The organism is Sulfitobacter sp. HGT1, from assembly GCF_013282155.1.
Lineage (GTDB): Bacteria > Pseudomonadota > Alphaproteobacteria > Rhodobacterales > Rhodobacteraceae > Sulfitobacter.
Genome location: NZ_BLWI01000019.1, coordinates 1 through 115,343, shown reverse-complemented (window position 1 = coordinate 115,343; position 115,343 = coordinate 1). Strand labels below are relative to the sequence as shown.

Below are 115,343 nucleotides of genomic sequence, written 5' to 3'. Positions count from 1 at the left end.
GCCGTGACGCTGTACCGCTTTCTTGACGATGGCCAGTCCGATACCTGTGCTTTCCGGATCGTCCCCTTTGCGAAGCGTCTGGAAAACTTGAAATATCTTCTCGTGGAATTCTGGCGCTATGCCTTTGCCGTTGTCCCTTACTGAAACCTTTATCCGGTTCCCCAGATCAACAAGCGTAAGGTCGACAAGCGCCGATTGCGGGTCGGGGTGATACTTGAACGCATTTCCAATCAAGTTCTCGATGACACGCCGGAAATTATGGCTGTCGCAAGAAATTTCAGAAACATCGGAAGACAGCCGGATTTGTGAGGGCGCAATTCTGAAATCCGTAACGCAGTCCTCGATCAGAGTGTCGAGACGCAATGCCGGGTCGGTTTCGACTTCGAAATTCCCGATCCGCGAGAAGGCCATAATCCCGTCCGTAAGATCATTCATCCTGTTGACGCGTTCGCGGATCATCTTGAATTGCGCCTTGATTTCGGTGTGACTTTCAAGGGACCCAAAGATTTCCTCAAGGTCTTCTTCAATCACCTCGGCCAGAAAACCGATCCCGCGTACCGGGGTCTTCAGATCATGAGAGGCAATGTAGACAAACTGCTGGATTTCGGCGTTTGCCTGTTCAAGATGTTCCGTTTTCGCACGAAGGTTTTCGGTAAGCTGATACGCATAGGTGTGGATCCGGCTGTTGGACCGCGCCAATGTGGCAAGCAAGGAAAACACCAATATCTCGATGATTAACCCGCCAATCAAAATCAGCATCGGTTGCTCGGCGCTGTTTTGGGACCGGAATATCTTGTTTGTGCGGATATCCAGCGTCCATTTGCGCCCGTAAACATCAAGCTCGACCGTGTCCGAGAACATCGGGTCGTTATCGTACAAAGGATTGTTACTGTCTTGCTCGTCATAGATTACCTGATCACCATCACGAATGCTCAGCAGTACTTCGCTAAACTCCTTGAGGAACAAACCTTCGACCAATTTGTGCACGACAAACGGAGCATAGACGGCACCGGCAAAGCGGTCCTTCCTTTCTTGCAAGCTGTCCGGCCTCGGCCCTTTGTAGAAGGGCGTGTAGAATAAAAAACCGGGGGTGTGATTACTGTCTTGCACCAATACGATCGGACCCGTGATTTGCGCTGTACCACTGTCCCGGCTTGCCAATAGTCCGGTGCGGCGGTTGGCTTCATGCGCCACGTCCAGGCCCACGGCCCGTGCATTGATGTCGATGGGTTCAATGAAGGTGATCGGAAGCATGAATTCTTGGTTATGGGGCGGATAGACAGAAAATTCGCGCAGCTCTGCAGCCCGCGCGGCAATGTACTGGGATTGGTTGTATTGATCGACATAATAGATGACCCCGATACCGTTCACGCCGGGATATTTTTTCTCTATTTTCAATGCTTTGGCAAAAAGACTCCAATCCTGGGGGGTCGTTTCACTCTTGCGTGTTTCGAGGTGCGCCACCCCAGACCATAACGCATCCTCATAGCGCGACATCCGGTCGATGATCAGGTTGATGGTTCGTTTTTTGGCTGTTTCGAAACGGTTTTCAATCTGCAAATCCACCTGATGCTTTGAATACAGCCAAGCGCCAAGCGTCATCGCTAGCGACATACCGACAACAGCGATATGCAGTAACGTTACCCCCCCTGCCTGAGATCTCAAAGACGTCACAGTCCAGCCCCTCTAGGTAGATTCCAAAATCTCGCCGAATGGCCTATCAATCGGGCAAATCTGTTAATGTTTGATGAAATCAGTCCCTGCCAATCCAGCGCACTGAGATTTAGAATTTCGAACTTGTTACTAAATGGAAATAGATAAGAGATTTTGAGAGTTCGGTACCGGTCCCCGTCAACGCCCAAAGGAACCGCAAGAAGATGAAAGCGCCATTAACGCCGCTTGAACCATGGCGTCCCGGCGGCGGGATCATGTTTAGTGTATTTATACCCATTTGATTTGTACAAAGTTTGATGCCATCAAACGGCATGGAATTTTTGGTTGTCAGCCACAACACCGCGCTTGTTATCGCGTCTATTGTGATCGCCATTGCGGCGGGCTTCACAGGGTTGACGCTGTCTAAAGACCTTTCAAAACAAAGCGTTTCACGCCGCAAAGGATCGGTTGCCGTGTCGGCAATCGCCTTGGGTGGCGGCATTTGGTCGATGCATTTCGTCGCCATGCTTGGCATTCAGATGCCGATTTTGTTTTACTATGATGCCGCGATTACGCTCGCCTCTGCCTTGCTGGCGATTCTCATTGTTGGCACTGCGTTGCTGCTTTTGCATTTTCGCGAACGCACCCCTGCCACCTTGTCGGCGGCGGGGGCGTTGGTGGGATGCGGCATTCTTGCGATGCATTTTGTCGGCATGGCGGGGCTTCAACTTTGCCGCGCTGTCTACACGCCTTTTGGCATTGTTCTGGCCGTGGTTTCGGCGATCGGGCTGTGCATCGGCGCGTTCTGGATTGCCTATGGCCGACGGACCAATCGCAGCATTCTGCTGGGCACGCTTTGCTTTGGGGCCGCTGTCAGCACCGTGCATTTTGTTGCCATTGCCGGCACTCGTTTCGTACCGGTTCCCACGTTGCATGAATTCGGACCGGTCATGAGCAACGAGACCCTCGCGATGGGCGTGATCATTTCCAGCTTTATCATCTTTGGCGCATTCCTTTGGATGGGGGTGACATTCTTTGTGCCCGCCGCGCCGATGCCGCGGCCCCAAGATGCACCAGCTGCAGCCGACAAGCCGGCCCCCAAACCGGACGCACCAAAACCCGCGCCTGTCGCCGTCCGCATCCCCTGCGAACGCAACGGTGTCACGCAACTGATTGATCCCGCGCAGGTCGCATTTGTGCGCGCCGAAGGCCATTACACAAACGTCTACACCAACGACGCCAAGCACTTTTGTGTCTGGCCCATCACCGAAGCCGTCACGCGGCTGAATGCAGCCGGTTTCATCAAGACCCATCGCAGCTATCTGGTGAACCCGACACAGGTGAAACACTTTGAACGGCTCAAGGATAATGGCGTGTGTCGCTTTGCCGCGCCGAATTTGCCCCCTGTTCCGGTCAGCCGTTCGAATCTCAAACTCGTGCGCGATACACTGGGCCTTTAGGCTTTCGCATTTCGTGCAGCCCCAGGCGCATCTCGTGCAAAATCACGATCGTTTCGTTGAATAGCACAAGCGTCGGCATACCGCTGCGTACATCCTTTGCTTCTGACATATTTTGCGGAACGGGAGGCTAAGCAATGATACCAGCGGCGTTTGAGTACTATAGGCCGACAGACATGGCAGGCGTAATCGCCCTGCTTCAAGAACACGGGGACGATGCGCGCGTAATCGCGGGCGGGCACAGCCTGATCCCCATGATGAAGCTGCGGATGGCCGACGTGCCGCATCTCATCGACCTGCAAGGCATCGAAGGACTAAGCGGCATTACGGTGACCGATGGCGTTGTGCGCATCGGCGCAATGACAACGCAACACGAAGTAATCGTGTCGGACGCCTTGGCGGCAGCTGCCCCCATCATGAAAGAGGCGGCCTTGCAGATTGCCGACCCTCAGGTGCGTTATATGGGGACTGTTGGCGGCAATGTGGCGAATGGCGATCCGGGCAACGACATGCCCGGCCTGATGCAATGCCTGAACGCGCAGTTCCACCTGACGGGTCCTGACGGGGACCGCGCTGTTGATGCCCGCGACTTCTACGAGGCGGCCTATATGACCGAACGCGAAGACGAGGAAGTGCTGACCGCAATTACCTTTGCGGCACCCACGGGCGGCTATGCTTACGAAAAGCAAAAGCGCAAGATCGGGGATTATGCGACGGCAGCCGCCGCAGTGCAGATTTCCAAAGAAGGTGGCAAAGTCGCTGCCGCGTCGATCGCGATGACAAACCTGAGCGATACGCCCGTCTGGTCCGAAGCCGCCGCAGATGCGCTGGTCGGGACCGCCTGTGACGAAGCCGCCGTAAAGGCCGCAGTCACCGCCATGCTTGGCGATATTGATCCAACAGAAGACAACCGTGGCCCGGTCGCATTCAAGCGTCACGCTGCGGGCATCGTCCTTGGCCGCGCCATCTTGCGCGCCTGGTCACGGGCATAGGGAGGAGAACACCATGTCGAATAAAATGCACGTCAAATTGAACGTGAACGGCCAGGACCACGAGTTCCTGGCAGAACCCCGCGAGTTGCTGATCTATGCGCTGCGCGAAAAACTGAACATCACCGGCCCGCACGTGGGCTGTGAAACCTCGCATTGTGGTGCCTGCACTGTCACGATGAACGGCAAATCGGTCAAATCCTGCACCGTCTTTGTGGCGCAGGCCAATGGCGCAGAGGTGACAACCATCGAAGGTCTTGGCACCCCCGATGCACTGCATGTGCTTCAAGAGAGCTTCAAGGAACATCACGGGTTGCAGTGCGGCTTTTGTACCCCCGGCATGATCACCCGCGCGGCCAAACTGCTCGAGGAAAACCCGAACCCGACCGAAGAAGAAGTTCGCTTTGGCATCGCTGGCAATATCTGCCGCTGCACGGGCTATCAGAACATCGTGAAATCCATTCTGTCAGCAGCGTCTGAACTGAATGCGGCCAAGGAGGCGGCACAATGAAGGACGAAATCACACGCGAAGACCGGGTCGCCAATCTCAAGGGTATGGGATGCTCGCGCAAGCGGGTTGAAGACGCGCGCTTTACCCAAGGCAAGGGCAACTATGTTGATGACATCAAACTGCCGGGCATGTTGCACGGCGACTTCGTGCGCTCGCCCTATGCCCATGCGCGGGTCAAGTCGATCAACATCGACGCTGCAATGGCACTGCCCGGTGTTGTCGCGGTCCTGACCGCCAAAGACCTTGAGCCGCTGAACCTGCACTGGATGCCGACGCTGGCTGGCGACAAGCAAATGGTGCTGGCCGATGGCAAAGTGCTGTTCCAAGGGCAAGAAGTTGCCTTTGTCGTGGCGTCTGACCGCTATGTTGCCGCTGACGCGGTCGAACTGGTCGAGGTGGAATACGAAGAACTTGAAGTGATCGTTGACCCCTTCAAATCGCTGCAATCCGATGTCGTCCTGCGCGAGGATCTGGTGGCCGAAGACGGCTCGATCCCCAACGGCGCGCATGGCCCACGCAAGCACCACAACCACATCTTCACATGGGAAGCGGGCGATCTGGAGGCCACGGAACAGGTGATCGACAACGCCGAAGTCGTCGCAACCGAAGAGATGTATTACCACCGCACCCACCCCTGCCCGCTTGAGACCTGCGGATCGGTGGCGTCGATGGACAAGGTGAATGGCAAGCTGACCCTCTGGGGCACGTTTCAGGCACCCCACGTGGTACGCACCGTCGCATCGCTGCTGTCGGGCATCGAAGAGCACAACATCCGCGTGGTATCCCCCGATATCGGCGGTGGTTTCGGCAACAAGGTTGGCGTCTATCCCGGTTATGTCTGTTCGATCGTCGCCTCCATTGTGACAGGCGTGCCTGTGAAATGGGTCGAAGACCGGATGGAAAACCTGATGTCCACCGCCTTTGCCCGCGATTACTGGATGAAGGGCAAGATCAGCGCCACCAAAGACGGCAAGATCACCGGCCTGCACTGCCACGTCACAGCGGATCACGGCGCGTTTGACGCCTGTGCAGACCCGACCAAGTTCCCTGCGGGTTTCATGAACATCTGCACGGGGTCTTATGACATCCCGGTCGCCTATCTGGGCGTCGATGGTGTCTATACCAACAAAGCCCCCGGCGGCGTGTCCTATCGCTGTTCGTTCCGCGTGACCGAAGCGGTGTATTTCATCGAACGGATGATCGAAGTCCTCGCGATCGAATTGAACATGGATGCAGCAGAGCTGCGCCGGATCAACTTTATCAAGAAAGAGCAGTTCCCCTACACCGCGGCACTTGGCTGGGAATATGACAGCGGCGACTATCACACCGCGTGGGACAAAGCGTTGGAAGCCGTCGACTATAAAGGTCTGCGCGCTGAACAGGCGCAACGGGTCGAGGATTTCAAAGCAGGCAAAACCCGCAAGATCATGGGTGTCGGTCTTTCGTTCTTTACCGAAATCGTCGGTGCCGGCCCTGTGAAAAACTGCGACATCCTTGGGATGGGCATGTTTGACAGCTGCGAAATCCGCATCCACCCCACCGGGTCGGCTGTGGCGCGTTTGGGGACGATCAGCCAGGGTCAGGGCCATGCCACGACCTTTGCCCAGATCCTTGCGACCGAAATCGGTCTCTCCGCAGAAAGCATCACGATCGAAGAAGGCGATACCGATACAGCGCCTTACGGTCTGGGCACCTACGGGTCGCGCTCAACGCCGGTTGCGGGTGCTGCTGCGGCGATGGCGGGTCGCAAAATCCGTGCCAAGGCACAGATGATCGCCGCCTACCTGCTCGAGGTTCACGACAACGACGTTGAATTCGACGTGGACCGTTTTGTGGTCAAAGGCGCGCCAGAGCGGTTCAAGACGATGAAGGAAATCGCCTATGCCGCCTATAACCAAGCCATTCCGGGGCTAGAGCCGGGTCTGGAAGCGGTCAGCTATTACGATCCGCCCAACATGACCTATCCGTTCGGGGCCTATGTCTGCGTTATGGACATCGACGTCGATACAGGTGTTCCGGAAATCCGCCGCTTCTATGCGCTGGATGACTGCGGCACGCGGATCAACCCGATGGTGATCGAAGGCCAAATTCACGGCGGCCTGACCGAAGCCCTCGCTGTCGCCCTGGGTCAGGAAATTGCCTATGACGACATGGGCAACGTCAAGACGGGTACGTTGATGGACTTCTTCCTGCCTACTGCGTGGGAAGTGCCCAACTACGAAACCGACTTTACCGTCACCCCCAGCCCGCATCACCCGATCGGTGCCAAGGGCGTCGGCGAAAGCCCGCATGTGGGCGGTGTTCCGTGTTTCTCGAATGCGGTGCAGGATGCGTTCCGGCCCTTTGGCAACCGTCACACCAATATGCCCCATGACCACTGGCGCATTTGGCAGACCGCCAACAACCTTGGCATGCACGACTAAAACATCTGTGACAGGCCGCGCCTTGTGGCCTGTCACATCCGGGAGGGATTTCATGACTTGGACTACGCTGCAAACGGCAATGGCCGAACAAGGCTATATTGCGTCTGCCGATCTGGCGATGGCGCTACATCTGTCGCTTTCGCTGGGCCGCCCCCTGCTGCTGGAAGGGGCCGCAGGCGTCGGCAAGACCGAGGTCGCCCGCGTGCTGGCGGCGGTGCAGGACACGCAACTGATCCGCTTGCAATGCTATGAGGGGCTTGATGCCGCCCAAGCGATTTACGAATGGAACTACCAACGGCAATTGCTGGCGATCCGCGCTGCATCCGAGGATGGTGAAACCGGCAAGACCGTTGAGGCACGTATCTTTTCCGATGAATTCCTGCTCGAGCGCCCGTTGCTCAAGGCGATCCGGCAAGACAAGTCACCGGTCTTGCTGATCGACGAGATCGACCGCGCAGACGAGGAGTTCGAGGCCTATCTGCTGGAAATCCTGTCGGAATTCCAAATCACGATACCCGAAATGGGCACAATCACCGCGACCACCCGGCCAATCGTGATCCTGACGGCGAACGGCACCCGCGATCTGTCCGATGCGTTGCGGCGCCGGTGTCTTTATGCCCATGTCCCCTATCCCGATCACGAGACCGAACTGTCTATTCTGGTCACCCGCTATCCTGACATCACCGACCGGCTTTGCGCCCAGATCGTTGGTTTTGTGCAAGCATTGCGCAAACAAGAGCTGGAAAAGAAGCCCGGCATTGCCGAGATGCTTGATTTCGCCGCAGCCCTGATGGGGCTTGGCGTGGCCGACCTGACGGATGATCCCGCGATCTTGCAGGCGACCCTGACCACCTTGCTGAAAACGCAAATGGACCGCGATGCGATCCCCACGGAAATCGCGCAGCGTCTGGCGGGTAAAGCCGCATGAGCCTTGTCACCAAATTCGCGGCCCGCGATCCCGGGCCTGCCGCCCGCATGGCCGGTTTCGTGGCGCATCTGCGCGATCACGGCTTGCGGCTTGGCGTGGGCGAAACGGGTATCGCTCTGGATGCCTTGACCCATATTGATGCCGCAAACCCGCAAGATGCACGCCGCGCGTTGAAATCCGTCTTTGCTGGCTGCGCCGAAGAGGCCGCGCAATTTGACGGGTTGTTCAACAGCTTCTGGATGAACGGCGGGCGCGTGAAAACCCGCATCACACCAACAGCCCCGCAAAGCCCGAATAAAAACGTCCATTCGTCCCGCGATACCAGCGTCGAAGGCCAGTCGAATGGCGGCGCGGGTGATATCACCGCCCCCGATGGCGGCGATGGCGAAGCGCAAAGCGACGGCGAAGGCAAGCTTGTCGCCACCGATGTCACCAACCTGTTCAAGAAAGACCTGCGCGATATCGTGCGCCCCGAGGACATCGCCGAGGCCGAAAAAGTGGCGCTACGCCTTGGCGCTGCCCTGCGCGACCGCCGGTCCCGCCGCCGCAAGGCCGCCCGCAAAGGCGACCGGATTCACTTTCGCAAGGTCATGCGGCAAAGCCTTGCCACGGGCGGCGAACCGTTTGCCCTGCCCAAACGCCAGCGGCCCGACCGGAGCCTTCGGATCACCGCGATTTGCGATGTGTCAGGGTCGATGACCGTCTATTCGCGGGTGTTTCTGGCCTTTCTCGCCGGATTGATGCGCGCCGACCCGCGTGCCGACGCCTATCTATTTCACACCCGCTTGGTCCGGATCACCGAGGCCCTGCGCGACAAGGATGCCTTGCGCGCCCTCGCCCGCTTGTCCCTGCTTGCCGATGGCTTTGCCGGCGGGTCCAAAATTGGCGACAGCCTGAGCCATTTTGCCGGCACCTATGGACGCCGCTTTGTGGACAACCGCACCGTCGTGATGATCCTGTCCGACGGCTATGACACCACCTCGCCCGACGGCATTTCAGATGCGCTGGTCCGGCTGAAAAAACGCGGCTGCAAGATCATCTGGCTGAACCCGCTCAAGGGCTGGGACGGCTATGAACCCACAGCCGACGCAATGGCCGCCGCCCTGCCGCATCTTGACCTGTTTCGCGCTGCTAACACATTGGATGATCTGGCGGCCCTAGAGCCGGAGCTTGCCCGCCTATGACACCCAAACAACTCATGGAAAACGGCTTGCAGGAAGGCGAGGATTGTTTCGCCATCGCCACAATTGTGCGCACCGCAGGAACCACCGCTGCCAAGCCGGGTGCAAAGGCATTGCTGCGTGAAGACGGGACAATCCTTGAGGGCTGGCTGGGCGGCGGCTGCGTGCGCGGGGCGATCAGGGACGCGACCCTTCGGGCCTATGCCACGGGCCAGCCGCAGTTCATCTCGGTCGCGCCCGAAGAGGATCTGGCCGGCAAAGGCGTGCAGGCGGGCGATGATGTAGACGGTATCCGGTTTGCCCGCAACGGGTGCCCGTCAAAGGGGACGATCGACATTTTTATCGAACCCTACCTGCCCAAGCCTGACCTGTTGATCTTTGGGGAATCCCCCGTTGCCGTAAAACTGCAAGAACTCGCCCCGCAATTCGGATGGGCCGTGGCCGCTGCCGCGACAGATACCCCCCTGCCCCCCCGCGCACCGGGCCGCGCCAGATATCTGGTGATCGCAACCCAAGGCCAAGGTGATCTGGCCGCCCTTAAAACCGGTTTGGCCGACACGGCGTCCTATGTTGCGTTTGTGGGCAGCGCCAAGAAATACGCCAGCCTGTCGGAAAAGCTGGTGACGGCGGGTGTGGACCCTGCGCGCATTGCGGCTGTGAAAGCCCCTGCCGGTCTGGATATCGGGGCTGTCACCCCTTCGGAAATCGCGCTGTCGATCCTGGCAGAGCTGACCGAAGTAAAGCGCGGCCTTTTGGTGCAGGCGGCGCAAAATGGATAGTGTCGGTGCGATCATTCTGGCGGCAGGCCTGTCGCGGCGCATGCGGGACCGCAACAAACTGTTGCTGCCCATCGCAGGCACCCCGATGATCCGCCACGTGGTGCAAACCTACCTCGCGGCCATTTCAGGCGAGGTCTGCGTTGTCACAGGGTTTGAACCCGCCCGGATCAAAGCGGCACTTGCGGGCCTGCCAATCCGGCTGATCCACAATCCGGAGTTTGAAAAAGGTCAGGCATTTTCGGTAAAGGCAGGGCTGCTTGAGGCCCCGTTGACCGACCATCTGCTGATCGGGCTTGGTGACCAGCCGGAGCTGACAGCCGACGATCTGCGCGCATTCATCCGTGCGCATCTGGAGGCGAACCCCGCGAAAATATCCATTCCCCTTCGGGACGCCACACGTGGCAATCCCATCGTGGTTCCCGCGCATATGCGGGCCCGCTTGCTGGCGGATGATGTGAACCCCGGTTGCGGGAAATTCACCCGCACCAACCCAGACTTGTCAGCGTATATCCCCATGCCGACCCCCGGATTTTTCAGTGACATTGATACGCCCGATGCCTTTGCGGCATTCGAGCGGATGACACCACAAGGGGCCACAACATGAGAAGATTGCGCATCTACCTTGGCGCTTTGCGTCAAAAATGGAAGCTGACACCCGAACAGGCCGAAACGCTTGCAACCATTAAATTTCCCTGCTGTTAAAAAGGTAAGACCATGGAACTCAAAGACGAAATCGTAATCAATGCACCAAAAGAACGGGTTTATGCGGCCCTGAACGATCCTGAAATCCTGCGCCAGTGCATTCCGGGCTGCGAAGAGCTGATCCAGCATTCCGACACCGAGCTGGAGGCCAAGATCGTACTGAAGGTCGGGCCGGTAAAGGCGCGGTTCAGCGGGGACGTTCAACTGGACAAAAGCGGTGCCCCCGATGCGTTTTCGCTGACAGGACAGGGCAATGGCGGGGCTGCCGGACATGCAAAAGGCGGGGCGGATGTCACGCTGGTCGCAGATGGTGACACAACCATCCTGACCTATGATGCCAAGGCGCAGATCGGCGGAAAACTTGCTCAACTGGGCAGCCGCCTGATCCAAAGCACGGCCAAAAAGCTGGCGGCGAAATTCTTCAAGAGCTTTGCAGATGTACTGGATGCCGAGAAAGTCGGCTAAGCGGGGCCACGACTCGCATCACGACACCGACGTTCTGGCAAAGGCTCAGGCTTTTGGCAGAACGCGGCGGTTTGATGTAATTTCAAAGGCCAGTTTTTAGGGGCCCGACACGGCATTCCCTTGCGCCACCCGACCTAGCCTAACCGACCTGCCCTGCGACATGCATAACCGCAGCCTGGGTGTTGTCGCCGCTGATGTTAAGCTTCGGGCCCATCGGCAAAGCACTGAGCCCCAGCCTGTTCATCCACCGTTGAAAAACCGCCGGGACGATGCCGATCACATGGGTTGCCCCCTGCTCAGTGGCTGCCCGCGCCATTGCCTTGATCAGTTTGGTTTGAATGACCAGTCGCCGGTCGGCGGGTTCGTTGTGGTTGACGAACAGCCGTGTTGCTTCCCAGACATGCGGCATAACCGGGGCTTTTTCATAAAGAACATAGTCGGGAATATCGGGCAGCATACCTAGCTGGGCATCTCTAAGCATATACGAATAGCACCCGCAGCGCGCTGTTGTCGGCAACAGCCGGACGCCCGCCAGAACGCGACCATATTCATGGATCACGACGGATCGGCTTTGGGGGGTGTCGTACTGGTCGAATTCCATGCCTTCGGTATGGGGTAGATCCCAGGACTTCTGGTCGATGAACACCGTTTTACGGGCTTTCAGATTATCAATAAAAAGCTGACCGTAACGATGCTGATTCCCCACAGAGATAACAGTCTCTTCTATCCGGCCGGAAACAGCCGGAACCGCAGGTATTGCATTTTGCGACTTCACGTTTTCTTCGTATGAGACGCCACTTTGTACGGAAGATGTCCCTTGTGACGCTTTTATTGTTTGGAAACCCATCATTTGCTGCCCAGTGCCTTAATCACAAATTTTTAGAGTGTTAACAAAGGTTAACAATTTGTATTCAGACATGCTTTTGCCATGATAGCAACAAATTTTCCACCCATAGTAGTATGAAATCGAACCTTATCTCGGCATGGCCCAAGTTGGCTGATGGGACGTCACGTTATGAAAAATTTGAAAAACATCGTTTCGATAAAGACAAGCGGTCTGGGAGAGCAGCGCTCGATTTTAAAGCGCTTGCAGGACTACGCCGCTGTCGGACAGAGCCTGTTCGTTCAAAGGGCGGTCATTTATCTGGCGGCCATTAGCCTTGCAGGGTTTTACTATAACACATACGTCGCGCTGTTTTTCCTTGGCGCAATTGCATTGTGTGAAGTTTATGACCTTCTTTTGTTCCGTCATATGCTCGCGACGGGTCAGGCAAGGACGATCAAACCACGCAAGATGTTGCACCAGATCTATGCCACGACCTTCCTGAGCGCGGTAACGATATCGCTTTTCTGTATCGCAATCGCAGTTCAACAAGGGACGGACGGCGGGCACTTTCTTCCGCTGTTCCTGCTCGTCTCGGCCTCCATTTTCGCAACCATGAACAACCATCAATTCATCCCTGTGTTGTGTATGCGTCTGGCGATCTATGTCAGCGCAATCATGTTTATCGCCGTCCGTGACGTCTGGATTTTGCGCCCCCCTCTGGCATCCGAGACGTGGCTTAATCTGTTCACCGTGGTGTTCGTATTGGGCTTTATCGTTGAACTCGCCCGCAATTTCATCAAGGGGTATTCCGTCCTTCTCAACAACCAGATTGCCTTGGAGATAGAGAACAAGAACGCATTGGCAGCAAGCGAGGCAAAAACGCGCTTCCTGTCTACGGTCAGCCATGAACTGCGCACCCCTTTGACATCGATCAAGGGCGCGCTTGACCTTATTCACGCAGGGTCCATCGGTGAAGTTCCTGAAAAAATGGCCCGGCTTCTTGGCATTGCACGCAGCAACAGCAGCCGGCTTATTGATTTGGTCGGGGATTTGCTTTTGCTGCAATCTTCGGAAGCAGGCAAATTCACCCTAAAACTCGCCCCCGTTGATCTGGGTTCGGTCGTGACGGGTGCTATCGACAATTTCCAGCCTTATGCAAAAACCTTGGGCGTCGATGTCGAAGCAAAAATTGACGAAGAGCAATTCTTTGTCAAAGGGGATGGAAAACGGCTGGGGCAAGTCATCACCAATCTGCTTTCAAATGCGGCCAAGTTTTCCGACTCAGGCGGGACTGTCAGGGTGACGCTGACACGTGAAGACGAGAACCTGGTTCTCTCGGTTGCGGATCAGGGCATCGGGATTCCAGAAGGCAGTGAGCGTCAGATTTTTGAAGAGTTCGGTCAAATTGACTCAAGCGATCAGCGAAAGTTCCAAGGGACGGGTTTGGGTCTCGCCATCTCAAAACGTATCGTCGAAGGGCACGGAGGCCGGATCTGCTATGAGAGCGAGCTTGGCGTCGGCACGACCTTTAAGGTGACTGTGAAGTCAATGGCAGAGGAACTGGCCGAAGAACCTGAAACAGAAGTCTATCACACAGCCGCGTGACACCGACCTCGATACAAGTTGGATACGCTATGCCTGTATGGCTCCTGCCCTCAGAGCTAAGGGGCCGCCCGGGCAAATTGTGAAGGTCAGGTTGGTGGCGTGTCAGAATGATCGGTCATGGCAAAAGGCGCGGGCCGTCACCAAAGGTGAATATGCTGCCCCCGAGGATATCTGCCGTTGATGATCCGGTCTGCCTGATTGTCGGCAGCATTCTCCCAAAGCAGGTCATTGCGAGGCTCTGCCTCAACGGGGCGCTGTCGGTTTTGATTCATAAAACACGAATATCCAGTATCCGGCTCGACCTCGACGGCTCACCATTCGGACCGGCTGTATATTGCGTCTGGCACAAACAAGAACACCCGCAGCGTTTCAGCTGCGGGTGGTTCTGTATTTGGTTGCGGGAGTAGGATTTGAACCTACGACCTTCAGGTTATGAGCCTGACGAGCTACCGGACTGCTCCATCCCGCAGGGGTGTGCTACCCCTGTTGAGCGCGGGCTGCAAGGCGGTTTTGTCCGATTTTTTCAAAATTGTTACATTAATTTGCAAAACCGTTTTTTCATCGGCTTTTGTGGCGGTCTGTCGCCGGTTGCTCTCTGATTTTATTGGCTAAATCTTGAGGGTTTCAAGAAAAGGCCACAGGCTGAACCGAGACGACAGACGCAGCGCTATTCCAGCGTGCTGATCTGATAGGCCGAGCGGGCCAGCCAATCGGGCGAGATTTCAACACCCCAGCCCGGTGCATCGGTCACGCGGGCTTGGCCGTTCTCGATTCCATAAGGGCTTTGGACAAACAGATCGTACTGCCACGGATAATAATCCGGCCCCTCGATAGAAAACTCCAGATATTTGCCGGCATTCGGGATCGCGCGCAGCAGGTGCATCGTGAACAGCGTAACCAGTGACCAGTTCGCGCAATGCGGGGTGACGGGCAAGCCGGCAGCGGCGGCCATTTTGGCAACCCGCAATGTGCGGCTGATCCCGCCCAGATACAGGATATCGGGCTGCACGATATCGACGGCCCGCATATCGATCATCCGTTTCCATGTTGGCAGGTCGCAATCCTGCTCTCCTCCGGTCACGTCGATATCAAGGGCATCGGTGACTTGCTTGGTTTGCTCCAACTCCCAATAGGGGCAAGGTTCCTCAAAATGGGTGAAACCGTTGTCTTGCAGCATGTGCCCGACTTCGATCGCGCGGTCAGGCGAATAGCAGCTGTTCGCGTCGATCAGCAGATCAACATCATCGCCCAGCGCGCGGCGCATTGTCGGGATGATATCTTCGGTGCGGCCGGGCCATTCGTCCTTGTCGCGGCCGACTTCGGCACCGGCACGGACCTTGAAGGCGTCGAACCCTTGGGTGTCGCGCAGATGTATCAGGCGGGCGGCTTCGTCCTTGGGGGTGATGTCGCGCTTCATCGAGGACGCATAGGCGCGGATCAAACCCGGTGTGCCGCCGAGCAATTCGGCCACGGATTTACCCTGCTGTTTGCCGCGCATGTCCCAGATTGCCGTATCCACCCCGGCCATTGCGCGGCGCAAGTACGAGCCGGGAAACTTGTGTTCACGCTCGGCCACGATATCCAGCAGGTCATCCAGATCGGTTGTGTCTTTGTCCAGTACATGCGGTGCGACCTGCCGGTGCAAAATCTGGCAGGTGATATCGGAATGATAGGTCGACACCTGCCCCCAGCCTTGCGATCCGTCCTCGGCTGTGACGCGCACAAAGCCGACATCGGGGGTGGTGAAAGTCTCGATCGATTTCAGCTTCATCTGTTGTCCTTTTCAGCGCTTTGCATCGGCCAGAATAATGTCGGATGCCTTTTCACCGACCATGATGGCCGGTGCATTGGTGTTGCCCGTGGGAATGGTTGGAAAGACCGACGCATCGGCAACACGTAATCCCACAATGCCGTGCACCTTAAGGTGCGCGTCAACGACCGAGACGGCAGGATCACTGCCCATGCGGCAGGTCGAACATTGGTGAAAGACGGTCCACGCTTTTTGACGGTTATACGCGACGATATCATCATCGCTGACAATATCCGGCCCGGGGTACAGTTCGCTTTCGATGACCGCCCGCATGGCCGCGGTGCCCGCGATCTGGCGCATCAGTTTTGTACCGGCCAGCATCATCGCGCGGTCATGGTCAGTGTCCAGATAGTTCGGCTGCATTTCGGGGGCCTCCATCGGGTCGGGCGACCGGATTTGCAAATGCCCGACGCTGGTCGGCTTGCACGGATTGAACCCCATCAAAAAGCCCGCGAACGGGTCGGGGTTCATCAAGGGGCGTACGCCGACAGGCGCACGCGTATAGCTGACAGGCGAAAAATAAAGCTGCAAATCCGGCCCTTTTGACGCCTCGGAGACACGCACAAACCCGCCCCCCTGATTGAGGCTCAATGACAGCGGACCCTTGCGCAACATCGCATAATGCAGGGCCGCTTTGATCTTGCCCAACAGCGGGCGCAGTTCCTGGTTCAAGCTGGGCACGCGCGAGACATAAAGGTTATCGCTGCCCAGATGGTCTTGGAGGTTGCGCCCGACCTGGGATGCGTCCGACACCACATCTATGCCGTGCTGTTGCAACACGCCCCCCGGCCCGATGCCTGACAATTGCAGCAGTTGTGGCGAATTGATCGCGCCGCCGCACAAGATCACTTCGGCCCGTGCCTCGACCTTATGGGTGTGACCGCCCTGCCGGTATTCGACCCCCGTCGCCCGCGTCCCATCCAGCAAGACCCGCGTGACATGGGCCTTTGTGCGGACCTCAAGATTGGGGCGTTTTCTGGCCGGCTTCAAATAGCTGCGCGACGCAGAGGCGCGATAGCCGCCTTTGGTTGTAATCTGATAGCAACAGGCCCCTTCCATGTGGGGGCCGTTATAGTCGCGGTTGGTCGGGATATCCGCCTGTGCGGCCCCTTCAAGATAGGTGCGCGTCAGCGGGTGCACCTCGTCTGTGACGTCATGCACGGCCAAGGGGCCACCGACCCCGCGCGCATTGCTTTGCGGGCCGTCCCAGTTTTCCATGCGGCGGAATACGGGTTCAATATCGTCCCAGCCCCAACCGGGGGCCACCGCGTTCCATTCGGCATAATCCTGTGGATGCCCGCGCACATAGACCATCGCGTTGATCGAACTTGATCCGCCCAAGACCTTGCCGCGCGGCCAATAGGACCGCTGGCCGTTCAGGCCCGGAACCGGCTCTGTCGTGTATTTCCAATTGACCCGTTTGTCGTAATAGACCTTGCCGTACCCGATGGGCATCTGGACCCAGGGGTTCATATCCGATCCGCCAGCCTCAAGCAGCAGAACGCTGAACTGGCCACTGCTGGTCAGCCTGTTGGCCAGAACAGATCCAGCCGACCCTGCACCGACGATTACATAGTCAAAGTGGTCCAAATCAGGTCTCCGAAGGTCAGTGTCGTGATCGTTGTGCCGCAGGTTTGCATTCATCACGATTCTCTCAAAGGCTGCAATAGCGCAGCCCGCCACGGGCAGAAACGAGGGCCGCCCCCGTATCAGGCGACATCCGAAAACGCGTATTGCCTTCTTGTGGCATCATCCTAAGGTAGCCTTAGTGATACAGCGATGGCTGTGACCATCTGCTGAACCGGCCCGCAAAGGATGTGCAGCACATGGATACCTATGATCAAGACGACGCAACATTTCTGGCGCAGCAAGTCGCATCCGGTGCCGCATCCCCAGATGAACTGCTCGACGATGCATTGGCACGGGTTGCCGCGTTTAATCCGCAACTGAATGCGGTTGTGTTGTTGCAAGAAGAAACAGCACGCCAGGCGATCAAGGCGGGTTTGCCCGACGGCCCCTTCAAAGGCGTGCCGTTCTTGATGAAAGACCTCGGGGCCGAGGCCAAGGATTTCCCTTCGCATAGCGGGTCCAACCTGCTCAAAGACACACACTATACCTATGACAGCGCGATTTACGACCGGATGCGCAGCACGGGCGTTGTCACCTTCGGGCGCACCACATCCCCCGAAGGCGGGATCGGCCCGGTCACAGAATCCAGCGTTTACGGCGGGCCGACGCGCAATCCCTGGAACCTGTCACATACCTCTGGCGGGTCATCCGGCGGGTCGGGCGCTGCGGTGGCAGCGGGCATCGTGCCGATGGCGCACGGGTCCGATGGTGGCGGGTCGGTGCGCATCCCTGCGTCAAGCTGCGGCTTGTTCGGTTTCAAGGCCACGCGCGCCCGTTTTCCTGACGGTCCTGCTGCGGGCGAAGGCTGGGGCGGCATGGCCATCGACGGCTTTTTGTCCCGATCGGTGCGCGACAATGCCACGATGATGGATGCCTGCGCGGGCCCCGATGCCGGTGCCCCCTATGCCGCCCCCGCGATGGAGACGTCCTATAGCCAAGCCATAATCCGCCCGCCGCGCCGTCTGCGCATCGCGCTGTGTGACACAACATTTACCGGCGGTGCCATTGATCCGGCCTGCAAGGAAGCCGTGCTGAAAACTGCGCGGATACTCGAAGGTTTGGGCCATCACGTGACCCCCGGCTGCCCCCAGGCCGACCACGAAGGGATGATGCACGCCTGGACCAAGATCGTCGCCTGCGGCACAGCGCTTTGGATCGAAAACACCCTCAAGGCCAAAGGGCGCGACCTGCGTCAGGGCGATGTTCAGGGCGTGGCGCGCAGTGCTTTGGCCTATGCATCCGAAATTTCCGGTGCCGCCTATCTGGGGGCGGTCAATAAAATCCACGCCTATGGCCGCCAGATGGCAGCCGCATTCGACGACGTTGATATCATCCTGTCCGCAACCCTGGCCGAACCCCCTGCCCTTGTTGGCCGCTTCACCCACGACCGCGATGATTACGAGAACTACCGCGTGGGTAAGGGCGGCGTTTTCGAATATTCACCGTTCTGTGCGGCGTTCAACGCCAGCGGCCAACCCGCGGCAACCGTGCCCCTGCACTGGACAGATGAAGGCCTGCCCGTTGGCGTTCATCTGGCGGCACCTTTCGGCGATGACGCGACGCTGATCGCGCTTTGCGCAGAACTTGAGCAAGCAGCCCCATGGGAACATCAAAGGCCAAAGATGCTTGCGGATTTCCTTGCTTAGTGCCGGGGCCCAACGCAAACTGAAAGCCGCAGCAGGGGAAATAGACGTGAACACAGATATCGCAATCGATGCGCGCAACGTCGGAAAAATCTATGGGGCGGGGGCCAGCGCAGTTACGGCGCTTGGCGATGTGTCGATCAGCATCGAAAAGGGCGAATTCTTTACCCTGCTCGGGCCATCGGGCTGCGGGAAGACCACCTTGCTGCGCTGTATCGCAGGGTTCGAGACGCCCACAAGCGGTTCCATCCATCTGTCTGGCACAGACATTACCTATGACCCGCCCTATCAGCGTCCGGTCAATACCGTTTTCCAATCCTATGCCTTGTTTCCCCATTTGACGGTCGCGCAGAATGTCGGGTTCGGCCTGAAAATGCGCGGCGCGTCGGCGGCTGATGTGGCCAAGGCGGTCGACCGCGTGCTTGCGCTGGTCAAGCTAGAGGATTTCGCAAACCGTTTGCCGCAACAACTGTCCGGCGGGCAACAGCAACGGGTGGCGCTGGCCCGCGCCTTGGCCCCTGAACCACAGGTGCTTTTGCTGGATGAACCGCTGTCGGCGCTGGATCTGAAGCTGCGCAAGGAAATGCAAAGCGAACTGAAGCGGCTGCAATCCGAAACCGGCATTACCTTTGTTTTCGTCACCCACGACCAGGAAGAAGCGTTAACCATGTCCGACCGGATCGGCGTCATGTCGGCAGGCGCGCTTTTGCAGGTCGGCACCCCGCACGATATCTATGACCGCCCCGTAAACCGTTTCGTCGCGGATTTCATCGGAGAGACCAATTTTCTGGATGCCACCGTCGAGGGCAATCAGGTGCGGATCGGCACCGGCGATCTGTTGGCCGTGCCATTGCAGGGCGAAACAGGTGCGGTGACTTTGGCGATCCGGCCAGAACAGGTCAGCGTGACATCGGCCCAAACCGGCATCAGCGGCAAAATCACCGAAGCGATCTATATGGGCACCGACACCCACTATACGATCACATTGAAAGACGGCAGCCCGCTGGTCGCGCGCATTCAATCAAAGTCATCCGGTGCCTTTGACGTGGGTGATACGGTCGGCATCGCCATCGACGCGCAAGCCGTGCAGGTGCTGAAATCATGAGCCGCCGCAAAACCCGCCGCAGCAAAGGGCTTGATGGCTGGCTTTTGTCCGCGCCTGCGCTGATCCTGCTGGTGCTGGCGGCAAGCGGGCCGCTGTTGATCGTCGCGCTGTATTCCTTTTTGGAAAAGGGCGATTATTCCGGCGTTCGCTGGATCTTGTCCGGCGAAGGCTGGTTCCGCGTCTTGTTTGAACGCGACATCTTTGACCAGACGGTCAGCCTTGCCGATGCGAACCTGTCGATCTTCTGGCGGTCGGTGAAACTGTCCATCGCCACAACGATTATCACCTTTGGCTTTGGCCTGCCCACGGCGTGGTTTATCGCCACCCGCCCCGCAAAATCGCGCGCGTTCTGGCTGTTTCTGATCACCATTCCGTTCTGGACAAACCTGCTGATCCGCACCTTTGCGATCATGGAGGTGATCCGAAACCAAGGTATCCTCAACACCTTCCTCATGCACTTTAACCTGATCTCGGAACCGATCCAGATTCTGTACACCGATACGGCGGTGCTGATCGGCATGACCTATGTGTATTTGCCCCTGATGGTTCTGCCCCTATACGCTGCCATCGACCGGTTCGATTTCCGCCTGATCGAGGCGGGCTATGATCTTTATGCCTCGCGGTGGCAGGTGTTGCGCGGGGTGATCCTGCCCATCATCAAACCGGGTATCATTGCCGGCTCCATTCTGGTGTTCATTCCCAGCCTTGGTGCCTATGTCACGCCCCGCGTGTTGGGGGGCGGCAAGAACATGATGATCGGCAACTTTATCGAATTGCAATTTGGCCAGGGTCAAAACTGGCCTTTGGGGGCGGCGCTTTCGACAGTGTTGCTGCTGGTCGTACTGGTGTCGCTGATCATCTACACGCGGGCCTCGTCACGGGATGATAGCAATGGCTAAACCACGCGTTTTTGATGTCACCACCCTGCCCGGCTTTACGTTTATCGCGATCCTTGCGTTCGTTCTGCTTTATGCGCCGATCATAACGCTGGTGATCTATTCGTTTAACGGCGGGGATTCCGTCAACCAATGGGGCGGCTTTTCGCTGGAATGGTACGCCGTTGCCGCCAAAAACGAAGCGGTGCAGGACGCGACCGCCCGGTCCCTGATCATTGCGGTCTGGGCTTCCGTTATCTCGACCACCGTGGCGACGATGGCGGCATTGGGCACCACAAGGCGGGGCAAGTTCACGGGGCAAACGATGATCTATGTGATCATCAACCAACCGCTGATGGTGCCCGAAATCGTGACGGCGGTTGCGCTGCTGATCTTCTTTTCCTCGGTCAAGGTTGCGACGGGCTACACCGGGTTGGGCTATCTGATCTTGGCCCATTCGGCCTTTTGCATTCCCTTTGCCTATCTGCCGATCAAGGCCCGGCTCGAGGGGATGGACACGGCGATGGAAACCGCTGCCGCCGATCTTTATGCGACACCCTGGCAGACCTTCCGATATGTCACGCTGCCGCTCTTGCTGCCGGGGGTCATCGCGGGCGCAATGCTGGCGTTTATCATCTCGCTTGATAACGTCATCATCACCGAATTTGTAAAATCCGCAGGGCAGGATACACTGCCGACCTATATGCTGGGCCAATTGCGCCGTGCGCTGACACCAGAGGTGAACGCGATATCAACCGCGCTGCTGGCCCTGACTGTCCTGATCCTGACTGTCTTTGTTTTCGTAACCAAAAAGCGGGACTAACCCGTAAATTTTCAACAATGGAGAGCTATATGAAGACCCTTCTATTTGCGACCACGGCCCTTATCGGCAGTACCATCGGTGCCTTTGCCGAAGGTGAGTTGAACCTGTTCAACTGGGGCAACTACACCAGCCCCGAAATGATCGAAAAGTTCACCGCGCAAACCGGCATCGCTGTCACGATCACCGATTATGACAGCAACACAACCGCCCTCACCAAGGTCGAGGCGGGTGGTTCCGGTTTCGATCTGGTGGTGCCATCGGCGAACTACATTCCGGTCTATGTCCGCAAAGGCCTGATCGCCGAACTGGACCATTCCAAGATCCCCAACATCGGCAACATTGCCGCCGAATGGAAAGACGTGCCATGGGATCCGGGCCGCACACATTCCGTGCCATGGCAGTGGGGTTCCGTTGGCATCGCGGTGAACACAACCGTCTATGGCGGCGACGTGAACACATCCGAACTGTTCATGGACCCGCCCGAGGAACTGGTCGGCAAGATCAACGTCGTGCCCGAGATGACCGACGTGATCAACATGGCGATCTTCAACCTGGGCGGCGAAGCCTGCACCGAAGACCTTGAGCTGCTGAAAAAGGTCCGCGACAAGATGATGGCCGCCAAACCAAAATGGCTGTCGATGGATTATGGCACCACAGACAAGCTGTCTTCGGGTGACTATGCGGCGTCGGTGAACTGGAACGGCTCCACCATGCGGGCACGGATCAATAACCCCGACATCGTCTATGGCTACCCCAAGGAAGGCTATCCATTGTTCATGGATTCGGTTGCCCTGCTGTCAGACGCCAAGAACGTGGACGAGGCATATCAGTTCATCAACTTTATCCTTGAGCCCGAAAACGCCGCGATGATTTCCAGCTTTGCACGCTATGCAAACGGGGTTGCCGGGTCAGAGGAGTTCATGCCCGAAGACATGAAAACCGCGCCGGAAATCGTCACCCCTGCGGAATTCGCAGCGGGCGGTAAGTTCCTGCCGACATGCCCACAATCCGCAGTCGATCTGTACACCGCGATCTGGACCGAACTGCTGAAGTAAACACCCTTTGGCGGGGCTGCACATGGCCCCGCCATTTTTCTGCGCCGACCGGTTTCCAGCTACCGGTCACACCTCGACCAGATGATTGTCCCACCGCAGCGCATCCGAATGCGCAAGGACCGGACCCTGGCCCGCAAAACTGCCGATGTCGCCAGTGCCCGACGTTATCGCGAACCCGCGATCCCGGGCTGCGACACCGCAAACATCCTGCATCCCGTACACCTGATCCAGCACCAGCCGTTCCGCATCATACAGATGCAAAACACCGCCGCGGGGTGATGTCACGGCGATGACCTTGCCGTTGCGGGAATAGGCGATGCTGCCGATATAGCCATCCAGCCTGCGGGCCTGATCCTCGGCGAGGTGAATAAGGTCAATCGCCTGACCCTGCCGGTGCAGCCCGACAAGCGCTGCGGCCTCACCTTCGCCTTGCCATTGCATCCCGAATGCCACCTGCCCGTCTGGCCCGATGGCCAAATGCCGGATCGAGTTTTTGTGCATCTCGGCTGGCAGCTTTGCGACCTCGATGATTGCGCCCTGATCCAGATAGGTCAGGTTGGGCTGCATCGTGGCGATGTTCAGTTTCACGCGCCCTGATTCGGGATGGGTGTCGATCCCGCCATTCGCAACGACCAGAATATCCGATCCGGGCAGCCGCTTGATATCATGCGGCCCAACCCCGCCGCTGTCGACTTCGCCGGCGCGGGTATAGCCTTTGTTGACGTCCCAAACGCCAATGCGTCCACGCCCGAGTTCGAAATCATTCTCGGTTGTAAACAGCCAGTCGCCGTCTTGGGAAAACGCCCCATGCCCATAAAAATGCCGCCCTTGCGGGGAATGAAGCTCTGCCTTGACCGCGCCTGACGCGCAGTCAATCACGATCGCAAAGGTGCCCGGCCGCCGCGCAAATGCAACGGCTTGGGGGCGGGTCGGATGGGCTGCGGCGGCATGGCCCCGCGCGGGCAGTGGAATTTCAAAGATAATATCCAGCGCCGCGCCGATCCCGCACAGGGCAAATGACCCGTCAGGCTTTGCCGCTGCGGCCAGATAGGCCGGGCCGCCCGCATCCGCCCAAGTGGGTTTCGGGACCAGACCTGCTGCCAGCAAGCCCCCTAAAAACCGCCGCCGGTTGGCTTGCATATCAATCTCCGTCCAACGCGTTAAAGCCTGCTGCCACACCCAATCTCGGCCCCAGTTCCTGACGGGCGATATCGCGGATGGCATCAACAGATTGCTGCACGACTTCGACCTTCAACCGCGACTGTGGCGCGGCTACCCCTGCAAACACCGGATCGTCCAGAGCTTCGATCTGCGACAGCGCCGTATCGAACGCCTGTTCGGACCGTGCCACCAGATCGGCATTGCCGCCCGCCAAAAGTACCATCAGGTTTTCAAGCGTCTCGAGGCTGAGCGCGACATGGCGCGCAGACCGGCCCGAGCGCCAGACTTCGGCACGGTTCGGGCGGGGCCTGTCAAAACTGCCCAAGGGCCGCCCCAAGCGCGTATCCGAGGTGAATTCCAATCCGGTCGTCAACGCTTTGAACAGTTCTTGCAAGACTTCCTCTTGCGAGCGGTATGTGCCGGTTGGGCCGGGGTTCAGCAAGCGGGCCGCGTAATCTTCCTGCCAATCGGTCAGGATTGCAGCGCTTGTCACGGCGATATCTGCGGCGGCGGCTTGCACCAATGCGCAGTGATAGGCAGGGTCGCCAGCCGCGCCAAGCACGTCATCATAAAGCAGAAATTCCAGCGCATAAAACCCGCGCGCAGCAATCGACACTTTGGCGAATTCCTGTGCCGTGGCGATCACCGGATCCTGCTCTGCGATCAGGGTGCTTAACGTGCGGGGGGTGACACCGCGACTGTCCGGCCAGAACGCCAAGGCAAAGGCGCGGTCGTTCACCTCTGTCGGGCCAAAGCGCAAGTGGCTGACAGAAACCCACGCGTCAAACGCATCGCCATAGGCCGCCCGCAAGGGTTCAGACGCTGGCGTGCAATCGGCCGTGGCCGCCTGGGCCAACTGGTCCGAGGTGTCCGCCAAGGTTTCAAACCGGGGCAGGATATGCGTGTCGATCACCTTGGCCGCCACCGGATCGCTCGATTGTGCAGCCGCCACAAAAGGTGCTGCGACAACCAATGCGGTCAATAGAATGCGTTTCATAAGCTCTCCAGATAGGCGATAAGGGCGTCACGATCTTTGGTTGGCATCTCGATCACAGTATCACGTTGGGCTTGCGCCTCGCCACCATGCCACAGCACGGCCTCAAGAATGGATCGCGCGCGCCCGTCATGCAGGAAATAGCTGTGTCCGCTGACCTGTTGCGTCAGGCCGATGCCCCACAATGGGGGGGTGCGCCATTCGCTGCCCGATGCGCGGGCCTCGGGGCGGTTGTCGGCAAGGCCGGGGCCCATATCATGCAGCAACATATCGGTAAACGGCCAGATCAGTTGAAAGCTTTGCTCTGGTTGGTCTGCCAGTCGGTGGGTCACAAAGCTGGGTGTGTGGCAGGCCGTGCAGCCTGTTTCATAGAACAGTCTCTTGCCCCGCAAGACCTGAGGGTCATCCGCCCCGCGCCGCGCTGGAACGCCCAGATTGCGGCTGTAGAAAGCCACCAGATCCAGCCCTTCGGCGTCGATCTCGTACACACGGTCATCACTGTCGCCGTGAATGGCATCTTGGCAAACGCTTTGCGCCGCTGTGCATTCCCCTGCCCCCGCCACGTGCAAGGGCGATGAAATGCCTATGTCGCCGGAAAACGCCGCAGCCGATTGTTCCAGAATGGTGGCGGCCCCGGCCTTGAGCCCGAAACGGCCCAACATCGGCTGGGTGTGCACCGACGACATCACCACATTGGGGCGACCGGAAATGCCGTCGCCGTCCAGATCATCGGGATCAGCGCCCGCAAGGATATCCTGCGCGGGGATCGCCTCGAGCAGACCAAGGCCGATCATCTGCGGCGCGACACGCGGGCTGAACATCGCGTCGGGGTGCAACGGGCCATAGCCCAGATGATCGGCCGAATATGTCGGCGCACGCAGGGTGACGACCATGCCGTCCGCCAATGTCACGGGCAGTTCGTGATAGGTGATGCCAAGGCTGTATTCCGCCTTGTGCCCCTGCACGGCAAAGTCTTGCAACTGCGAGCCATAGGTCGGGTCAGGAAGGGTCGCGAAATACCCTTGGATATCAGCCATCGCGTCATTGGGGGTGCCGGGGATCGACACGCGCAGAAAAATAGAAATCGCGTTGTCCTGCGCGTTTTCGGGGGGATGTCCGCGCCCGTCTTTCAAATGGCAGCGCTGGCAGGACCGCGCATTGAACAATGGCCCCAGCCCGTCTGATGCCAATGTCGAGGACGGCGAGGACACCCAGAGCTTGCGGAACAATCCGTTGCCCATTTTAAAGGTCAGTTCGTCTTTGAAACTGATGTTGCCGGACGGTTGCGAGAAAGCATCCGCATCCCTGCGCGCGCGCACTGTGGCGGCACCGGCGGGTTTGTCTTCGAACCGCTGGGGGGCCGAGAAATCAGAGGTCAGGGCCGTCACTGCCGCGATGCGCGCGGTTTCTTGCGCGGTTCTGGGGATCACATTCAAATGCGGATCACCAAGGTTCCATGATTTTTCACCGGCAATGGCGGCGGTCCCAAGAACCACCACCATGACCGCCCCACATCCAAGCATCATTGTTTTTTGAACTGACAAGTCGGGCATTTCTTGTTCACTGCTCTTGTTTCAAATGAGGATTGCCCGCCCATTCACCTGCCAGACGGGATCGACCTTGTCTGGCCCGATCTGACAGGTGGTTTTGGTGCAGGCAAACATCGACGCCTGATTAGAACGATACAACCGCGGCCAGACCCGCGGCTGTCGATTTGACCCCGCCCACGTCAAAACGCGCCAGGCCAAAGTTGATTTCGGCCCGTTCGGACAGCGCACGATCAACGCCAAGGGCGATCATGCTGTCGGTGCCGCTTTGAGTGTCAACCAGCGTCGCAGTCGACGAGAACGTCCAATCGCCCGTGCCATAGGCACCGCCCAAAGTCGCATAGGTCGCGTTTTGGTCCAGACCACCCGCACCGTTGAAATGCGCGACCTCGACGATACCGTCAAAGCCGTTGCCGAAATCATGGGCCAGCCCCCCGACAACGCCGGTTTCATCCGACACATCGCCAACCCCTGCCGACAATTGCCGCGCGCCGATCCATGCGGTGGTTTCGCCAAATTCCTGGCTGTACTGGATCGCAAAGTTGTTCAGCTTGCCGGTGTTTCCGACCCCGCCAGCGGCAACAGAATTACGGCCACGCTTGGACCCGATGCTGTCACTGAGAAAACTGTCATCGGCATAAAACACCGCAAAGGACAGCACGCCACCGGTGCTGGCCACGGGTGTATCAACGGTCAGGCCGATCATCTCGGCCAGTTCGTAATCACCAGCCAGCGATGTGCCATAAAAGCCCGGTGCCGCGTCCCACGCCACACCAAAGATCGGGCTCATCTTACCGGCCGAGACGACGGCCCCGCCCAGATCAAAGCGCAGCCCCAATTCGCTGACATATAGCCCCAAGTCACCGAACTGGCGGCTGGCGACCGGGTCAGAGACCGATTCAAACGTCAGCCCACCAAAGGCCTTGATGCGGTCGGTCAATGCCGCCTCGAACGCGGCCTCGATCAAGATATAGGCGTCTGTCAGTTCCGCGGTCGGGTCATCTGATGATAGCGTGCTGTCAACGCCGATCTCGATGCGGCCTTCCCATTCGAAACCGGAGTCTTGTGCGACTGCCGAAGTGCTTGCCAAAGCAACGCCGCAAAGCGTTGCCAAAACGAGTGTCGTTTTCATTGTTATTGTCCTGAGATTCTTGATTATTTTTGACTGACGGATGGAATTACTGGAAAACCGCGTTAGGGTCATCAAGGCTGTCCGACCCCTCGAACGCGATTTGATCAAGGCCAAGGGTCTTAACAACCCGTTCAATGGATCGGGTTTGATCAATCAGGCCGTTTACACCGCCCATGATCAGCGCCTCGCCGCCCTGATTGCCGCGCCCGAGCATCTGGTCATAAGAAAAACCAGTCTCGGCGGCGGTTTTGATCCGGCCAAGCGCCATCATTGTTGTGCTCAGCTTGCCCTGCATTTCAGCGTCAAGGGCGGCATCTGTTTCGGCGACCATGTCAGACAGGGACGGCCCCGTCACAAGCGTGCCATCAACGCGCACATATTCACCCAGATAGACGTTCTGAACGCCCATACCGTCGAAATAATGGCTGTTGTGGGTGTTGTCGGAAAAGCAGTCATGCTCTTCTTCGGGGTCGTTCAGCATCAGACCAAGGCGCATCCGTTCGCCCGCTTGTTCGCCATAGGACAGCGACCCCATGCCGGTCAGCATGGCCGCCAGCCCAGCATCGGTATCGGCCAAAAGCGTGGTGCGCGCGGCACCGTCATTGGCCCATTGCGCGACCATATATTCCAGGTCGGATACCAGCAGATCAGTCGCCGCTTTCAGATATGCGCCCCGGCGGTCGCAGTTGCCGTTGGTGCAGTCATCACCCATGGCGTAATCTGTCCAGGGCCGGCTGCCCGCGCCGTGGTCATTGCCGTTCAAATCCTGCCCCCAGAGCATGAATTCAATCGCGTGGTATCCGGTTGCCACGTTGGATTCGACGCCGTCCGCCTCGTGCAGGGTGTCTGACAGCAATTCGGGCGTGATGTCGGTTGCATCAATTTCCGCGCCGGACAATGTGAATTTGGGGCTGGCAACCACGTTGAGAACCGCGAATTCATTCTCGTCCGATGCCCCGCCATAGGACGCATCGACATAATCGATCAGCCCCTCGTCCAGCGGCCATGCGTTCACCTTGCCCTCCCAATCGTCAACGATCGGATTGCCAAAGCGGTACACTTCGGTCTGTTGATAGGGAATGCGCGCCGCCAGCCAGGCCGCGCGGGCTGCGGTCAGGTTTTCGGCGGATGGTGCCTGAAGCAATGTATTGACGGCGGCTTGCAGGCGTTGCGCTGTAATCAGGCTGTCTTGGTAATTGGCGGCCGCGATGGTGACATAGGTGTTCAGCACATCCGTCTTTTCAATGGCCAGTGCCGGTGTGGCCAAGGCGACCGCGGCCAAAGCCGTCATCAGTTTCATCGTTTTCATGGGTCTGTCCCTTTAGTGTAATGTAGGTGTGCAAGGTGTCGGGGTCGGCGCGGGTGTCAGATGCATCCGCTTGAGCGCCAGCCCGAAATCGACAGCGCATGACAGGATGAGCGGGGCCACATCTGCCCGCACCAGCAATGTCGCAATCAACATGGCATCTTCGTGATCGCCATCCGCAGCCGATGCGATGAAGTTGGCAAAGCAGGATTCATCAGCCCCAAGGCATTTGCACTGGACCGAATGGCGCATCAGCGGTCTGCGCCCGTAACGGGTGCACAAGCTGCACAGTTGTTCGAACGACTGAAGCGCCTTGCGGCCCCGATCGGGCCCAAGTGCCGCTGACAGGTCATTCCAGACCTTGGCTTGCGCATCAGGCCCGTCTGACCAGAGCCTCAGGAAAATGACGGAAGCGGCTTCGATCTGATCCAGTTCGATCACAAAGCCGACTGGCGCACCGCCGCGATTATTTGCTGGCTGTGTCATTTCGTCAAAATCAACTTGCCAGCCCGCGTGATCCGCAGGGTATAGATTTGACCTTCCAGAACGATCTGCGCCAGCTCACCGCTCTGCGTCAGGTCACGGGCGTTATAGGTCGGCAAGGCAGGCGTATGCGGGACCTGCGGCGGCAATTGTCCGACGGTCATGCCAGCTGTGCCGCAATGAAGGCACAGCCTGAAACCGCCAAGATTTGAAAGCGGAACGCGGCATGACGTGATGCCAAACACTGTTCAACACGTTGGGCCAAGCCGGTGTTCCCGGCAGTTGGTGGCGTCTTGAATAGCATCTTGCGGACCTCGCGTAGTTTAACTTTGGCCAGACCGATTCAGTACTGGAATGACGTGACTGGCCCCATATCTGATTAAATCAGTCGGGTATGTCAACCCGACAAAATTAGTCGGGTATAATATTATTGGCCATTCAGGTGCCATGTCTATGATCGCATTGGTCAAAATTGATGCAGGTCAAAGTATCTGGCCTAAAACCATGGCATCCTTTCACTGGCAGAACAGGCATGTGGACGTTTGCGTTAATCCCCCAAAGACGTCGCAAAACGGGATTTGATCTTTGGATCATGACCCTTGTTTCACTGTCTGGGCCTGCCGCCAGTTAACCCGTGTTCTGACCCTCACCTGGTGTCGGGCAGAGCACGCACAAACCTGAATTGAGAGATCGTAAATGTCGAATACGCCACATGAACTTGCTGCGGAATTTCCTGAATATGTCGCCAAGATGCAAGAACTCTGCCGCACCGATGCGCATTTCGAAAAGCTGCATGATGCATATCACGTGGCCAACCGCGCCGTACATGCCGCCGAAACAAATGTGAAACCAACATCGGATGAACATCTGTTGGAACTGCGCAAAGAACGGATGCTGCTTAAGGATCAAATCTTTGGCTACCTGTCTAAAGACAAGGCGTAACTGCACGGGGTGATCGCCACCCATTGCAAACCGCCGATAGCTGAAAAGCGGGCGTTTACCCAACGCCCGCTTTTTCATTGCGACCGTCCTGCAAGTGGCATCCGGCTGCACCGAACACCCCGCGTTTGCTGCCACCGTTTGCAGCGCGCGCCCGTGAATATTCACCCTGCCAAAATCGTCGATTGTGGATCAAAACGGGCTTTTTGCGTCGAAATCATTTGGTATCATGCAAATCAACTTACTTTTCTTTGGAACAAACACCCCCCATAAGACGTCAGTCCACTCAAGCGGGTAGGCAAGACGCAATCCGTCGGGCCCACAGTTGTTAAGAAAAGAGACCCCATGACGAACCTTTCCAAAGCTGATGCCACTTCGAGCATTATTCCGAAGCTTATCGGGGCGGTTCTTCTCCTTGGGCTATTCTTCCTCGCACCATTTGCCGCACAGGCGCAATCGCTGTATCCGGGCGTCAAATCCACCAAGGCCAGCGAGACCAGCACCGAAAGCCCCGCTGAGGCAGACAAGACGCCCCTAGCGACCCTGCTTGAGGTTCTCAAAGATGACACCGCCCGCGCCGCACTGATTGCCGATCTGGAAAAAACCGTGACACCGGACGCCACACCAGAGGCCCCTGTCACCCCGGAAGCCATCGTTGATGCGGCGGATGAAAATGGCATTTCCATCGGTCGGCAAATCGCGCTGATCACTCAGGAAGTGGGGCAAGAGACCGTCGGGACAGTCACTGCATTCTGGGCGTCTCTCAAGGGCGGCGGCGGTGTGTTTTCCGGCCTGAGCGGGGCCGAGCTTTCGGTGCTGCTTGAGGCGATCCCCGGGCTGTTGACGGTCATCGCGATCACCATCCTCTTTTTTGTCACTCTGCGCCGATTTGCCCGCCATCTATACGCAAGGATGGGGCGCAAGGCCGAAGATGTCGGGGTCTTGGGGTCGATCGGCCTGTTCATCGGGTCCAACCTGCTGGACGCCTTCATTGTGATTTTCGCATGGGCGGCGGGCTATCTGATCACCATTTTTGCTGTCGGCGATTTCGGGCAAATCGGCATCCGGCAATCCATGTATCTGAACGCATTCCTGCTGGTCGAACTGACCAAGGTCATCATCCGCGCCTTCCTGTCCCCCGTTGCCTCGGGTCTGCGGATTGTGCCGGTCAGCGATTTCGCAGCGCGGGTTTTGACGCGTTACCTTAGCATCGTTGTCAGCGTTCTGGGCTATGGCCAGCTGCTGATCGTGCCGATCATCAACCAAAGCGTCAACACAGCCGCCGGGTCCGGCGTGTCTGCGGTGCTGTCTGTCTTGGTGCTGTTGTATCTGGTCTATATCGTGCTGCGCCGCCGTGCTGACGTGACCCGTTGGCTGCAAGACGAGGCAGAGCCGCAATTGGCCGCAGACCCTGCCGAACAACCCGTCATCACAGACCACCGCAAGCAAGGCGCGATCATCCGCCTGTTGCGCGGGCTGGCCGGGATCTGGCACTGGATCGTTCTGGGGTATATCGCCGCGATGTTCATTGTGGTGATGACCCAGCCTGCGGACGTGACGCTGAACGCCCTTGTCGGGTCGGGGAAAATTCTGGCCGCGATCATTCTGGCCGCGCTGCTGTCGGGTTTGCTGGCCCGTGCGGTGCACCGCGGGATTTCGCTGCCCCAAGACATCAACGAAAAGCTGCCCTTGCTCGAACGCCGGATCAACACCTTCGTGCCGCGTGCATTCAGTTTGCTGCGCCTGGTGCTGTTGATCTGTGTGCTGATGTTCACGCTGGATGTCATCGGCATGATTGACCTGAAGGGCTGGCTCGAAAGCCAGATCGGGTTGGCGATGACAACCGCGCTGATCTCGGTCGGTGCGATCCTGACAGTCGCCTTTGCCATCTGGCTGGCGCTGACGTCTTTCGTTGATTACAAACTGAACCCCGAATACGGTGCTGTCCCCACATCCCGAGAGACGACATTGCTGACGCTGATGCGCAATGCCGCAACGATTGCGCTGGCGATCCTGACGCTGATGTTCGTGCTAAGCGAAATCGGTCTGGATATCGGGCCGCTGCTGGCATCCGCCGGGGTTTTGGGTCTGGCCATCGGTTTCGGTGCGCAAAAGATGGTGCAGGACATCATCACCGGCATCTTCATCCAGTTTGAAAACGTCATCAACGTGGGCGATGTGATCACCGTTGGCGGCACCACCGGCACCGTCGAAAAGCTGTCGGTGCGGTCGGTTTCCTTGCGTGATGTACAAGGCGCGTTCCACATGATCCCGTTTTCCACGGTGGATATGGTCAGCAACTACATGCGCGGTTTTGCCTATACGGTGACGGACATGGGCATCGCTTACCGCGAGAACGTCGAAGAGGCTAAGGACGCCATGTTCGAGGCCTTTGAGCGGATGACCGCAAACGAGCCCGAAGTCGCCGAGAACATCATGGGAGAGCTGGAATGGTTCGGCGTGCAATCCTTGGGCGACAGTGCCGTCGTTGTGCGCACGCGGATGAAGACAGAGCCCGGCAAACAATGGGGCATTGGCCGCAGTTTCAACGGCTACCTCAAGGTAGTGTTCGATGAACGCGGCATTGAAATCCCCTTCCCGCAGCAAACCATCTGGCTGGGCGAAAACAAGGACGGCAGCACGCAACCGTTCAAGATCGAAGGCCCCGAGAAACGAAAAACGTCATCCGCGAAAAAGCACGAGACAAAGCGGATCGAAAGCGATGATGTGCCTGACAGCGATGATGCGGATGATGCAGAGGGCGGCGCAGACCGCTAAGCCCGCGCGACAGAAAAAGCCCCCCGCTTCCTATGGAGGCGGGGGGCTTTTTTGTTGCTTACATAAGCTCGCTTAAAGCACGGCTTCGATCAGATAGGGGCCTTTGGTCGCCAGCCCGGTTTCAATCGCCAGTTCCAGCGCCTCGCAATCCGTGACTTGGGTTGCCTCGACACCCATCGACTGGGCCATCTCGACGAATTTCAGCGTCGGGCGATCCAGCGACAGCATGTCCATCGCCTTGGGGCCTGCATTGCTGACACCGACATTGGTCAATTCCCCGCGCAGGATTTTGTAGACGCGGTTGGCGAAAATCACGATCGTCACATCCAGCTGTTCGCGCGCCATCGTCCACAATGCCTGAATGGTGTACATCGCGCTGCCATCCCCGACCAAGGCCAGTACCTTGCGATCAGGACACGCCACCGCGGCACCGATTGAAACGGGCAAGCCATAGCCGATGGACCCACCGCAGTTGTTCAACCACGTATGTTTTGCTGCCCCTGCGGTGACGGGAAAGAACGCCCGCCCTGTGGTAATCGCCTCGTCCACGACAATGGCGTTTTCGGGGATCATGCGCCCCAGAACCTTGGCGATGCCATCGGGGTCAAGCGGGCCTGTCGGTTTATCCGGAACAACAGCGTCGGCGACATTGGCGGGTGCTGCATCCTGCGCACCGGCCCCGTCACACAGCGCAGCCAGCGCGGCGGTGATGTCTTGGGATGTTTTGCACAGATCGATGATTTCGGTGCCCGCTGCCGTCAGGATGGCGGGTTTTTCCGGATAGGCAAAGAACCCGATGGGCGCACGGGCACCGACCAGAACGATCCGCTTGTACGGCGCAAGCGCCTTGAGCGCCTGATCAATAGGGTACGGCACGCGGTTGATCACGACCCGCCCTGCCCCGCGCTCGAGCTTGGAATTGGCCCATTCGCACAGCAACGAACAGCCGGTTTTCGCCGCAATACGCCCCGCTGTTTCCAAGGTCTGTTCGTCCAATGCCGCACCACCCAACAACAGCAAACTGTCGGGGCCGGATAGTGCCGCGATGGCGTTTTCCAGTGCCGTTTGGTCATAGGCGGGTCTGGGGGCTGCGGGGATCGGCTGTGCGACTTTGCCCCCCTCGTTCCACGCGGTGTCACTGGGCAGCATCAAGGTGGCTACCTGACCCGGTGCCACATTGGCGGCATGGACCGCCTTTGCCGCATCCGCACCGACATCGGTCGATGACAGCGACGTATGCACCCAATGGGAAACGGGGGCCGCGATCCCTTCGATGTCGGATGTCAGGGGCGCGTCCAGTTCAATGTGGCTGACCGCATGTTCGCCCACAATATTTACCACGCCGGACCCGGCCTTTTTCGCGTTGTGAAGGTTGGACAACCCGTTCGCCAAACCCGGCCCCAGATGCAGCAAGGTGCAGGCCGGTTTGCCCGCCAGACGGAAATACCCGTCAGCGGCACCGGTTGCGACCCCTTCCTGAAGCACAAGGATCGACCGCATGCCGGGCACATGGTCAAGGGCGGCAACGAAATGCATCTCGGACGTGCCGGGGTTGGTAAAACAGGTATCAAGCCCGCTATCGAGCAGGGTTTTCACAAGGCTTTCAGCGCCGTTCATCGGCGTATCATTTGGCGTAGTCACGGCATATTCCTTTGGATCAGGTTTTCGCATTTTCCCAAAACGGGATGCGGAGTTCTTTTTTCAGGATCTTCCCGATCGAACTGCGCGGCAAGGCTTCGCGGGCCTCTACCGCTGACAAACGCTGGCTTTTGCCCAGCTTGGCATTTGCATCGGCGCAGATCTGTTCGGCAGTGCGCAAGGCCCCGTCGCGCAACACCACCAGACCATAGGGCGTTTCACCCCATGCATCGGACGGCACCCCGATCACGGCAGCGTCGGTCACATCGGGGTCGGCCAGCAGCACCAGTTCAAGGTCATCGGCATAGATGTTCAACCCGCCCGAGATGATCATGTCTTTCTTGCGGTCCGACAGGATCAGAAACCCGTCCTCGTCAAAGCGGCCCATGTCACCGGACCGGAAAAACACCTGTCCCCCGGCATCGCGCCAGATGTAATCGGCGGTCAGATCATCGCGCCCGAAATACCCCGCCATCATGGTGGGCCCGCGGCCGCAGATCTCTCCGACCAGGCCTTGGGCGACTTCGTTCCCGGCCTCATCAATCAGGCGTATTTCGTTGCCGGGTGCCGGTTGCCCGACTGTGTGCAGTTTGTCCGGATGCTCGGCCGAATTCAGAACAGTGACACCGCCCCCTTCGGTCAGGCCGTAATATTCAAGCAGTTTGCCGGGGAACCGCGCCAGCACATCGGCCTTCACATCCGCGCGCAGCGGTGCAGAGGTCGAAAATTTGACCCGCATGGAGGACAGATCAAAGCTGTCGAAATCGGGGATTTCCATGATGCGTTTATACTGGACAGGCACCAGCATCGTGTGGGTGATTTTCTCGCGTTCAACGATCTCAAGATACCCGCGGGCGTCGAATTTCGGCATCAGATAAACGGTCGATCCGCCATAAAGCGTGGGCAGGAAAGATACGATTGTGGTGTTTGAATAGAGCGGCGTCGACAGCAGCGTGCGCGCGTTGTCATCATAGCCGTTGGGCGACACACGGTCCATCTGCGCGGCCCGCATCCAGTGATTGTGCAAGATGCCTTTTGGGGTGCCGGTGGTGCCGGACGAATAGATCAGGTTGAACGCATCCGACATGTCCAGCGGGATGTTCGGGTCGGTATCATCCGCCGCCTCGACCGCCGCGTCAAAAGCGTCGAACGCGGGATCGTCGAAATCAATCGCAAAGCGGGCGATATCCAGATCGGTCACGAACCCTTGGACCAGATCAAGATATTGCTTTGCCACAAAAATCGCGCGGGCCCCGCAATCGGTCAGCATCTTTTCCAATGCCTCGGGCGATGCCATCGTCGACAGCGGCGTCACACAGGCCCCTGCCCGCAGGATACCCATGAACAGTTCCGCATAAGGGATCGAGTTTGGCGAGATGATCGCGATATTGTCGCCCTTTTTCACACCCATCGACAGGACAAGATTGGCAATCTTGTTGATCCGGGTGTTGAACGCGCCCCAGTTCACCTGCTGCCCCTCGCACACCAGCGCCAGTTTGTCGGGGTGGGCTTGGGCATTGGCGCGCACGACCTCGACAATCGTTTTGTTGGGCGTGATCGCGGGTGCGGGTGGGTTGATCGGTATCATCGCTTGTTCCTGATCTGGTTCCTATATCCCCCTGCGAAACATTGTTGCGCAGGGGATGTCGGGACCAGTTGTAGCGATCAGAAATAAACTTGCAAATGGATGTATCTTAGGCGGCGGATTTTTTCAGCGCATCGAATGCGGAGTGCTGGGACAAGAACACCTTGCCGGTGAGGTCCGCGATGAAATGCTGTTTTTGCAGCCGGTCCATCACGGGGCCTTTGACCTCGGACAGGTGCAGCTTGATGCCCATATCCTTGAGGCGCGCATTGATGGCCTCAAGCGATTCCAGCGCACTAAAGTCGATCTCGTTGATGGCTGAACACATCAGCACAACATGTTTGATCGCATGATCACCCGCCAGCCGGTCATAGATGTAATCCTCAAGAAACCGCGCATTGGCGAAATACAGGCTTTCGTCGATGCGCAACGTCAGGATAGTCGGGTCGGTTTCAACACTGTGACGGTGGATATTGCGGAAATGCTGCGTGCCGGGCACCTGCCCTACCTCGGCGATATGAGGGCGGGTGGTTTTATAGAGATGCAGAAGAATCGACAGCACAACACCGCAGGTCACACCCAATTCAACACCGCTGCCCAAAGTGATCAACATCGTGGCAAGAACGGCTGCGAAATCGGCTTTGGAGTAGTTCCACGACTTTTTGAGGATGCTGAAATCAACCAGCGTCAACACAGCCACAATGATCGTAGCGGCAAGGGTGGCTTGCGGCAGGAAAAACACCAGCGGTGTCAGTGCAAGGGCGGCGATGGCCAAACCAACTGCTGTAAAGGCACCCGCCGCAGGGGTTTCCGCGCCTGCGTCAAAGTTAACGACGGAACGGGAAAAACCGCCCGTTACAGGAAAACCGCCGGTAAAGGCCGCGCCAAGGTTGGCAGTGCCCAGACCGATCAGTTCCTGATCGGGATTGATCCGCTGGCGCTTTTTCGCGGCCAAGGTCTGGGCGACCGAAATCGATTCAACAAAGCCGATGACCGAGATCAGGATCGCGGGCAGCAACAGCGCGCCCATCAGATCGAATGAAAAATCAGGCAGGGTAAGCGGCGGCAGGCTTTGCGGGACTGCGCCCACAATGCGCACACCGTGACCGGACAAACCGAACAGCCACACCACCACGGTTGTCAGGACGACCGCAGCCACTGGCCCGGCTTTGGTCGCGACATCTGCCGCACCTGCGCTGAACCCTTTGGATTTCAAAAGCGGCTTTAGCCCTTTGCGCACCCAAAACAAAAACCCCGTCGCCGACACACCGATGACCAGGGTGATCCAGTTGGTTTCCCCCAGATGGGTCAGAATGGAATGAATAAGTTCGATCAGGTTTTCACCCGACGCACTGATGCCCAGAATATGCTTGATCTGGCTGGCCGCGATAATGACACCCGAGGCGGTGATAAAGCCCGCAATCACCGGATGGGACAGGAAATTGGCCAGAAACCCCAGCTTGAAAAGCCCCATCGCCAGCAAGATCGCACCAGACAGGAACGCCAGCGTCAGCGCCGCAACGGCATAGCCGATCGTGCCTTGATCCGCGATATTGCCCAAAGCCGCAGCCGTCATCAGTGACACAACCGCGACCGGCCCCACGGCCAAGGCACGGCTGGTGCCAAAAATGGCATATAGAATGATAGGGACAATCGACGCATAAAGCCCTGCCTCGGGCGGCAGACCGGCCAACAGTGCATAGGCCAGTGATTGGGGGATCAACATGATCGTCACGATCACAGCGGCCATCAAATCGTTGGACAGGGCCGTTTTGTTATAGCTGCGCCCCCAGTCTAGGATTGGCAGGTATTTGGACAGGTTCTGGGGCATTGTCGCGCCGACTTTCGTAATTGGGTGGCAGACCGGGGTTGGGCCCCCGGCCTGTTAGGTTCATCCCCTAAGCGGGGTCTGTCGCGCTTGATCCTAATCAATCTTCGCGGTCAGGGCTTCGGGCTTTGCCAGCCACTCGCGCCCTTTCAACATGCCTTGCCAATACATCGGGGGCAGGATTTTTTCTTTCAGGAACCACGCCGCGCGGCTTGGCTTTGTGCCGTCGATGACCGCTTTGGGAAAGCTGGGCAACAATACGCCGCCATAGCCGAATTCGGCCAGAACAATCTTGCCGCGTTCCACTGTCAGCGGGCATGACCCATAGCCGTCATATTGGCTTTTGGCGGTATGTCCGGCCATGTCAGCGATGATGTTATCAGCCACGACAGGGGCCTGCTTGCGCGCGGCGGCCATGGTTTTGGCGTTCGGCGCATTCATCACATCACCAAGCGCCCAGATGTTATCAAAGGTCTTGTGACGCAAAGTCGCTTGGTCGACATCGACCCACCCCGCAGCATCGGCCAAGGGCGACACGCGGATGAAATCAGGTGCCGTCTGCGGCGGGCAGACGTGCATCATCTCGAATTCGATCTCGACACGCTCTACCGGGGTGTCGGGTTTGGCCACATCAAACCATGCCTTTTTGGCAGGGCCATCAACCGCAACAAGGTTGTGAAAATAGTTCAGATGCGCGTTATACTTCTGCACATATTCCATCAGCGCAGGCACGTAATCCTTGACGCCGAACAACACACCACCGGCGTTGTTGAAATGAATGTCGATGTCTTTCAGCACACCGCGGCGATGCCATGCATCCCCTGACAGATACATCGCCTTTTGCGGGGCACCGGCGCATTTGATGGGCATGGGCGGTTGCGTGAAAATCGCGCGACCGGATTTGATCGAGTTGACTAATTCCCAGGTATAGGGGGCCAGATCATAGCGGTAGTTCGATGTGACGCCGTTCTGACCCAGCGTTTGGTTCAACCCTTCGATCTTGCCCCAATCCAGCTTGAGGCCCGGGCACACGATCAGCCGCTTGTATTTCACCACGCGGCACCCATCCAGAATGATCGCGTTGTTCTTGGGTTCAAATGCAGCGACGGCTGCCTTGATCCAGTGCACGTCCCGCGGGATCAGCGATGCCATCGTTCTGGCCGTTTGCGATGCGTCGAACACGCCGCCGCCAACCATTGTCCAGCCGGGCTGATAGTAATGCACATCGGCAGGGTCGATGATTGCGATTTCAAGATCGGGCTGGCGCGCCTTGAGGCTGGCCGCCGCGGCGATACCGCCCGCGCCCGCCCCGACGATCACAACCTCAAAGGTCACATCGCCCGTCTCGGTGGGCGTCTTGCCGCCATTCGCAATGCGGCGCACAACCCCTGACATGTCATAGCCCGCCGCCTTGGTCTTGGACAGGATGTTGGCCAGATCGGTCTTGCCCGCTTGGGACAAGGACCAAAGCGTGGCCGACCGCATGCCAGTGCGGCAATAGGCCAGAACCGGACCGGGCAGTGTCTCCAAGGCCGCACCAAAGGCATCAGCCTCGGTATCCACAACCTTGCCAGCGACCACCGGAATATACACCGCCTCGATGCCGTGCTTTTTTGCCTCGGCTTCGATCTCGGTAAAGGTGGGCTGGTCGGTGCCTTCGCCATCAGGACGGTTGCAAACAATAGCGCGAAAACCCTGCGCCTTTAGGTCGGCGATATCGTCAGCCAGCACCTGAGGGCTGACCGACAGACGCTCCGTGAGCTTCTTGACTTCCACGTTTTCAGATCTTTCCTATAGGCCGTTGACGGGCACTTTGAGCATCACATTGCCGTCTTTGTCTTTCGGCATATGGCCTGCTCGCATGTTGACCTGAAGCGATGGGATAATCAGCTTGGGCATATCAAGTTGCGCATCACGTTCAGTGCGGAAGGTGATGAACTCTTCTCGGGTTTTGCCGCCGCCCACGTGAATATTGTGGGCTTTTTCTTCGCCCACCGTGGTTTCCCACTGAATATCGCGGCCGTTGGGGCCATAGTCGTGGCACATGAACAGGCGCATGTCGTCAGGCAGGCTCAGCACCTTTTGAATGCTGTCATACAACTGCCCTGCATCGCCGCCGGGGAAATCCGCGCGCGCCGATCCACCATCAGGCATAAACAGCGTGTCACCGGTAAAGGCGGCGTTGCCCATCACATGCACCATACAGGCCGGCGTGTGGCCGGGGGTGTACATGGCAAAACAGTTCATCCCGCCAATCTGGTAGGTATCGCCATCCTTGAACAAGGCATCAAACTGCGACCCGTCCCGCTCGAACTCGGTCCCTTCGTTAAAGATTTTGCCAAAGGTTTCCTGCACGACCATGATTTTTTCACCGACGCCGATCTTGCCCCCCAGCTTTTGCTGGATATAGGGCGCGGCAGACAGGTGGTCGGCATGGACATGGGTCTCGATGATCCATTCCAGCTTGAGACCCTTATTCTCGATCTCGGCAATCAGGGCGTCGGCGTGATCATAGGTGATACGGCCTGCCGCATAATCAATGTCCATGACCGAGTCGACAATCGCGCAGGACGTTGAATTTGGGTCACGCACGATATAGCTGATCGTGTTGGTTGCGGGGTCGAAATGACCTGAAACTTCTGGGGTAACGCTCATATCTACTGGATAGTCTGTCATCGAAACATGCTCCTCTACAGGCGGGTAAACGCGACGTGAACAATGCTTGCACTACCGCGGTCCTTAAGACATATTCATACTATGGAATTTTTAAAGAGGGAAGTGGGATATGTTTCCGAATAGACGCGACTTCATGCTGCAGGGTGTCGCAGCCGGGGCAATGATGGGTGTGCCGGGATTTCTACATGCCCAGATCCCCGTGGGTGACATGACCCTTGATGTGGTCAGTGACGGCCATCTGACGCTTCCCGGCAGCTTCATCTTTGATGCCATGCCCAAGGACGAATTGATGCCGATCCTTGAACGCGCCGGTCAGGAATACGACCAGCTGACGCCGCCCTGCAACCTGAGCCTTTTGCGCGGCAACGGGCGGGTTGTGCTGTTTGATGCGGGCTCCGGTTCCGAATTCATGCCCACAGCGGGCAAGATGCTGGACGCGCTGGATGCCCTTGGCGTCGCCCCCGATGACATCACCGATCTGGTCTTTACCCACGGCCACCCCGATCACCTGTGGGGCGTGCTGGATGATTTCGGCGATGCGCTGTTCACCAATGCGGCCCATTATATGGGACAGGCCGAATGGGATTACTGGACGGACCCGAATACCGTGAACACCATCGACAGCGGCCGTCAGGCCTTTGCGATCGGGGCCGAGCGGCGTCTGGCTGTGGTTGCAGAGCAGATGACATTTTTTAACGATGGGGACGAAGTCGTGCCCGGTGTCGGCGCGCGCATGACCCCCGGCCACACCCCCGGCCACATGGCGTTCGAGGTCCGTGCGGGCAACAGTGCGGTGATGATTGTGGGCGACAGCATTGGCAATGACCATGTCGCATTGGCCCGCCCCGCGTGGGAATCCGGTTCGGATCAAGACCGCGTGCTGGGGGCCAAAACGCGGGTTGGCCTGATCAATGATCTGGTGGCTTCGGCCACGCCGATCGTCGGGTTCCATTTGGGCCATGGCGGCATTGGCCGGATCGACAAGGCCGCGGACGGCTTTACCTTTGTGACGGAGCTGTGAAAATGCGCGCCCTGTCCTTTGCCCTTGCCCTCGCCGCCCTGCCCGTTTGGGCCAGCGAAGATATTGCGGATCAGTATCCCAATTCGGTTCTCTATTCCAAACCGGTCGAATTTATCCCCCATGTGTATTCCGCCATCGGGGCCACCGCGCCGCCGACCTATGAAAACGCCGGGCACAATAACAACCTGAGCTTCATTGTGACCGGTGACGGCGTAATCGTGATTAACAGTGGCGGGTCGTACCAACTGGCCAAAGCCCTGCATGACGAGATCAAGGCCGTGACCGATCAACCGGTCAAGCTGGTGTTCAACGAAAACGGCCAAGGCCACGCGATGCTGGGCAATACCTATTGGGCCGAACAAGGTGTGAAAATCGTCGCCCAAACCGAAGGCGCAGAGGCGTTCGAGGAAGAAGGCCCCGGGTCACTGCGCGCCGCCCAAGAGCGGTTGAAAGAACGCGCTGACGGCACGGAACTGACCCCGCCCACGGAAACTTTTGACGATGAATATATCGTTGATATGGGGGATTTTCATATCGAGGCGCTGCATCTTGGCCCCTCGCACAGCCCCGGCGATATTGTAATCTGGCTGCCGGAACAAAGCCTCGTTATCGCGGGCGACATCGCGTTTCACGAACGCATGCTGCCGATTTTTCCCGATACGCTGACGGATGAATGGCTGGAAACATGGGATGGCCCGTTCGAGGCGCTTGGTGCGACTTACGTCATTCCCGGGCACGGCCACCCCACGAACATGGCGCAGGTGCGGCGCTATACCAAAGGGTATCTGGAATATCTGCGCGGCAAAATCGGAGAGCATCTGGATGCGGGGGGGACACTGGCCGACGCCTATTACGTCGACCAAACGCCCTATGCCCATCTGGATACTTTCGAGGAACTGGCCACCAAAAACGCCGGTCGCCTGTTCGAGCAGATGGAGTTCGAGTAAACCCTACATTCCGCCCACGGCGGTTTTGACAAGTTCATCCAGAAGTGACTGAACCTCTTGCATCGGCCCTTCGGGGTAGGTGCGATAGCCAATAGCGACATCGCCCTTCGTATCCGTGACGAAGATGCCATAGGGACAATGGGCGATGTTCGACGGGTCTGCCTCCATCACCTTGCGTGACAAGACGGCAGAGCAGAACAAGAACACATCCGCTGCTGCAAAAATCTCGACATCGCTGCCGACATCGGCACCGGTCCGGTTCATCATTTCGCCAGTGTGACTGACATAGTCAATGACCAGCCCCTTGCCGATAATCGCGTTTTCGACCGCGAATGTCGCGTCTTCGAAACTGCCTTCAAAAGGGTATGTGATCGACTGATCTTGGGCCAACAACGGCGTTGCAACTAGGGAAAGTAAAAGGGCACCAAGGGTAAGTTTCATCTTATGTATCCTTACGGGTGTGGGGGGGCGCAGGGCCGGAATGGTCCTGCCTGTCCCATTTTGTAAGCTTATCAGTGATTTCGCCTGACGACCAAGTATACATTATGACTAGGTGGAGTTGCGTCGCACTATAAGCTTGTCGGTTTTGTAAAATGCGCAGGCGGATCGCCCGGTCCATTTCATCTGTGGTATCGAAACCAGGGTCGACCGCCACGGGCTTGGTAAGGCCGTGGCGATCAACATGTCAGAGGCAGCCAGCCGGGATCACTGGCCCGAAAACGTCGCCAGATAGGCGATGACCGCTTTGATCTCGTCGTCTTTCTTCAGACCTGCAAAACCCATCTTTGTGCCTTTGATATAGGCTTTGGGACCGGCAAGGAACTCTGCCAGGGTTTCGTCAGTCCAGACCAGACCTTCTTCGGCCTTACCCATCAACGCTTTGGAGTATTTGAAGCCATCAATATGGCCCGCAGATGCCCCCATCACACCGTTCAGGATCGGACCGGACCGGTTTTTGGCATCGTCACCGACCTGATGGCAGGCTTTGCACTTGCGGAATACCTTTTCACCCTCGGCGATCAAGGCCGGGTCAGCAGCAGCGACGACGGGCTCTGCGGTGGGTTCCTCTTGGGCGGCGGCTGCGACAGGTTCTTCGGTGGCAGCAGGTTCAGCGGCTGCGGCTGTGGTTGTGTCCACATCGGGGGTCACATCCAGAACCAGCGCGCGCATGGTCACTTCGACCTTGTCCTTGCACTCGGTCATGCAAGGCTCGCCGGACCAAATCGCGACTTCGGTTTCCATCCGGTCGTCCACAATAAACCCGTCGGCATTTGGCATCTCGACGTCAAGGAACGTGTCCTTGGACAACACGAAATCATCTTCGATCAGGTCGTTGGAATACAGGATATAGGCCACGATCGCATAGGTTTCATCTGCCGTCAGCGTCCCCGCATTGCCGTAAGGCATAGAGCGGCGGATGTAGTCAAAGCTGGTGGACAGATAGGGCCAATATGACCCGACCGTTTTCAAAGGGTCCTTGTGATCGAGCGTATCCATACCGCCCGCCAGTTTCGGCCAGTTATCAATGCCCTCGGCAAAGTCGCCGTGACAGGCGGCGCATTTCGCGGCAAAGATTTCTTCGCCCTCGATTGCATCGCCCTGACCGTCAGGCAGGCCCGTCCCATCGGGGTGGATGTCCAAATTCCAGGCGGCGATTTCCTCTGGCAGGGCAGCACGGCCCAGGCCGAATGTTTGCGCAGCCGCAGGCATGGCCAACAAGGTGGCAACCGCACCGATGGAGATTGATTTAAGAAACTTCGACATTTTCAGCCTCCCCGTTCGGGCGAACCCACCAGGTTTGAATACAGTTATTGTGATAGATCGAATTGAGCCCGCGCACGTCGCGCAGTTGCGTTTTGGTCGGCTGGACATAGCCGGTTTCATCCATCGCGCGGCTTTGCAGGTACATGTCTTCGCCGTCCCAATCCGTATCGAGGTAAAAGCGGGTCAGGGCCATTTTCTCGCCGGGTTTGGCAAGACGCGCGGTTTCCCATGTCTTGCCGCCGTCCTTGGACACATCAACGCGGGTGATCGCGCCACGCCCGGACCATGCAAGGCCGGTGATGACCAGCGGCCCCTTGCCATGAGTGATCGGCGATTGCGGGCTGGGCGAGGTGACGACGGATTTCGCGTCCATCTCCCACGTCCATTTACGGCTGATGCCATTGGCCAGCGTGTCGGTATATTTGCTGGTCTCTTCGCGGCTCTCGACCGGGGCATCGGTGACTTCGATCCGGCGGATCCACTTGACCCACATGTTGCCTTCCCATCCGGGCACGACAAGACGCACAGGATACCCATGCTCTTTGCGCAGCGCTTCGCCGTTGGCTTTGAACGCAACCAGAACGTCGTCCAGTGCCTTTTCCATCGGGATGGAACGCCCGTTCGACGATGCATCGGCACCTTCGACATAGACCCATTTGCCCGCGGTATCATAACCCGCTTCTTCCAGCAGGGTGCGCAGCGGCACGCCGGTATATTCCATGTTGTGGATCATGCCGTGGGTGAACTGCGCACCATTCAGCTGCGCGCCGGCCCATTCCATGCCCGTGTTGGCCGCACATTCCAGAAAATAGGTGTGGTTTTCACGCGGAAAACGTTCGAGGTCGGCATAGGTAAAGACCAGCGGACGGTCGACCAGCCCGTTGATCATCAGGCGGTAGTCTTCTTTCTTCAGCTCGATCGCACCGGAATGGTGACGCTCGAACGCGCAGCCTTGGGGGGTAATCGTGCCATCCAGCGCGTGGATCGGCGTAAAGTTGATCGAACTTACAGTATCGGCCGTCAACCATTCAACATTGCGGCGGATCACATCACCTTCGAACTGGATCGGCAAACCGTAAGGTGTGGCGTCAACGCCATCGCCAAAGGACTGTGCCCATTCCTGCGTTTCGGTGATCAGCGGATCAGGTGTCTCAGCGCGCGCAGCGCCGGCAGCAAGTGCGCCAACCCCTGCGGTCGCGGCACCGCGCAGAAACGCGCGCCGGTTTGGTTTTTTTGCTTCAAAGGTGTCTGACATGACAAAACCTTCCCTTAGTTAAATTTCGACGTTAAACGCCGTCGACGGTTACACTGGTATTTTCAGCGAGCGATACGGTGCCCAGCTTGCGAATATGGCTTTCGACCACGTCCCAGATCGGCGGACCTTCGGTGCCCTGGTTAACAGAGGCCCAGCCGGCAATTTGATAGGTCTTGGCCGGATCAATCAGCTCGCCTGTTTTCAGCAGGGTCATTTCGGTAATGCGGCTGCCTTGGGGTTTGGTCACGTCAATGCGGTAGCCAAGCCCGCCGGTGCGCACCATATCCCCGCCCTGCTGGTAATAGGGATCAGGGTTGAACAGGTTATCGGCCACGTCTTCCAGCACGACATGCAGAAATTCACCGGTCATTTCCGTGCGGTACGCTTCGGGATAGGTCATCGAGGTGACGTTCCAGATGTCTTCGCGGGTGATTTCCTGACCGGGCAGGATCGACGGCCCCCAGCGAACGCCGGGGCTCAGCGCGATGTCGGCCTCGCGCTCGGACAGCAGCGCGTCGCAGATCAGATCATCCCACGAGCCGTTGAAATTGCCACGGCGGTACAGCAGCGTGTCGTCGGCGGTTTTGCCGATAACTTCGCTGAGCTGATCAGCATAGGGCGCGCGCTGTTCGTCGATCAGTGCAGTAATCGCCTTGTCGGGTTCAATCACGTCCGAGAAGATCGGGATCAGTTTGTGGCGGAAGCCCATCATGCGGCCATTCTGCACGTCCAGATCGACGCGGCTGACGAATTTGCCGTTCGACCCCGACGCAACGATGATCGTCTCGCCCACCAAAACAGGTTCGGGCAGCGCGTCGTGGGTGTGACCCGACAGGATCACGTCAATGCCAGTCACAATTCCGGCCATCTGCTTGTCTACGTCAAAACCATTGTGGCTCAGGCAGACAACCAGTTCGGCCCCTTTGGCGCGGACTTCGTCGACCATTTCCTGCATCCGTTCGTCACGGATACCAAAAGTGTATTCGGGGAACATCCAACCGGGGTTGGCAATCGGCATGTAAGGGAAAGCCTGCCCGATCACGGCAATTTTCACACCACCGGATTCAAAGAACTTGTAGGGGGGGAACAGTTCGGTCGGTTCGTCCCATTCGGCGTCAAAAATGTTCTGGCCAAGGGCGGCAAAGGGCAACCCTTCGACGATTTCATTGACGCGGTCTGACCCCAGCGTGAATTCCCAGTGGAACGTCATCGCGTCAGGCTTGAGCGCGTTCATGACGTTAACCATGTCCTGACCTTGGGTCTGATAGCAGGTATAGCTGCCATGCCATGTGTCGCCGCCATCCAGCAGCAAGGCATCGGGCCGGTCGGCGCGGATCTGGTTGATCACGGTGGACACGCGATCAAGACCACCCATCTTGCCATACCCCTTGGCCAGCGACGAGAAATCATCATAGGTCAGCGCGTAAGCAGAATGGCTGCCATCGTCGATGCCGTAAAGCTTGCGGAAATCAGAACCGGTGACATGGGGCACGGCCCCTTTGTTGTTGCCAACGCCAATGTTGATCGACGGTTCGCGGAAATAGATCGGCTTTAGTTGCGCGTGAATGTCGGTGATGTGGATCAGGCTGACATTGCCGAAGGTATCAAATTCAAGCAACTTGTCTTGGGTCAGCGCCTGCTGTGCGGCCAGCTTGCCCCAGTTGCCAAAAGACGATGCCCCGTAAAGGGCGGTTGCAGCCATGCTGGCCTGAAGAAAATCACGACGAGAAATCATGCGACTTGCCTTAATTTCGCGCATTCACATGCGCATGTTTGAATAAGTAATGGACGAAAAACCCCGCCCTACGAAAGTAAGGCGGGGCCGAGTAGTTTAGTTACGGACCGACGGGCCTTCGACAGAAAGACCGTTACCGCGCGAGCCGACATACAGTTCCAGCGCCACGAATTCGGGGCTGCCCGGCGCGAATGTTTCGGCGCGGGTGTCACGGACACAGCCCTTAAAGCGGTCCTGAACTGCGTTCAGCTTGCTGTTCTTCAGACGGTAGGCGGGGAAACCGTTGATCTGGCCCTGGCTCAGGTGGTCCGCGCGGATCATGTTGCCATAGTTGTCTTCGTGGCAATTCGCGCAGGACAGCTCAAGCTGACCAAAACGTGTGTAATAGATTTCCTTGCCCTGTTCCCATGTGGATTGCGCAGGACCGTCGATGGCGACGTTCACAGGCAAGCCACGGGAAACAGACGCCATCAGCGCCGTCATGTTAACCATGTCGCCGCCAGTGTATTTCCACTTTTCGGCACCCATGCGGTTTTCACGGCAATCGTTGATCTGCATTTCCAAGGTACGCACTTCGCCAGCGGCTTCGACGTATTTCGGATATACAGGGCGTACGGCTGACATGTCGCTTGATGCGCCATGGCAATCCGCGCAGGATTTGCCTTCGGTACCGTCAGCAGTGTTCCAGGTTTCTTCGGCCTTTTCGACAAAGATCATGCCCGGGTTGTCGAAATCATCCCGTTCCATGGCGCGGGTTTCCTCGCCACGAAACAACCAACCCGACATAACTTCGTCCATGACATCAGAAAGATGCGCAGGCGCGGCTGTGCGGGTTACGATTTCGATATCTTCGTTGATGACCAGATTGTCGTCTGCTGGTTCGGCCATTGCACCCGATGCCACGATAATCGCGGTCATGCAGGCGCTTAAACCTTTGGTGAATTTATTCATTCTTATTCCTCCCGAGAATGCAGACGCTTAACCGATTGCGATGTCTTTTGTGTCTGTATAGACGTCGCCATCATCGTCATACCATGTAAAGGTGAACGTCCCGGCCTCTGGCACGAGAGCGTCGAATTCAAGGTATGGGTTGGTCGAGATCGCCGCCTGAAGCGTGATATCCACTACATTTTGACCATTAAAATCGCAGGTAAAGCGGTTGATGATCGAACGTGGAATCACGTTGCCGTCGGCGTCTTTGCGCTGGCCGGATTCCATCTTGTGGCTGATCAGCGTTTTGATGGTGATTGATTCACCTGCTGCTGCCGATTTTGGTACTTTGACGCGGGGTTTTACACCAGATGCCATTTCATTAATTCCTTATAAAGCCTTAGCCGCCGCAGCCGCCGATTGTCACTTTTACCGTGCTCGATGCTTTCGCAAAGGACCCGTCAGCCATTTTGGCGATCGCCACCACATCTTGCGTACCCGCAAGACGAATACGTGTGGACGCGTGCTGCGATCCGGCAAGAGGGCCGAAAGCGAACGTCGCCACACCCGGTGTCGGGTTGCCCATCGCCAGAACCATAATCTCGGTCGCGCCGGGGGCGTCAACTTCGATTGGCACGGTGTTACCGTTTTCAGCAATTTCGGGCGCGGTAAGTGTTACGCCCGTGTCCGCCATTTCTGCGCCACCGGTAAAGGCGGCAATTGCGTCTTCGCCCCCGGCCGCGATGGCCAGCTTTGGCAGCGCCAGCGCGGCAAATGCGCCTGCACCCATGACGATCGCATTACGTCTTGTGAATTCCATTGTCATACTCCTGAACAAACCCCTTTTTGCGGGGCTTTTAATCTTTGAGCGTGGCGAGATATGCCACGACATCTTCAACTTGCTGCGCCGACAAAAGCGGCCCCAGCGTGTCATCGGCGGCTTTGCCCGTATAGGCGTTGCCCGGGCGGATATAGCCGGTGTTCTTGTAGAAGGACGGCATCATCGTGCCCTCGAACATCATCTTGGCGTTTGCCACGATGCCGCGCAGTTCGGTTTCACTCCAGCGGTCGCCGGCACCGTCAAGCGCGGGGCCGATCAGGCCCTGAAACGCGATGTCTGGCAAAGCGCTGACTTCGTGGCATGCCACGCAGTTGCCTAGCTTTTTGCTGCCAACGATCTTAGCGCCCTCTTCAGGGTTGCCGGCAACACCTGTCAAAGACATCTCGACCGCACCGTCCGTATAGCTCACGTCGGATGGTGCGACTTCTGCGGCAAATGCGCTGGTAGCAACCCCAACTGACGCAACAAAGGCGTATATTGAAACTCTCATGTGTCCTCCCAAAGACTCTTATTTGTATACTAGCGTAGACTCAGCGCCAAATTGACGCAACTATAAATTCGCTTTTGTGAATTTTTAGTTAGCGCGATCAAGGCGGGCCAGTTCAGTTGCCCTGCTCTTGCAGCTTGCGCGCAAGATACTTCTGGAACGGCTCGTCGCCCTCGTATTCCTTATCCACCACCCATTGCAGCATATTAAAGGTCGTGCCCGGCCCAAACGCCCCCGGCACTGTCGCGACCGCTGCGGTTGCTGCGGTCTTACCTTCGGGCACTTCTTCGGGCAAAAACACCAGCGTCGGCGTGAACAGCATCCCCCATTTGCGCACCATGTCTTTTTCGGGCAGGGATTCGCCGTCGAAATCGGTCACTTCGACATCGCCGAACATGTTGATCTGCACGACAAAGAAATGCTCTTTCAGGTAGGCATCGATATGGGGCAGAGGAAACACCTCTTCGTGCATCTTCGCGCAATAGATGCAGCCGCGCTGCTCGACGGTCAGCATCAGGCGTTTGCCTTCGGCATTGGCTTCGGCCAGATCCTCGTTCAGATCCTTGAAGGTGTCGCGCATCCATTCGGTTTTGTGCAGACCGTCATCGCCCAATTCAGCGGCAAAGGCCGAACCGGACAAGGCGACGGCAACCACGGTCAGGCAGGCTTTCAAAAGCTTCATCATGATCACTCCTTGTTGAGCGCAATTTATCCGATGCCACCAAAAATCGGAAAGGTCTCAATCATCCATTGCGCAATATAGTTCATCGAATTTGTTGCGATCAGCAGACCAAAGATGATCAGCAAAACGCCCATGACCTTCTCCACGGTGCCCAGATGCTGGCGAAACCGCGCAATCCACCGCATGAACGGGCCAATAAACATCGCGGCCAGAACGAAAGGTGCGGTCATGCCAACGCCATAGGTAAACAACAGCAGCGCACCATTGGTCGCGGTATCGGTACCCGCAGCCGTAAAGAGGATTGCCGCCAGGACCGGCCCCACGCAGGGCGTCCAGCCAAAGGCAAAAGCAAGCCCGATCACATAGGCCCCGATCAGGCTGGTCGATCCGGTATCACCGGCGTCCGACCGGAACTGACGGTACAGGATTCCAATGCGGATCACGCCCAGAAAATGCAGCCCCATGGCGATGATGATCGCCGCCGCAATCCAGCGCAGATAGTCGAAATACTCTCGGACCACCTGACCAAAGGTGGACGCCGCAGCCCCCAGCCCCATGAAAATGGTAATGACACCGGCGGCGAAAAACAGCGACGCCAGCACAGCGCGGCGGCGCACAGCGGCATCTACCGGCCCGTCTGCGGTGATCTGGTTCATCCCGACACCCGCCAGATAGCTCAGGTAGAACGGCACGATCGGCAGGATGCAGGGCGACAAAAAGGAGAGCAACCCGGCAACCGCAGCGCCAATAAACGTAATTTCAAGCATGAGGGCTGCCTTTATCTTGTGTCATGCACATATTCGCATTATGTTATACGAAATCAACAGGTCTTTTCATGTCACGTATCCGCGCTGTCCTTTTTGCTTTTCTGGCTCTGGCAACACTGTCGGGCCAAGCCTCGGCCGAGGCTTCTTTGATCATGGCCGAGGAAAAAGGCTGCATGTGGTGCGCCCGCTGGAATGACGAGATCGCGCCGATCTATCCCAAAACCGAAGCCGGCAAAACCGCCCCCCTGCGCCGCATTGATATCAAGGCCGACACGCCGTCCGACCTGACGTTCGCGCGCAGCCTGCGGTTCACGCCAACCTTTATTCTGGTGGTCGACGGGCAGGAAATTTCCCGCATCGAAGGCTATCCGGGCGAGGATTTCTTTTGGGGTGTATTGGAAAAGATAATGTATGATAATAATTTGATGATGCCGCCGAACGGAAGCTGAGGCGTTAAATGCTGTTTTGGAATGGCCACTGCAGTCTTGACTATGAAAAATGTACGAAGGAAACCGTCCAGTGGGCTTACCCGTATTTGACAAAAACATGTGTGCCGAAGACCTCGACAAAATGGCGTCAAACGCTGTTCATGCTTCCAACTTTCTCAAGGCGATCAGCCACGAAGGACGGCTCATGATCTTGTGCCATCTGGCATCGGGCGAAAAATCCGTGACCGAACTCGAAGAACTGCTGTCGGCACGGCAGGCCGCTGTTTCCCAACAACTGTCGCGGTTGCGGCTTGAAGGTTTGGTGATCCCGCGCCGGGATGGCAAGACCATCTTTTACCGCCTTGCGGATGAACGCCCAAAGCAGATCATGGAAGTTGTCTATGATCTTTTCTGTCGCGCAGACTGATCTGAAATGACCGGAATGGGTGCGCTGATGTTGGACCGGTTTTCCGAGCCCGCGTTGATGGCCTTTGCCGGATTGTTCGGTGGGGTTTTGCTGGGTCTTGCGGCGCGGCTTGGCCGGTTTTGCACACTGGGTGCCATCGAAGACCTGTATTATGGTGCCACCTCCACCCGTTTTGCCATGTGGGGCATTGCCCTTGGCGTCGCGTTGATCGGGACATTCGGCCTATCCGCGGGCGGGTTACTGGACCTCAGCCACACATTATACCTTTCCCTTGCATGGAACCCCTATGCCAGCATCATCGGCGGCTTGACCTTCGGCTATGGCATGGCGATTGCAGGCAACTGCGGTTACGGCGCATTGGCGCGCATGGGCTGCGGTGACTTGCGGTCGTTTATGATATCGGTCGTCATGGGCGTGTCGGGCTATGTGGCGCTTGGCGGTCCGCTCTCCTCAACCCGTCTGGCATTATTCCCGACATCCGAGGTGGGCACCCATACCCCCGGTCTGGCGCATCTGGTCGCCCGCCATATCCCCGTCGATCTGCATATTGTCGGCATCACGGCTGGCGTTTTGCTGGTCGCTGTGACCTTGCTGCACAAGGGGTTGAGGGCCAGCCCTGCCTCCATTTTCTGGGGTGCCGTCGTTGGTGTTGCCGTTGTTTCGGGCTGGGCCGCCACCCAGTGGATTTCCGCTAACGGATTTGACCGCAGCATCGTCATTTCGCACACCTTCACCGCCCCTGTGGGCGAGACGTTATTGTACCTCATGACGTCCTCGGGCAACACCATCAGCTTTGGCACGGGGTCTGTTGCGGGCGTCATTCTGGGGGCGCTGGCCGGATGCCTGATCAAGGGTCATATGCGGTGGGAAGCCTGCGAAGACCCCCGCGAATTGCGCCGCCAGATGGGCGGGGCCGTCTTGATGGGCTTCGGGGCGGTTGTTGCCGTCGGATGCAGCGTCGGACAGGGGTTATCGGCATTTTCGGTCTTGGCCTATAGCGCGCCTGTGACATTGGCCTGTATTGTTTTGGGGGCCGTGATCGGCTTGCGCCAATTGGTCGAAGGCTTTAGCCGTATCGACTAAGATCAGCCGAAAGATGGGGCAAAGATGACCGAAACCGATCCGACCCTTGCAGATATCTGTGCCGCGATCCTGTCTGCCCCCGTTGCGGGAAAACGCCGTCTGGTCGCTTTGGCCGGTGCCCCTGCCAGCGGAAAATCCACCTTTGCCGACAAAATCGCGGATCACCTGACCGCCCAGGGGCACCGCACCCAGGTTGTTCCGATGGACGGGTTTCATCTGGACAACGCCGATCTGGATCTGCGCGGGTTGCGCAGCCGAAAAGGCGCGCCGGAAACATTTGACGTGGCGGGCCTGACCGATCTGGTTGCGCGACTTGGCACCCGCGACGCGGTGTCCTTTCCGACGTTTGACCGCAGCAATGACAGGTCTGTTCCCGATGGTGGCGCGCTGTCCGACGGTGTGAAAACCGTGATCGTTGAGGGCAATTATTTGCTGTTCGATGACACAGGCTGGCGCGACTTATACGAGCTTTGGGATTTCCGGATATTCCTGAATGTGCCGCCGGATATCCTGCGCGCGCGGCTGGTTGAGCGCTGGCTGGCTCATGACCACACCCAAGCACAGGCCGAAACCCGTGCCGATGGCAACGACATGGCAAATGCGCGCCGCCTTTATGCGCAGCGTATGCCCTGCGATCTTGAGGTAACCCTCGCGGGGCCGACCGCCTAGCCGCTTTCAGGAACGCGCATCGGCCTGACGACCAAGAGGCCGCAACAGCCGCCTTTCAAACGCCGATTATCTTTACGCTGTCTTTTCCGCCTCCCCGGTGGCACGGTTCACCCTATGAAGATTTTTTCCGGTAAATCGCGCCCCGTCCATCTTGGCCCCTACCCGCTTGAACGCCTGCGCAGGAAGGCCGAACCGCCTGCGGAGTTTCCGGAAATCCCGTTTCCAACCGTCTCGTTTTGCGCACCTGAAAGACCCCAAAGCATCATCAACGCGATGGGCCCGCTTCAGGCGATGATGGATGCCCTGAGGTCGGGCAAGGTGAAGGAGACCAAAGCCGAAATTCCCGATGACCCTGTGGAACGGGCGCAGCACCTCAAGGCGTTTGGCTATTACAACGACGCCTCGATGATGGGGGTTTGCGCCCTGCCCGCATCTGCCTTCCTGCGGGTGCCGCGCAAGAACCCCGATGTTGCAGCCCTGGTCGAGGATCTGAAACACCGCCAGACCAAAACGCTGGCCACCGGCATCGACGCAATCATGGCCGATCTGCACGATACTGCTGGCGCGGACACCGCGACGGTCCCCCACCACACCCACGCGATTGTCGTGCTGGTCGCCTATCCGCGTGATCCTGCGCAAACCGAAAAAGGGTCCGACTGGATCATCGACGCCCAAGCCCAACGTGCGTCCCTGCGTGCCACTGAAACAGCCACCATTCTGGCGGAATATATCCGCATCCTCGGCTTTGATGCCCGCGCCCATTCGTCGACCTGCAGCGATGTGCATCTGCCGAAACTCGCGCTGGCGGCGGGCCTGACCGTGATGCAGGACGATGCGCCTTGCGCGCCTTGGCTGGGCCAACGCTATGGGCTTGCCGCGATCACGACCGACATGCCAATGGCCGCGGACCTGCCGCTATGCCCCTTGGCGCAGCAACCCGCATCTGTCTTGCGCGGGCTGGCGTGGCAGCTTGGCACCCATGGCGGGGCCAACGCCCGGACCCACGACCCCTATGCCAAGCGCAGCTTTGTCGATGGCCCCCACCCGTTCGAGACCCTCAAGCGGGTCGACAGCCCCACCACCTATATTGACGCCGCCAATGTGCCGCGCATCCCCAAGCGCACGGATATGTTTGCGCGCGGCCAGTTTGGCGACATGGGGCCCAAAGTGCAGGACGCCATGAAAGACGGCCAACATATCGTCAAATCTGCCCCTGCCTCGGCGCAACGTAGGTTGCTGGGCGCGCTGATCCTGCTGCAAAAGGGTCCCCGCGCCCCGACGGCACAGGATGCAGGTGCCGCGCGAAACGCCGCAAACCTGAAAGCGGCGGCGTATTTTCTGGGGGTCGATGCGGCAGGGTTGTCCGCCTGCCCTGACTGGACATGGTACAGCCATGACGCAACTGGCACGCCGATCACCCCGCCCCACGACCAAGCGCTCAGCGTGGTGATCGACCAAGGCTTTGACACGATGGAGGGTGCCTCCGGCGATGACTGGATCAGCACCGCCCAATCCATGCGCGCCTATCTGCGGTTTTCGGTTCTGGGCGGCATTCTGGCGCAGCATCTGCGCAATCTCGGCTTTGACGCCAAGGCCCATACGGTGATGGATGGCGATGTGTTGCAGCCACCCCTGTTGCTGCTGTCGGGCCTTGGCGAAGTCAGCCGCATCGGAGAGGTGATCCTGAACCCGTTCCTTGGCCCGCGGCTGAAATCCGGCGTGGTCACCCACACCATGCCCGTCACCCATGACAAACCGATTGATTTCGGCCTGCAAAAATTCTGCGAGGCCTGCAATAAATGCGCCCGCGAATGCCCGTCTGGCGCGATCACCGCTGGCCCCAAAAAGATGTTCAACGGCTACGAGATCTGGAAATCCGACAGTCAGAAATGCGCCACCTACCGGATCACCAACAAGGGCGGGTCGATGTGTGGGCGCTGCATGAAAACCTGCCCGTGGAACCTCGAAGGGCTGTTCGCCGAAGCTCCGTTTCGCTGGGCCGCCAGCACCATCCCCGCCGCGGCCCCGTTGCTGGCGCGGCTGGATGACACCTTGGGCCGTGGCGGTTTGAACCCTGCGAAAAAATGGTGGTGGGACATCGAACAGCAGCGCAACGGCACGGTCACATCGCCCACCCATCCGGTCAACGCCCGCGGCCTTCAACCCGACCTCAAACTGCGTGCCGAAGATCAAACCCTGGCCGTCTACCCCGCCCCGCTTGCCCCGCATCCCTGGCCCTATCCCGACCCGATGAACCGCGAGGCAGGGATCAAGGCGCACGCTGCCCTGATCACCGCCGACGTACACCGCGCGCGCACAGCGGCAGGCGAAACCGCGCATCTGCACCTTTATGATGCCGGAACAGCCACGCCTGTGCTTGACCTGCGCATCGTGTCGGTCCGCCCCCTTAGCAGGGCCGTAACCTTGTATGAATTCGCCCGCCCCGATGGCGCTGATCTGCCGCCCTGGACAGCTGGCGCGCATCTTGATCTGGTTGTCGCCCCCGAATACCTGCGCCCCTATTCACTGCTTGGTGATCCTGCCGATCGCAGCAGCTACACAATCGCGGTGCTGCGCGAGGATGCGGGCCGGGGCGGCTCCGCCCTGCTGCACCGCATCTTTACCCAAGGGCGGCGGGTTTTCGTCTCGACCCCGGCAAACCATTTCCCACTGATCAAGGACGCCCCCCACAGCCTGCTGTTTGGCGGCGGTATCGGCATTACGCCGATGATTGCCTTTGCCCATCGCCTGCATGCCATCGGCAAACCGTTTGAACTGCATTACTCGGCCCCGTGGCGTGCAGCGGCCCCCTTTACCGACCTTCTGTCGCAGGCCCCCTGGTCTGACCGCGTCCACATCCACCTAAGCGCGGAAAACACCCGCGCCGATTTGGCTACGCTGATCTCGCAGGCGATACAGGGCACCCATGTCTACACCTGCGGGCCTGACGCCTATATGCAGGCGGTGATGGACGCAGGCAGGGCCAGCGGCCTGCCCGATGACGCGCTGCATCTGGAATATTTCGCACCCCCCGTGCAGCCCGAATATGTCAATCACCCCTTTACCCTGCGCCTGCCGGATGGCCGCGAGATCCCCGTGGGCGCGGATCAATCCGCCAGCGATGCGCTGATTGCCGCAGATATCAAACTGGACATCAAATGCGCCGATGGCATATGCGGGGTCTGCAAATGCAAGCTGCTGTCGGGCAAGGCCGAGCATCGCGATTTCGTCCTTTCCGCCCACCAGCGCGAAACCGAAATCATCCTGTGCCAGTCCCGCGCGGCCGACCCGAATGGCGTATTGGAGATTGAACTATGACGCGCACGGCCCTTGTCACAGGTTCCTCAGGATTTATCGGCTATTTCACAAGCATCGCGCTGCTGGAGGCCGGCTGGAAAGTCATCGGGCTGGACTGCCTGTCGGATTACTACGATGTCGCCCTCAAGAAACGCCGCCAGGCGATGCTGAACCAGCATGCAGGGTTCAGCGTGATCAACGACCGGCTGGAAACGCCCGGCACGTTGATGGCGCTGTTCGAACAGCACCGCCCCGACGCGGTGGTGCATCTGGCCGCCCAGGCGGGCGTGCGCCATTCCATCGACGCGCCGCGCGACTACGTCGAGGCGAACCTGATCGGCACGTTTGAACTGCTCGAAGCCGCCCGCGCCTATCCCCCCGCGCATATGCTGCTGGCCTCGACCTCCTCGGTCTATGGCTCCAACACGCAAATGCCCTATGCCGAAACCCAAAAGGCCGACACGCAAATGTCCTTCTACGCCGCCACCAAAAAGGCGACTGAAAACATGGCCCACAGCTATGCGCATCTGTATCATCTGCCGATCACCATGTTCCGGTTCTTTACCGTCTATGGCCCATGGGGCCGCCCCGACATGGCGCATTTCAAATTCACCAAAGCGATCCTGAACGGCGACCCCATCGACATCTACAACCACGGCGACATGAAGCGTGACTTCACCTATATCGACGATCTGACCGCCTCGATCCTTGCGCTGATCGACACCGTGCCCGGTGACACGCCCGTTGAAAACGACAGCCTGTCCAACGTCGCACCCTTCCGCGTCGTCAACATCGGCAATGACAGCCCCGTGCCGCTGATGGATTTCATCGCCGCCATCGAAAAAGCCTGCGGGCGCGAAGCGATCAAGACCTACCACGACATGCAACCCGGCGATGTGCCCGCCACCTGGGCCGATGCCACCTTGCTGCAAAACCTCACAGGCCAGCGCCCCGTCACCCCGATTGAAACCGGCTTGCAAAACTTCGTCGACTGGTATCGCGACTATTATAAAATCTGACCCTGATTTCCAAATGGTCTAAAATCCTCGCCGAAGGCTCCGCCGATTGCCACCGGCACTGCCAATGCTTATATCGCGCTCAACCCTCCCAATAAGGCCCAGAAACATGTCGTTTGATCGTTCTATCAAAATCGCCCCCTCCATCCTTGCCGCCGATTTCGCGAATTTCGGGGCAGAATGCGCCGCCGTCGAAGCGCAAGGCGCGGATTGGGTCCATGTCGATGTGATGGACGGGCATTTTGTGCCCAACATCAGCTTTGGCCCCACGACCTGTGCGGCGATCCGCCCGCATATCAAGGGCATCATGGACGTGCATCTGATGATTGCCCCCGTTGATCCCTATATTGATGCCTTCGCGCAGGCCGGTGCCGATTTCATCACCGCCCACGTCGAGGCCGGCCCCCATATCCACCGCACGCTTCAGGCGATCCGCGGCGCAGGGGCCAAGGCAGGTGTGGCGCTAAACCCAGGCACGCCGGCCTCGGCGGTCGAGCATCTGCTTGATATCACCGATCTGGTCTGTGTGATGACCGTGAACCCCGGCTTTGGCGGTCAGAAGTTCATCAACATGACCGACAAGATCAAAACCCTGCGCGCCATGATCGGCGACCGTCCGATCCATATCGAAATTGATGGCGGCGTCGATGTGAAGACAGCCCCCAGCGTGGCGCAGGCCGGTGCGGATGTACTGGTGGCAGGATCGGCTGTGTTCCGGGGTGGGTCGGCCAGCGATCCGGCCCCTTACGGCGAAAACATCCGCGCGATCCGCGCTGCGGCGTCGGGCGTTTACGTCTAAACCTCGAACGAACGATGCGATGCGCATGAAAAGGCCGGCCTTCCATCATGGGGGGCCGGCCTTTTTTTATTTCAATGGGGTTCAGGAAAGCTGATCTTTGAACGTCTCGATCAACTTGTGCTTCAGGATCTTACCCGTGGGTGCCGCAGGCAAGGCAGTGCCGATGATGATATGCTTGGGCCGTTTGTATCCCGTCAACCGCTCTTTCACAAAAGCGCGCAGATCGTCGGGGGCCAAAGTGTCGCCCTCGGCGATCTGGACAAATGCCAGCACCTCCTCGTCGCCGTCCTTGCTGCGTCCGATCACGGCAGACTGGATCACCTGCGGGTGGTCGTTGATCGCGGCTTCGACCTCGGGTGGGTACACGTTGAACCCGCCGTGAATGATCAGCTCTTTCGACCGGCCAAGGATATGCAGCAGGCCCTGTTCGTCCAGCTTGCCCAAATCACCGGTGCGCAGCCAGCCCTCGGCATCGACCACTTTCGCGGTCTCGGTGGGGTTCTTGTAATAGCCCTTCATGATGTGCGGGCCACGGGTCAGCACTTCGCCTGTGCCGGGGCTGCCGCCTTCGACGGTGTCGTCAATCTTGACCGCGATTCCTGCCAGTGGCGGGCCGACGGATACATCGGGCGATCCGATCGGGTTGGACGTTGCCGATGTGCCGGCAGTGGTTTCGGTCATGCCGTAGCCGTTCTGGATCGCCACGCCGTAGAACCCTTCGGCCTTGCGTTTCCAGGCAGGGTCCAGCGGTGCGGCCCCCGAAGACACATAACGCAGGGTTTCGGAATTCAGCTGGGTCAGCCCTTTTTCCTTGGTGTATTGCATCAGCAATGCGTGCATCTGTGGCACGGCGGACAGGAAATTCACCCCCGACGTCAACGCTTTATACAGCTTTTCAGCCGAAAAACGCGCTTCAAGCCGGACTTCGGCCCCGATATAGCAGGATGCGGTCAGCACCGAACACAGCCCGAATACATGGGTCAGCGGCAACACGCCGTAAACCACGTCACCCGGCGTCATGCCGCGCAAATTGGCCGAGGTCATGCCGCCAAAGCGCACATTTTCATGGGTCAGCATCACGCCCTTGGGGTCGCCCGTGGTGCCCGTTGTGTACAGCAGGACGGCAACATCGCTTAGGTCGGCGTCAGGATTGCTGGCAATGGGCGTGGCCAGATGCAGCGATCCGAATGCGCCGGTGATCTCCTGCGCGCCCATGGCTTCGGCATGTTTTACCGCATCCGGCGATGCGCCGGTGGTCATCAACACGGCAGCAGGTGCGGCGTGATCCAGAATGCGTTTCACCTCGCCCTCGGTCTGGCGGGCGTTGACGGGGATGATCACAGCACCGGCTTTCCAGGTGCCAAAGATCGTGGCCACGGCAGCGCCGCAGTTTTCCGACAGCAGCAGGACCCGGTCGTTTGGCTGAACGCCCGCCGCTCTCAACTGGTCAGCCACCGCATCCGAGGCTTTGCCAAGATCATTGAATGTCCAGCGGGTGCCGACGCTATCGCTTAGGGCAGCTGCATCACCCCGTGATGTGATCTGTTGCTCAAGATATTGCTCTACGCGCGCCATAATAGCTCTGCCTCCTCGCAGGTATTTTCGCTTTGGGCCGGCTTGGGCCGCAAAGTGCATATTCAGTTTGGCAGCGTGTCAGCCGCCGTAATTCGGTTTGCGCTTTTCCAGGAAGGCGGCAATGCCTTCGGCAGCTTCATCCGCGCCAGCGGCATGGGCCATGGCGTTGCGTTCAGCGTCCAGTTGCGCGGCCTCGGTCACGTCATAGGCTTGGGCGACAAGGCCGCGAATGACAGATTGCGCCTGACGCGGGCCCTGGGCCAGACGGTCGGCATAGGCCATCGCACCCTCCATCGCCGCCCCCGGTTCGGCCAGCGCATTCACGACGCCAAGGTCATGCATCCGGTCGACGGTGACAGGCAACGCCAGCAAACACATCTCCATCGCCAACTGACGCGGCAAGGCGCGGGCCAGCGACGCGGTCAGACCGCCATCGGGGACCAAGCCAGCTTTCACGTAAGCAGCAGTGAATTTGGCACCTTTCGCGGCGACAATCAGGTCGCAGGCCAGCGCAAAGGACAGACCCGCACCGACGGCACCGCCCTCAACAGCGGCGATCACGGGCACCGGGCTGTTGCGGATCGCGCGCACCAGATCATGCAATTGGTCGATCTTGCTGCGGCGCACGTCCTCGGGCAGGTCGCGGCGCGCGATCAACACGTTCAGGTCTCCGCCTGCGCAGAAAAAATCGCCCTCGGAGGTCAGGATGACCGCGCGAACACGGGGTGCGGCAGCCAGTTCAATCGCCTGCTTGATGCAGGCGTACAGTTCGGGCGACAGGGCACCGCGTTTATGGGCATTGCCGTTCCAGACGATGATCCGGTCACCCTTGTCCTCAATCCGTGCGCTCATGTCAGTTTCTCCTGTGGGACGCGTTTGAACACGCCCGTCGATGTGGCAATCACGGTGCCGTCTTCGTGGACCAGTTCCGCATCGATATAAAGCAGGCTGCGCCCGCCGCCCTTGATGCGACCCGTGGCAGTGACCCGCCCCGGTTTACCCGCTGCCAGAAACTGCGTGGTCAACGAGATCGTCAAGAACGGGTTCAGACCTTTGGGATCAACGCTCAGCGATCCGGTCATGCCACATGCGTTATCCAGCAAAGTGGCCGCGATACCGCCATGAAGGACGCCGTGCCGGTTGAGGTGTTGCGGACCCAGATCAAGGTAACAGCGCCCGTGGGGCGGATCGGATATGTCAACGACATACCCGACCAGCGTTTGGGTGCCGGTCTCGTCCCGGATCAGCAAGCTTTCGTCAGGCTGCTGCGATGGCAATGTAGCGCTCCAGATGGTGGTCGGTGTCGCCAAAGCGGTGGTCTGACATGATGATACGCTTGGCGATATGGGCCAGTTCGTATTCCTGGGTCATGGCAATACCGCCGTGCATCTGGATGCTGTCTTCGGCAACCAGACGGCCAGCGCGGCCCAGCAGGTTCTTGGCAGCAGATACATGGCTTTCGCGGCTCTTGTATCCGGCTTCCAGATGGCCAGCCGCGACGATCACGGCAGAGCGTGCCTGCTCCATCTCGATCAACAGGTCGGACATGCGGTGCGCCAGCGCCTGGAACGTGCCAATCGGTTTGCCGAATTGTTTGCGCGTCATCAGATAGTCGCGCGTCAGACGGCAAGCGGTTTCCATTGCACCCAGCGTTTCCGCACAGATCGCGACGTTTGCGGCGGCGATACGTGCCTCGATCGCGGGGTATGCCTTGCCAGCGTCACCCAGACGGGCAGAGGCAGGCACAGTCACATCATCCAGCGTGATTTCCGCAGCACGGCCACCGGCCAGCAGGGCATAGCCTTGCAGCGTGATGCCTTTGGCGTCGGCAGGCACCAGGAACAGCGAAATGCCATCCTCGTCTGCCACGTCACCGCTTTCGCGCGCAGACACAACCAGCATGTCGGCGTTTTCGGCGTTCACGACGACAGCCTTGCGGCCGTTCAACACGATGTTGTCGCCATCGGCCTTGGCCGTGGTGCTGACGCGGTTCATATCATAGCGGCTGGTAGGTTCGCCGTGGGCAAACGCCAGTTGCAGCGCGCCGCCGATAATTTCTTCGACATGGGCTTTTTGGTCGTCATTGCCCAGTTCGGCGATCAGACCACCGCCCAGAACAGCCGTATCAAGGAAGGGCTCAACCACGCCTGCGCGGCCCAGCTCTTCGAACACCACCGCGAGGTCGAAACCAGCGCCGCCAAAGCCGCCCTGATCTTCGGTGAACAACGCGCCGATGACACCCAGTTCGGCAAGGCCGTTCCAGATGTCGGCGGAAAACCCTGTGTCGCTTTCAAGGATCTTGTTGCGTGTCGCGGTATCGTATTTGTCGCGCAGGAAACGGCGCAGACTGTCTTGAAGCATTTGGCGTTCTTCTGTCAGGTCGAAGTTCATGCTCCACCTCCCATCGTTGTTTTGGCAATGATCTGGCGCTGGATTTCGTTCGAGCCGCCAAAGATCGACAGTTTACGGTTGTTGAAATATTGCGCGGCCACGGGGCCTGCGTTCAACGGATCAGGCAGGGCAAGGTTGGACCCCTCAATCGCTTCGGATGCGAATGGCATCGCGTAGGCACCTGCCGCACGGCGGGCCAGATCGTTGATTTCCTGACGGATGATCGTGCCTTTGACCTTGAGCATGGAGGATTCAACACCCGGTGCCGCACCTGCCGCCGCCTTGGAAACGATGCGCAAATTGGTCGTGCTCATCGCCATCAGGTCGATTTCAACCCGTGCAACACGTGCCGCAAAGTGCGGGTTTTCCATCAACGGCTTGCCGCCGGACATTTCGGCGCGTGCGATCCGCTTGACCGCGGTCAGACCGGCCTGAGAGAACCCGACGCCTGCGATGTTGGTGCGTTCGTGGGTCAGCAGGTACTTGGCATAGGTCCAGCCTTCGTTTTCCTTGCCGACAAGGTTTTCGACCGGAACCTTGCAATCGGTGAACCAGACTTCGTTCACCTCGTGGGTGCCATCCAGCAGGATGATCGGGCGGACTTCGACGCCGGGATTATCCATGTCGATCAGCAGGAACGAGATACCTTCTTGCTGCTTTACCTTCTTGTCGGTGCGCACAAGGCAGAAGATCATGTTGGCGTGCTGGCCAAGGGTCGTCCAGGTCTTCTGACCGTTGACGATGTAATGCGTGCCCTCTTCGTTCAGCACGGCCTCGGTTTTCAGCGAGGCAAGGTCGGAACCGGCACCCGGTTCGGAATAACCCTGACACCACCAGTCTTCGCCCGACAGGATGCGGGGCAGCCAGTAATCGTTCTGCTCTTGCGAGCCGAATTTTTGCAGCACGGGGGCCAGCATCGACAGACCGAACGGCACGATGCGCGGGGCATAATGTGCGGCGGCTTCTTCCTCGAAAATGTGGCGCTGAACGGCGTTCCATTCGGCACCGCCAAATTTCTTGGGCCAGTTCGGGGCCAGCCAGCCCTGGGCGTTCAGAATGGCGTGCCATTCTTCTTGTCCCGCTTTGCCCAGCTCTTCGCCTTTGCGAATTTTATCGCTCATTTCCTTGGGAAGTTTTTCCTCAAGAAAGGCGCGCACTTCGGCGCGGAATGCCTTTTCTTCGTCGCTATAGCTCAGATCCATTAATCTTTCCTCCGGTTTATGTCGTTCGGGCATTGCGCCCTTGTTCAATTATTGAGCGGCTTCTTTGTTCAGATCGTCAAAGCTGCGACCCTCCGCCACCAGTTGTTTCAGCAGCGGTGCCGGTTCCCAGAACCATGCGTCTTCCTTGGCGTAGGTTTCGATATCGGCCAGCAACGCGGGCAACCCTTGCAGGTCGGCCCATTTCATCGGGCCACCCCAATAGCGCGGGAAGCCATAGCCAAACAGCAGCACCATATCGACGTCGAGGGGACGCTTCGCGATGCCTTCGCCCAGCAGTTTTGCGGCCTCGTTCACCATCGCGGCCATATAGCGGCGCACGATTTCGGCATCTGTGAAATCACGCGGGGTGATGCCCCGCTCCTTGCGCTCGGCCTCGATCAAGACGGGCACGTCGGGGTTCGGAATGCCGCCACGGGTGCCTGCCTCGTAGATATAATAGCCCTTGCCGGTCTTCTGGCCAAAGTTACCGCCTTCGCAGATTTTGTCAGGATATGTCGGCACGCGTTCAGCCGGATGACGTGTGGCCGCCTTGCGTTTGCGCGTGGCCCAGCCGATATCAAGCCCCGCCAGATCGCCCACAGCAAAGGGCCCCATAGCAAAGCCGAAATCAACCAGCGCCTTGTCGATCTGATAGGGCAGCACGCCGTCCAGTACCATGTGATCGGCAGCGGTGCGGTAGGTCGCCAGAATGCGGTTGCCGATAAAGCCGTCACAAACGCCGGCCCGAACCGTTATCTTGTTCAGCGCCTTGCCAAGCGCAAAGCCCGTTGCGACGACGTCGGGTGCGGTCTTGTCGGCCACAACCACCTCGAGCAGTTTCATGATATGCGCGGGCGAGAAGAAGTGCAGCCCGATCACATCTTCAGGCCGCGAGGTGCTGGCGGCGATTTCGTCAATGTCCAGATAGGATGTGTTCGACGCCAAAATCGCACCGGGCTTGCACACCGCATCCAGCTTGCCGAACACGTCTTTCTTGACGTCCATGTCTTCGAACACGGCTTCGATCACCAGATCAACCAAGGCAAGGCTGTCATAGTTGATCGACACTTCAAGCGCGGTGGTGGTCATCGCGTCGTATTTCATCTGGCTGATCTTGCCACGCTTCAGCGCCCCCGACAGGTTGCCCGCGATGCGGCCCCGTGCGGCGTCGGCAGCCTCGGCCGTCATTTCGATCAGCACGACGTTGAACCCGGCCAGCAGCGCCGCCGTGGCGATGCCAGCGCCCATTGTGCCGCCGCCGATGATCCCGATCGACTGCAATCCGCGCGGCGTGACGCCTTTCAGCTCTGGCAGGTTCCCCACTGCACGTTCCGAGAAAAACGCGTGGATCATGCCTTGGCGTTGATCGGTTTCCATCAGGTCCATGAAGATCTTGCGTTCGGCCAGCATCCCCTCGTCGAACGGCAGCTCGGAAGCAGCCTGAACCGCGCGCACGGCATGGGCGGGGGAAATCTGGCCACGGCCTTTTTTCAGCGTGCCGTCATAGGCGGCATCCCAGTCAATCGCTTGCGCGGCAGGCATTTCGCTGACCGCACGGCGTGGTGCTGCCTCGGCAACCAGAGTTTCCGCATAGGCCAGACCGACCTCTTCGGGGTCGCCTTCGACGATTTTGTCGATGATGCCCAGCTTCAGCGCTTCGTCCGCTTTGACCTGACGGCCCGAGGTGATCAGATCAAGCGATGCATCCACACCGACCAAACGCGGCAGACGCTGCGTGGCACCGGCACCGGGGATCAGGCCCAGATGCACTTCGGGCAGGCCGACACGGGCCGATGGCTGCGCAACGCGGTAATGCGCCGACAATGCGATCTCGAGCCCCCCGCCCAAGGACACGCCATGCATCGACGCGACAACGATCAGCGGCGAGGCTTCGATCCGCTTGCAGACATCGGGCAGATAGGGTTCCAGCGGGGTTTTGCCAAATTCGGTGATATCGGCACCAGCGATAAAGGCGCGGCCTTCGCCGACGATCACCACCGCTTTGACGCCTGCGTCGGCTTCGGCTTGGGCTATGCCCGCAACCAGACCTTCGCGCACGGCATGCGACAATGCATTTACCGGCGGGTTCTGAATGCGCAACACGGCAATGTCGCCTTTGCGGGTGTAGTTGATTTTATCGCTCATCTGTCAATTTCCTGTCTATTCACCTTAGTCGCGGCGGCTGAGCGCCGGGGTGCGGCCTGTGCGTTGTTCCAGCGCGCGTACAAGTTCGCGCAGCGCAGGGCCGACTTCGTCTCGGATACGTTCATCGGACAGATCACCGGGCATGGCCCCGCAGGTAAACGCCACCGGCTCGCCGAATTCCTCGGCGAAATAGGGGACGCTTACGGCATTTATGGTGCGTGCATAGCGCGTACCCTTGGGTGCATATGTGAAACCTTGCCCGATCAATTGCGAATATCCCTCCGACCGGAACTCTCGCATATCCTTTTGGGGCGTCAACTGCGCAAAGCGTTCTTCGCCAAGTGACGCCACGACGGCCATGCCAGAGGACGACCCAAACACCGGAATCCGGTGCCCCGGCTCAAGCCAGATGGTCGATGCGTTGCGCGGACGCCATGTGCGCACCAGCAGCATCTTAGAATCGTCGCGCACCGCCACCAGCGCCAGCGTGCCCGTATCATCGGCCAATTGCTGCATCGCCTCGGACGCCAGATCAAGGAAATTGACCGCAACCGATGCGACCGAGCCCAACGCAATGGCCGACGGCCCCAGGCGAAAGCGGTCATTGCGCCCGCCGTGGCTGAGATACCCCAGTTCGCACAAGGTATAGGTCAGCCGCGAAACCGTCGGCTTTGGCAGGCCCGTGCGTTCGGAGATTTGCGCGTGGGTCAGACCGCTGTCGCTTGCCCGAAAGGCGCGCAAGACGGCCAGCCCACGGGCAAGGGTGTTTGCAAACTTGCGGTCTGTTCCTTCTGTGGTCATCGCGCGCCCAAGGGGATCAGCAAGGAAATCATCGGAAAGGACATGATCAGGATCAGCACGATAAAGTCCACACTGAGGAACCGTGTGATCCCGGCAAAGATCTTGTCGATCGGGGCGTCCTTGCCGACCACGTTGGCGATCACGAACACGTTCAGGCCCACAGGCGGTGTAATCAGGCCGATCTCAAGCAGCTTGATCACCACAACACCGAACCAGATCAGGTTCAGGTCATAGCTTTCAACCAGCGGGATCATCAGCGGCAGGGTCAGAACCATGATGCCGATGGGATCAAGGAACATGCCCAGCACCAGATAGATCACCGCAATCGCGATCATCAGGGCCACCACGGAAAGCTGCGCATCAGACACAACATTCACGATCATCGGCGCAACATTGGTCAGCGCGATAAAGGCCACGAAAATCTTGGCACCCGCCGCGATGAAAAAGATCGCCGAGGTCTGGATGCAGGTTTCCTTGACCGCGTCCCACAGACCTTGCAGGTTCAGCTTGCCTTGGGCAAAGCCGATCAATGTCGCCGCGACCACGCAGACAGCCGCCGCTTCGGTCGCGGTAAAGATACCACCATAGATGCCGCCGATGATCAGCACGAACAACATGACCGCGGGCCAGCTCTCAATCGCGGCCCGAAAGCGTTCAGACGAGGAATAGCGCACGTCGGTTGGGGGGGCGATTTCAGGTGAATACCAGACCCAGACCGCGATCACGAGGATGAACCCCGCCAGCGTCAACAGGCCCGGCAACACACCCGCCAGAAACAGGGACGAGATCGAGGTTTCGGTAAAGATACCGTAGATGATGAACAAGACAGATGGCGGGATCAGCGACCCCAGCGTGCCCCCTGCCGCCACCGATGCGGTGGCAAGACGCGGGTCATAGCCCATGCGCAGCATTTCAGGCGTGCAAATCCGGCCCATCGTCGATGCGCAGGCGATCGAACTGCCGGTGATCGCCGAAAAGCCGCCGCAGCCCATGACGGACGCCATTGCGACACCGCCGGGCAAGCGGGTCAGCCAGACCTTGGCCGCGTGGTAAATCTTGGTCGTGATGTCGGCGCGATAGGCGATATGGCCCAGCGCCACGAAAAGCGGGATCATCGACAGATCATAGGAATGGATCAGATCGAAGGAATTCGAGAACACCATCGACGTGGTGGCACGAATGGCGCGTTCGGGCATAAAGGTGCCGGTGCGGAACGCAAAGATAAAGAAGGTGCCGATTGTCGCGACCGATGCCAGCGCAAAGGCAATAGGCACGCGCATGGCCAGCAAAAACAGGACCGCACCAAATGCGATCAGACCAATGGTTGACGCGTCCATTACAGCGCCTCCTTTTCAGCGAATGCTTCGATGGTGTGGTTCTGTTCGTCCGATACGATGCCGCCCGACAGAATTGTGCGGATGTCGCGGATCGCCAGTTCGGCCAGACGCAGCCAACAGGCCCCGATGCCGATGATGAACAGCAGACGTCCGGGCCATTTCGGCAGGTTCAGGTCGCCGTAAAAAAAGCTGCCCTTTTCCCAAACGCTGAGGAATTCGCGGGTACCGGCATAGATCAGGGCGGCCAGGGCGATCATCCCCATCACCGACCCCAGAACGATCAGCCAGGACCGCAAACGCGGCCCGAACCGGTCAGACACAAACGCGACGCTGATATGGGCGCGGTTGGCCGTGGCGGCACCAAGGGGCAGAAGGATGGCCGCGACCATCAATTCCCGCACCATGGTGACGCTGTCAGGCACGCTTGAGGAAAAGACAGCGCGCGCGACCACATTGGTTGTAATCAAGACCCCCAGCAGGATGACCGCAACCGCGCCCAATCCCAGCAGGATTTTCTCTAATGGTACCAACATGGTCCCGTCTCCTCCCTCAAAACTATGGTTTAGTTGCTGGCTTTTGCCCAAGGATAGCCGTTTGTATCACGCTCTTGCGTGTATTTGGCGATCATTGCGGCGTAGTCTTCCAGCATCTGGTCGGCAGGCAGGCCCGCTGCTTTTGCGGTCTCGGCCCATTCGCCCAGAAACTTCTGACCGCCCGCAACCAGCTTTGCGCGCTCTTCTGCGGGCAGTTCGATGATTTCGACGCCCTGTTCTTTCATCGATGCAATGGCGTTTTCATTGGCTGTGGTGATCATGCGGCCAAATTCGTCGGCCATGTCGGCACCGGTGGTGGTCAGCACGTTTTGCTGTTCCGCTGTCAGGGAATCGAACATGTCTTTGTTCATGAAGATACCCAAACCGCCAACCTGGCCCCAGTTCAGCATTGTGTAGCTGTCGATCACTTCGGCCTGCTTCAGCGCGGCAACCGCATAGGAATAGCCCTGGCTGCAATCGATCAAACCGGTATCAAGCCCTTGGTACGCGTCATAGATCGACATGTTGACCATGTTGGCACCTTCTTCGCCAAAGACTTTGCCATATGCGCCAACGCCGCGCACTTTCTTGCCTGCGATGTCAGCGACCGACCGGATTGCATCGCCTTTGCAGCCGATGTTGACCTGGCTGGTGGTCCATGTGCCGATATAGACAAGGTTCTTGTCGGCAAGGTTTTCGGCGATGGCAGGGTTTGTGCGCATCAGTTCATCCGTTGCACGCATACCGACCCATGCATCAGGGTTGTTTACAGGCAAATCCGCGATGCCATAGGCGGCCATCTCTTGCGGATAGTAGACGGCAATAACCGACCCTGTGTCGGCAACGCCATCGGCGATGGACTGAACGGCCGCGTTTGCCTTGAACAGCGCGCCACCCCATTGGATATCCATGCGCAGATCACCGGCGGAACGCTCGGCAACCTGATCGGCGAACCACTGCAATGCGTTTGCGCGTGCGCCACGGTTTGGTCCGGCTTCACCGTGGATCAAGACGGTTTCAGCACCCGCAACAGAGGCAGCAACGCCCAGAACAGCGGCAAAGGACAGATTTTTGATAAAGGACATGAATTTCCCTCCCAAGAAATTGTTTCACTATGCGAAACATGGTTTCACTATGTCATGATGGAACCTAGGGTCGGAATTCACAACCCGCAAGCGGATAGTGCGCCGAAAATGACTTTCCACTTTCGGCGCATTTAATTTCGTTTATATTCAGCTATTTAGCCAGAAAGCAGAACCATCAGGCGCGCTGATAGATAAAGCAACGCCCTTCAATTGCATCCGCTGGCAGGGGAATCTCTTGCAGGTGATCGAAATACATCCGGTCACTGGAAACCATGATGCCGCCATGGTCCAACAGCGGCTCAATGTAGGGTGACAGGGCTTTGGCAAAGGCATCGTTTTTCGCCAGATCATGCCCCCCAAGATCAGCATGGATCAGCCGCACCGTGGGGCCGAACCGTTTTAATGCAGCTGGCAGGGTTTCATAAACATCCCCCAGAAACACCATATCCTCGGCAGGGGTGCTGTCGGGATTCGATGCGATTGCGCGCTCGAAAACGAAAATCTCGCGTTCGGGCATGATCTCTCGCATGTGATGAAATGTGCGGCCATTCCCCAAACCCAGTTCGAACACCGGACCGGGCTGCCCTTTGGTTAATTCGACGGCATGATTCAGGCAGGCGCGCTGCGACACCATACGATTGATAAATACGTCCAGACGGCTCATTTTCGGATCACTTTCATTTTCAGCTTGCTGCGCGGTGGTCACGCCACCCCTCAAGGTAGCATCCTTATGCCAAAGACCAAGGCCCCTAGACGCCGCCCTGATTATCGGCTTCACTCTATCACATAGTGATCTGTTTTAAAGCGTTTGGACCCGAATGACTGCCCTTTTGGAAGTAAACGACCTTACAGTCGGGTTTGGTGATGCCGCACCCATTGTGGACGGCGTCAGTTTTTGCGTGAACGCCGGGGAAACGCTGGCGCTTGTCGGGGAAAGCGGGTCGGGCAAAACCCTGACATGCCGGTCGGTGCTGCGCATTCTGCCCGAAGCCGCACAGCTGCGCCGCGGGTCCATCCAGTTTCACGGATCAACCGGAACGGCCGAGCTGATGTCGCTGCCGGAAAAGGCAATGCGCGCCATCCGAGGCGACCGGATTTCGATGATTTTCCAGGAACCTATGCGGTCCCTGTCGCCCCTGCACCGTTTGGGCAATCAGGTGGCCGAAGTCTTGCGGTTGCATCGCAACATGGGCCGGGCCGAGGCCAAGCGCTGCGTGCTGGAACAGTTCGAACAGGTGGGGTTCGCCGATCCTGTGCGGGCGTGGCGCAGCTATCCGTTCGAAATGTCCGGCGGGATGCGCCAGCGCGCGATGATCGCCATGGCCATGGTCGCCAAGCCAGAACTGCTGATCGCGGATGAACCTACCACAGCGCTTGACGTGACCACGCAGGCGCAGGTCTTGGGGCTGATCCGCAGCCTGCAAAAAGACACCGGCATGGGCGTGATCCTTGTCACCCATGATTTGGGCGTGGTTGCCAATATGGCCCAGCAGGTCGTTGTCATGAACAAGGGCCGCGTCATGGAAAGCGGCCTTGCCAAAGATGTTCTGGGCGCCCCCGCGCACCCCTATACGGCCAAGCTGTTTGCCGCGGCACCGATGATCCCGCAGGTTGCCACCCCTGCCCGCCCGCCTGTCCGTGATGATGTCATCCTTGAACTGCGCAACGTGTCGAAAACCTATGCGATGCGGGCTGGCGGATGGCGCAAACCGGTCACCGTTTCCGCCTGCCAGAACGTGGACTTGCAGGTCTCGCGGGGCAAAACCCTGGCCATCGTCGGCGAAAGCGGATCGGGCAAAACCACCTGTGCCCGCATCGCAATGGGCGCGGAAACACCTGACGAAGGCGGCGAGGTGTTGTTCCGTCCCGACAAGGGCGCGGAGCCGATTTCAATTCACAACATGGACCGCACCGAGCGCACCTTGTTTCAGCGTCAGGCGCAGATGGTTTTCCAAGACCCCTATTCATCGCTCAGCCCCAGAATGCGGGTTCAGGATGCGCTGACAGAACCGATGGAAATTCACGGCATCGGGTCAGCCGCTGACCGGCGCGACAAGGCCGCCGAGATGTTAAGCTGGGTTGGTCTGGACACAAACATGCTGCGCCGCTTTCCCCACGCGTTTTCGGGCGGGCAACGGCAACGCCTGTCGATTGCGCGGGCTTTGACGCTGGACCCCAGATTGCTGATCTGTGACGAACCCACCTCGGCCTTGGATGTATCGGTGCAGGACCAGATCCTGACCCTGCTCGAAGACATCCGCGAACGCGCCAACCTGAGCTATCTGTTCATCAGCCATGATCTGGCCGTCGTCGCGCGCATCGCGGACGAAGTCGCCGTCATGCGTGCAGGTGTCATCGTGGAACAGGCCCCGCCCGATACGTTGTTTTACAATCCGCAGCATCCTTATACCAAAGCGTTGATCGCGGCCCAGCCAGAACCTGACATCAACCGCCCCATTGATCTGGATCTGGTGGCCAAGGGGGCCGGTTCCCCGCAGCTGTGGCCCGAAGAATACCGTTTTGAAGGCATGCAGGCCCCCGCTTTGCGTGAACTCGAACCCGGTCACAAGGTCAGATGCCATGCGTAAGCTCGCCCTCGCCCTGTCGCTTGTCGCCACGCCACTTTGGGCGCAGACGACCTTGCCGCCGTTGCAAGAAAGCTCGTTCTGGGCGCAAGAGGTCAACAGCGGCAACCTGCCCCCGATCGAGAGCCGCCTGCCCCAAGAGCCGTTGATCGTCGATCTGGCCGCAAAGGGGCGCAGTTTCGGCACGCAAGGTGGCACGTTGCGCACCTTGGTGTCGCGGTCCAAAGACGTGCGGCAGATGGTGGTCTATGGCTATGCGCGGCTGGTGGGGTATCAGCCGGATTATTCGCTGGCCCCCGACATTCTGAAATCCGTCGATGTGGAACAGGGGCGCAAATATACGCTGCACCTGCGCAACGGCCATCGCTGGTCAGACGGTGCCCCCTTTACGTCGGATGATTTCAAATACTGGTGGGATAACGTCGTCAACAACGCCGAGATCACCCCCAGCGGCCCCCCTGATTTCATGTTTGTCGAAAACAAACTGGGCCGGGTCACCTTCCCCGACCCGCTCACGGTCGTGTTTGAATGGGACGATCCGAACCCCGATTTCCTGCACCTGCTGGCACAGGCCAGCCCGCCCTTTATCTATCGCCCCGCCCATTACCTGAAACAGTTTCACGCCGATTTCGCCGATCCCGAAAAGCTTGCGGACGAAGTCGATGACGCAAGGGTGAAAAGCTGGGCCGCGCTGCACAACAAGCGCGACAACATGTATAAATTCGACAACCCGCAACAACCGACATTGCAGCCGTGGCTGAACACCAGCGACAGCGACGGGTCACGCCAGTTATTCGTAAAAAACCCCTATTACCACCGCATCGACAGCCGCGGCATCCAGCTGCCTTATATCGACGTCGTGAACATGGACGTTGTCGGCGGCGGCCTGATCGCGGCCAAGGCCAACGCAGGCGAGGTAGACCTTCAGGCGCGCGGGCTGGATTTCCCTGACATTTCGATCCTGAAAAAAGGCGAAGTGGACGGCGGTAAATACAAGGTCTTTTTGTGGGCCAATGGTGCCGCCAGCCAGATTGCGATTTATCCGAACCTGAATTTTGCCGATCCGGTCTGGCGCGACGTCATGCGCGATGTGCGGTTCCGCCGCGCGCTTAGCCTTGGTATCGACCGCCGCATGATCAACCGCGCGCTGTATTTCGGCCTTGCCAAAGAAGGCGGGATGACCGCCCTGTCCCAAAGCGTGCTGTACGACGAGGCCGATTTGCACGCATGGGCTGCCTTGGACATCGACGCTGCAAACGCGCTGCTGGATGAGATGGGCCTGACCGAACGCATGCCATCGGGTCTGCGCAAACTGCCCGATGGCCGGCCGATGGAATTCGTCGTGGAAACCGCAGGCGAACGCAGCGAAGAAGAAAACGCACTGGCGATCATCACCGATACCTGGCGCGACCTTGGTATCCGTCTGATCATGCGCCCGCTGGACCGCGACATCCTGCGCAATCGCATCTACGCAGGCACGACGATGGCCGCCGTCTGGTTCGGTTGGGATAACGGCCTCCCCGGCCCGGCAACATCGCCCAAATATCTGGCCCCGACCAATCAGGAATTCTTTGCCTGGCCGATGTGGGGACAATATTACCAGACCATGGGCCAATCGGGCGAAGCCCCCGATCTGCAACCCGCCCAAGAACTGATGGATCTGGCAGAAAGCTGGACCCGCACCGATGATACGCAAGAACGCACAGCAATCTGGGACCGGATGCTTGAGATCCACGCCGACCAGCAATTCGCCATCGGCATTCTATCCGAAGCGCCGCAACCCATTGTCGTGTCCAACCGGCTCAAGAATGTGCCAGAAAATGGTGTCTGGGCCTATGATCCGGGCGCGCATTTCGGCATCCACCGGATTGATGAATTCTATCTCGAAGACCCACTAGTACAGGTAAGCCGATGATCTTTCTTAGATACGCAGTCTGGCGTTTCATCACCATGCTCCTGACCCTCGCGGTTGTGTCCGTCTTGGTCTTTGTCATCATCAACCTGCCGCCGGGTGACTATTTGTCTAACCAGATTGCCGAACTGCGCGCCACAGGTCAGGTCGAAGGTGTGGCCAAGGCCGAATTCCTGCGCCACGAATATGCGCTCGACCAGCCGATCTGGAAACAATATCTGATCTGGGCAGGTGCAGCACCGGGCCCGCAAGGATACGCAGGGCTGCTGCAGGGGAACTTCGGCTGGTCCTTTGAATTCGACCGCCCCGTTGCTGAAATCGTCGGCAACGCCCTGTGGATGACGGTGTTGGTGAACCTTGCTGCGGTTTTGTTTGTGTATCTTATCGCCTTGCCTCTGGGCGTGCTGGCGGCGGCCAAATCCGAAACATGGGTCGATTATACCGCCGGCTTTATCGGCTACCTTGGCCTTGCCACGCCGAACTTTCTGCTGGCGCTGATCCTGTTCTATTACGGGCACCGCTATTTCGACCTGCCCATTGGCGGGCTCATGGCACCGGAACTTGAGGGCGAACCGATGTCTTGGGCCAAGGTCCAGTCGATCCTGCTGCATCTGATTGTCCCGACCTTTGTGATCGGTACCGCCGGCGCTGCCGCCATGATGCAGCGGCTGCGGGCGAACATGCTGGACGAATTGGGCAAACCCTATGTCGACACTGCCAAAGCCAAGGGACTGGCCCCCGCGCGACTGCTGGCGAAATATCCCCTGCGCATGGCGTTCAACCCCTTTGTCGCCGACATCGGCAACCTGCTGCCTGCGATGATCTCGGGCTCGGTTCTGGTATCGGTTGTGCTGGGCCTGCAAACCATCGGCCCGTCGCTGCTGATCGCGCTCAAATCCCAGGATCAGTTCCTTGCGGCCTTTATCCTGATGTTCGTGGCCTTGCTGACGCTGATCGGCACGATGATCTCTGACATGCTGCTGGTCCTGCTTGACCCGCGCATCCGCTATGGGGCGCGTGGATAATGGCAACTCAACCCGATAACCGCTTTATCGACACGACCCCCTGGGTGGATGTCGTCGATCACTCTGCGCCAGAACGCTCGGATATGGATGCCTCGGTTGCCCGGCTGATGTGGCGCAAATTCCGCCGCCACAAGCTGGCGCTGGTGTCAGGGCTGTTCTTGGCATTTTGCTATCTGATCCTGCCGATTGCCGGTTTCATTGCGCCCTACACCCCCAACGAGCGCAATGCCGAACATCTGTATTCGCCACCACAAAGCATCAATTTCTGGCACGAAGGTGATTTCATCGGCCCCTATGTCTATGAAACGACAGGCACCGCTGATCTGGTCAACTTCCGCTGGGTCTACGAAACGGATGAGACCAAACCGCGCAAACTTGAGTTCTTCTGCAAGGGCGAAACCTACCATATTTTCGCGCTGATCCCCTCCGACACCCACCTGTTCTGTGCCCCCGAAGGCGCGACCGTGTTCCTGTGGGGGTCTGACCGTCTGGGCCGCGATGTGTTCAGCCGGATATTGTTCGGCGCACAACTTTCCCTCACCGTCGGCCTGATCGGGATAACCGTTTCCTTTGTGCTGGGGATCTTCTTTGGCGCGCTGGCGGGATATTTCGGCGGCAAGACCGACTGGATCGTCAACCGCATGATCGAAATCCTGCGCTCGCTCCCCGAACTGCCCCTCTGGCTGGCGCTTTCAGCCGCCGTACCGTCCAACTGGGGTCCGGTTTCGGTGTTCTTTATCATCTCGATCATACTTGGAATTCTGGACTGGCCCGGCCTCGCCCGCGCTGTCCGCTCCAAATTCCTGAGCCTGCGCGAAGAGGAATATGTGAAAGCGGCGGAAATGATGGGGGCCAGACCTTCGCGGGTGATCCGCAAACATTTGCTGCCAAATTTCATGTCACACCTGATCGCCAGTGCAACCTTGTCTATCCCCGCGATGATCCTCGGTGAAACCGCCCTCAGCTTTCTGGGGCTCGGCCTGCGCGCACCGGCTGTCAGCTGGGGCGTCATGCTGAACGATGCGCAAAATCTGGCGAGCATCGAAATCTACTGGTGGACGGCCATCCCGATGCTGCCGATCATCGTGGTGGTGCTGGCCTTCAACTTCCTTGGCGACGGGTTGCGTGCCTGCCTGGACCCCTACAAAACCTAAAACCCCTTCTCTGGCTCGAAAATATCCCGGGGGGCGCGGGGGGTTGGCCCCCCGCATCGGTCCGGTTGCCAAAGGCAACCGGAAACCGGAAAAATCAGTACCAGTCCGCAATCTTAACTTCGGTACCTTGTGCAACCATCTTGGCAAACTCTGCCGGATCCTGCGTGCCACCGTCACGCCCGCGGAAATGGTAGGGATAGACAAACGACGGCTTGAATTCCGACACCGCAGCGGCTGCGGCCTCTGCATCCATGGTAAACGGCAGGTTCATGCAGACAAATGCCAGATCGATGTTCTCCAAGGCGCGCATTTCTGGCGTGCCTTCTGTATCGCCCGAAATATACACGCGGAATTCCGGCAGGTTCACGACATAGCCGTTGTCGCGCCCCATAGGGTGGAAATTCTTGCGCTCTTCGGTGGTGTTATACGCCGGAACCGCCTCGATAATCACGCCATTGAACATCGCGACATGGCTATTGGCCAACAGGGTGGCCCGGGCCTTCAACGCATCGGGCAGCATTTCAAATACAGCCGGGTTTGCGATGATCTGTGTGTTCTGGCCGACTACAGCGGCAAGCGTGTCCGCGTTATAGTGATCGCCATGTTCGTGGGTAATCAAGATCAGATCAGGGGCCGGAAAATCGGCATAGTTTGCGGCGTCACCTACCGGATCGTTATAGATCACCCCGACCGGTGTCTCCATCACAAAGGATGCGTGATCGACGGGATGGACTTTGACCTCGCCCCCCTTGACCGGGAACATGTGGCCACCGTGGGCGGCCGCCTGCGCGGCATAGGGCAACATGGTGATCACACCTGCCGCAGCAGCAGATGTGGCTAGAAACTGGCGTCTGGAATGGGTCATTTGAACCTCCTGTTAAAGCTGGGCCTTCAACTAGGCCGCATCAGACACATTTCAATCACAGATATGTTAACGATCATCCCCACCTGGTTCAGGCGCCTCCATCATGTCTTCCTCGATGGAGGCTTGAGCCGCCGCAGTGACCGCCTTGCGCTCCTGGTCGCTCAGGCTGTCGACCTTGCCATCAGCCAGACGCACCGTGACTTCGCGATGGGCAAAGCGGATGCCTTCGCGCTCGAACAGCGACCGGATTTCCTCGTAGACCCGTTTGCGGACCAGCCATTGATCGCCGGGTTTGGTCATGAACTTGACCCGGATGATCATCGCTGAATCCTGCATTTCAATCACGCCTTGGGATTTCAGCGGCTGGATGAAATTCTCGCCGATCACCGGATCATCCAGCAACTCGACCCCCAGTTTCTTGATCAGCTTGCGGACTTTTTCAACGTCTGTGTCATAGGTCACCCGCAACGGCAGTTTCATGATCACCCAGTCGCGCGAATAATTCGTCATGACCTGCAATTCGCCAAATGGTATGGTGTGCAACGCCCCCAGATGGTGCCGCAGTTGAAAGGACCGCACTGATATCTTTTCGACCGTGCCTTTGACCCCGCCCACATCCAGATATTCGCCCTTGCGAAACGCATCGTCGAACAAAAAGAACGCACCCGCGAAAATATCGCGCACCAGCGCCTGCGAGCCAAAGCCCACCGCGACGCCCACGATACCGGCACCTGCGAACAAGGGACCCACATTGATGCCGAATTCCATCAGGACAATCAGCACAATGGTGACCACCACAACGATCAGAATGAAATTGCGAAACAGCGGCAGCAGCGTGGCAAGGCGGCTGGCAGAGGAAGCGCCGCTGCCCTCGTCGCCCAGTTCGGCTTCGGGCTGGTCACCGGCTTCTGCCTCGATCTTGGTGTCGATCCAGATCCGAAAGGCGTGATACACGACATAGCCGATAAAGAGGATGACCATAATATCCAGCAAACGGTCTGCCAGACTTTCGACCATTTGCGCGCTTTCATTGTCCCATATGAAAAAGAACGCATAGGCCCCCGCGACAAAGGCCAGAATGGCTGCGACCCGTCTGGCCAGCGCTTCGAATGTATTCAGCGAACGGCGGGGCAGAATCTTTGCACGCGCCTGTTCTTCGGCCAAAGCAAGCCGCGCGGCCTCGTTGGTATCAAATGCTGCATCGCCGGGTTCTCCGGCCTGTCCGGCGGCATCGCGGACGGCGGCCTGTTCATCCCTGATCTCGTTCAGCCGGCGCATGTTGCGGGCCCGCGCAAAGCCGCGTTCGATACCAAAGTTGATGACCCCGTAAACGACAATGATCGACACGATGATCCCGTAGGCCCCCGCGATCAACGGGATCGAGCTGGGGTTTTCCAGCACCAGATCATAGGTCAGTTCGACCCAGGCAAACAGCACATAGACAACAATGGCAGGGGCCCAGACTTTCGACAACAGCCGCGCGACAAAGCTGACTTCATCGGCGGGCTTGCCGTGACGCAACGCGTTTGAAATGGCGCGTCGGTTTACATAAACCATCAAGATATTGGCCAGCACGATCAAAGCGGACATCAAAGACGCGATAAAGGCGTAGACGTCATAGTTCAGGCCCAGTTCGGCGATCCACATGCCGAACAGGATCGCGCAGGTATCAAGGCTTGCCAGAATCCATAGCCAGCGATGCAAGCTTTTCGCATCGCGGTCGTTGAAAACCGGAATGCGGTATTGCGCGAGGAAAGGGGACAGGATCATCCGCCAAAGCCCGGCAAAAAACCGGCAGATGAAATAGCCGATGTTGATCAGGGTGACGGTAAATTGCATGGCGGTGTCTTCCAGCCCGCCAAAGATGATCCAGCCCAGCAGATAGGCAACAGCCATCGACACCAGAATACCGATAACGCCCATAAAAAACCGGAACACCAGAAACGGCATCTTTTCGGCATAACCGACCGGATTATCCATGACGCGGGCCGTGACAAAGCTTCGGGCGAAGCGTTTGCCAAAGACCTCTCGTTCGACGATCACCCCGATGCCGAACAGCCCCAGCGAAATCAGCAATGCCTTGCCAAAGGCCCAAAGCGTGCCGTCCGGGCTGGCAGCACGCAAGATGTACAGCACTTCGTTGATTGCGTCCGGCAATTGCACGATGCGGGTAATCAAGGCGCGGCGAAACCCGTTCGTGCGCTCTTGAAGCTGCATCAAGGCCGAATGTTCCTGGTCAGCCTCCGGATTATCAAGACCGCCATTTGCCGACGTCGCAGCGGGTGCATCCACCTGATTAAGTAGTTTGCCCGTGCTGTCGATCACCACCACGCCCACACCGTTTTCGGCGGCCTGTTTGATGACCTCCTCAATGCGGGTGTCATCCGCGCTGGCTGTCGATTGCGCGGACGGAAACAGCGATTGCAACCCTTGCGCGGTTGCCTCGTGACCGATTGCGGCCAGCATGAACGACAAAAGAAGTGATAAAAACAGGTGCCGCATAATGCCTCGCTTGACCGAAAATGGCTCAAAAGACGCTATGCCAGCGCCAATGCTATTGCAATCATGCGATCTGACCCCACCTCAACAGGCCACGCACGAGCGGCTTCGGTATATTTCCAAGGTGCAAGAACTGTTTGATCATGCTAGCAATTATCAGCGCGCTGGCGTCGCGCGCCCCGAAAAAGGACCACCTATGTTCAACCTCACATCCGGCAATTGCCGTGTCCAGCTGATCGCATTGCGCACAGAGTTTGAAACATTGAACAAATTGCCACAACAGATCATCCAGTTTCACCCGTAGCGGCGAAGTTGTTTTTGACATTTGAGGGTTCTTTCGCAAAACAGGTTAAGATCTGTGACGTAAGGCTTTCAAACCAAGTTAGGACCGGCGAATGAGCCAATTGCCCAAAAAACCCGCGCTTGCAGGGAAGCTTTCGCACCGGATCATGTTTTACAGCCACGATACGTTCGGGTTGGGGCACCTGCGCCGGTCCCGCGCATTGGCCGCCGCCCTGACCGCAGGCGATGATACTGCATCAGCGATCATATTGACCGGCTCCCCTGTGGCGGGGCGGTTTACATTTCCCGAACGCGTTGACCATATTCGTCTGCCCGGTGTGACCAAACTGGCTGACGGGACCTATGTGTCGCAGACCCTGGGGCTGGATATCGACGAAATCACCGCGCTTCGGTCGGGGCTGATCAAAACCGCCATCGAAAAATATGAACCCGACCTGTTGATCGTGGACAAGGAACCATCGGGCTTTCGCGGCGAACTGATCCCCAGCCTCGAATTCCTGCGCGACCATGGCAAAGCCAAAACAGTTCTGGGCCTGCGCGATGTGTTGGATGAACCCAAGGTGCTGGCCGCTGAATGGGACCGCAAGAACGCGATTGAAGCGACCGAAAACTTTTATGACGAAATCTGGGTCTATGGCGACCGCGATATCTATGACCCGACCAAAGGGCTGGCCTTGTCGGACAAAACCCGCAGCCGGATGCACTGGACCGGCTATTTGCGCCGTGAAACCAGCGACGAAGTTGATCTTCCCGAACACCCCTATGTGCTGATCACACCGGGCGGCGGCGGCGACGGGGCTGCCATGGTGTCGCTGGTGCTGGAAGCTTATGAAAAAGACCCCGATCTTGCCCCCAATGCGGTTCTGATTTACGGCCCCTTCCTGTCAGGTGATGTGCGCGACGCCTTTGATGCACGCGTTGAGAAACTGAACGGGCGGGTCACGGCTGTCGGCTTTGACAGCCGGATCGAAGCCTTGTTCGTCGGGGCCGAGGGCGTTGTGTGCATGGGCGGCTACAACACCTTTTGCGAGGTGCTGTCTTTTGACAAACGTGCCGTGATCGTGCCGCGCACCGTCCCGCGTCTGGAACAGTGGATCAGGGCCAGCCGCGCCGAAGAGCTGGGCCTTGTGCGGATGCTGGATGAAAAGCGCGATGGCATGACTGCAGACGCGATGATTGCCGCGATCCGGCATTTGCCGCAGCAGAACAAACCCTCCGAAGCGGGGGCCGATGGTATCCTTGACGGTTTGAAAGTGGTGATAGAACGCGCCGCCATCCTGATGGATGACGCGGAATGACCCAGACCCCTCTTGCGGTTGTCGTCAAAGGCTGGCCGCGCCTGTCCGAGACGTTTATCGCCCAAGAGCTTGTCGCCCTTGAAGAGGCCGGTTTGCGCTTTGACATCTGGTCATTGCGCCACCCGACCGACGTTAAAACCCACCCGCTGCATGACCGTCTGCGCGCAAAGGTGCGCTATCTTCCCGAATACCTGCGCGATGATCCGGCCCGCGTTGCCGCAGCCCGCGAGGCCGCGCAATCCATGCCCGGCTATGCCCAAGCGTTTGATGCATTCGAGCGTGATCTGGCCCGCGATGACACTCCCAACCGCCGCCGCCGTTTCGGGCAGGCCTGCGTGATGGCCCATGAACTGCCCGCTGACACCCGCGGGATTTATGCGCATTTCCTGCATACCCCGTCCTCGGTCGCGCGCTATGCGGCGATCCTGCGGGATCTCCCGTGGGGCTTTTCGGCCCACGCCAAGGACATCTGGACATCGCCGGAATGGGAATTGCGCGAAAAGCTGGACCCCGCCACGCACGGGGCTGCTTTCGGGGCGACCTGCACCGAATTTGGCGCAAAACATCTGCGTGATCTGGCCGCTGACCCCGGCCGGATCGATCTGGTCTATCACGGGCTCGACCTGTCGCGGTTTCCTGACGCACCGATACGCGCAACGCGCAGCCCAGCCGCCCCCTTCCAGATGATGTCTGTTGGCCGCATGGTCGAGAAAAAGGGTTTTGACAATCTGATCGACGCGCTGGCGCTGCTGCCAAAGACGCTGGACTGGCACTGGACCCATATTGGCGGCGGCACCCTGTCGGACGAGATGAAAAAACGCGCCCGCGATCACGGCATCAACGACCGCATTATCTGGCGCGGTGCCTGTGACCAGCCCGAGGTGATTGCCGAGATGCGCAAGGCCGATCTTTTCGTTCTGCCGTCGCGCATTGCCAAGGATGGCGACCGCGACGGTTTGCCCAATGTCTTGATGGAAGCCGCAAGCCAGAAGCTCCCGATCCTCAGCACCCCTGTATCCGCGATCCCCGAATTTATCGACAGCGGCGTCAGCGGCATTCTTAGTGACGATGCCCCCGCCGCGCTGGCCGGGGCGATGCAAGATTTCGCCGCCGATCCCGATCTTGGCCCCCGACTGGCCGAGGCCGCGCACACGCGCCTGCACGCCGAATTCACCATGGCCCCCGGCATTCGCCAGCTTCACCAGCGGCTTGGGGCGATGCTGGCCCTAACGGCCTGATGCGCCTTGCGTTCTATGCCCCGCTAAAGGCCCCCGATCATCCGAACCCGTCGGGGGACCGTGCAATGGCACGCGCCCTGATTGCGGCGTTTGAATATGGCGGGGCGACAGTGACAATGGCCAGTACGTTGCGGTCCCGTGACGGCGCGGGCGATGCGGCCCTGCAACGCGATCTGTTGGCACAAGCGCAAGCAGAAATCGCCCGCCTGACGGTGTTGGGCCAGACCGAAGGCTGGCGGGCTTGGGTCACCTACCACAACTACTACAAGGCCCCCGATCTGATCGGCCCCTCGGTCGCGCGGGCCTTGGGCATTCCCTATCTGCTGATCGAGGCGACACGCGCCCGCAAACGTCTGTCAGGCTCTTGGGCCGCCTTCGCCCAAGCGGCCGAAGCTGCCAGCGATGCTGCGGATGTCATCTTTTATTTCACCCACCGCGATGCCGAAACGCTGCATCGGGACCGCGCCGGACGCCAGCGGTTGATCCACCTGCCGCCCTTTCTGTTGCGCGACAGCGTCGACACGGCGGTTGCGCCGGTTGGCCCAATGCTGGCCGTTGGGATGATGCGCGAGGGGGACAAGCTGGCCTCGTATCAGATCATCGCCGACACATTGGCGCAGTTGCCAAACGATGGCTGGTCGCTGCGCATTGCAGGGGACGGGCGGGCGCGCGCCAAGGTTGAACGCCTGATGGCACCGTTCGGGCCGGCGGTGCAGTTTCTGGGCCAGCTGGATGCAGTCGCCTTGGAAGGCGTCTATCGCACCTCGTCGCTGTTGTTCTGGCCGGGGGTGAACGAGGCTTTTGGCCTTGCCTATCTTGAGGCGCAGGCCGCCGGCTTGCCCGTGGTGGCGCAGGACAGACCCGGTGTGCGCGATGTGCTGGCCCCCGGTGATTACCCCAAGCCCGAGGACGGCATCGCCCCGCTCGCCGCGCGGCTGCAAGGGTTGCTGTCCGATCCTGCGCTTCGGCAACGTCTTGGCACGCAGGCCCAAGCCCATGTGGCAGCGCACCACCTGCTGCCCGCCGCCGCTGAGACCTTGTTTGCCGCCCTTGCGACCTGCGGAGTTCACCGATGATCCAGCTTGCCCTTTTGCGCCACGGCCACACCCACTGGAACCGCGCAGGCCGCATTCAGGGGCGCACCGATATTCCGCTGGACGACGATGCCCGCGCGCAGCTTGCCGGTCTGTCCCTGCCCGCGCCGTGGGACAGTGCCGATCTGGTTTCAAGCCCGCTGGCCCGTGCAGTGCAAACCGCCGAACTGGTCGCAGGCAGACCGCCGCAGACCAGCCCCGCCTTGATGGAGATGGACTGGGGCGCATGGGAAGGCCTGCGTGGCATTGACCTGAAAGCGGATCCGTCCAGCGGGTTTCGCGACATTGAATATTGGGGCTGGGATTACACGCCCCCCGGCGGCGAAAGCCCCGCACATCTGCGGTCCCGGCTGGTGCCTTGGGCCAACGGATTGACCCGCAATACCGTCGCTGTGTGCCATATCGGGGTCATGCGGGTTCTGCTGGCCCATGCCTTGGGCTGGGATTTCAAGGGCGATCCCCCCTTTCAGGTCAAACGGAACCGCCTATATCTGATAGAGATTTACCCAACCGGATGGCAGGCATCCCCCGACCAAATCCGACTGGACCACCGCCTATGAAAGTTTGCATCATCGTCACGCATCTGCTGGGGACCGGCCATCTGGCCCGCGCCCTGACGCTGGCGCGCGCCTACCAAAGCGCAGGGCATGATACGGTCGTTGTCACCGGCGGCATGGCCGCATCCCAGTTGACCAGTGACGGGATCAAGATGGTCCAGCTCCCGCCGCTCCGGTCTGACGGGGTGAATTTCGCACGGCTGCTGGATGGCGATGGAGCCGAGGCCGAACCAGCCCTGTTTGACGCCCGCATCAAGATGCTGACCGCGACCGTTCAGTCGTACCAGCCCGATGTTTTGATAACCGAACTGTTTCCCTTTGGCAGACGTATCCTTGGGGCAGAGTTTACTGCCCTGCTGGACGCCGCAAAGGCCCTACCCCACCCACCGCTGATCTGCGCGTCGGTGCGCGATATCCTTGCCCCGCCGTCAAAACCTGCCAAAGCCGCCCTTGCCGATGATCTGGTCGCACAATTCTATGACGCTGTGCTGGTGCATTCCGATGCCGAGGTTGCGCCGCTGTCGCTTAGCTGGCCCGTGTCGGATGCCTTGGAGGCCAAGCTGCGCTATACCGGATATGTCGCCCCCCCGCCCGCTGCGGCCCATCCGGACGGGCTGGGCGCGGGAGAGATCATCGTAAGCGCGGGCGGTGGTGACGTTGGTCAACATGTGTTTGACGCGGCCCTTGCTGCCGCCAGACTGGATCCCGATCAGCGGCAGTGGCGGCTGTTGCTGGGCGGGCAAGACGCCGCAAAGCGCAGCGGTGATTTGATGCGGGACGCGCCTGCAAATGTGATCATCGAACCCGCACGCCCTGAATTCCGGCAGATGCTGTATCATGCCGCAGCGTCGGTGTCCTTATGTGGCTACAACACCGCATTGGATATCCTGCAAAGCGGTGCAGCGGCGGTGTTCATCCCCTTTGATGCAGGCAGCGAAGTCGAACAAGGCCTGCGCGCCGACGCTTTGGCGCAACTGGACGGCATCGGCGTTCTGCGCAATTCCAACCTGTCGGCGGAAACCCTGCTGGGGGCCGTGACAGCGGTGCTGGATGCCCCCCGACGGGCCCCGCGCATCGACGGTTTTGACGGGGCCGTCGAAACTGTGCGCATCACGCTAGCAATGCGCGGGGAACAGCGATGAAAACAGATTGGTCCCCCCTGAATTCGGAACTGGCCCTCTGGCGCGCAGAGCAGCGCCCCCTGCCGATCTGGTGGCGCGATGATGACGCGGTGGAACCCACGCCAGCGCTGGACCGCCTGACGGCGCTGGCAAACACGCTGGGCCTGCCCGTCCATGCCGCCGTTATTCCGAAGCTGGCGCAGCCGTCATTGGCAAAGTTCTGTGCGGATCAGGATCAGGTGATCCCGCTCGTTCATGGATGGCAACATGTCAGCCACGCCCCCGAGGGGCACAAGAAAGCCGAATTCGGCCACCCCCGCGAGGCAGCGCTTGGCGATGCGGGCCGTGCCATTGACCGGATGAAACTGCTGTTTGCAGATCACTTCCTGCCGATCTTTGTGCCGCCGTGGAACCGGTTGGACAGCGCGCTGCTGCCCGATCTTGCGGCCTTGGGCTATGTCGGGGTGTCGACATACCTGCCGCGCAAGAACACATGGGCCGCACCCGGACTTGCGCAGATCAATACCCATATCGACCCGATTTTCTGGCGTGGCACTCGCGGGCTTGCGCCCACGGATGAACTGGTCGCGCATATGGTGAAACTGCTGCAAGACCGCAGGCAGGGCATCACCGATGCGACCGAACCCATGGGTTTTCTGACCCACCATCTGGTGCATGACGAAGATATCTGGGATTTCAGTCAAAGCTGCCTTACCACGCTGTTGGACGGGGGTGCCACGCCCGCCGACCTTTCCAGACCCGAAAAGGACACACCGCATGAGCAGACTTGAATCAATGCGCCGCCGGCTGAGCGCGCAAATCGATGGATTAAACTGGGCCGCAAACCAGATTGCGGACATCAAAGGCGACGTGCTGGAACTGGGCTTGGGCAACGGGCGCACCTTTGACCACCTACGCCAACAACTGCCGGATCGCCGCATCTGGGTCATCGACCGCGAAATGAATGCCCATCCGTCCTGCGTGCCCCCCCGCAGCGATTTTCTGCAAGGCGACGCAGCTGAAATGCTGCAACAACTGGCGCGCGCAGGGGTCCGGCTTGCCCTTGTCCATTATGAGCTGGGCATCGGCGTCGCAGACCATGACACAGCACTAAGCACAAAAATGAGCCAACATATCGCCCCCCTGATGGCACCCGGCGGGTTGATCATTTCCCAAGATCCGATGGAAGGCTTTGACCCGATCAAAGGCCCCGACAGCGTCGATGCCAAGCGCTATCTGTTTTACCGCGCCTAACGCTTTTTGACGAACTCGGTCAGGATCACGATCCGCTGGCCCTCGACGCGCCCTTCGATATGGGCCGGGTTGTCCTGCACCAGTGAAATGCGGTGCACCGCCGTGCCACGCTTGGCCGTAAAACCGCCGCCTTTGACGGGCAGATCCTTGATCAACACGACCGTATCGCCCTGGCTTAGCGGCACCCCGTTGCTGTCTTTGTGATCCGTCGGGGCGGCCACGTTATCGGCCCAGATCTGGGTTTCGTCATCCAGATACAACTGCTCCAGCAGATCGCGCGACCAATCGGTATCCAGCCGCTTGAGCGTCCGCGCCGCATAGACCTGAAGCGCTGCATCCTCGGTCCACATCGTCGACGCGAGGGGACGGAAGTGATCGGCAGGCGTTTGCGGATCAGCGCAGAGGCCGCAAATATCGACGCTCGCGTCAGCGGGGCCGCCAGTGACGGGGACGGAAACGAGCGGGGCATCTGCTGTGCAAAGGGGGCATGTCATGGGGTGAGGTTTAGGGCGGCGCTGTGCGGGGCGCAATGGGTTGTTAACCAAAATCATAGAGCCTGAAACCATGAGCGCATACCGCCGCATCCATGTGCCCGGAGGCACCTATTTTTTCACCGTCTGTCTAGCTGACCGAGCGTCTGACCTGCTGCTGCGCGAGGTGTCCGCGCTGCGCAGGGCCGTGCGGTTCACGATGGCCGAACGCCCCTTTCAGATCGACGCATTTGTGGTGCTGCCGGACCATCTGCACACGGTATGGACGCTGCCGTGCGGTGATGCGGATTTCTCGGTCCGGTGGGGTGCCATCAAATCGCGATTCACCCGCGAGGTGCGTAGGGTGGGGTTCAACCCCACCCTACCGCAAAGCCCGAGCAAACGCCGCAAAGGTGAAGCAGGTATTTGGCAGCGGCGGTTTTGGGAGCATTTCATCCGGGACGAAGCAGATTTTGCAGCCCACGTGGGGTATTGCCATTGGAACCCCGTCAAACATGGGTTTGTCGAGCGCCCCGACGCGTGGCCACATTCATCGGTCCATCGGGCGATCCGGCGTGGGGAATTTGTGGCTTTGGGTGGGTGAAACCCACCGTTGCGCATGGTTGAGGGGGTTAAGCGTGGGTTTCACCCACGCTATTCACTCCGACTGTAAGATCACTATCGCCGCCAACTAAATGTTAAATTAGCATCGCAATCATGACCGATATCAACAAACGTTCCAAATTACACGTTGAGGGCATCCTCCCCAAGGAGTTTCTCTATGACTTAGGCACCTACCTGCAAACTTGCGCCCATATCGAATTGGTAACCGCCGCTTTGGTAGTTTGCTTGAAAGGAGAGTTATCATCAGAGGATGACTGGTATACTCATTATAGCAGAATCCGAAAACTTCCCACCAAAGATCTAATAAAGAAACTTAGGTCGTCTGCCAACGCGGCGGTTGAATTCGGGTTCAATAAAGATCTGTTAGTTCTCTGTGACTGGCTCACAAGATTTACATCGAACCGTCACATCGCTGTCCACGGTGCGTTTTTTTTTGCAGCAAAGGTGATTTTCTGCGTGTTGACTACCCAAGGAACACAGGAAGTAAGAATGAACCAAACTATACGAAAAATAGAGAAGCGATAACCAAAGAAGTTGTAAGCGAAGCAGTATTAGACGCAGACCGGATTTATTTGATCTTACTAGGTATGATTGGAAAGATTGAAAACAGGTTACCGATCACAGTCCATCGCCACATTGTTCCCGTGGTCTCGAGTCCGCATTAGAGGCCACCCGCACCCAGTGGGAACGCGCATTGCTTTGCAATACGCGTTCCCACCGTCACTTAAGGTCAGCAGCTAAAAGCTGCTGACCTTAAGTGCTTTTTACCCGTCCATTTTCAGTGCGCTGATGAAAGCTTCCTGCGGGATATCCACCTTACCGAACTGGCGCATCTTCTTCTTACCGGCCTTCTGCTTGTCCAGCAGCTTGCGCTTGCGCGAGGCGTCGCCGCCATAACACTTCGCCGTCACGTCCTTGCGCATCGCTGACAGTGTCTCGCGGGCGATGACCTTGCCGCCGATGGCCGCTTGGATCGGGATCTTGAACATGTGGCGCGGGATCAGGTCCTTGAGCTTTTCGACCATCGCACGGCCGCGCATCTCGGCGCGGTCGCGGTGGACCATGGTTGACAGGGCATCCACAGGTTCGTCGTTCACAAGGATCGACATTTTCACCAGATTGTCCTGACGGTAGCCAATCATCTGATAGTCAAAGGACGCATAGCCCTTGGTCACCGATTTCAGACGGTCGTAAAAGTCGAAGACCACTTCGTTCAGCGGCAGGTCATAGACCACCATCGCGCGGCTGCCCGCATAGGTCAGGTCCATCTGGATGCCACGACGGTCCTGGCACAGCTTGAGAACGTCGCCCAGATAGTCATCGGGCACAAGGATCGTCGCCTTGATGCGCGGCTCTTCGATGTGGTCCACGAATGTCAGATCGACCATGTCGGCAGGGTTGTGCAACTGCGTGACGGTGCCGTCTTTCATGTGGATGTCGTAAATAACCGACGGGGCGGTGGTGATCAGGTCGATGTCATATTCGCGTTCGATCCGGTCGCGGATCACCTCGAGGTGCAGCAGGCCCAAGAACCCGCAGCGGAAGCCGAAACCAAGTGCGGCCGAGGTTTCCATCTCGAAGCTGAAAGACGCGTCATTCAGCGCCAGTTTTTCGATGCTGTCACGCAGGTCTTCGAATTCGGCAGCGTCCACGGGGAACAGGCCACAGAACACCACAGGCTGCGCAGGCTTGAAGCCCGGCAATGCCTTGTCACAGCCTTTTTTCTCGTGGGTGATGGTATCACCGACGCGGGTGTCGCGGACCTGTTTGATCGACGCGGTGAGAAAGCCGATATCGCCCGGTCCCAGCACGTCAATTTCGGTCATCGCGGGGCGGAAGACGCCGATGCGGTCAACGTGGTGCACAGACCCGTTCTGCATCATGCGGATGCGGTCGCCCTTTTTCAGCTGACCATCCATGATGCGCACCAGAACGATCACGCCCAGATAGCTGTCGTACCACGAATCAACCAGCATCGCTTTCAGCGGCGCGTCCAGCGTACCCTTGGGGGCAGGCAGACGGTGCACGACGGCCTCGAGGGTTTCGACAATGCCGACACCGGTCTTGGCCGACACGCGGATCGCCTCTGAGGCATCGATGCCGATCACGTCTTCGATCTGTTCGGCCACACGGTCGCAATCGGTGGCGGGCAGGTCGATCTTGTTCAGGACCGGCACGATCTCGTGATCCGCATCCAGCGCGTGATACACGTTGGCCAATGTCTGCGCTTCGACGCCCTGGGTGCTGTCCACAACCAGCAAAGACCCTTCAACGGCGCGCATGGACCGCGACACCTCATAGGCAAAGTCGACGTGACCGGGGGTGTCGATCAGGTTGAGAACGTAATTCTCGCCGTTAAGCGCGGTATAATCGATCCGCACGGTCTGGGCCTTGATCGTGATGCCCCGTTCGCGTTCGATGTCCATGCTGTCTAGCATTTGCTCTTTCATATCGCGCAAGGCGACTGTGTTCGTCTCTTGGATGAGGCGATCAGCGAGCGTGGATTTACCATGGTCGATATGGGCGACGATGGAGAAATTGCGGATGTGTGAAAGTGGTGTCATGTTGAGGGATATGGTGCGGATTTGAGCGCTGGTCAATGGGGCGGATTGGCCTTGCGTGCGGATGATTGGGCTGTTGCGCGGCAGAAATCGATTTTTCGCCTGCGACAGGCACAAACGCTTGGCTTGCACCCAGCATGGACGCGATGTGCCGCATCAGCGCAAACGGCGCTGCGCATACCTTTGGACGCAGCCGAAAACACTGGAAATGCCGCTAAGCACTGCAAAGAAACCGGCTCCCGTTTCTGTGATCGCTAAGCGCGGCAGGACAAACCATTCGTGAATTGCCCCCTCCTTTGTTTTCCTGCATAGTTGCCACAGCAGAAGGCCAGCAAACGGGATCAACCCGGCGCGCCAAAAATGGGGCACTCGAATGGTACGAATTCTTACGATGATCTGTGCGCTGTCCGCTTTGGCAGCCTGTGGCGGGCCGCGCGGCTATAACCCCAGCGGCGGCTATGGTGGCGGGGCGGTTTTATTCGCCACCGGACCGATCAATTCGGCCTGTCTGGCGGCCGGGCGCAAGCAGGCCAGCCGGGCGCGTTGTGGCTGCATCCAGGCGGTTGCAGACCGCGAGCTTTCGGCATCAGACCAGCGCCGCGGCGTTCAGGTGTTCAAAGACCCCCATATTCTGCAACAGGCACGCCAATCCGACCGCGCCAGCGACAATGCTTTCTGGGCCGCATGGAAAGCCTATGGCAACACGGCGCAAACCCTGTGCAGCGCGGCGTGAACTGCCGCCCTTGAGGTTTAACTATCGGGGCAGGTCGGCTCTCCGAAACGGGCAATCAGCCGGTCTTTGATCTGGTCGCGGGCCGCGCGGTATTGCGCCATCTTTGCTTCGCGGGTTTCGCCCAACCCTGTGGGATCAAGGATTGGCCAATATTCCACAGCCAGGTGATAGAAACGCGTCAGTTCCAACGCGCGGCGCTGGCTGGCGGGGCTTAGCGCGATGACCAGATCGAACGAGCTTAGATCGTCACCCCAGTTTTCCATCTCGTCAAAGCTGCGCGACCGGTGGCGCGACAGTTCGACATCCAGCTCCTGACAAACGGCGATTGAAAAGCCGTCAATCTCGAGATCATTCATGACGCCGACGGATTGGACATAGGTGCCCGTGCCGTAGAACTTTTTCATCAACCCTTCGGCCATAGGGGACCGGACCGCGTTGTGATCGCAGCAAAACAGCACCGATTGGGGCAGTTTTTCGACCATCTATCCGCCGTAATGCAGGACGCAGATCAGGGTGAAAAGACGTCGTGCCGTGTCTGTGTCAATCTCGGCTTTGCCTTCCAGACGCTCCTGGAGCACCCGCGACCCTTCGTTGTGGATGCCACGGCGGGCCATGTCGATGGTTTCGATCTGTGCGGGGGCGGATTTCTTGACCGCCTCGAAATAGGATTCGCAAATCTGGAAATAGTCTTTGACGACCTGCCGGAACGGCCCCAGCGACAAATGGAATTCCGCCGCTTTTTCATCCTTTTCGGTGTTCACATCAAACACCAGACGTTTGTCCCGGATCGAAAGCCCCAGATGATAGGGCCCTTCAGGCACGGGGCGGTCATCCCTGCGCGGCAGGGAAAAAACGTTCTCTTCGAGCAGGTCAAACAACGCGACTTTGCGTTCCTGCTCGATCTCGGGCGTGGGCGGCGGCAGGTTTGCGTCGTCAAGCACGATATGCGTGATCCGAGACATTGGCTTCTCAATTCATACTTAGGTTCGGGCGACCATAGACCGCCCAAATGGGTTGTTCAATCTGGTCGCGGCGTCACAAATTCAGCTTGCCCAGACGGGCGGTGACCGACAGGCCGTGGGCCTCGAGGCTTTCGGAGCGGGCAAGCCGTTCAGCAGATGGCCCGATCGCGCGCAAGGCTTGGGGTGTCATGCGGGCAAGTGTGGTGCGTTTCATGAAATCAAGCACCGACAGCCCCGAAGAGAACCGCGCCGACCGTGCCGTCGGCAAGACGTGGTTCGGACCGCCGATATAGTCGCCGATGGCCTCGGGCGTCCATTGGCCCAGAAAAATCGCGCCGGCATGGGTGATTTGCGCGCTCAAACCATCCACATCCGCCACGCATAGTTCAAGATGCTCGGGGGCGATGCGGTTGCTGAGCTTGGCAGCAACGGCCAGATCCGGAACCGTGAGGATCGCCCCGTTGTCGCGCCAGCTTGCACCCGCGATCTTGCGCCGCTCAAGCGTCTCAAGACGTTTTTCAACGGCTGCCGCGACGGCCTTGCCAAAGCTCGCATCAGTCGTGATCAGAATGGATTGCGCGCTTTCGTCATGTTCGGCCTGCGACAGCAGATCAAGGGCGATCCAGTCCGGATCGTTATCGCCATCGGCAATCACCAAAATCTCGGACGGGCCCGCGATCATATCAATGCCGACCTTGCCGAACACGCGGCGCTTGGCTGCGGCGACATAGGCATTGCCCGGCCCGGTGATCTTGTCGACGGGCGGAATTGTGGCGGTGCCATAGGCCAACGCCGCAACAGCCTGCGCGCCACCAATCCGGTAGATTTCATCGACACCCGCGATGCGCGCGGCCAGCAGGACCAGCGGATTGAGAATGCCGTCAGGTGTCGGCACCACCATCGCCAGACGCTCCACCCCTGCAACCTTGGCTGGTATCGCGTTCATCAACACAGACGACGGATAGCTGGCAAGCCCGCCGGGCACATAGAGACCCGCAGCCGACACAGCCGTCCAGCGCCAGCCCAAGGTCGCGCCGACCGCATCCGTCCATTCCGCGTCTTCGGGCAGTTGGCGGGCATGGTAATCGCGGATGCGGGTGGCGGCCAGTTCCAGCGCGGCGCGGTCCTCGGCCGAGACCTGGGCCACGGCGGCGTCGACTTCGGCAGCCGTGATGCGCAGGGTGTCAGGCGTCAGGGCGATGCGGTCGAACTGCTGGGTCAGCGCAATCACGGCGGCATCGCCGTTTTCACGGACCTGCGCGATGATGTCGGCGACTGTATCGTCGACATCCGTGCTTTCTTCGCGCTTGGCCGACAGCAGGGCTGTAAAGGCGGCTTCGAAATCAGGCTGGGAATGGTCTAGAAACTGGGGCATTTGATGTCCTTTTCAGCCGGTTGCCCGATATCGGGCGGGGCTTTGCAAGGGAATGTTGTTTTTGGATATTTAAGAGCCAGAGAAGCAGGTCAGACCGGATGTTCCGGCAGCTTGCGGGACGGGGCAACATAGGGTTTGGTCACGTCTTTCAAGGTCACCTCGAGCGCTTCGACGCTCAGCCGGATCGCACCGTCACCGGCGAGGGTCAAAAGGACATCCCCCGATGGTGCGTCGGTTTCTTTGAATTCGATCTGGAGCAGCGACAGGATCGTGTCGGCGTCGCCCTTGGTGACCCCTTGGGTCGATACACGCTGCACGTTGTTGAACATCAGGACCGACTGCACACGCTCTGCCGCATGGCGGGTTTTTCCGTTGTCTTCCCAGCGCACGCGGTTCAGCAGCAAGGCGAAACGCGCGCCCTTCTGGTGCCAGCGCATTTCAGAGGCAGGGAACACCGCGTCTTGGGTGAGCGACGAGATCACTTTGAGATCCTCGGCATCCAGGGCACCAAGGTTCAAGGGTGCCTCGCGGCCGTCTTCGAAACGTGCGTCCTGATCCCGGGTCATTGGTCTTTGATCCGCTCGATGTTGGCACCGACGCCGCGCAGTTTGGCCACGACATGTTCGTAGCCGCGATCCAGGTGATAGACACGGCTGACCTTGGTTTCGCCTTCGGCGGCCATCGCAGCAAGGATCAGCGACACCGAGGCGCGCAAATCGGTCGCCATCACCGGTGCGCCCTTGAGCTTTTTGACGCCGGTCACTGTCGCGGTGCCGCCGTGGACTTCGATTTCGGCCCCCATGCGGATCAGTTCGGGCGCGTGCATGAAGCGGTTCTCAAAGATCTTTTCTTCCAGCACCGAGGTACCCTGCGCGGTGCATAGCAGGGCCATCATCTGTGCCTGCAAGTCGGTGGGGAAACCGGGGAAAGGTTCGGTCGTCACATTCACCGCCTGGATCGACCCATTGCGACGGGCAACCTTGAGGCCCTTTTCGGTTTCCATCACATCAATGCCCGCGGCGTCCAGTTTCTCGCAGAACGCTTGCAGCAGGTTGATGCGACCGCCCAGCAATTCGACCTCGCCGCCGCAAATGGCGGGGGCCAGCATATAGGTGCCCAGTTCGATCCGGTCGGTCACGACGCGGTGGGTGGCACCGTGCAAACGGTCAACGCCCTGAATTTCGATACGGCTGGTGCCGTCGCCGTCGATTTGCGCCCCCATGGCGCGCAGGCAATCGGCAAGATCGACGATTTCAGGTTCGCGGGCCGCGTTATTGATCACCGTCGTGCCTTTGGCCAATGTCGCGGCCATCATGATGTTTTCCGTGGCCCCGACGCTGGCAAAGGGGAAATCAATCACAGCGCCTTTCAGTTTTCCGCCCGCCGCCTTGGCATGCAGGTAACCGTCGCGCAGGTCGATCTGGGCCCCCATCAGTTCGAGGCTGTCGGTGTGAATATCCATCGGACGCGCGCCAATGGCACAGCCGCCGGGCAGCGACACCTGTGCATGGCCTTCGCGTGCCAGCAGCGGGCCAAGCACCAGATTGGACGCCCGCATTTTACGCACGATGTCATATTCGGCGCGGGTGTTGATTGCGCCGTGGCAGGACATCGCCAGCACCTGACCGTCCTGCATGGAGGTGACTTCGGCCCCAAGCGAGCGCAGCAATTCGGTCATGGTGCGAATGTCGGAAAGGCGCGGCGCATTTGTCAGCGTCAAGGGTTCTTCTGACAGCAGACAGGCCGGCATCAGGGTCAGACATGCGTTCTTGGCCCCTGCGATCGGAATTTGTCCCGACAGCGCGCCGCCGCCTTTGACCACAATCGAATCCATCGTTCAGCCTTCCGTATCTTGGCCAGCTTGGCCGTTGTCTGTCGTTTTCTCGGCCCGGCGCGCGCGTGCTTGCGCCTTGCGCCGACCCATATTTGCCTTCAGCGCAGCCTTGAGGCGATCCTCGCGGATGGCCTTGGCGGTCTTGGGCTTTGGAGGGGCGGTACCTTGTGACATGTCGATTGTCTAGCGCAGCGGGCAGTCAGGGTCCAGATAGCCCTTGCACCATATTAAGAATGCGTCTAATCAGCCGCCCAACGTGCTGGAGTAGCTCAGTGGTAGAGCGCGTCATTGGTAATGACGAGGTCGGGAGTTCAATCCTCCCCTTCAGCACCATTATCCCCATATAAATAGGCACTTAGACACGGTTTCGCATGAAACCCGCGGGCCGCAATTTGTCGGCCCATCATTGCGACCGACTCTGTCTTGCGCGCTATGTTCGGGGATGTTTCGGTTTTTTCGAATTTTTGTTTGATGTGGTCGCGCGCGGTGATTTTTTTGGCGGCCCTGAACTTTCCTGCGCAACGGCACCTTGGAGGGCATGAAATCGCCGGACATCTCTGCTGATAAATTAGGCAGGGCGGCGAAACGCAGTCTTTGGGGATGAACCCTGAAAATCCTGCTACCCGACTGAAACAACAGCACAATACGGCAGCCAGCAACATGCGATCCGGTCAAATTGCCGACAGGTGGCCGGAATGGCAGCCTTATTGTGTTGCTGCCCTGCACCCAAGTCGCCATGCTGCCCTCAGGAGCACCCAATTTATGTCAATTACCGCCAGTATCTATCACCTTACGCATTACAAATATGACCGTCCGGTCACGCTGGGGCCGCAGATTATCCGCCTGCGCCCTGCCCCGCATTCGCGCACTCGGGTGATTTCGCATTCCCTCAAGGTGTCGCCGGAAAATCATTTTGTGAATCACCAGCAAGACCCTTATGGTAACTGGCTGGCGCGTTTCGTGTTTCCCGAACCGGTGATGGAGTTCAAGATCGAGGTCGATCTGGTCGCTGACATGTCGGTCTACAACCCGTTCGATTTTTTCGTCGAGGAATCTGCGACCAAGTTCCCCTTTACATATGGCGATGAAATAGCGCCCGACCTGAGCATCTATATGCAAGCGGAGCCTGTCGGCCCGCTGTTGTCGGATTTCATGAAGACGGTGTCGCGCGATCCGATGGTCACGGTCGATTTTCTAGTGATGCTCAACAGCCGACTGGCGTCCGAGATCAACTACGAGATTCGCATGGAACCGGGCGTGCAAACCGCCGAGGTGACCCTTGGCCGTGCCTCGGGGTCGTGTCGCGACAGCAGTTGGTTGCTGGTGCAGATCCTGCGCAATCTGGGTTTGGCAGCGCGGTTCGTGTCCGGCTATCTGATCCAGCTGAAACCTGACTTGAAAGCCCTTGATGGCCCGTCGGGGACCGAAACAGATTTCACCGATCTGCATGCCTGGGTCGAGGTGTATCTGCCCGGCGCGGGCTGGGTTGGTCTTGACCCGACATCGGGGCTGCTGGCGGGCGAAAGCCATGTGCCACTGGCCGCCACCCCGCATTACCAGAACGCCGCGCCGATCGCCGGTGTCGCATCCTATGCCGAGGTCGATTTCTCGTTCGATATGCAGGTCAGGCGCACGGCAGAGCACCCGCGCATCACCAAGCCGTTTTCGGATGTATCGTGGGACGCGCTGAACAAACTGGGGCAGGACATCGACAAACGGCTTGAGGCGGGCGATGTGCGCCTGACCATGGGCGGCGAGCCCACATTCGTGTCGATTGACGATTTTGAGGGGTCCGAATGGAACACCGATGCCGTTGGCCCCACCAAACGCGGGCTGGCAGATAAGCTGATCCGCCGCTTGCAGGATAAATTCTCGACCGGCGGTTTGCTGCATTACGGTCAGGGCAAGTGGTATCCGGGCGAAACCCTGCCGCGTTGGACGTTTTCGATGTTCTGGCGCAAGGACGGGCATCCGATCTGGAAAGACGTCGATCTGCTGGCCCGCGAAGACACGCACGAAGATGTCGGCCCCAGTGACGCACAGGCGCTGTTGGTCGAAATCGCGCGCAGCCTGTCCGTACCCGGTGAAAACGTGCTGCCCGCCTTTGAGGACCCTGCCGAGTGGATCATCAAGGAAAGCAACCTGCCCGAAAACGTCACGCCCGAGAATTCCAAGCTGAAAGACCCCGAAGAACGCGCCCGCATCGCGAAGGTGTTTGAACGCGGGCTGACCACGCCTGCGGGCTATGTTTTGCCGGTTCAACGCTGGCAGGCCCGTGCAGAAAGCCGCTGGATGTCAGAGGTCTGGAACCTGCGCCGTGGCAAAGTGTATCTGGTTTCGGGCGACAGCCCTGTGGGCTACCGTTTGCCGCTTGGCACCCTGCCCCATATCCCCGCCAGCGACTATCCTTTCGTCTATCCCCAAGACCCGTCAGAGCCGCGCACACCGCTGGTCGCGCCTGAGCAGGAGCGCCCTCAGGCGATTGCCAGCCGCACCGAAGATACCAGCATCAGCCAGACGCAGGTGGAACAAACGCTGGGCGACCTGACCGGTGCCGTGCGCACCGCGATCTCGGTTGAACCGCGTGATGGCAAGCTGTGCGTGTTCCTGCCGCCTGTTGAAACGCTCGAGGATTACCTCGAACTGATCTCGGCCACGGAAAACGCCGCCAAGACCATTGGCCGCAAGGTGTTGATCGAAGGGTATTCGCCGCCCAGCGATCCGCGCATCGACGTGATCCGCGTAGCCCCCGACCCCGGTGTGCTTGAGGTCAACGTGCATCCTGCCGCGTCCTGGGCGGAATGTGTGCACACCACCGAAACGGTTTACGAGGAAGCCCGCCAGACCCGTCTGGGTACCGATAAATTCATGATCGACGGTCGGCATACCGGCACCGGCGGCGGCAACCATGTGGTTGTCGGCGGGGCAACCACCACCGACAGCCCGTTCCTGCGCCGCCCTGATCTGCTCAAAAGCCTGATCCTGTTCTGGCAGCGTCATCCCAGCCTGTCCTATCTGTTCTCGGGCACCTTCGTCGGGCCCACATCCCAGGCCCCCCGCATCGACGAGGCGCGTCATGATGCGCTGTACGAGTTGGAAATCGCGCTGGATCAGATCTGGCCACCGGCCGAAGGCACCCCGCCCCCGCCATGGCTGACCGACCGTTTGCTGCGCAACAGCCTGATCGACGTGACCGGAAACACCCACCGGACCGAGATTTGCATCGACAAGCTCTATTCCCCCGATGGCCCCACAGGCCGTCTGGGTCTGGTCGAGTTCCGCGGCTTCGAGATGCCCCCGAACCCGAGGATGAGCCTTGCCCAGCAGGTCTTGATCCGCGCCATCATCACGCGCTGCTGGGAACATCCGATCAGCGGCAAGCTGACCCGTTGGGGCACCACCTTGCACGACCGTTTCATGCTGCCCGCCTGTATCTGGGATGATTTCCTGGACGTGCTGGATGACCTCAAGGGGCACGGCATGGCGCTGGACCCCGCGTGGTTCAAAGCGCAGGCCGAGTTCCGTTTCCCCTTCTGCGGTGATGTCACCTATGAGGGCATGACGCTGGAACTGCGTCAGGCGCTAGAGCCCTGGCATGTGTTGGGTGAAACCGGCGCGATCGGCGGCACGGTGCGCTATACCGACAGTTCGGTGGAACGCTTGCAGGTCAAGCTGACCGGCCCCAACCCCGACCGCTATCGCGTGACGGCGAACCAGCGGTTCGTGCCCCTTCAGCAAACTGCCAAGACCGAAGAACGCGTTGGCGGCGTGCGGTTCAAAGCTTGGAAACCTGCGGTATCGCTGCATCCGGTGCTTGAGGTCGACGCGCCCCTGACGTTCGATATCTACGACACATGGACGGGGCGTTCCCTGGGCGGGTGCCGCTATCACGTGGCGCATCCCGGCGGGCGGAATTTCGATACCTTCCCCGTGAATGGCAACGAGGCAGAGGCGCGGCGTCTTTCGCGGTTTGAACCGATGGGCCATACGACCAGCAGCTTCACCCCGCCTGATGAAACGCCGCATCCCGAATTCCCCATGACGCTTGATTTGCGGCGGCGTCCCGGTTTGTAACAGATGCAAAAATCCCCCACCTCCCAAACGCAAAGCGCGCCCCGTGACCTGTTGACCGCATACCGGCAACAGGCCGGTGCGCGCGACGAGATGGTGGACAAGGCCGGAAACGTGAAACCGGTCTGGCAGCCGTTTCTGGACCACTTGCAGGGGTTGGGCGATCAGGACATTGCGCATCGTTTTGCACGCGGCAACCAATATCTGCACGACGCAGGTGTGCGGTTCCGCCAATATAACGACACCGCATCCGAAGACCGTGATTGGCCCCTAAGCCCCGTTCCGGTGATCCTGGATCAGGACGAATTCGAGCGCATCTCGGAAGGGCTTATCCAGCGTGCCGAGCTTTTGGATTATGTGCTGCGCGATCTATATGGCCCCGCCGAACTGGTGTCCTCGGGGCAATTGCCCGCAACCCTGCTGACCCAGAACCCCGCGTGGCTGCGGCCCATGGTCGGCGTTGAACCGGCGTCGGGGCATTTCCTGAACCTGCTGTCCTTTGAAATCGGGCGCGGGCCCGATGGCAAATGGTGGGTCATCAGCGATCTGGTCGAAGCACCGTCAACCGCCGGTTTTGCCATCGAAAACCGTGTGGCGATGACCAAGGTTTTCCCGAATTTCTTCACGAGCGCCAATATCCAGCGGATTGCCGGGTTCTTTCGCGACTTTCAGCAACAATTGTTCGAACTGCGCGGCAAATCAGACGGGCAAATCGCCCTGCTTTCGCCCGGTCAGGGCAACCAGAACTATGCCGAACACGCCTATATCGCGCGGTATCTGGGCCTGCTGCTGGTCGAGGGCGAAGACCTGATCGTGCAAGACGGCAATGTTATGGTGCGCACCGTTGCAGGGCCGAAACCTGTCAGCGTCATCTGGAACCGTATCCCAAGCGCGCTGACCGATCCGCTTGCGCTGGACCAGACATCGCTGATCGGGACGCCCGGTTTGGTGGATGCCTTGGCCCGGCAACGGGTCAATATGGTCAACTCCATCGGGGCCGCCGTGCTCGAGACGCGCGCGTTGATGGCGTTCCTGCCCAAGATTGCCCGCCAGCATTTCGGCGAAGCGCTGAAACTGCCCAATATCGCGACATGGTGGTGCGGCGAGCAAAGCAAACGCGACCATGTGATTGCCAACCGGGACCGGATGATCGTCGGCTCCGCCTTTTCCACCGAACCGATGATGGCCGATACCCAAACCGCAAGCCCGCAAGAAGCGGGCAAGATGACAGAACTGCTGAACCGGTCGGGCCGCGAACTGGTCGGCCAAGAGGTGATCACCCTTTCGACCACCCCGACCTATGAATACGGTGCATTGGTGGCGCGGCCCATGTGCATCCGCCTGTTTGTGGCCCGCACCCCACAAGGCTGGCAGGTGATGCCCGGCGGCTATGCGCGGGTCAGTGCGGGGGATGATGCAACCGCCTTTGCCATGCAGCGCGGCGGCAAGGTGGCCGATGTCTGGATCACCGGCGGCAATACGGTCGAAACCCCCAGCCTGCTGGTCTCAGGGTCCGGCTCGACCCAGCGTCTGTCGGCACGGGCTGCCCTGCCCAGCCGCGCGGCGGATAACCTGTTCTGGCTGGGCCGATACGTTGAACGCGCAGAACATAACATGCGGCTGTTCAGGGCCTGCTTTGCCCGCATTAACGACGGCGGCAACCCAGATGCACCGCTGTTGCGTTATCTGCGCGATCACCTGATGGGCGGTGTGGCCGCAAGCTCCGGTGCCATGGCCGCCACCTTCGAATCCCCGCTTGAACAGGCACTTGTTGCGGCGCGGCGGATCGGGGACAGGTTTTCTCCCGACGGGATGATGGCGCTGCATGATCTGGTTGCAACAACCGACGGCCTGAAAAACCGCCATGTCCCGCTTGAGGACATCCCCAAAGAGATCAGCGTTTTGCTGCGCAAGATCACCGGATTTGCAGGGCTGGTCCACGAGAACATGTACCGGTCGGACGGGTGGCGCTTTCTAAGCGTTGGCATCTCGCTGGAACGGGCATCCAACATGGCGCATTTGCTTGCCAAACTGCTGTCGCCCGACGCGCCCGACGGTGCGTTGGATCTGGCGCTCGAGATCGGCGATAGCGTGGTGTCCTATCGCGCGCGATTCTCCATTCTGGCGGACCCGGTTGCGGTGGCCGACATGCTGGGCGTCGACGACCAGAACCCCCGCTCGATCCGCTATCATCTGTCCCGCGCCAAATGGCATATTTCCGACCTCCCGGGGCAAAGCAGCAGCCATGTCCTGTCAGAAGTGGCCCGCAAAACGTTGTTGCTGGAAACTCAGCTTGCGGCCAGCACCCCGGCCGAGCTGACGCCAAAGGTATTGCTGAAAATCCAGCGCGATATCTGGTCGATCGCCGATGCCCTGACCCAAGCACATCTGGTCTGACCGATGCGCTATGATATCCGCCTTACCATCTCGCACCGCTATGCGCAGGCCGCCGGAAACGGGCGTCATGCCTTGCGGGTGCTGCCGCGCGAGATTGCGAACCGGCAACATCTGACGGCGCATCTGATCGACATCTTCCCCCCACCCGACAATCGCCACGATAGCGTTGATTTCTTCGGCAATGCCGTCTGCTCTGTCACCCACTCAGAGCAACATCAGAAAATGGTGATCCGCATGTCTGCGCGGGTCGGCGTCATGGCCCCTGCCGGACACCATTCAGGTGGCAGCGGGCTGGGGCAGCTTGCGCTTGATCTGTCCCGGTCGCGCGACCTTGGGCCTGCTTCGCCGCTGCATTTTCTGGGGCCTGCCCCGCGCCTGCTGCCAAACGCCGACATCGCCCGTTTTGCCCGCGACACCTGCGATCTGTCGGCACCGGTCACCGATATCATCTGCCAGCTGGGGCTGGCATTGCACGGGGCGATGACCTTTGACGCGACCGCGACAGATGTTGACACCGACGCCGCCGAGGCATTTTCAAAGCGTCGCGGCGTGTGTCAGGATTTTTCCCATATCATGATCATTGCCTTGCAGTCCCTTGGTATTCCGTCCGGCTATGTCAGCGGTTTCCTGCGGACCTTGCCGCCCCCCGGCGGCGTCAAGCTGGAAGGCGTCGATGCCATGCACGCGTGGGTCCGCGCGTGGTGCGGCGCTGCGCAAGGCTGGGTCGAATATGACCCGACCAATGCGACATTGGTGGGCACCGATCACATCGTTGTGGCCTTTGGGCGCGACTATTCGGATGTCAGCCCGGTGATCGGGCATTTGCGATCCTCGGGGGCGCAGGTCAATTCCCAAGCCGTCGATATGGCCGTGGTTGACTGAAGCCGGGGCAGGCCCCGTCCGCCCCCCATGTCACAATTTCATTGATCCAGAGGGATTAACCGTCATTATCCTCCCGATTGGGAGAGATCATGCAGCATAAATTGACGCTCGACGCCGTAGAACAGCTGGCCTGTGAAACGCTGATGGAGGCAGGGGCAACAAAAGCCGCCGCCAGTTCCGTTGCCCGCTCAACGCGCCTTGCCGAAAGGGACGGGATACGCAGCCACGGGTTGTTATATGTGCCGATCTACGCCGAACATCTGCTGTGTGGCAAAGTATCACCAACCGCAATTCCATCGGTGACCACCCCGCGCCCCGCTGCCGTTCGCGTGGATGCAGATAACGGCTTTGCCCATGCCGCAATTGATGCGGGCTGGGACAGTTTCACCAAAGCCGCAAAGGCAAATGGCGTTGCGGCACTGAGCATCCATAATTCGTATAACTGCGGTGTGCTGGGCCATCACGCGGAACGGCTGGCCCAGGACGGGCTGATCGGGCTTTGCTTTACCCATGCGCCCGCATCCATCGCGCCCCCCGGTGGCAGTAAGCCAGTTGTGGGGACAAACCCGTTTTCCATCGCCGTGCCAGACGGGGCTGGCGGCGCGATGCTGGTGATTGACCAATCGGCCAGCGCCATCGCCAAATCCGAAATCCTGCTGCGCAGCCGCGAGGGCAAGGCGATTGAACCGGGTTGGGCGCTGGATGCCGACGGCAATGAGACCCTGGATGCGGATGCTGCACTGGCGGGGTCGATGGTGCCTTCGGGCGGGTACAAGGGGTTCGGCGTCGGTCTGTTGGTCGAAGTTCTGGCCGCCGCGCTGTCGGGCGCAAACCTCAGCACCGAGGCAAGCGCCTTTTCGGGCACCAAGGGCGGACCGCCCGGCACCGGACAGTTCTTTATCGCGATTGATCCGGCGGGCTTTGGTGGCGACGGGTTTCATGCGGCGATGCTGCGCCTTGCCACGTCGATCACCGATCAGGACGGTGCGCGCCTGCCCGGCCAGCGCCGCGCCGACAACCGCACCCGGATCGAGGCCGAAGGGGTCACTGTAGACGATGCGCTGCTGACCCGGATCAACGCCGCAGGAAAGCCCGCCGCATGAGCCCGGTCATTGACGGGCTGCAATACGCAAACTGGTCCGAAAAGATATTCCGCGAGATGCGCGCGGGCGGGGTTGATGCCGTCCATGCCACGATCACCTATCACGAGAATTTCCGCGAAACGGTGCTCAACATCGAAGCCTGGAACCGTCATTTCGAACGCCACCCCGATCTGGTCTTTCAGGGGTTCACCGCAGACGACATCACTTTGGCGCGCGAAACCGGGCGCACGGCGATTTTCTTTGGTTCGCAAAATCCGTCCTGCATCGAAGACGACATCGGCCTTGTCGAGGTGCTGCACCGTCTTGGCCTGCGCTTTATGCAGTTGACCTATAACAACCAATCACTGCTGGCGACGGGCTGTTACGAGGAGGACGACACGGGCCTGACCCGCATGGGCCGCGAGGTCGTGACCGAGATGAACCGCGTCGGGCTGGTCGTCGACATGAGCCATTCCGGCGAACGATCCACCCTTGAGGCGATTGACCATTCCACCCGCCCCATTGCCATCACCCACGCCAACCCCGCTGACTGGCACGCGGCATTGCGCAACAAATCTGATACGGTCTTGCGGGCCTTGTCGGGCACGGGGGGCATGCTGGGGTTTTCGATCTACCCGCATCACCTGAAGAATGGCGGTGCCTGTACGCTGGCCGCATTCTGCGAAATGATCGCACGCACCGCCGAGCGCTATGGCATCGACAATCTGGGGATCGGGTCGGACCTGTGTCAGGATCAACCCGACAGCATCGTTGAATGGATGCGCACCGGACGCTGGACCAAACGCATCGACTATGGCGAAGGCAGCGCCGATGCGCCCGGTTTTCCGCCCATGCCCGACTGGTTCGGCGGCAACGCCGATATGCCCAACCTGACGGCGGGCCTGCGCGACATCGGGTTTTCGCAGGCGGATACAGACGCGCTGATGGGCGGCAATTGGGCGCGGTTTTTCCACGACAGCTTTGGCCCCGCAAAATGACCTGCGCGCCGCTGTCCCCTGTTCCGCAGGCGGCGCAGTTTCGCCGTGATCCGGCGCAGGTGATGCGATTGGCACGGCTGGGTCTTGCCCACCCGACCCGCCTGTCTTTCCTGCGCATCCTGTTGCGCCGGATGCAGCGCGAGACCTGGCAATTTGACCGGCCTGTGTTTGATATTGATGCAAACGGTGTGGGCCGCGCAATGTACCGCGCCATCGGCCCTGAACGGACCTATAGCCTCGTTGCCTTTGCTCATGATCTGCCTGCCGACATGCGGTCGGATCGGGTCATTGCCACCGCCTGGGATGCGACCTTTGCCCTGTTTGACGGGGTGCCGGATGCGGAGGACCTTGACCGGCTCGCGGCGAATGTACCGCTGCAAGAAGCCGGACGTGTCACGCAAAAAGAGCTGACGCTCAGCCGCGCCAACCGGTCGGTGCGGCTGTTCGAGACTGTCGTTCAATGCCTGTCCAAGGGTCGCCAACCCAGTGCGGATGATCTGGCCGCAACGGGCTATCTGATGCGCACCACGGCTGTTTACGGGTCGGGGAAATTCGGGGCAGCGACCCACCACAGCCTGACCGACCGCCCCGAGACAGCCGCCCCGTTTCAGGCAGAGATGCTGACCGTCTGGCTGATCCGCACCTTTACCGTTGATCTGGTAAACCACATGGCACAGCTGCGCGGCGGTGCGGCTGCGGTGCCGCTTGCGGGAGGCTTGCGGCGCAGTCTTGGGGTGGGCAATTCAACGGGGCTTGGCATGGCACCGTTTCTGGTGCGCCATCCGGTCTTGCTTAATAACTGGATGATGGTCCGCGAAGAGGCGCTGGCCCGCGTGCGCGCCCAGAAAGCGACCCAGGCAGACAAGGTCGAACGGTTCATTCAGGCGCTGACTGCCGTCCAGCAAAACGCAGCGCTTTGGACCAGCGTGCACCCGCTTCAGCAAGCGCGGCTCGGGGCATTGCGTGCAGGGCTTGCCCAGATCGCGACCCATGTCGCGAGCGATTGGGACAGCGGCACTGACCAGCCGTGGGATGCGCTGTGGCAATGGGGTCAGAAGGTCTTGGGGATCGAAGCACAAGAGGCCCTGCTGGCGCTGTTGCTTGAACCCCATGGCGACCTGATTGACGGGTTGGCCGACTGCCTGAGCGAAGATGAAACGGCGGCATTTGCCATAGACGGGACCCAGCGGGTTGATGAGCTCAAGGCGTTGCTGGCCAAGAATTACAACTGGGCGCTTGCGGTCGATTATGCAGATCGCAAGGCCGCTGGCCGGTTCTGGTATGTGTCCGAAGACAAGCTTGAGCCACGCTTGGGCGAACGGTTTGAAGAACCGGGAAGCGAGCGCGAGTTGCCGCTTGATATCGGTCGGCAGGCCGCCGCGCTGTTTGATACGCTTGGCGATTTCGCAGGCGATGCCCCTATGGCGCGGCTGTTGCTGGCGCATCCCCATCATCGGGCGATGGTGCGTCGCGTGCAGTTGACCGCAACGCGGCCCTTTGCCGAAATCCGCGACAACCTGATCGACGGTGACATGCTGCCGATTGATATGCTGCGCTGCAAGCTGGCGTGTTTCGGGGCGTCGCGCTTTGACCCCAGATCGGACCGCTGGGTGCGCATCAGCCTGTTTCAAAACGCCCCTTACCCCGATGACCTGCATGCGGAACCGCACCTGTGACGGCGGCGGACCAGATCCGGCTGACGATGCCCGAAATCAGCGCGCTGTCCTTGCGCGCGGCGCGGGGTGCCGGGCTGGATTGGGGCATGGCCGAGGAATGCGCCAGTGCCGCCACATGGCTGGCGGCGCATCAGTTCAACTGGGCAAATGCCGTTTTGCATCAGCTTGAAACCCCGATGTCACGACAGGTTATCCCCGCGATTGGCAGGTGGCATGCAGATGAACCCGTTTGCGGGTTGCACGTCGGTGCCACGCTGTCGGATTTCGCGTGTTTGCCAGAGGGGCCGGGTTTTGGCGCGCTGTCCCTTGGCCCGATCAACGGCCCCTTGATGCTGGTGCCGTTTGTCGTGCGGGCTGCAAAGCAGCTAGATACGGCGTTTGATGTAAGCTTGGGCGCGCCCCCTTGGCTGCGCGTGTCAGGCGATTGCGTTCAGGTTTTGGCAGGTCGTGCCGGGCCGGAAATGATTGCCGAGGTCACGATCGGCCCCACCCGCCATGCCCCTGACCCGCCCCACAATGCGGCAGACCAAAACGCAGTGGTTTCGCGCGATCAATATGACCGGCTGGACCGCCTGGCGTTGAAAATGACGGTGCCGTCATCGGCGCTCTCGGCCAAAGGGGCTGGCGGGCTTGGGCTGGATGATGACTAGGCCGCGCGCCTAAAGCGCGAGGTCCGCGATCAAATCCGCCTTTGAGTATTTTTCCTTGAGCTTGCGCGGGCTGTTGCGCCCGCCTTCGACCACGATGAAACTGTCACCCAGTGCATAGGCGAAATCGGCGTTCTGTTCGACCAGCAAGATCGCCATCTCGCCCTTGCTGCGCAGCAGACGCAAGGCATCGCCGATCTGTTCGATCACGTTTGGCTGGATGCCTTCGGTCGGTTCATCCAGCAACAAAACCTTGGGTTTGGTGATCAGCGCACGGGCAATGGCCAGTTGCTGCTGTTGCCCGCCCGACAAATCACCACCGCGCCGCGATTGCATGTCGCGCAGCACCGGGAACAGGTCGAACACCTCGTCGGGAATGAAATGTTCAGCCTTGGGCAAACAGGCAAATCCGGTCTCAAGGTTTTCATACACGGTCATCATCGGGAATACTTCGCGCCCCTGCGGGACATAGGCGATGCCAGCCTTGGCGGCCTGAAACGCAGTGTTCAGGCGCACCGGCTTGCCATCCACCTTGATCGTGCCACCGGATGCGGCGTGACGCCCCGCAATCGCCTTGAGCGTACTGGTTTTGCCAACGCCATTATTGCCGACCATCGTGGTGATCTGCCCCTGCGGCGCGGTGAATGACATGCCGTAAAGGATGCGGCTTTGACCATAGTGCAGATCAAGGTTTTCGACTTCAAGCATGACCACGTCCCAGATAAACTTCGATAACGGTGGGGTTGGATGTCACGTGATCCAGACTGCCTTCGGCCAGAACAGACCCCTCGTGCAGCACGGTGACCTTGCAGTTCAGACGGCGCACGAATTCCATGTCATGTTCCACCACCACGACGGCACGGGTTTGCGCGGCGCGTTTCAAGATATCCGTGGTCTTTTCCCGTTCCTCGACCGTCATGCCCGCAGCAGGTTCATCGACCAGCAAAAGCCGCGGTTCCTGCGCCAGCAACATGCCAATCTCCAACCACTGTTTTTGCCCGTGGCTCAGTTCGCCCGCGATGCGGGGCAAGCTGTCGGACAGGCCGATTTCCTCGGCAATCGCTTCGATCCGCGCGGCATTGGCTGGCGTCTTGCGGTGCAGCAAAACGGCCAGGGGCCCGCGCGGGTTTTTCAACGCCATGGCAAGGTTCTGCCGCACCGTTTGCGCCTCGAATACCGTTGGTTTCTGGAACTTCCGCCCGATGCCCGCATTGGCGATGTCAGCCTCTGACATGCCCAGCAACGAGATGTTGCGTTCGCCCCAGATCACCACACCTTCGTCCGGTTTGGTCTTGCCCGTGATGATATCCATAAAGGTGGTCTTACCCGCGCCGTTCGGCCCGATGATGGCGCGCAATTCGGGTTCGGCGATCTGGATCGACAGGCTGTTGATCGCCTTGAACCCGTCAAAGGATACCGACACCCCCGACACTTCCAGCAAGGTGTTGTTCATGATGGTTTCCTCACCAGATAGTCAAACAATCCGCCGATTCCTTTGGGGAAGAACAGCGTGACGCAAACGAATGACACGCCCAACAACACCAGCCACCAATCGGTCCACAAGATCGTGTAGAACCCCAGATCAATTGCAGGTGCCCCGCCCCCGGTGAACCAGCTGGACAGCAGCGACACGAAGGCCGCCCCGATCACCGCACCATAAAGCCGCCCGCGCCCGCCAATGGCGACCCAGACCGCCAGATAGATGGATGCGATGGGGGCAAGCTCGGCCGGGTTGATGATGCCCGCCTGCGGATAATACAGCGCCCCTGCGATACCCGAGATCACAGCCGTGAGCGTGAAGATGAACAGTTTGTACCCCTCAACGCGGTAGCCCAGAAAACGCACGCGCGCCTCGTTGTCGCGGATGCCCTGAACGACGCTGCCCATTTTACCTGACACAACCCATGCAAACAGAAGATAACCAAGCGCCAGTGCAAGGGCAGAGCCAAGGAAGAACGCGAGGCTGATATCCGCTTGGGAGGACCCCTCAAAACCCGGTATGTTTTGCAATCCGGACAGGCCGTTGTTGCCGCGCAAGCCGCTGTCGTTCTGGAACAGCCACAACGACAATGCCAAGGTCATCGCCTGGGTCAGGATGGACAGGTACACGCCCGTCACGCGGCTGCGGAAGGCCAGCCAGCCGAAGACTAATGCAAGCAGGCCGGGCACGACGATAACCATCAAAAGCTGAAGGAACAGATTATCGGCAAAGGCCCAGAGCCACGGAAAGTCAGAACTCCCGACCACGCCGAATATCTGGTTGCCGATGGCGTCCGAGATCTCTTGGCTGGTCGACGGGATCGCCTGACCGGACAGGCTGCTCAGCACGATGCCTTCGGTGCGGGCATACATCAGCCACATGCCGATGGCGTAGCCGCCGATGCCAAAGAACGCAAAGTGGCCCAGCGACAGGATACCGCAATACCCCCAGACCACATCCATCGCGATGGCAATCAGGCACAGGCAGAGCGTCTTGCCCAAAGTTTTGACCATGGAGGTCGAGATGAGCCCGGTGCCGAATGCTTCGGACCCCACTGTAACGGCAAGGGTGAACAAGCCCAGTAAAGCGATGAACCAAAGGACCGACGGGTTTTGCGAGATAAATGTTTTATGCATGGGTCAATCCGCCGCCGCCCGGCCTTTTTGGGCGACGATGCCCTTGGGCCGGAATTGAATGAACAGGATGATGAACAGCACCATATAGGTTTGCGCCGCCAGCGTGTTGGACGGGTTGAACCATTCGATGCCCTTTTGCAGGAACCCGATCAGCGACGCGCCCGCAAGCGTGCCCCAGACGTTGCCAACCCCGCCCACGACCACGGTCATAAACGATTGCACGATGTAATCGGCCCCCATTTCAGACGTCACCTTGGCGTACAGACCAATCGCCACGCCTGCGATGCCAGCGATCCCTGACCCAAGGCCAAAGGTCAGCATATTGATGCGGTCGGGGTTGATGCCCATGCTGGCGGCCATACCGGGGTTTTGCGTGACAGCACGAACCTCGAGCCCCAGTCGGGTGCGTTTGAGCACGAACAGGATTAGCGCCAGAAACATCAGCGCCATCACAAAAATCGCGATGCGGATATAGCTGATCTGGATCACGTCCGACACGACCCACGCGCCATCCAGCCACCCCGGAGAGGTCAGCGGGCGGGCTTGGGTGCCAAAGATATTCTTGGCCAGTTGTTGCAGCGCGACCGATATCCCGAACGTCGCCAACAGCGTTTCAAGCGGGCGGTGGTACAGATGGCGGATCACCAAGCGTTCCATCGTTACACCTGCGGCAAATGTCACGGCAAAGGCCAGCGGCAGGGCAACAATGATCGACAGGGTATAGTCGGGCACGAATTGCTGCACGACATAGCCGGTGTAGGCCCCCATCATGATGAATTCACCATGCGCCATGTTGATCACGCCCATCACACCAAAGGTAATGGCCAGCCCGATGGCCGCCAGAAAATAGATCGACGCGAGCGAGAGCGCATCGAGCGTCAGATCAACCGCTTGTGCCGCACCAACGCGGGTTTCGATACTATCGAGGGCAGCGCGTGCGGCATCCGTGACGGCGGGGTCTTGCTCCTCGTACACCTCGTAAAAGGAATGCGCGGCGACCGCGTCTGTTTTCGCGTCTTGGCTTACCAGCGGCGGAACGGTCCCTTGGGCAGCCAGCGCGGCATAGGCCTTTTCCCGCATGGTTTGGGTATCAAGCTGCGCAGTGGGGATGCCGCCCACGCGGCCCCCGTCAATATTTGCCGCCAGCGCATCCCGCATGGCCGCGGGTGAAATCACTGGCGGGGCGAGTTTAGCGTCAACCAACCGGGCATAGGCGTCAGCCTCGCTCAGGTCGCGGCCAGGTTTCAGAACGCGGGCGATGTTGCCTTTGGGCGCGTCCGGCGAAACGACTGCCTTGACCGACAAAAGCTGGTTCAGCACCGCCCGCGCCTCGATCGAGGTGTCGCTGGACATTGATGTAATGGCGGCGATCCTGTCGCCTGTATCGGGTGCAAAACTGGCCGACATGAAATTCGCCAGCTGGATCTTGCGCGCTTTCAGCGTGGCATCGGTTTCGGGGTCGATGGATTTCAGCAACGGGGCCAGTTGGCTGGCGTCCGGCCTGCGGGCAATCGATTCAATCGCGGATGTCCGCCGCGCCAGATCGGGGTCGGTCAGCTGAAACTGCACCAGTGCAGTGCCAATCAATCGCCGCACCCCGCCGTTTGGCTTCAACTGTGAAAAGCCGGACTTGGGGGCCGTCGTTTCTTGGGCTGTATCAATATCGCGCAAGGACAGATCATCGCCATTCTCGGTTGCGTAAAAGAACACGCCATCCGCATCGCGCTGCCAGACGCCTTTGTCCTGCCATTGCTCCAGAAAATCGCTGAGATGCGGCGCGCCCGAGGCGACCAGATCATCCAACGCAACAGACACAGAGCTGCGCGAGGGATCGGCAATTTCACCAGCATGGGCTTGCAAGCTCGGTTGCAGGTCTTGAGCGACGGCCATTCCCGCAAGCCCAAGCCAGATAAAGAGAGTCAAGAAATGGCGCAGCATGGGATACCTTTGGTCAAGAAGTCAGACGGGCGCAGGATCAATCCCGCGCCCGTTGCCAAGTTTTAGTAGTTGGATGTCAGCTGAACGCAGGTCTTTGTTTCCGTGTTGTACATGCCGCAGCCCAGTTCTTTCCAATCCGAGGTCAGAACGGCGCTTTCGGGCAGGAAGTCTGTCCATGCATCACCCGCAACCGGATCGGTCTGGCTGATGATGTCAAACTGGCCGTCTGCTGTGATCTCGCCGATCAGGACCGGCTTGGTCAGGTGGTGGTTTGGCAACATTTCAGCCATGCCACCGGTCAGGTTCGGGAAAGTCTGGCCGTACATGGCGGTGCGCACGGCATCAACATCTGTGGTGCCGGCTTGTTCGACTGCGTTCACCCACATGTTAAAGCCGATGTAATGCGCTTCCATCGGGTCGTTGGTCACGCGCTTGTCGTCACCGATGAACGCCTTCCAGGTCTCAATGAATTCAGCGTTTGCAGGCGTGTCAGCCGACATGAAGTAGTTCCACGCGGCCAGATGCCCGACAAGGTTCGTGGTATCCAGACCGGAGAGTTCTTCCTCGCCCACCGAAAAGGCAACGACGGGGATGTCGTCTGCGGATACATCTGCGGCGGCCAGTTCTTTGTAAAAGCCGATGTTCGCGTCGCCGTTGATCGTCGAAATCACGCCAACCTGTTTGCCGTCTTCGCCCAGCGCCACAACATCGCCTACAATCGTCGCCCAGTCAGAGTGACCAAAAGGCGTGTAGTTCACAAAGATGTCTTCCTCGGCGATGCCCTTGGACATGAGGTAGGATTTCAGGATGTTGTTGGTGGTGCGCGGGTACACATAGTCGGTGCCCAGCAGCGCGAATTTCTCGACGCCCAATTCTTCGAGGTAATAATCAACCGCCGGGATCGCCTGCTGGTTGGGCGCGGCACCGGTGTAGAATACGTTTTGGGAGGATTCTTCGCCCTCGTACTGAACCGGATAGAACATCAGGCCGTTCAGTTCTTCCAGCACGGGCAACACAGATTTGCGCGACACAGAGGTCCAGGAGCCAAAGATCACATCGACCTCGTTCACGGTCAAAAGTTCGCGACCTTTTTCAGCAAACAGTGGCCAGTCGGATGCCGGATCGACAACGACCGCTTCGATCTGGCAGCCCAGAACGCCGCCTTTTTTGTTCTGCGCGTCCACCAGCATCAGCATGGTGTCTTTCAATGTCGTCTCGGAAATCGCCATCGTGCCGGACAGCGAATGCAGCACGCCGATCTTGACCGGATCGGCACAGTCTTGGGCCATCGCCATCGACGTGGTGCCCAACAAGGCTGTCATCGCGCAAGCCGCTATTTTTTTTGAATATTCCATTTCGTATCCCCTGATGTTGCTGCGTGCTCGGGTGTGGAAAACACACTTTCGCAAAAGCCCTGAACAATATATCTAGGGGCCGCAGCAGTATTGTTGTGGTCGTCGCACGGGGGGAAGTATCTGCCAGGATCGCCCTCTGTGCGCCGATGCAGCCAGTTCGGCATGACGCTAGGATGTGTCTGCAATCTGAGCATTTACCAGATAGAATAAAGGCACACGGGACCGTGATCGACACGACCGCCCACCAATTGGGCGAAAAATGATTTTTTGCTTATTTTTTAGACGCGCGCGCAAAAGGCGAAGCGTAAGACTGCCTATTTACTGCGCCAACATGCACAACTATTAGGTGCACCCCCCGCTTTTCCCTGACCGCACAAGGCCGATTCACCGGCCCAAAAGCAAAACGCCACCCCGTTTGGAGGTGGCGTTTGAAACTAGAAATATCTGGCGGCAGGGCTCTGATCGCCCCTAGTCATTACGTCTGACACGGGCCGCCGTTTTATCTGCAAAGGCCGCCAGCCGCGCGCGGGCATCGGGTTGCGTGTTCACGACCCCTGCCACCACGGCCTCGGCATAGGCGGCATCCATCGCCGACATGTTTTGCATGTGGCTGACAGCCGAACAGATCGCAAAGTTGGAAAGCGGCAGGTTCTGCGCTGCTTTTCGGGCCAGCGCGAATGCCGCATCATAGCTGGACCCTTCGACGATATATTGCGCCAGCCCCACGTCCATCGCCTCTTTGCCCTGATAGACGCGCCCGGTCAGCATCATGTCGATCATGCGCGACTTGCCGACCAGATCAGTGACCCGGATCGTGGCACCGCCGCCTGTAAACAGGCCACGCTGCCCTTCTGGCAATGCGAAATAGGTCGTTTCGTTCATCACGCGCACATGGGCCGAACTGGCAAGCTCGAGCCCGCCGCCCACAACAGCACCTTGCAACGCGGCAATGATCGGAACGCCGCCATATTCCATTTTGTTGAAAGCCTCGTGCCAGCGCAGACATACATGCATGAAATCAGCCGGGCTGCGGTCTTCGTCGTGATGTTCAATCAGATCAAGGCCGGCGCAGAAATGATCGCCCTCCCCCGCCAGAACTACCGCACGCACGCCAGCCCGCGGTGCCACCGAAAAGAAATCAACCAGTTCTTCGATCGTCGCAATGTCGAGAGCATTGCGTTTTGTGGCCCTGTTCAACGTGACACCCCAAAGCCCGTCCCCGTGGTCTTCGACTTTGAGGTTGGTAAAACGGGCGATGTCGATTGTTAGGGGCATTCTGTGATCCTTATTCTGTGTCATGTCCGCCGGAAGGCCAACATATTTCCACTACAGTATTCAGGAAATATGCCAAGGCCCAGAGGTGATGTGCCCTTCACTTCCAAAGGCAGGCGACAGCGGGGGGCGGGCCTAAAGGGTACTAAACCCCCCGGGATTTTCAGGCCCTATGCGCCCCCTCCTTTCAACCCCCAATTGCTTTATCAAATGCCGAAGGTTCTCTGACAGTTGGGTCGATAATTCGCCCGTGCTAAATGTTTCCCCAATCATGGAAAAACTCTGCAGGACGCTCTTGACACCCGCCCCCGTATGTAAGATTAGCTGCGACTGAGTTTAACGACGTTTGATGGTCACACCCCGACCACAACATGCAGCGACGAAATGCTATTCAGATAGTTTTAAGTCACTTCATTAAATTGGACTTAGAAGCCTTTGGTTTCATTGGCGTGCCCGGGTAGCTCAGGGGTAGAGCAGTGGATTGAAAATCCTCGTGTCGGTGGTTCGATTCCGCCCCTGGGCACCATTTAAACCTTTGATATATAATAGTTATTCCTGAATTTTTTCGTGAGTCTTGTGTGCTCCCATTTTCTTGGGTGCCATATGGGTGCCATGAATGGACAATTGATCCAATCGTAATCCGCTGAGTACAACTCTCGTCAAAACGAGCTAGCGAACCTATGCCTACTTCGCACCCTCATTGAACTCACCTATAGGTGGAATTTGATAGTGAAATCCATCCAGCTTGCCGCTAATCTAAGAATGACATTGTCTTAGTGACCTGCTGAAAACACATCTGATTTCAGTGAATTGCAGCCGAAGGCCTTTTTGTTTTGGCAGCTATGGCAGTCGGTGAGTAGCGAAGTAATTTGAACGAAAAGGAATTCTAGTCTGTGTTAAATAAAGGTTCAGAGTGGCGCAGGTGGGAGCCACATACTCATGCCCCCGGTACAATCATGAACGATCAGTTCAAAGGGCCGAGCGCTTGGGAGGATTATTTAACAGCACTTGAAAACGCATCGCCAAAAATCAAAGCACTTGGTGTCACTGATTACTACCTGACGCACACTTACGAGAAGGTTCTGGAAGCGAAGAAAATTGGTCGATTGCGAGATATTGAGCTGATCTTTCTCAATATAGAACTCCGCATTGGAATAGGAACAACCAAAGGGGGCTGGGTGAACCGACATTCCCCAAGTTGC

100 protein-coding genes, 3 tRNA genes and 1 pseudogene (1 of these 104 running past the window's edge) are annotated in these 115,343 nt (G+C 58.9%); 50 read left to right on the top strand and 54 right to left on the bottom strand.

Features of this window, described 5'->3' with window-relative positions:
• Positions 1-1,674, bottom strand: partial view of a CHASE domain-containing protein gene (locus HGT1_RS17670; protein ID WP_255200261.1) — the 5' portion only. It extends 105 nt beyond the left edge of the window; the window shows 1,674 of its 1,779 coding nt (coding positions 1-1,674); the start codon lies at positions 1,672-1,674; the stop codon falls past the left edge of the window.
• 311 nt (positions 1,675-1,985) lie between these two features.
• Between HGT1_RS17670 and HGT1_RS17665 the strand changes: the two genes are divergently transcribed.
• From HGT1_RS17665 to HGT1_RS17625, 9 genes are all read left to right on the top strand, one after another.
• A complete protein-coding gene (locus HGT1_RS17665) occupies positions 1,986-3,113 on the top strand; it encodes an MHYT domain-containing protein (RefSeq protein ID WP_176251272.1) in 1,128 nt (375 codons plus the stop codon).
• Positions 3,114-3,247: 134 nt separating this feature from the next.
• Complete coding sequence (locus HGT1_RS17660) at positions 3,248-4,102, top strand: xanthine dehydrogenase family protein subunit M (RefSeq protein WP_176251271.1); 855 nt, start codon at positions 3,248-3,250, stop codon at positions 4,100-4,102.
• Positions 4,103-4,115: 13 nt separating this feature from the next.
• Complete coding sequence (locus HGT1_RS17655) at positions 4,116-4,610, top strand: (2Fe-2S)-binding protein (RefSeq protein WP_176251270.1); 495 nt, start codon at positions 4,116-4,118, stop codon at positions 4,608-4,610.
• Positions 4,607-7,033, top strand: coding sequence for an aerobic carbon-monoxide dehydrogenase large subunit (locus tag HGT1_RS17650; protein ID WP_176251269.1), 2,427 nt, complete (start codon positions 4,607-4,609; stop codon positions 7,031-7,033). Before HGT1_RS17655 ends, HGT1_RS17650 begins: the two co-directional genes overlap by 4 nt.
• Before the next feature lie 52 nt (positions 7,034-7,085).
• Entirely contained in the window at positions 7,086-7,961 is an 876-nt protein-coding gene (locus HGT1_RS17645; RefSeq protein ID WP_176251268.1) for a MoxR family ATPase, read from the top strand.
• Positions 7,958-9,145 carry a VWA domain-containing protein gene (locus tag HGT1_RS17640; protein ID WP_176251267.1) on the top strand — a complete coding sequence of 396 codons (1,188 nt, stop codon included), beginning with the start codon at positions 7,958-7,960 and terminating at the stop codon, positions 9,143-9,145. Before HGT1_RS17645 ends, HGT1_RS17640 begins: the two co-directional genes overlap by 4 nt.
• Complete coding sequence (locus tag HGT1_RS17635) at positions 9,142-9,921, top strand: XdhC family protein (RefSeq protein WP_176251266.1); 780 nt, start codon at positions 9,142-9,144, stop codon at positions 9,919-9,921. The genes HGT1_RS17640 and HGT1_RS17635 overlap by 4 nt, the downstream gene beginning before the upstream one ends.
• Positions 9,914-10,525: an NTP transferase domain-containing protein gene (locus HGT1_RS17630; RefSeq protein ID WP_176251265.1), complete on the top strand. Its 612-nt coding sequence runs from the start codon at positions 9,914-9,916 to the stop codon at positions 10,523-10,525. Before HGT1_RS17635 ends, HGT1_RS17630 begins: the two co-directional genes overlap by 8 nt.
• 110 nt (positions 10,526-10,635) lie before the next feature.
• Positions 10,636-11,088 (top strand): CoxG family protein, encoded by a 453-nt coding sequence (locus HGT1_RS17625; protein ID WP_176251264.1) that lies wholly within the window; start codon positions 10,636-10,638, stop codon positions 11,086-11,088.
• Positions 11,089-11,227: 139 nt separating this feature from the next.
• On the opposite strand, the gene HGT1_RS17620 is transcribed toward HGT1_RS17625, so the two are convergent.
• Complete coding sequence (locus tag HGT1_RS17620; RefSeq protein WP_255200260.1) at positions 11,228-11,938, bottom strand: acyl-homoserine-lactone synthase; 711 nt, start codon at positions 11,936-11,938, stop codon at positions 11,228-11,230.
• 165 nt (positions 11,939-12,103) lie between these two features.
• Here HGT1_RS17620 and HGT1_RS17615 point away from each other — a divergent pair, with 165 nt between their 5' ends.
• Positions 12,104-13,519, top strand: coding sequence for a cell wall metabolism sensor histidine kinase WalK (locus tag HGT1_RS17615; protein WP_176251263.1), 1,416 nt, complete (start codon positions 12,104-12,106; stop codon positions 13,517-13,519).
• A 392-nt stretch (positions 13,520-13,911) separates the two neighbouring features.
• Here HGT1_RS17615 and HGT1_RS17610 read toward each other — a convergent pair.
• From HGT1_RS17610 to HGT1_RS17600, 3 genes are all read right to left on the bottom strand, one after another.
• Positions 13,912-13,988 (bottom strand) — tRNA-Met (locus tag HGT1_RS17610).
• A 198-nt stretch (positions 13,989-14,186) separates the two neighbouring features.
• Positions 14,187-15,290 (bottom strand): mandelate racemase/muconate lactonizing enzyme family protein, encoded by a 1,104-nt coding sequence (locus HGT1_RS17605; protein ID WP_176251262.1) that lies wholly within the window; start codon positions 15,288-15,290, stop codon positions 14,187-14,189.
• 12 nt (positions 15,291-15,302) lie between these two features.
• Entirely contained in the window at positions 15,303-16,973 is a 1,671-nt protein-coding gene (locus HGT1_RS17600) for a GMC family oxidoreductase (protein WP_255200259.1), read from the bottom strand.
• Positions 16,974-17,155: 182 nt separating this feature from the next.
• Between HGT1_RS17600 and HGT1_RS17595 the strand changes: the two genes are divergently transcribed.
• The 5 genes from HGT1_RS17595 to HGT1_RS17575 are packed head-to-tail and all read left to right on the top strand — an operon-like array spanning position 17,156 to position 22,459.
• The gene (locus HGT1_RS17595; protein WP_176251261.1) at positions 17,156-18,604 is read left to right on the top strand and encodes an amidase; all 1,449 of its coding nucleotides are present in this window, start codon (positions 17,156-17,158) and stop codon (positions 18,602-18,604) included.
• Between the two features lie 46 nt (positions 18,605-18,650).
• Complete coding sequence (locus tag HGT1_RS17590; RefSeq protein WP_176251260.1) at positions 18,651-19,706, top strand: ABC transporter ATP-binding protein; 1,056 nt, start codon at positions 18,651-18,653, stop codon at positions 19,704-19,706.
• Positions 19,703-20,605: an ABC transporter permease gene (locus HGT1_RS17585; protein ID WP_176251259.1), complete on the top strand. Its 903-nt coding sequence runs from the start codon at positions 19,703-19,705 to the stop codon at positions 20,603-20,605. The genes HGT1_RS17590 and HGT1_RS17585 overlap by 4 nt, the downstream gene beginning before the upstream one ends.
• Entirely contained in the window at positions 20,598-21,404 is an 807-nt protein-coding gene (locus HGT1_RS17580) for an ABC transporter permease (protein ID WP_217902997.1), read from the top strand. The genes HGT1_RS17585 and HGT1_RS17580 overlap by 8 nt, the downstream gene beginning before the upstream one ends.
• A 29-nt stretch (positions 21,405-21,433) precedes the next feature.
• Positions 21,434-22,459: an extracellular solute-binding protein gene (locus tag HGT1_RS17575; RefSeq protein WP_176251257.1), complete on the top strand. Its 1,026-nt coding sequence runs from the start codon at positions 21,434-21,436 to the stop codon at positions 22,457-22,459.
• Positions 22,460-22,525: 66 nt separating this feature from the next.
• Here HGT1_RS17575 and HGT1_RS17570 read toward each other — a convergent pair whose 3' ends face one another.
• From HGT1_RS17570 to hemP, 7 genes are all read right to left on the bottom strand, one after another.
• Positions 22,526-23,599, bottom strand: coding sequence for a DUF1513 domain-containing protein (locus HGT1_RS17570; protein WP_176251256.1), 1,074 nt, complete (start codon positions 23,597-23,599; stop codon positions 22,526-22,528).
• A gap of 1 nt (position 23,600) precedes the next feature.
• The gene (locus tag HGT1_RS17565; protein WP_176251255.1) at positions 23,601-24,617 is read right to left on the bottom strand and encodes an imelysin family protein; all 1,017 of its coding nucleotides are present in this window, start codon (positions 24,615-24,617) and stop codon (positions 23,601-23,603) included.
• Positions 24,614-26,116, bottom strand: a complete 1,503-nt coding sequence (locus HGT1_RS17560; protein WP_176251308.1) for a di-heme oxidoredictase family protein — start codon at positions 26,114-26,116, stop codon at positions 24,614-24,616. The genes HGT1_RS17565 and HGT1_RS17560 overlap by 4 nt, the downstream gene beginning before the upstream one ends.
• Before the next feature lie 172 nt (positions 26,117-26,288).
• The gene (locus HGT1_RS17555) at positions 26,289-27,293 is read right to left on the bottom strand and encodes a hypothetical protein (protein ID WP_176251254.1); all 1,005 of its coding nucleotides are present in this window, start codon (positions 27,291-27,293) and stop codon (positions 26,289-26,291) included.
• 46 nt (positions 27,294-27,339) lie between these two features.
• Positions 27,340-28,602 (bottom strand): imelysin family protein, encoded by a 1,263-nt coding sequence (locus HGT1_RS17550; protein ID WP_176251253.1) that lies wholly within the window; start codon positions 28,600-28,602, stop codon positions 27,340-27,342.
• A gap of 12 nt (positions 28,603-28,614) precedes the next feature.
• Entirely contained in the window at positions 28,615-29,085 is a 471-nt protein-coding gene (locus HGT1_RS17545; RefSeq protein ID WP_176251252.1) for a hypothetical protein, read from the bottom strand.
• On the bottom strand, positions 29,082-29,246 hold the full coding sequence (gene hemP / locus HGT1_RS17540) for a hemin uptake protein HemP (protein ID WP_176251251.1): 165 nt from the start codon (positions 29,244-29,246) through the stop codon (positions 29,082-29,084). Before hemP ends, HGT1_RS17545 begins: the two co-directional genes overlap by 4 nt.
• Positions 29,247-29,778: 532 nt before the next feature.
• Here hemP and HGT1_RS17535 point away from each other — a divergent pair.
• A complete protein-coding gene (locus HGT1_RS17535; RefSeq protein WP_176251250.1) occupies positions 29,779-30,024 on the top strand; it encodes a YdcH family protein in 246 nt (81 codons plus the stop codon).
• A 342-nt stretch (positions 30,025-30,366) separates the two neighbouring features.
• A complete protein-coding gene (locus HGT1_RS17530) occupies positions 30,367-32,799 on the top strand; it encodes a mechanosensitive ion channel domain-containing protein (protein ID WP_176251249.1) in 2,433 nt (810 codons plus the stop codon).
• A 72-nt stretch (positions 32,800-32,871) separates the two neighbouring features.
• Here HGT1_RS17530 and HGT1_RS17525 read toward each other — a convergent pair whose 3' ends face one another.
• From HGT1_RS17525 to HGT1_RS17505, 5 genes are all read right to left on the bottom strand, one after another.
• Positions 32,872-34,416, bottom strand: a complete 1,545-nt coding sequence (locus HGT1_RS17525) for an acetolactate synthase large subunit (protein WP_176251307.1) — start codon at positions 34,414-34,416, stop codon at positions 32,872-32,874.
• 40 nt (positions 34,417-34,456) lie between these two features.
• On the bottom strand, positions 34,457-36,025 hold the full coding sequence (locus HGT1_RS17520; RefSeq protein WP_176251248.1) for a class I adenylate-forming enzyme family protein: 1,569 nt from the start codon (positions 36,023-36,025) through the stop codon (positions 34,457-34,459).
• A gap of 106 nt (positions 36,026-36,131) precedes the next feature.
• Positions 36,132-37,853, bottom strand: coding sequence for a SulP family inorganic anion transporter (locus HGT1_RS17515; RefSeq protein WP_176251247.1), 1,722 nt, complete (start codon positions 37,851-37,853; stop codon positions 36,132-36,134).
• Between the two features lie 93 nt (positions 37,854-37,946).
• The gene (locus tag HGT1_RS17510) at positions 37,947-39,626 is read right to left on the bottom strand and encodes a bifunctional protein tyrosine phosphatase family protein/NAD(P)/FAD-dependent oxidoreductase (protein ID WP_176251246.1); all 1,680 of its coding nucleotides are present in this window, start codon (positions 39,624-39,626) and stop codon (positions 37,947-37,949) included.
• Between the two features lie 15 nt (positions 39,627-39,641).
• Complete coding sequence (locus tag HGT1_RS17505) at positions 39,642-40,526, bottom strand: MBL fold metallo-hydrolase (RefSeq protein WP_176251245.1); 885 nt, start codon at positions 40,524-40,526, stop codon at positions 39,642-39,644.
• Between the two features lie 109 nt (positions 40,527-40,635).
• Between HGT1_RS17505 and HGT1_RS17500 the strand changes: the two genes are divergently transcribed.
• Both HGT1_RS17500 and HGT1_RS17495 read left to right on the top strand, forming a co-directional pair.
• Positions 40,636-41,547 (top strand): MBL fold metallo-hydrolase, encoded by a 912-nt coding sequence (locus HGT1_RS17500; protein ID WP_176251244.1) that lies wholly within the window; start codon positions 40,636-40,638, stop codon positions 41,545-41,547.
• Positions 41,548-41,549: 2 nt separating this feature from the next.
• Positions 41,550-42,494, top strand: a complete 945-nt coding sequence (locus HGT1_RS17495; RefSeq protein ID WP_176251243.1) for an MBL fold metallo-hydrolase — start codon at positions 41,550-41,552, stop codon at positions 42,492-42,494.
• 3 nt (positions 42,495-42,497) lie between these two features.
• Here the strand turns inward: HGT1_RS17495 and HGT1_RS17490 are convergent, their stop codons facing one another.
• The 10 genes from HGT1_RS17490 to HGT1_RS17445 form a co-directional block, all read right to left on the bottom strand.
• Positions 42,498-42,935 (bottom strand): DUF302 domain-containing protein, encoded by a 438-nt coding sequence (locus HGT1_RS17490; protein ID WP_176251242.1) that lies wholly within the window; start codon positions 42,933-42,935, stop codon positions 42,498-42,500.
• A gap of 264 nt (positions 42,936-43,199) precedes the next feature.
• The gene (locus HGT1_RS17485; RefSeq protein ID WP_176251241.1) at positions 43,200-44,258 is read right to left on the bottom strand and encodes a c-type cytochrome; all 1,059 of its coding nucleotides are present in this window, start codon (positions 44,256-44,258) and stop codon (positions 43,200-43,202) included.
• Entirely contained in the window at positions 44,242-45,513 is a 1,272-nt protein-coding gene (gene soxC, locus HGT1_RS17480) for a sulfite dehydrogenase (protein WP_176251240.1), read from the bottom strand. The genes HGT1_RS17485 and soxC overlap by 17 nt, the downstream gene beginning before the upstream one ends.
• Positions 45,514-45,544: 31 nt before the next feature.
• Positions 45,545-47,248, bottom strand: a complete 1,704-nt coding sequence (gene soxB / locus HGT1_RS17475; protein WP_176251239.1) for a thiosulfohydrolase SoxB — start codon at positions 47,246-47,248, stop codon at positions 45,545-45,547.
• Between the two features lie 96 nt (positions 47,249-47,344).
• Positions 47,345-48,199: a sulfur oxidation c-type cytochrome SoxA gene (gene soxA, locus HGT1_RS17470; RefSeq protein ID WP_176251238.1), complete on the bottom strand. Its 855-nt coding sequence runs from the start codon at positions 48,197-48,199 to the stop codon at positions 47,345-47,347.
• 27 nt (positions 48,200-48,226) lie between these two features.
• Positions 48,227-48,556, bottom strand: coding sequence for a thiosulfate oxidation carrier complex protein SoxZ (gene soxZ / locus HGT1_RS17465; protein WP_176251237.1), 330 nt, complete (start codon positions 48,554-48,556; stop codon positions 48,227-48,229).
• 22 nt (positions 48,557-48,578) lie between these two features.
• The gene (gene soxY, locus HGT1_RS17460) at positions 48,579-48,998 is read right to left on the bottom strand and encodes a thiosulfate oxidation carrier protein SoxY (protein WP_176251236.1); all 420 of its coding nucleotides are present in this window, start codon (positions 48,996-48,998) and stop codon (positions 48,579-48,581) included.
• 37 nt (positions 48,999-49,035) lie between these two features.
• Complete coding sequence (gene soxX, locus HGT1_RS17455) at positions 49,036-49,509, bottom strand: sulfur oxidation c-type cytochrome SoxX (RefSeq protein WP_176251235.1); 474 nt, start codon at positions 49,507-49,509, stop codon at positions 49,036-49,038.
• Between the two features lie 112 nt (positions 49,510-49,621).
• Positions 49,622-50,188, bottom strand: a complete 567-nt coding sequence (locus tag HGT1_RS17450; protein WP_176251306.1) for a thioredoxin family protein — start codon at positions 50,186-50,188, stop codon at positions 49,622-49,624.
• Positions 50,189-50,214: 26 nt separating this feature from the next.
• Positions 50,215-50,955 (bottom strand): cytochrome c biogenesis CcdA family protein, encoded by a 741-nt coding sequence (locus tag HGT1_RS17445; protein WP_176251234.1) that lies wholly within the window; start codon positions 50,953-50,955, stop codon positions 50,215-50,217.
• 68 nt (positions 50,956-51,023) lie between these two features.
• On the opposite strand from HGT1_RS17445, the gene HGT1_RS17440 reads away from it, so the two are divergent.
• From HGT1_RS17440 to rpe, 7 genes are all read left to right on the top strand, one after another.
• Complete coding sequence (locus tag HGT1_RS17440) at positions 51,024-51,404, top strand: hypothetical protein (protein WP_176251233.1); 381 nt, start codon at positions 51,024-51,026, stop codon at positions 51,402-51,404.
• A gap of 70 nt (positions 51,405-51,474) precedes the next feature.
• Positions 51,475-51,810, top strand: coding sequence for a helix-turn-helix transcriptional regulator (locus HGT1_RS17435; protein ID WP_255200257.1), 336 nt, complete (start codon positions 51,475-51,477; stop codon positions 51,808-51,810).
• A gap of 27 nt (positions 51,811-51,837) precedes the next feature.
• On the top strand, positions 51,838-52,893 hold the full coding sequence (locus HGT1_RS17430; RefSeq protein WP_176251305.1) for a YeeE/YedE family protein: 1,056 nt from the start codon (positions 51,838-51,840) through the stop codon (positions 52,891-52,893).
• A 24-nt stretch (positions 52,894-52,917) separates the two neighbouring features.
• Entirely contained in the window at positions 52,918-53,562 is a 645-nt protein-coding gene (locus HGT1_RS17425) for a nucleoside/nucleotide kinase family protein (RefSeq protein ID WP_176251231.1), read from the top strand.
• A 114-nt stretch (positions 53,563-53,676) separates the two neighbouring features.
• Positions 53,677-56,880 (top strand): 2Fe-2S iron-sulfur cluster-binding protein, encoded by a 3,204-nt coding sequence (locus tag HGT1_RS17420; protein ID WP_176251230.1) that lies wholly within the window; start codon positions 53,677-53,679, stop codon positions 56,878-56,880.
• On the top strand, positions 56,877-57,878 hold the full coding sequence (locus HGT1_RS17415) for an NAD-dependent epimerase/dehydratase family protein (protein WP_176251229.1): 1,002 nt from the start codon (positions 56,877-56,879) through the stop codon (positions 57,876-57,878). The genes HGT1_RS17420 and HGT1_RS17415 overlap by 4 nt, the downstream gene beginning before the upstream one ends.
• A gap of 106 nt (positions 57,879-57,984) precedes the next feature.
• On the top strand, positions 57,985-58,674 hold the full coding sequence (gene rpe / locus HGT1_RS17410; protein ID WP_176251228.1) for a ribulose-phosphate 3-epimerase: 690 nt from the start codon (positions 57,985-57,987) through the stop codon (positions 58,672-58,674).
• A gap of 81 nt (positions 58,675-58,755) precedes the next feature.
• On the opposite strand, the gene HGT1_RS17405 is transcribed toward rpe, so the two are convergent.
• The 11 genes from HGT1_RS17405 to HGT1_RS17355 form a co-directional block, all read right to left on the bottom strand.
• A complete protein-coding gene (locus tag HGT1_RS17405) occupies positions 58,756-60,249 on the bottom strand; it encodes a class I adenylate-forming enzyme family protein (protein WP_176251227.1) in 1,494 nt (497 codons plus the stop codon).
• Positions 60,250-60,327: 78 nt separating this feature from the next.
• Positions 60,328-61,101 carry an oxepin-CoA hydrolase, alternative type gene (locus HGT1_RS17400; RefSeq protein ID WP_176251226.1) on the bottom strand — a complete coding sequence of 258 codons (774 nt, stop codon included), beginning with the start codon at positions 61,099-61,101 and terminating at the stop codon, positions 60,328-60,330.
• The gene (locus tag HGT1_RS17395) at positions 61,098-61,526 is read right to left on the bottom strand and encodes a PaaI family thioesterase (protein WP_037227793.1); all 429 of its coding nucleotides are present in this window, start codon (positions 61,524-61,526) and stop codon (positions 61,098-61,100) included. The genes HGT1_RS17400 and HGT1_RS17395 overlap by 4 nt, the downstream gene beginning before the upstream one ends.
• Positions 61,507-62,640, bottom strand: coding sequence for an acyl-CoA dehydrogenase family protein (locus HGT1_RS17390; RefSeq protein WP_176251225.1), 1,134 nt, complete (start codon positions 62,638-62,640; stop codon positions 61,507-61,509). The genes HGT1_RS17395 and HGT1_RS17390 overlap by 20 nt, the downstream gene beginning before the upstream one ends.
• A complete protein-coding gene (locus tag HGT1_RS17385; protein ID WP_176251224.1) occupies positions 62,637-63,842 on the bottom strand; it encodes an acyl-CoA dehydrogenase family protein in 1,206 nt (401 codons plus the stop codon). Before HGT1_RS17385 ends, HGT1_RS17390 begins: the two co-directional genes overlap by 4 nt.
• A 48-nt stretch (positions 63,843-63,890) precedes the next feature.
• Entirely contained in the window at positions 63,891-65,987 is a 2,097-nt protein-coding gene (locus HGT1_RS17380) for an FAD-dependent oxidoreductase (protein ID WP_176251223.1), read from the bottom strand.
• A gap of 24 nt (positions 65,988-66,011) precedes the next feature.
• Positions 66,012-66,788 carry an IclR family transcriptional regulator gene (locus tag HGT1_RS17375; protein ID WP_176251222.1) on the bottom strand — a complete coding sequence of 259 codons (777 nt, stop codon included), beginning with the start codon at positions 66,786-66,788 and terminating at the stop codon, positions 66,012-66,014.
• On the bottom strand, positions 66,785-68,125 hold the full coding sequence (locus tag HGT1_RS17370; RefSeq protein ID WP_176251221.1) for a TRAP transporter large permease: 1,341 nt from the start codon (positions 68,123-68,125) through the stop codon (positions 66,785-66,787). The genes HGT1_RS17375 and HGT1_RS17370 overlap by 4 nt, the downstream gene beginning before the upstream one ends.
• The gene (locus tag HGT1_RS17365; RefSeq protein WP_176251220.1) at positions 68,125-68,658 is read right to left on the bottom strand and encodes a TRAP transporter small permease; all 534 of its coding nucleotides are present in this window, start codon (positions 68,656-68,658) and stop codon (positions 68,125-68,127) included. Before HGT1_RS17365 ends, HGT1_RS17370 begins: the two co-directional genes overlap by 1 nt.
• Before the next feature lie 29 nt (positions 68,659-68,687).
• On the bottom strand, positions 68,688-69,743 hold the full coding sequence (locus tag HGT1_RS17360; RefSeq protein WP_176251219.1) for a C4-dicarboxylate TRAP transporter substrate-binding protein: 1,056 nt from the start codon (positions 69,741-69,743) through the stop codon (positions 68,688-68,690).
• A gap of 175 nt (positions 69,744-69,918) precedes the next feature.
• Positions 69,919-70,407, bottom strand: a complete 489-nt coding sequence (locus HGT1_RS17355; RefSeq protein ID WP_176251218.1) for a class I SAM-dependent methyltransferase — start codon at positions 70,405-70,407, stop codon at positions 69,919-69,921.
• Between the two features lie 154 nt (positions 70,408-70,561).
• Here HGT1_RS17355 and HGT1_RS17350 point away from each other — a divergent pair, with 154 nt between their 5' ends.
• From HGT1_RS17350 to HGT1_RS17335, 4 genes are read left to right on the top strand one after another with little or no spacing between them, the layout of a single operon-like run.
• Positions 70,562-72,331 carry an ABC transporter ATP-binding protein gene (locus HGT1_RS17350; protein WP_176251217.1) on the top strand — a complete coding sequence of 590 codons (1,770 nt, stop codon included), beginning with the start codon at positions 70,562-70,564 and terminating at the stop codon, positions 72,329-72,331.
• Positions 72,324-74,243, top strand: coding sequence for an ABC transporter substrate-binding protein (locus HGT1_RS17345; protein ID WP_176251216.1), 1,920 nt, complete (start codon positions 72,324-72,326; stop codon positions 74,241-74,243). The genes HGT1_RS17350 and HGT1_RS17345 overlap by 8 nt, the downstream gene beginning before the upstream one ends.
• The gene (locus HGT1_RS17340) at positions 74,240-75,265 is read left to right on the top strand and encodes an ABC transporter permease (RefSeq protein WP_176251215.1); all 1,026 of its coding nucleotides are present in this window, start codon (positions 74,240-74,242) and stop codon (positions 75,263-75,265) included. Before HGT1_RS17345 ends, HGT1_RS17340 begins: the two co-directional genes overlap by 4 nt.
• Positions 75,265-76,419 (top strand): ABC transporter permease, encoded by a 1,155-nt coding sequence (locus HGT1_RS17335; RefSeq protein WP_176251214.1) that lies wholly within the window; start codon positions 75,265-75,267, stop codon positions 76,417-76,419. Before HGT1_RS17340 ends, HGT1_RS17335 begins: the two co-directional genes overlap by 1 nt.
• 94 nt (positions 76,420-76,513) lie before the next feature.
• Here HGT1_RS17335 and HGT1_RS17330 read toward each other — a convergent pair whose 3' ends face one another.
• The gene (locus HGT1_RS17330; RefSeq protein WP_176251213.1) at positions 76,514-77,284 is read right to left on the bottom strand and encodes an MBL fold metallo-hydrolase; all 771 of its coding nucleotides are present in this window, start codon (positions 77,282-77,284) and stop codon (positions 76,514-76,516) included.
• A gap of 66 nt (positions 77,285-77,350) precedes the next feature.
• Positions 77,351-79,786 (bottom strand): mechanosensitive ion channel domain-containing protein, encoded by a 2,436-nt coding sequence (locus HGT1_RS17325; protein ID WP_176251212.1) that lies wholly within the window; start codon positions 79,784-79,786, stop codon positions 77,351-77,353.
• Between the two features lie 392 nt (positions 79,787-80,178).
• Here HGT1_RS17325 and HGT1_RS17320 point away from each other — a divergent pair, with 392 nt between their 5' ends.
• From HGT1_RS17320 to HGT1_RS17290, 7 genes are read left to right on the top strand one after another with little or no spacing between them, the layout of a single operon-like run.
• Positions 80,179-81,384 carry a glycosyltransferase family protein gene (locus HGT1_RS17320; RefSeq protein WP_176251211.1) on the top strand — a complete coding sequence of 402 codons (1,206 nt, stop codon included), beginning with the start codon at positions 80,179-80,181 and terminating at the stop codon, positions 81,382-81,384.
• Complete coding sequence (locus HGT1_RS17315; RefSeq protein ID WP_176251210.1) at positions 81,381-82,622, top strand: glycosyltransferase family 4 protein; 1,242 nt, start codon at positions 81,381-81,383, stop codon at positions 82,620-82,622. Before HGT1_RS17320 ends, HGT1_RS17315 begins: the two co-directional genes overlap by 4 nt.
• Complete coding sequence (locus HGT1_RS17310; protein ID WP_255200256.1) at positions 82,622-83,698, top strand: glycosyltransferase family 4 protein; 1,077 nt, start codon at positions 82,622-82,624, stop codon at positions 83,696-83,698. Before HGT1_RS17315 ends, HGT1_RS17310 begins: the two co-directional genes overlap by 1 nt.
• Positions 83,695-84,276 carry a histidine phosphatase family protein gene (locus tag HGT1_RS17305; protein ID WP_176251209.1) on the top strand — a complete coding sequence of 194 codons (582 nt, stop codon included), beginning with the start codon at positions 83,695-83,697 and terminating at the stop codon, positions 84,274-84,276. The genes HGT1_RS17310 and HGT1_RS17305 overlap by 4 nt, the downstream gene beginning before the upstream one ends.
• A complete protein-coding gene (locus tag HGT1_RS17300) occupies positions 84,273-85,415 on the top strand; it encodes a glycosyltransferase family protein (RefSeq protein ID WP_176251208.1) in 1,143 nt (380 codons plus the stop codon). The genes HGT1_RS17305 and HGT1_RS17300 overlap by 4 nt, the downstream gene beginning before the upstream one ends.
• Positions 85,412-86,185, top strand: coding sequence for a polysaccharide deacetylase family protein (locus HGT1_RS17295; RefSeq protein ID WP_176251207.1), 774 nt, complete (start codon positions 85,412-85,414; stop codon positions 86,183-86,185). Before HGT1_RS17300 ends, HGT1_RS17295 begins: the two co-directional genes overlap by 4 nt.
• Positions 86,172-86,648, top strand: a complete 477-nt coding sequence (locus HGT1_RS17290; protein ID WP_176251206.1) for a class I SAM-dependent methyltransferase — start codon at positions 86,172-86,174, stop codon at positions 86,646-86,648. The genes HGT1_RS17295 and HGT1_RS17290 overlap by 14 nt, the downstream gene beginning before the upstream one ends.
• Here HGT1_RS17290 and HGT1_RS17285 read toward each other — a convergent pair.
• Complete coding sequence (locus tag HGT1_RS17285) at positions 86,645-87,142, bottom strand: alkylphosphonate utilization protein (RefSeq protein ID WP_176251205.1); 498 nt, start codon at positions 87,140-87,142, stop codon at positions 86,645-86,647. The genes HGT1_RS17290 and HGT1_RS17285 overlap by 4 nt on opposite strands.
• Positions 87,143-87,212: 70 nt before the next feature.
• On the opposite strand from HGT1_RS17285, the gene HGT1_RS17280 reads away from it, so the two are divergent.
• Positions 87,213-87,722: a transposase gene (locus HGT1_RS17280; protein ID WP_176251204.1), complete on the top strand. Its 510-nt coding sequence runs from the start codon at positions 87,213-87,215 to the stop codon at positions 87,720-87,722.
• A 113-nt stretch (positions 87,723-87,835) separates the two neighbouring features.
• Positions 87,836-88,267 carry a hypothetical protein gene (locus HGT1_RS17275; RefSeq protein WP_176251203.1) on the top strand — a complete coding sequence of 144 codons (432 nt, stop codon included), beginning with the start codon at positions 87,836-87,838 and terminating at the stop codon, positions 88,265-88,267.
• A gap of 239 nt (positions 88,268-88,506) precedes the next feature.
• Here HGT1_RS17275 and lepA read toward each other — a convergent pair whose 3' ends face one another.
• On the bottom strand, positions 88,507-90,306 hold the full coding sequence (gene lepA / locus HGT1_RS17270) for a translation elongation factor 4 (RefSeq protein WP_176251202.1): 1,800 nt from the start codon (positions 90,304-90,306) through the stop codon (positions 88,507-88,509).
• Positions 90,307-90,676: 370 nt separating this feature from the next.
• Between lepA and HGT1_RS17265 the strand changes: the two genes are divergently transcribed.
• Positions 90,677-91,036 carry a hypothetical protein gene (locus HGT1_RS17265; RefSeq protein WP_255200255.1) on the top strand — a complete coding sequence of 120 codons (360 nt, stop codon included), beginning with the start codon at positions 90,677-90,679 and terminating at the stop codon, positions 91,034-91,036.
• Positions 91,037-91,053: 17 nt separating this feature from the next.
• On the opposite strand, the gene HGT1_RS17260 is transcribed toward HGT1_RS17265, so the two are convergent.
• The 6 genes from HGT1_RS17260 to HGT1_RS17235 all read right to left on the bottom strand — a co-directional run bounded on the left by HGT1_RS17260 (position 91,054) and on the right by HGT1_RS17235 (position 95,381).
• A complete protein-coding gene (locus HGT1_RS17260; RefSeq protein WP_176251201.1) occupies positions 91,054-91,518 on the bottom strand; it encodes a low molecular weight phosphatase family protein in 465 nt (154 codons plus the stop codon).
• Positions 91,519-91,998 (bottom strand): UPF0262 family protein, encoded by a 480-nt coding sequence (locus HGT1_RS17255; RefSeq protein WP_176251200.1) that lies wholly within the window; start codon positions 91,996-91,998, stop codon positions 91,519-91,521.
• Between the two features lie 73 nt (positions 91,999-92,071).
• Positions 92,072-93,373 carry a histidinol dehydrogenase gene (hisD, locus tag HGT1_RS17250; RefSeq protein ID WP_176251199.1) on the bottom strand — a complete coding sequence of 434 codons (1,302 nt, stop codon included), beginning with the start codon at positions 93,371-93,373 and terminating at the stop codon, positions 92,072-92,074.
• Between the two features lie 89 nt (positions 93,374-93,462).
• Positions 93,463-93,939: a DUF2948 family protein gene (locus tag HGT1_RS17245; RefSeq protein WP_176251198.1), complete on the bottom strand. Its 477-nt coding sequence runs from the start codon at positions 93,937-93,939 to the stop codon at positions 93,463-93,465.
• A complete protein-coding gene (gene murA / locus HGT1_RS17240; protein ID WP_176251197.1) occupies positions 93,936-95,207 on the bottom strand; it encodes a UDP-N-acetylglucosamine 1-carboxyvinyltransferase in 1,272 nt (423 codons plus the stop codon). Before murA ends, HGT1_RS17245 begins: the two co-directional genes overlap by 4 nt.
• Positions 95,208-95,210: 3 nt before the next feature.
• The gene (locus HGT1_RS17235; protein ID WP_176251196.1) at positions 95,211-95,381 is read right to left on the bottom strand and encodes a hypothetical protein; all 171 of its coding nucleotides are present in this window, start codon (positions 95,379-95,381) and stop codon (positions 95,211-95,213) included.
• An 84-nt stretch (positions 95,382-95,465) separates the two neighbouring features.
• Between HGT1_RS17235 and HGT1_RS17230 the strand changes: the two genes are divergently transcribed.
• The 8 genes from HGT1_RS17230 (at position 95,466) to HGT1_RS17195 (ending at position 106,963) form a co-directional block, all read left to right on the top strand.
• Positions 95,466-95,540 (top strand) — tRNA-Thr (locus HGT1_RS17230).
• A 429-nt stretch (positions 95,541-95,969) separates the two neighbouring features.
• Complete coding sequence (locus HGT1_RS17225; RefSeq protein ID WP_176251195.1) at positions 95,970-99,281, top strand: DUF2126 domain-containing protein; 3,312 nt, start codon at positions 95,970-95,972, stop codon at positions 99,279-99,281.
• Positions 99,282-99,284: 3 nt separating this feature from the next.
• Positions 99,285-101,675, top strand: a complete 2,391-nt coding sequence (locus HGT1_RS17220) for a circularly permuted type 2 ATP-grasp protein (protein ID WP_176251194.1) — start codon at positions 99,285-99,287, stop codon at positions 101,673-101,675.
• Positions 101,676-101,678: 3 nt separating this feature from the next.
• On the top strand, positions 101,679-102,557 hold the full coding sequence (locus HGT1_RS17215) for a transglutaminase family protein (RefSeq protein WP_176251193.1): 879 nt from the start codon (positions 101,679-101,681) through the stop codon (positions 102,555-102,557).
• Between the two features lie 89 nt (positions 102,558-102,646).
• The gene (locus tag HGT1_RS17210) at positions 102,647-103,660 is read left to right on the top strand and encodes an Ldh family oxidoreductase (protein WP_176251192.1); all 1,014 of its coding nucleotides are present in this window, start codon (positions 102,647-102,649) and stop codon (positions 103,658-103,660) included.
• The gene (locus HGT1_RS17205; protein WP_176251191.1) at positions 103,657-104,637 is read left to right on the top strand and encodes a membrane dipeptidase; all 981 of its coding nucleotides are present in this window, start codon (positions 103,657-103,659) and stop codon (positions 104,635-104,637) included. Before HGT1_RS17210 ends, HGT1_RS17205 begins: the two co-directional genes overlap by 4 nt.
• On the top strand, positions 104,634-106,313 hold the full coding sequence (locus HGT1_RS17200; protein WP_176251190.1) for a hypothetical protein: 1,680 nt from the start codon (positions 104,634-104,636) through the stop codon (positions 106,311-106,313). The genes HGT1_RS17205 and HGT1_RS17200 overlap by 4 nt, the downstream gene beginning before the upstream one ends.
• Positions 106,310-106,963 (top strand): DUF3726 domain-containing protein, encoded by a 654-nt coding sequence (locus HGT1_RS17195; RefSeq protein WP_176251189.1) that lies wholly within the window; start codon positions 106,310-106,312, stop codon positions 106,961-106,963. The genes HGT1_RS17200 and HGT1_RS17195 overlap by 4 nt, the downstream gene beginning before the upstream one ends.
• Positions 106,964-106,972: 9 nt before the next feature.
• Here the strand turns inward: HGT1_RS17195 and urtE are convergent, their stop codons facing one another.
• From urtE to HGT1_RS17165, 6 genes are all read right to left on the bottom strand, one after another.
• Positions 106,973-107,668 (bottom strand): urea ABC transporter ATP-binding subunit UrtE, encoded by a 696-nt coding sequence (urtE, locus tag HGT1_RS17190; RefSeq protein WP_176251188.1) that lies wholly within the window; start codon positions 107,666-107,668, stop codon positions 106,973-106,975.
• Positions 107,661-108,413, bottom strand: coding sequence for an urea ABC transporter ATP-binding protein UrtD (gene urtD / locus HGT1_RS17185; RefSeq protein WP_176251187.1), 753 nt, complete (start codon positions 108,411-108,413; stop codon positions 107,661-107,663). Before urtD ends, urtE begins: the two co-directional genes overlap by 8 nt.
• Positions 108,410-109,576 (bottom strand): urea ABC transporter permease subunit UrtC, encoded by a 1,167-nt coding sequence (urtC, locus tag HGT1_RS17180; protein WP_176251186.1) that lies wholly within the window; start codon positions 109,574-109,576, stop codon positions 108,410-108,412. Before urtC ends, urtD begins: the two co-directional genes overlap by 4 nt.
• A 3-nt stretch (positions 109,577-109,579) precedes the next feature.
• Entirely contained in the window at positions 109,580-111,514 is a 1,935-nt protein-coding gene (urtB, locus tag HGT1_RS17175; RefSeq protein ID WP_176251185.1) for an urea ABC transporter permease subunit UrtB, read from the bottom strand.
• A gap of 62 nt (positions 111,515-111,576) precedes the next feature.
• Entirely contained in the window at positions 111,577-112,836 is a 1,260-nt protein-coding gene (gene urtA / locus HGT1_RS17170; RefSeq protein ID WP_375708116.1) for an urea ABC transporter substrate-binding protein, read from the bottom strand.
• Between the two features lie 501 nt (positions 112,837-113,337).
• The gene (locus HGT1_RS17165; RefSeq protein ID WP_176251183.1) at positions 113,338-114,144 is read right to left on the bottom strand and encodes a crotonase/enoyl-CoA hydratase family protein; all 807 of its coding nucleotides are present in this window, start codon (positions 114,142-114,144) and stop codon (positions 113,338-113,340) included.
• 448 nt (positions 114,145-114,592) lie between these two features.
• Here HGT1_RS17165 and HGT1_RS17160 point away from each other — a divergent pair.
• Both HGT1_RS17160 and HGT1_RS17155 read left to right on the top strand, forming a co-directional pair.
• Positions 114,593-114,667 (top strand) — tRNA-Phe (locus HGT1_RS17160).
• 430 nt (positions 114,668-115,097) lie between these two features.
• Positions 115,098-115,343 (top strand): annotated as a pseudogene (locus tag HGT1_RS17155) (hypothetical protein); the annotation flags it as partial.

Bases quoted from the DNA above. Each gene is read 5' to 3' on its own strand.
- HGT1_RS17225 (WP_176251195.1), top strand. From the start codon at position 95,970: ATGTCAATTACCGCCAGTATCTATCACCTTACGCATTACAAATATGAC.
- HGT1_RS17600 (WP_255200259.1), bottom strand. From the start codon at position 16,973: ATGAATGCAAACCTGCGGCACAACGATCACGACACTGACCTTCGGAGA.
- HGT1_RS17375 (WP_176251222.1), bottom strand. From the start codon at position 66,788: ATGACCACAGAAGGAACAGACCGCAAGTTTGCAAACACCCTTGCCCGT.
- urtB (WP_176251185.1), bottom strand. From the start codon at position 111,514: ATGCTGCGCCATTTCTTGACTCTCTTTATCTGGCTTGGGCTTGCGGGA.
- HGT1_RS17665 (WP_176251272.1), top strand. From the start codon at position 1,986: ATGGAATTTTTGGTTGTCAGCCACAACACCGCGCTTGTTATCGCGTCT.
- HGT1_RS17525 (WP_176251307.1), bottom strand. From the start codon at position 34,416: ATGAACGGCGCTGAAAGCCTTGTGAAAACCCTGCTCGATAGCGGGCTT.
- HGT1_RS17340 (WP_176251215.1), top strand. From the start codon at position 74,240: ATGATCTTTCTTAGATACGCAGTCTGGCGTTTCATCACCATGCTCCTG.
- urtE (WP_176251188.1), bottom strand. From the start codon at position 107,668: ATGCTTGAAGTCGAAAACCTTGATCTGCACTATGGTCAAAGCCGCATC.
- HGT1_RS17315 (WP_176251210.1), top strand. From the start codon at position 81,381: ATGACCCAGACCCCTCTTGCGGTTGTCGTCAAAGGCTGGCCGCGCCTG.
- urtD (WP_176251187.1), bottom strand. From the start codon at position 108,413: ATGAACAACACCTTGCTGGAAGTGTCGGGGGTGTCGGTATCCTTTGAC.
- HGT1_RS17635 (WP_176251266.1), top strand. From the start codon at position 9,142: ATGACACCCAAACAACTCATGGAAAACGGCTTGCAGGAAGGCGAGGAT.
- HGT1_RS17320 (WP_176251211.1), top strand. From the start codon at position 80,179: ATGAGCCAATTGCCCAAAAAACCCGCGCTTGCAGGGAAGCTTTCGCAC.
- HGT1_RS17570 (WP_176251256.1), bottom strand. From the start codon at position 23,599: ATGCAAGCCAACCGGCGGCGGTTTTTAGGGGGCTTGCTGGCAGCAGGT.
- HGT1_RS17625 (WP_176251264.1), top strand. From the start codon at position 10,636: ATGGAACTCAAAGACGAAATCGTAATCAATGCACCAAAAGAACGGGTT.
- hisD (WP_176251199.1), bottom strand. From the start codon at position 93,373: ATGCCCCAGTTTCTAGACCATTCCCAGCCTGATTTCGAAGCCGCCTTT.
- HGT1_RS17545 (WP_176251252.1), bottom strand. From the start codon at position 29,085: ATGACACAGCCAGCAAATAATCGCGGCGGTGCGCCAGTCGGCTTTGTG.
- HGT1_RS17310 (WP_255200256.1), top strand. From the start codon at position 82,622: ATGCGCCTTGCGTTCTATGCCCCGCTAAAGGCCCCCGATCATCCGAAC.
- HGT1_RS17420 (WP_176251230.1), top strand. From the start codon at position 53,677: ATGAAGATTTTTTCCGGTAAATCGCGCCCCGTCCATCTTGGCCCCTAC.
- HGT1_RS17370 (WP_176251221.1), bottom strand. From the start codon at position 68,125: ATGGACGCGTCAACCATTGGTCTGATCGCATTTGGTGCGGTCCTGTTT.
- HGT1_RS17660 (WP_176251271.1), top strand. From the start codon at position 3,248: ATGATACCAGCGGCGTTTGAGTACTATAGGCCGACAGACATGGCAGGC.
- HGT1_RS17280 (WP_176251204.1), top strand. From the start codon at position 87,213: ATGAGCGCATACCGCCGCATCCATGTGCCCGGAGGCACCTATTTTTTC.
- HGT1_RS17415 (WP_176251229.1), top strand. From the start codon at position 56,877: ATGACGCGCACGGCCCTTGTCACAGGTTCCTCAGGATTTATCGGCTAT.
- soxY (WP_176251236.1), bottom strand. From the start codon at position 48,998: ATGGAATTCACAAGACGTAATGCGATCGTCATGGGTGCAGGCGCATTT.
- HGT1_RS17235 (WP_176251196.1), bottom strand. From the start codon at position 95,381: ATGTCACAAGGTACCGCCCCTCCAAAGCCCAAGACCGCCAAGGCCATC.
- HGT1_RS17640 (WP_176251267.1), top strand. From the start codon at position 7,958: ATGAGCCTTGTCACCAAATTCGCGGCCCGCGATCCCGGGCCTGCCGCC.
- HGT1_RS17605 (WP_176251262.1), bottom strand. From the start codon at position 15,290: ATGAAGCTGAAATCGATCGAGACTTTCACCACCCCCGATGTCGGCTTT.
- HGT1_RS17655 (WP_176251270.1), top strand. From the start codon at position 4,116: ATGTCGAATAAAATGCACGTCAAATTGAACGTGAACGGCCAGGACCAC.
- HGT1_RS17490 (WP_176251242.1), bottom strand. From the start codon at position 42,935: ATGAAACTTACCCTTGGTGCCCTTTTACTTTCCCTAGTTGCAACGCCG.
- HGT1_RS17165 (WP_176251183.1), bottom strand. From the start codon at position 114,144: ATGCCCCTAACAATCGACATCGCCCGTTTTACCAACCTCAAAGTCGAA.
- HGT1_RS17615 (WP_176251263.1), top strand. From the start codon at position 12,104: ATGAAAAATTTGAAAAACATCGTTTCGATAAAGACAAGCGGTCTGGGA.
- HGT1_RS17260 (WP_176251201.1), bottom strand. From the start codon at position 91,518: ATGGTCGAAAAACTGCCCCAATCGGTGCTGTTTTGCTGCGATCACAAC.
- HGT1_RS17205 (WP_176251191.1), top strand. From the start codon at position 103,657: ATGAGCCCGGTCATTGACGGGCTGCAATACGCAAACTGGTCCGAAAAG.
- murA (WP_176251197.1), bottom strand. From the start codon at position 95,207: ATGGATTCGATTGTGGTCAAAGGCGGCGGCGCGCTGTCGGGACAAATT.
- soxA (WP_176251238.1), bottom strand. From the start codon at position 48,199: ATGAATAAATTCACCAAAGGTTTAAGCGCCTGCATGACCGCGATTATC.
- HGT1_RS17585 (WP_176251259.1), top strand. From the start codon at position 19,703: ATGAGCCGCCGCAAAACCCGCCGCAGCAAAGGGCTTGATGGCTGGCTT.
- HGT1_RS17430 (WP_176251305.1), top strand. From the start codon at position 51,838: ATGTTGGACCGGTTTTCCGAGCCCGCGTTGATGGCCTTTGCCGGATTG.
- HGT1_RS17560 (WP_176251308.1), bottom strand. From the start codon at position 26,116: ATGGTGGTGGTTCTTGGGACCGCCGCCATTGCCGGTGAAAAATCATGG.
- HGT1_RS17575 (WP_176251257.1), top strand. From the start codon at position 21,434: ATGAAGACCCTTCTATTTGCGACCACGGCCCTTATCGGCAGTACCATC.
- HGT1_RS17360 (WP_176251219.1), bottom strand. From the start codon at position 69,743: ATGTCCTTTATCAAAAATCTGTCCTTTGCCGCTGTTCTGGGCGTTGCT.
- HGT1_RS17215 (WP_176251193.1), top strand. From the start codon at position 101,679: ATGCGCTATGATATCCGCCTTACCATCTCGCACCGCTATGCGCAGGCC.
- HGT1_RS17505 (WP_176251245.1), bottom strand. From the start codon at position 40,526: ATGACAGACTATCCAGTAGATATGAGCGTTACCCCAGAAGTTTCAGGT.
- soxX (WP_176251235.1), bottom strand. From the start codon at position 49,509: ATGAGAGTTTCAATATACGCCTTTGTTGCGTCAGTTGGGGTTGCTACC.
- HGT1_RS17495 (WP_176251243.1), top strand. From the start codon at position 41,550: ATGCGCGCCCTGTCCTTTGCCCTTGCCCTCGCCGCCCTGCCCGTTTGG.
- HGT1_RS17425 (WP_176251231.1), top strand. From the start codon at position 52,918: ATGACCGAAACCGATCCGACCCTTGCAGATATCTGTGCCGCGATCCTG.
- HGT1_RS17210 (WP_176251192.1), top strand. From the start codon at position 102,647: ATGCAGCATAAATTGACGCTCGACGCCGTAGAACAGCTGGCCTGTGAA.
- HGT1_RS17325 (WP_176251212.1), bottom strand. From the start codon at position 79,786: ATGCGGCACCTGTTTTTATCACTTCTTTTGTCGTTCATGCTGGCCGCA.
- HGT1_RS17255 (WP_176251200.1), bottom strand. From the start codon at position 91,998: ATGTCTCGGATCACGCATATCGTGCTTGACGACGCAAACCTGCCGCCG.
- HGT1_RS17450 (WP_176251306.1), bottom strand. From the start codon at position 50,188: ATGAAGCTTTTGAAAGCCTGCCTGACCGTGGTTGCCGTCGCCTTGTCC.
- HGT1_RS17275 (WP_176251203.1), top strand. From the start codon at position 87,836: ATGACCGATATCAACAAACGTTCCAAATTACACGTTGAGGGCATCCTC.
- HGT1_RS17515 (WP_176251247.1), bottom strand. From the start codon at position 37,853: ATGCCCCAGAACCTGTCCAAATACCTGCCAATCCTAGACTGGGGGCGC.
- HGT1_RS17380 (WP_176251223.1), bottom strand. From the start codon at position 65,987: ATGAGCGATAAAATCAACTACACCCGCAAAGGCGACATTGCCGTGTTG.
- HGT1_RS17630 (WP_176251265.1), top strand. From the start codon at position 9,914: ATGGATAGTGTCGGTGCGATCATTCTGGCGGCAGGCCTGTCGCGGCGC.
- HGT1_RS17290 (WP_176251206.1), top strand. From the start codon at position 86,172: ATGAGCAGACTTGAATCAATGCGCCGCCGGCTGAGCGCGCAAATCGAT.
- urtA (WP_375708116.1), bottom strand. From the start codon at position 112,836: ATGACAGCCTTGTTGGGCACCACGTCGATGGCGATGGCCCAAGACTGT.
- HGT1_RS17335 (WP_176251214.1), top strand. From the start codon at position 75,265: ATGGCAACTCAACCCGATAACCGCTTTATCGACACGACCCCCTGGGTG.
- HGT1_RS17300 (WP_176251208.1), top strand. From the start codon at position 84,273: ATGAAAGTTTGCATCATCGTCACGCATCTGCTGGGGACCGGCCATCTG.
- HGT1_RS17500 (WP_176251244.1), top strand. From the start codon at position 40,636: ATGTTTCCGAATAGACGCGACTTCATGCTGCAGGGTGTCGCAGCCGGG.
- rpe (WP_176251228.1), top strand. From the start codon at position 57,985: ATGTCGTTTGATCGTTCTATCAAAATCGCCCCCTCCATCCTTGCCGCC.
- HGT1_RS17365 (WP_176251220.1), bottom strand. From the start codon at position 68,658: ATGTTGGTACCATTAGAGAAAATCCTGCTGGGATTGGGCGCGGTTGCG.
- HGT1_RS17520 (WP_176251248.1), bottom strand. From the start codon at position 36,025: ATGATACCGATCAACCCACCCGCACCCGCGATCACGCCCAACAAAACG.
- HGT1_RS17595 (WP_176251261.1), top strand. From the start codon at position 17,156: ATGGATACCTATGATCAAGACGACGCAACATTTCTGGCGCAGCAAGTC.
- HGT1_RS17440 (WP_176251233.1), top strand. From the start codon at position 51,024: ATGTCACGTATCCGCGCTGTCCTTTTTGCTTTTCTGGCTCTGGCAACA.
- soxZ (WP_176251237.1), bottom strand. From the start codon at position 48,556: ATGGCATCTGGTGTAAAACCCCGCGTCAAAGTACCAAAATCGGCAGCA.
- HGT1_RS17295 (WP_176251207.1), top strand. From the start codon at position 85,412: ATGAAAACAGATTGGTCCCCCCTGAATTCGGAACTGGCCCTCTGGCGC.
- lepA (WP_176251202.1), bottom strand. From the start codon at position 90,306: ATGACACCACTTTCACACATCCGCAATTTCTCCATCGTCGCCCATATC.
- urtC (WP_176251186.1), bottom strand. From the start codon at position 109,576: ATGCATAAAACATTTATCTCGCAAAACCCGTCGGTCCTTTGGTTCATC.
- HGT1_RS17535 (WP_176251250.1), top strand. From the start codon at position 29,779: ATGTCGAATACGCCACATGAACTTGCTGCGGAATTTCCTGAATATGTC.
- soxC (WP_176251240.1), bottom strand. From the start codon at position 45,513: ATGTCAGACACCTTTGAAGCAAAAAAACCAAACCGGCGCGCGTTTCTG.
- HGT1_RS17390 (WP_176251225.1), bottom strand. From the start codon at position 62,640: ATGAACTTCGACCTGACAGAAGAACGCCAAATGCTTCAAGACAGTCTG.
- soxB (WP_176251239.1), bottom strand. From the start codon at position 47,248: ATGATTTCTCGTCGTGATTTTCTTCAGGCCAGCATGGCTGCAACCGCC.
- HGT1_RS17305 (WP_176251209.1), top strand. From the start codon at position 83,695: ATGATCCAGCTTGCCCTTTTGCGCCACGGCCACACCCACTGGAACCGC.
- HGT1_RS17580 (WP_217902997.1), top strand. From the start codon at position 20,598: ATGGCTAAACCACGCGTTTTTGATGTCACCACCCTGCCCGGCTTTACG.
- HGT1_RS17485 (WP_176251241.1), bottom strand. From the start codon at position 44,258: ATGTCGAAGTTTCTTAAATCAATCTCCATCGGTGCGGTTGCCACCTTG.
- HGT1_RS17555 (WP_176251254.1), bottom strand. From the start codon at position 27,293: ATGAAAACGACACTCGTTTTGGCAACGCTTTGCGGCGTTGCTTTGGCA.
- HGT1_RS17265 (WP_255200255.1), top strand. From the start codon at position 90,677: ATGGTACGAATTCTTACGATGATCTGTGCGCTGTCCGCTTTGGCAGCC.
- HGT1_RS17550 (WP_176251253.1), bottom strand. From the start codon at position 28,602: ATGAAAACGATGAAACTGATGACGGCTTTGGCCGCGGTCGCCTTGGCC.
- HGT1_RS17355 (WP_176251218.1), bottom strand. From the start codon at position 70,407: ATGAGCCGTCTGGACGTATTTATCAATCGTATGGTGTCGCAGCGCGCC.
- HGT1_RS17565 (WP_176251255.1), bottom strand. From the start codon at position 24,617: ATGAAACGCATTCTATTGACCGCATTGGTTGTCGCAGCACCTTTTGTG.
- HGT1_RS17400 (WP_176251226.1), bottom strand. From the start codon at position 61,101: ATGAGCGCACGGATTGAGGACAAGGGTGACCGGATCATCGTCTGGAAC.
- HGT1_RS17200 (WP_176251190.1), top strand. From the start codon at position 104,634: ATGACCTGCGCGCCGCTGTCCCCTGTTCCGCAGGCGGCGCAGTTTCGC.
- HGT1_RS17285 (WP_176251205.1), bottom strand. From the start codon at position 87,142: ATGACATGCCCCCTTTGCACAGCAGATGCCCCGCTCGTTTCCGTCCCC.
- HGT1_RS17620 (WP_255200260.1), bottom strand. From the start codon at position 11,938: ATGATGGGTTTCCAAACAATAAAAGCGTCACAAGGGACATCTTCCGTA.
- HGT1_RS17385 (WP_176251224.1), bottom strand. From the start codon at position 63,842: ATGGATCTGAGCTATAGCGACGAAGAAAAGGCATTCCGCGCCGAAGTG.
- HGT1_RS17350 (WP_176251217.1), top strand. From the start codon at position 70,562: ATGACTGCCCTTTTGGAAGTAAACGACCTTACAGTCGGGTTTGGTGAT.
- HGT1_RS17220 (WP_176251194.1), top strand. From the start codon at position 99,285: ATGCAAAAATCCCCCACCTCCCAAACGCAAAGCGCGCCCCGTGACCTG.
- HGT1_RS17330 (WP_176251213.1), bottom strand. From the start codon at position 77,284: ATGACCCATTCCAGACGCCAGTTTCTAGCCACATCTGCTGCTGCGGCA.
- HGT1_RS17650 (WP_176251269.1), top strand. From the start codon at position 4,607: ATGAAGGACGAAATCACACGCGAAGACCGGGTCGCCAATCTCAAGGGT.
- HGT1_RS17445 (WP_176251234.1), bottom strand. From the start codon at position 50,955: ATGCTTGAAATTACGTTTATTGGCGCTGCGGTTGCCGGGTTGCTCTCC.
- HGT1_RS17245 (WP_176251198.1), bottom strand. From the start codon at position 93,939: ATGACCCGGGATCAGGACGCACGTTTCGAAGACGGCCGCGAGGCACCC.
- hemP (WP_176251251.1), bottom strand. From the start codon at position 29,246: ATGACCGTCGGACAATTGCCGCCGCAGGTCCCGCATACGCCTGCCTTG.
- HGT1_RS17405 (WP_176251227.1), bottom strand. From the start codon at position 60,249: ATGGCGCGCGTAGAGCAATATCTTGAGCAACAGATCACATCACGGGGT.
- HGT1_RS17345 (WP_176251216.1), top strand. From the start codon at position 72,324: ATGCGTAAGCTCGCCCTCGCCCTGTCGCTTGTCGCCACGCCACTTTGG.
- HGT1_RS17645 (WP_176251268.1), top strand. From the start codon at position 7,086: ATGACTTGGACTACGCTGCAAACGGCAATGGCCGAACAAGGCTATATT.
- HGT1_RS17530 (WP_176251249.1), top strand. From the start codon at position 30,367: ATGACGAACCTTTCCAAAGCTGATGCCACTTCGAGCATTATTCCGAAG.